This window comes from Kineosporiaceae bacterium SCSIO 59966 (assembly GCA_020881835.1).
Lineage (GTDB): Bacteria > Actinomycetota > Actinomycetes > Actinomycetales > SCSIO-59966 > SCSIO-59966.
The window spans coordinates 1724270-1839612 of record CP052876.1 but is presented as its reverse complement, the minus strand read 5'-3'; the positions used below and the strand labels follow the sequence as shown (position 1 = coordinate 1839612).

At 72.3% G+C, this 115343-nt stretch carries 87 protein-coding genes and 2 pseudogenes (2 of these 89 running past the window's edge); 59 read left to right on the top strand and 30 right to left on the bottom strand.

Annotated elements, in window-relative coordinates; genetic code table 11:
* On the bottom strand, positions 1-541 hold the 5' portion of the coding sequence (gene ehuB / locus HJG43_08530; GenBank protein ID UER55840.1) for an ectoine/hydroxyectoine ABC transporter substrate-binding protein EhuB. The gene continues 329 nt to the left of window position 1, outside the view; 541 of the gene's 870 nt are visible here — the first part of the coding sequence; the start codon lies at positions 539-541; its stop codon lies off the left edge, out of view.
* Between the two features lie 369 nt (positions 542-910).
* On the opposite strand from ehuB, the gene HJG43_08525 reads away from it, so the two are divergent.
* The 3 genes from HJG43_08525 (at position 911) to HJG43_08515 (ending at position 3547) form a co-directional block, all read left to right on the top strand.
* The gene (locus HJG43_08525; GenBank protein ID UER54573.1) at positions 911-1906 is read left to right on the top strand and encodes an ABC transporter ATP-binding protein; all 996 of its coding nucleotides are present in this window, start codon (positions 911-913) and stop codon (positions 1904-1906) included.
* A 62-nt stretch (positions 1907-1968) separates the two neighbouring features.
* Positions 1969-2730, top strand: coding sequence for an ABC transporter permease (locus HJG43_08520; GenBank protein UER55839.1), 762 nt, complete (start codon positions 1969-1971; stop codon positions 2728-2730).
* A gap of 61 nt (positions 2731-2791) precedes the next feature.
* Positions 2792-3547, top strand: coding sequence for an ABC transporter permease (locus tag HJG43_08515; protein UER55838.1), 756 nt, complete (start codon positions 2792-2794; stop codon positions 3545-3547).
* Here the strand turns inward: HJG43_08515 and HJG43_08510 are convergent.
* Complete coding sequence (locus HJG43_08510; protein UER54572.1) at positions 3505-3873, bottom strand: pyridoxamine 5'-phosphate oxidase family protein; 369 nt, start codon at positions 3871-3873, stop codon at positions 3505-3507. The genes HJG43_08515 and HJG43_08510 overlap by 43 nt on opposite strands.
* A gap of 262 nt (positions 3874-4135) precedes the next feature.
* Between HJG43_08510 and recA the strand changes: the two genes are divergently transcribed.
* The 3 genes from recA to rny all read left to right on the top strand — a co-directional run bounded on the left by recA (position 4136) and on the right by rny (position 7496).
* Positions 4136-5182 carry a recombinase RecA gene (recA, locus tag HJG43_08505; protein ID UER54571.1) on the top strand — a complete coding sequence of 349 codons (1047 nt, stop codon included), beginning with the start codon at positions 4136-4138 and terminating at the stop codon, positions 5180-5182.
* Positions 5183-5399: 217 nt separating this feature from the next.
* Positions 5400-5900, top strand: coding sequence for a RecX family transcriptional regulator (locus HJG43_08500; GenBank protein ID UER55837.1), 501 nt, complete (start codon positions 5400-5402; stop codon positions 5898-5900).
* Positions 5901-5948: 48 nt separating this feature from the next.
* Entirely contained in the window at positions 5949-7496 is a 1548-nt protein-coding gene (gene rny / locus HJG43_08495; protein ID UER54570.1) for a ribonuclease Y, read from the top strand.
* Here the strand turns inward: rny and HJG43_08490 are convergent.
* The 4 genes from HJG43_08490 to HJG43_08475 all read right to left on the bottom strand — a co-directional run bounded on the left by HJG43_08490 (position 7453) and on the right by HJG43_08475 (position 10773).
* Positions 7453-8376: an amino acid ABC transporter permease gene (locus HJG43_08490; GenBank protein ID UER54569.1), complete on the bottom strand. Its 924-nt coding sequence runs from the start codon at positions 8374-8376 to the stop codon at positions 7453-7455. The two genes, rny and HJG43_08490, sit on opposite strands and share 44 nt — an antisense overlap.
* Positions 8373-9020, bottom strand: coding sequence for an amino acid ABC transporter permease (locus HJG43_08485; protein ID UER54568.1), 648 nt, complete (start codon positions 9018-9020; stop codon positions 8373-8375). Before HJG43_08485 ends, HJG43_08490 begins: the two co-directional genes overlap by 4 nt.
* Before the next feature lie 69 nt (positions 9021-9089).
* Entirely contained in the window at positions 9090-9956 is an 867-nt protein-coding gene (locus tag HJG43_08480; protein ID UER54567.1) for a glutamate ABC transporter substrate-binding protein, read from the bottom strand.
* 76 nt (positions 9957-10032) lie between these two features.
* A complete protein-coding gene (locus HJG43_08475; protein ID UER54566.1) occupies positions 10033-10773 on the bottom strand; it encodes an amino acid ABC transporter ATP-binding protein in 741 nt (246 codons plus the stop codon).
* Between the two features lie 234 nt (positions 10774-11007).
* Here HJG43_08475 and miaB point away from each other — a divergent pair, with 234 nt between their 5' ends.
* The 3 genes from miaB to HJG43_08460 all read left to right on the top strand — a co-directional run bounded on the left by miaB (position 11008) and on the right by HJG43_08460 (position 14779).
* Positions 11008-12486: a tRNA (N6-isopentenyl adenosine(37)-C2)-methylthiotransferase MiaB gene (gene miaB / locus HJG43_08470; protein UER54565.1), complete on the top strand. Its 1479-nt coding sequence runs from the start codon at positions 11008-11010 to the stop codon at positions 12484-12486.
* A gap of 184 nt (positions 12487-12670) precedes the next feature.
* The gene (gene miaA, locus HJG43_08465; protein UER54564.1) at positions 12671-13840 is read left to right on the top strand and encodes a tRNA (adenosine(37)-N6)-dimethylallyltransferase MiaA; all 1170 of its coding nucleotides are present in this window, start codon (positions 12671-12673) and stop codon (positions 13838-13840) included.
* Between the two features lie 9 nt (positions 13841-13849).
* Positions 13850-14779 carry a diaminopimelate epimerase gene (locus HJG43_08460; GenBank protein ID UER54563.1) on the top strand — a complete coding sequence of 310 codons (930 nt, stop codon included), beginning with the start codon at positions 13850-13852 and terminating at the stop codon, positions 14777-14779.
* Between the two features lie 47 nt (positions 14780-14826).
* Here HJG43_08460 and HJG43_08455 read toward each other — a convergent pair whose 3' ends face one another.
* Positions 14827-15420 (bottom strand): HNH endonuclease, encoded by a 594-nt coding sequence (locus HJG43_08455; protein UER55836.1) that lies wholly within the window; start codon positions 15418-15420, stop codon positions 14827-14829.
* Between HJG43_08455 and HJG43_08450 the strand changes: the two genes are divergently transcribed.
* The gene (locus HJG43_08450; protein ID UER54562.1) at positions 15402-16691 is read left to right on the top strand and encodes an ISL3 family transposase; all 1290 of its coding nucleotides are present in this window, start codon (positions 15402-15404) and stop codon (positions 16689-16691) included. The two genes, HJG43_08455 and HJG43_08450, sit on opposite strands and share 19 nt — an antisense overlap.
* 224 nt (positions 16692-16915) lie before the next feature.
* On the opposite strand, the gene HJG43_08445 is transcribed toward HJG43_08450, so the two are convergent.
* Entirely contained in the window at positions 16916-18277 is a 1362-nt protein-coding gene (locus HJG43_08445) for an IS1380 family transposase (GenBank protein UER54561.1), read from the bottom strand.
* Positions 18278-18407: 130 nt separating this feature from the next.
* Here HJG43_08445 and HJG43_08440 point away from each other — a divergent pair, with 130 nt between their 5' ends.
* Complete coding sequence (locus HJG43_08440) at positions 18408-19727, top strand: IS1380 family transposase (GenBank protein ID UER55835.1); 1320 nt, start codon at positions 18408-18410, stop codon at positions 19725-19727.
* Between the two features lie 384 nt (positions 19728-20111).
* On the opposite strand, the gene HJG43_08435 is transcribed toward HJG43_08440, so the two are convergent.
* Positions 20112-21254, bottom strand: coding sequence for a hypothetical protein (locus HJG43_08435; protein ID UER54560.1), 1143 nt, complete (start codon positions 21252-21254; stop codon positions 20112-20114).
* A 219-nt stretch (positions 21255-21473) separates the two neighbouring features.
* Between HJG43_08435 and HJG43_08430 the strand changes: the two genes are divergently transcribed.
* Complete coding sequence (locus tag HJG43_08430) at positions 21474-21677, top strand: hypothetical protein (GenBank protein ID UER54559.1); 204 nt, start codon at positions 21474-21476, stop codon at positions 21675-21677.
* A gap of 19 nt (positions 21678-21696) precedes the next feature.
* Here HJG43_08430 and HJG43_08425 read toward each other — a convergent pair whose 3' ends face one another.
* On the bottom strand, positions 21697-22305 hold the full coding sequence (locus HJG43_08425) for a methyltransferase (protein ID UER55834.1): 609 nt from the start codon (positions 22303-22305) through the stop codon (positions 21697-21699).
* A 135-nt stretch (positions 22306-22440) separates the two neighbouring features.
* On the opposite strand from HJG43_08425, the gene hflX reads away from it, so the two are divergent.
* The 4 genes from hflX (at position 22441) to HJG43_08405 (ending at position 27583) form a co-directional block, all read left to right on the top strand.
* Positions 22441-23955, top strand: a complete 1515-nt coding sequence (gene hflX, locus HJG43_08420; protein ID UER54558.1) for a GTPase HflX — start codon at positions 22441-22443, stop codon at positions 23953-23955.
* Between the two features lie 158 nt (positions 23956-24113).
* Positions 24114-26087, top strand: coding sequence for an ATP-dependent DNA helicase (locus tag HJG43_08415; GenBank protein UER55833.1), 1974 nt, complete (start codon positions 24114-24116; stop codon positions 26085-26087).
* 78 nt (positions 26088-26165) lie between these two features.
* A complete protein-coding gene (locus tag HJG43_08410; GenBank protein UER55832.1) occupies positions 26166-27215 on the top strand; it encodes an aminotransferase class V-fold PLP-dependent enzyme in 1050 nt (349 codons plus the stop codon).
* 26 nt (positions 27216-27241) lie between these two features.
* Entirely contained in the window at positions 27242-27583 is a 342-nt protein-coding gene (locus HJG43_08405) for a TraR/DksA family transcriptional regulator (GenBank protein UER55831.1), read from the top strand.
* Between the two features lie 28 nt (positions 27584-27611).
* Here the strand turns inward: HJG43_08405 and lexA are convergent, their stop codons facing one another.
* The gene (gene lexA, locus HJG43_08400) at positions 27612-28352 is read right to left on the bottom strand and encodes a transcriptional repressor LexA (GenBank protein UER54557.1); all 741 of its coding nucleotides are present in this window, start codon (positions 28350-28352) and stop codon (positions 27612-27614) included.
* Between the two features lie 433 nt (positions 28353-28785).
* Here lexA and HJG43_08395 point away from each other — a divergent pair, with 433 nt between their 5' ends.
* The gene (locus HJG43_08395; protein ID UER54556.1) at positions 28786-29205 is read left to right on the top strand and encodes a LysM peptidoglycan-binding domain-containing protein; all 420 of its coding nucleotides are present in this window, start codon (positions 28786-28788) and stop codon (positions 29203-29205) included.
* Positions 29206-29881: 676 nt separating this feature from the next.
* Here the strand turns inward: HJG43_08395 and HJG43_08390 are convergent.
* The gene (locus HJG43_08390) at positions 29882-30886 is read right to left on the bottom strand and encodes a hypothetical protein (protein ID UER55830.1); all 1005 of its coding nucleotides are present in this window, start codon (positions 30884-30886) and stop codon (positions 29882-29884) included.
* Between the two features lie 415 nt (positions 30887-31301).
* On the opposite strand from HJG43_08390, the gene HJG43_08385 reads away from it, so the two are divergent.
* The 4 genes from HJG43_08385 to HJG43_08370 are packed head-to-tail and all read left to right on the top strand — an operon-like array spanning position 31302 to position 34364.
* A complete protein-coding gene (locus HJG43_08385) occupies positions 31302-31592 on the top strand; it encodes a hypothetical protein (GenBank protein ID UER54555.1) in 291 nt (96 codons plus the stop codon).
* Positions 31589-32896, top strand: a complete 1308-nt coding sequence (locus HJG43_08380; GenBank protein UER54554.1) for a hypothetical protein — start codon at positions 31589-31591, stop codon at positions 32894-32896. Before HJG43_08385 ends, HJG43_08380 begins: the two co-directional genes overlap by 4 nt.
* 5 nt (positions 32897-32901) lie before the next feature.
* On the top strand, positions 32902-33879 hold the full coding sequence (locus HJG43_08375) for a hypothetical protein (GenBank protein UER54553.1): 978 nt from the start codon (positions 32902-32904) through the stop codon (positions 33877-33879).
* 56 nt (positions 33880-33935) lie between these two features.
* On the top strand, positions 33936-34364 hold the full coding sequence (locus HJG43_08370; protein ID UER55829.1) for a nitroreductase family deazaflavin-dependent oxidoreductase: 429 nt from the start codon (positions 33936-33938) through the stop codon (positions 34362-34364).
* Here the strand turns inward: HJG43_08370 and HJG43_08365 are convergent.
* The gene (locus HJG43_08365) at positions 34307-34960 is read right to left on the bottom strand and encodes an RNA-binding protein (GenBank protein ID UER54552.1); all 654 of its coding nucleotides are present in this window, start codon (positions 34958-34960) and stop codon (positions 34307-34309) included. The genes HJG43_08370 and HJG43_08365 overlap by 58 nt on opposite strands.
* Positions 34961-35045: 85 nt before the next feature.
* Between HJG43_08365 and HJG43_08360 the strand changes: the two genes are divergently transcribed.
* Positions 35046-36092, top strand: coding sequence for an EamA family transporter (locus tag HJG43_08360; protein ID UER55828.1), 1047 nt, complete (start codon positions 35046-35048; stop codon positions 36090-36092).
* 157 nt (positions 36093-36249) lie between these two features.
* Here HJG43_08360 and HJG43_08355 read toward each other — a convergent pair whose 3' ends face one another.
* The 5 genes from HJG43_08355 to HJG43_08335 all read right to left on the bottom strand — a co-directional run bounded on the left by HJG43_08355 (position 36250) and on the right by HJG43_08335 (position 41459).
* Positions 36250-37431: an ABC transporter permease gene (locus tag HJG43_08355; protein ID UER54551.1), complete on the bottom strand. Its 1182-nt coding sequence runs from the start codon at positions 37429-37431 to the stop codon at positions 36250-36252.
* On the bottom strand, positions 37428-38351 hold the full coding sequence (locus HJG43_08350) for an ABC transporter ATP-binding protein (protein UER54550.1): 924 nt from the start codon (positions 38349-38351) through the stop codon (positions 37428-37430). Before HJG43_08350 ends, HJG43_08355 begins: the two co-directional genes overlap by 4 nt.
* 10 nt (positions 38352-38361) lie before the next feature.
* Positions 38362-40074, bottom strand: coding sequence for an ABC transporter permease (locus HJG43_08345; protein ID UER54549.1), 1713 nt, complete (start codon positions 40072-40074; stop codon positions 38362-38364).
* Between the two features lie 4 nt (positions 40075-40078).
* Positions 40079-41020, bottom strand: coding sequence for an ABC transporter ATP-binding protein (locus tag HJG43_08340; GenBank protein UER54548.1), 942 nt, complete (start codon positions 41018-41020; stop codon positions 40079-40081).
* Between the two features lie 217 nt (positions 41021-41237).
* Positions 41238-41459: a transcriptional regulator gene (locus HJG43_08335; GenBank protein UER54547.1), complete on the bottom strand. Its 222-nt coding sequence runs from the start codon at positions 41457-41459 to the stop codon at positions 41238-41240.
* 345 nt (positions 41460-41804) lie between these two features.
* On the opposite strand from HJG43_08335, the gene nrdR reads away from it, so the two are divergent.
* The 7 genes from nrdR (at position 41805) to HJG43_08300 (ending at position 54032) form a co-directional block, all read left to right on the top strand.
* On the top strand, positions 41805-42332 hold the full coding sequence (gene nrdR, locus HJG43_08330) for a transcriptional repressor NrdR (GenBank protein ID UER54546.1): 528 nt from the start codon (positions 41805-41807) through the stop codon (positions 42330-42332).
* A gap of 144 nt (positions 42333-42476) precedes the next feature.
* A complete protein-coding gene (locus HJG43_08325; GenBank protein ID UER54545.1) occupies positions 42477-46424 on the top strand; it encodes a vitamin B12-dependent ribonucleotide reductase in 3948 nt (1315 codons plus the stop codon).
* Between the two features lie 358 nt (positions 46425-46782).
* Positions 46783-46923 carry a hypothetical protein gene (locus HJG43_08320; protein UER54544.1) on the top strand — a complete coding sequence of 47 codons (141 nt, stop codon included), beginning with the start codon at positions 46783-46785 and terminating at the stop codon, positions 46921-46923.
* Positions 46924-47523: 600 nt separating this feature from the next.
* A complete protein-coding gene (locus tag HJG43_08315; protein UER54543.1) occupies positions 47524-48276 on the top strand; it encodes a hypothetical protein in 753 nt (250 codons plus the stop codon).
* Positions 48277-48702: 426 nt separating this feature from the next.
* Positions 48703-49803: a metallophosphoesterase gene (locus HJG43_08310; GenBank protein ID UER54542.1), complete on the top strand. Its 1101-nt coding sequence runs from the start codon at positions 48703-48705 to the stop codon at positions 49801-49803.
* Position 49804: 1 nt separating this feature from the next.
* Complete coding sequence (locus HJG43_08305) at positions 49805-52852, top strand: AAA family ATPase (protein UER54541.1); 3048 nt, start codon at positions 49805-49807, stop codon at positions 52850-52852.
* A 13-nt stretch (positions 52853-52865) separates the two neighbouring features.
* The gene (locus HJG43_08300; protein UER54540.1) at positions 52866-54032 is read left to right on the top strand and encodes a hypothetical protein; all 1167 of its coding nucleotides are present in this window, start codon (positions 52866-52868) and stop codon (positions 54030-54032) included.
* A 125-nt stretch (positions 54033-54157) separates the two neighbouring features.
* On the opposite strand, the gene HJG43_08295 is transcribed toward HJG43_08300, so the two are convergent.
* On the bottom strand, positions 54158-54511 hold the full coding sequence (locus HJG43_08295) for a type II toxin-antitoxin system HicB family antitoxin (protein ID UER54539.1): 354 nt from the start codon (positions 54509-54511) through the stop codon (positions 54158-54160).
* Entirely contained in the window at positions 54511-54729 is a 219-nt protein-coding gene (locus HJG43_08290; GenBank protein ID UER55827.1) for a toxin HicA, read from the bottom strand. The genes HJG43_08295 and HJG43_08290 overlap by 1 nt, the downstream gene beginning before the upstream one ends.
* 233 nt (positions 54730-54962) lie before the next feature.
* On the opposite strand from HJG43_08290, the gene HJG43_08285 reads away from it, so the two are divergent.
* The 10 genes and pseudogenes from HJG43_08285 (at position 54963) to HJG43_08240 (ending at position 72615) form a co-directional block, all read left to right on the top strand.
* Positions 54963-58580: an ABC transporter ATP-binding protein gene (locus HJG43_08285; GenBank protein UER54538.1), complete on the top strand. Its 3618-nt coding sequence runs from the start codon at positions 54963-54965 to the stop codon at positions 58578-58580.
* Positions 58581-58649: 69 nt separating this feature from the next.
* On the top strand, positions 58650-59102 hold the full coding sequence (locus HJG43_08280) for an acyl-CoA thioesterase (protein UER54537.1): 453 nt from the start codon (positions 58650-58652) through the stop codon (positions 59100-59102).
* A 44-nt stretch (positions 59103-59146) separates the two neighbouring features.
* Complete coding sequence (locus tag HJG43_08275) at positions 59147-59410, top strand: type II toxin-antitoxin system Phd/YefM family antitoxin (GenBank protein ID UER54536.1); 264 nt, start codon at positions 59147-59149, stop codon at positions 59408-59410.
* Between the two features lie 169 nt (positions 59411-59579).
* A complete protein-coding gene (locus HJG43_08270) occupies positions 59580-60284 on the top strand; it encodes a hypothetical protein (GenBank protein ID UER54535.1) in 705 nt (234 codons plus the stop codon).
* Positions 60285-60941, top strand: coding sequence for an RES family NAD+ phosphorylase (locus tag HJG43_08265; GenBank protein UER54534.1), 657 nt, complete (start codon positions 60285-60287; stop codon positions 60939-60941).
* Between the two features lie 111 nt (positions 60942-61052).
* The gene (pglW, locus tag HJG43_08260) at positions 61053-65255 is read left to right on the top strand and encodes a BREX system serine/threonine kinase PglW (protein UER54533.1); all 4203 of its coding nucleotides are present in this window, start codon (positions 61053-61055) and stop codon (positions 65253-65255) included.
* Positions 65252-68914 (top strand): BREX-2 system adenine-specific DNA-methyltransferase PglX, encoded by a 3663-nt coding sequence (pglX, locus tag HJG43_08255; protein UER54532.1) that lies wholly within the window; start codon positions 65252-65254, stop codon positions 68912-68914. The genes pglW and pglX overlap by 4 nt, the downstream gene beginning before the upstream one ends.
* A 359-nt stretch (positions 68915-69273) precedes the next feature.
* Positions 69274-70566 carry a dNTP triphosphohydrolase gene (gene dgt / locus HJG43_08250; GenBank protein UER54531.1) on the top strand — a complete coding sequence of 431 codons (1293 nt, stop codon included), beginning with the start codon at positions 69274-69276 and terminating at the stop codon, positions 70564-70566.
* Positions 70567-70570: 4 nt separating this feature from the next.
* Positions 70571-70933, top strand: a pseudogene (locus HJG43_08245) (IS1634 family transposase).
* 119 nt (positions 70934-71052) lie between these two features.
* Positions 71053-72615, top strand: a complete 1563-nt coding sequence (locus tag HJG43_08240) for an IS1634 family transposase (GenBank protein UER54530.1) — start codon at positions 71053-71055, stop codon at positions 72613-72615.
* Positions 72616-73146: 531 nt separating this feature from the next.
* Here HJG43_08240 and HJG43_08235 read toward each other — a convergent pair.
* Positions 73147-73791: a hypothetical protein gene (locus HJG43_08235; GenBank protein UER54529.1), complete on the bottom strand. Its 645-nt coding sequence runs from the start codon at positions 73789-73791 to the stop codon at positions 73147-73149.
* 655 nt (positions 73792-74446) lie between these two features.
* Between HJG43_08235 and HJG43_08230 the strand changes: the two genes are divergently transcribed.
* From HJG43_08230 to HJG43_08190, 9 genes are all read left to right on the top strand, one after another.
* The gene (locus HJG43_08230) at positions 74447-78097 is read left to right on the top strand and encodes a phage resistance protein (GenBank protein ID UER54528.1); all 3651 of its coding nucleotides are present in this window, start codon (positions 74447-74449) and stop codon (positions 78095-78097) included.
* Positions 78098-78108: 11 nt separating this feature from the next.
* Positions 78109-80805 (top strand): BREX-2 system phosphatase PglZ, encoded by a 2697-nt coding sequence (gene pglZ / locus HJG43_08225; protein UER54527.1) that lies wholly within the window; start codon positions 78109-78111, stop codon positions 80803-80805.
* Complete coding sequence (brxD, locus tag HJG43_08220; GenBank protein UER54526.1) at positions 80802-82127, top strand: BREX system ATP-binding protein BrxD; 1326 nt, start codon at positions 80802-80804, stop codon at positions 82125-82127. The genes pglZ and brxD overlap by 4 nt, the downstream gene beginning before the upstream one ends.
* Before the next feature lie 19 nt (positions 82128-82146).
* Entirely contained in the window at positions 82147-84231 is a 2085-nt protein-coding gene (locus HJG43_08215; GenBank protein UER54525.1) for a DEAD/DEAH box helicase, read from the top strand.
* A gap of 100 nt (positions 84232-84331) precedes the next feature.
* Positions 84332-85015, top strand: a complete 684-nt coding sequence (locus tag HJG43_08210) for a hypothetical protein (GenBank protein UER54524.1) — start codon at positions 84332-84334, stop codon at positions 85013-85015.
* On the top strand, positions 85012-85908 hold the full coding sequence (locus tag HJG43_08205) for a nucleotidyl transferase AbiEii/AbiGii toxin family protein (GenBank protein UER54523.1): 897 nt from the start codon (positions 85012-85014) through the stop codon (positions 85906-85908). The genes HJG43_08210 and HJG43_08205 overlap by 4 nt, the downstream gene beginning before the upstream one ends.
* Positions 85909-86125: 217 nt before the next feature.
* On the top strand, positions 86126-86740 hold the full coding sequence (locus tag HJG43_08200; protein ID UER54522.1) for a hypothetical protein: 615 nt from the start codon (positions 86126-86128) through the stop codon (positions 86738-86740).
* Between the two features lie 48 nt (positions 86741-86788).
* Positions 86789-87034 carry a plasmid stabilization protein gene (locus tag HJG43_08195; GenBank protein UER54521.1) on the top strand — a complete coding sequence of 82 codons (246 nt, stop codon included), beginning with the start codon at positions 86789-86791 and terminating at the stop codon, positions 87032-87034.
* Entirely contained in the window at positions 87031-87450 is a 420-nt protein-coding gene (locus tag HJG43_08190) for a type II toxin-antitoxin system VapC family toxin (GenBank protein ID UER54520.1), read from the top strand. Before HJG43_08195 ends, HJG43_08190 begins: the two co-directional genes overlap by 4 nt.
* Positions 87451-87462: 12 nt before the next feature.
* Here the strand turns inward: HJG43_08190 and HJG43_08185 are convergent, their stop codons facing one another.
* Together HJG43_08185 and HJG43_08180 are read right to left on the bottom strand one after the other, a co-directional pair.
* Positions 87463-88353 carry a restriction endonuclease gene (locus HJG43_08185; GenBank protein ID UER54519.1) on the bottom strand — a complete coding sequence of 297 codons (891 nt, stop codon included), beginning with the start codon at positions 88351-88353 and terminating at the stop codon, positions 87463-87465.
* A gap of 102 nt (positions 88354-88455) precedes the next feature.
* The gene (locus HJG43_08180; GenBank protein UER54518.1) at positions 88456-89766 is read right to left on the bottom strand and encodes an Nramp family divalent metal transporter; all 1311 of its coding nucleotides are present in this window, start codon (positions 89764-89766) and stop codon (positions 88456-88458) included.
* A 193-nt stretch (positions 89767-89959) separates the two neighbouring features.
* Here HJG43_08180 and HJG43_08175 point away from each other — a divergent pair, with 193 nt between their 5' ends.
* Together HJG43_08175 and HJG43_08170 are read left to right on the top strand one after the other, a co-directional pair.
* The gene (locus HJG43_08175) at positions 89960-91438 is read left to right on the top strand and encodes a DEAD/DEAH box helicase (protein ID UER54517.1); all 1479 of its coding nucleotides are present in this window, start codon (positions 89960-89962) and stop codon (positions 91436-91438) included.
* Between the two features lie 220 nt (positions 91439-91658).
* Entirely contained in the window at positions 91659-92690 is a 1032-nt protein-coding gene (locus HJG43_08170) for an HNH endonuclease (GenBank protein ID UER55826.1), read from the top strand.
* A gap of 130 nt (positions 92691-92820) precedes the next feature.
* Here HJG43_08170 and HJG43_08165 read toward each other — a convergent pair.
* The 6 genes and pseudogenes from HJG43_08165 to HJG43_08140 form a co-directional block, all read right to left on the bottom strand.
* Positions 92821-92901: pseudogene (locus HJG43_08165) on the bottom strand (addiction module antidote protein, HigA family).
* 313 nt (positions 92902-93214) lie between these two features.
* Positions 93215-93625 (bottom strand): DUF86 domain-containing protein, encoded by a 411-nt coding sequence (locus HJG43_08160; protein UER54516.1) that lies wholly within the window; start codon positions 93623-93625, stop codon positions 93215-93217.
* Complete coding sequence (locus HJG43_08155) at positions 93618-93998, bottom strand: nucleotidyltransferase domain-containing protein (GenBank protein ID UER54515.1); 381 nt, start codon at positions 93996-93998, stop codon at positions 93618-93620. The genes HJG43_08160 and HJG43_08155 overlap by 8 nt, the downstream gene beginning before the upstream one ends.
* Positions 93999-94048: 50 nt before the next feature.
* On the bottom strand, positions 94049-95467 hold the full coding sequence (locus tag HJG43_08150) for an MFS transporter (GenBank protein ID UER55825.1): 1419 nt from the start codon (positions 95465-95467) through the stop codon (positions 94049-94051).
* Positions 95468-95680: 213 nt separating this feature from the next.
* On the bottom strand, positions 95681-97090 hold the full coding sequence (locus HJG43_08145; protein UER54514.1) for an IS1380 family transposase: 1410 nt from the start codon (positions 97088-97090) through the stop codon (positions 95681-95683).
* A gap of 198 nt (positions 97091-97288) precedes the next feature.
* Positions 97289-99112 carry a DUF2075 domain-containing protein gene (locus HJG43_08140; protein ID UER55824.1) on the bottom strand — a complete coding sequence of 608 codons (1824 nt, stop codon included), beginning with the start codon at positions 99110-99112 and terminating at the stop codon, positions 97289-97291.
* 325 nt (positions 99113-99437) lie between these two features.
* On the opposite strand from HJG43_08140, the gene HJG43_08135 reads away from it, so the two are divergent.
* The gene (locus HJG43_08135; protein ID UER54513.1) at positions 99438-100346 is read left to right on the top strand and encodes an NERD domain-containing protein; all 909 of its coding nucleotides are present in this window, start codon (positions 99438-99440) and stop codon (positions 100344-100346) included.
* 10 nt (positions 100347-100356) lie between these two features.
* Here HJG43_08135 and HJG43_08130 read toward each other — a convergent pair whose 3' ends face one another.
* On the bottom strand, positions 100357-100773 hold the full coding sequence (locus HJG43_08130; protein ID UER54512.1) for a PPOX class F420-dependent oxidoreductase: 417 nt from the start codon (positions 100771-100773) through the stop codon (positions 100357-100359).
* A gap of 46 nt (positions 100774-100819) precedes the next feature.
* Here HJG43_08130 and HJG43_08125 point away from each other — a divergent pair, with 46 nt between their 5' ends.
* From HJG43_08125 to recC, 8 genes are all read left to right on the top strand, one after another.
* The gene (locus tag HJG43_08125; GenBank protein UER54511.1) at positions 100820-102397 is read left to right on the top strand and encodes a TIGR02677 family protein; all 1578 of its coding nucleotides are present in this window, start codon (positions 100820-100822) and stop codon (positions 102395-102397) included.
* Positions 102398-102422: 25 nt separating this feature from the next.
* Complete coding sequence (locus HJG43_08120) at positions 102423-103655, top strand: TIGR02678 family protein (GenBank protein ID UER54510.1); 1233 nt, start codon at positions 102423-102425, stop codon at positions 103653-103655.
* Positions 103652-107842, top strand: coding sequence for a TIGR02680 family protein (locus tag HJG43_08115; GenBank protein UER54509.1), 4191 nt, complete (start codon positions 103652-103654; stop codon positions 107840-107842). Before HJG43_08120 ends, HJG43_08115 begins: the two co-directional genes overlap by 4 nt.
* Positions 107842-109077: a TIGR02679 family protein gene (locus HJG43_08110; protein UER54508.1), complete on the top strand. Its 1236-nt coding sequence runs from the start codon at positions 107842-107844 to the stop codon at positions 109075-109077. The genes HJG43_08115 and HJG43_08110 overlap by 1 nt, the downstream gene beginning before the upstream one ends.
* Before the next feature lie 289 nt (positions 109078-109366).
* Positions 109367-110119, top strand: coding sequence for an SDR family oxidoreductase (locus tag HJG43_08105; GenBank protein UER54507.1), 753 nt, complete (start codon positions 109367-109369; stop codon positions 110117-110119).
* A gap of 131 nt (positions 110120-110250) precedes the next feature.
* Positions 110251-111006, top strand: coding sequence for a dienelactone hydrolase family protein (locus HJG43_08100; GenBank protein ID UER54506.1), 756 nt, complete (start codon positions 110251-110253; stop codon positions 111004-111006).
* Positions 111007-111068: 62 nt separating this feature from the next.
* On the top strand, positions 111069-111842 hold the full coding sequence (locus HJG43_08095; GenBank protein ID UER54505.1) for a hypothetical protein: 774 nt from the start codon (positions 111069-111071) through the stop codon (positions 111840-111842).
* A 135-nt stretch (positions 111843-111977) separates the two neighbouring features.
* Positions 111978-115343, top strand: the 5' portion of a protein-coding gene (gene recC, locus HJG43_08090; protein ID UER54504.1) for an exodeoxyribonuclease V subunit gamma. 102 nt of this gene lie beyond the right edge of the window; 3366 of the gene's 3468 nt are visible here — the first part of the coding sequence; the start codon lies at positions 111978-111980; its stop codon lies beyond the right edge, outside the window.

The following is a 115343-nucleotide window of genomic DNA, read 5'->3' as shown; positions in this document are numbered from 1 at the left end:
TGCCGTCCTGCGGGTTGCCGACCAGAACCGGCTCGATGCCGAGGTCGTTCGCGTAGTCGGCCTCGATCGCCCCGCGCATGGCGGCCATCGTGACGTCGGACTCGCCGATCGACTGCATGTCCGTGAGGTCGTGCGGGTTGCCGGCCTCGACGAGCAGGGCGGTCGTGTACTGGAACTCGGGGTCGGAGAACAGCGCCTGCTCGCACCGCTCCGGCAGGATCGACATGCCGGCGGCGACGATGTCGAAGCGGCCGGCGTTCAGGCCCTGGATGAGCTGGCCGAACTCGGCCTGCACACCCTCGACGTTGTCGATGCCCAGCTCGCCCCAGATGCGCTCCTGGAGGGCGACCGAGGCACCCACCAGCTCGCCCTCGTCGTTCGTGAAGCTGTACGGAGCCTCACCGGCGAAGCCCACGGTGATGGTGCCGGCCTCCTGCAGCTCGGCGAGGCGGCCCTCGCCGCCCTCGGCGGTGCCGTTGCCGTCGCCGCTGTCTCCGCAGGCGGCGAGCACCAGAGCCAGCGCTCCACCGGTCACTGCCATCACGCCGCGGCGGCGTGTTCGTGCGCTCATCATGGTCCCTTCGGTTTGAACGAGGCACGGCCTCCCGTCACGCGCGACGGTCGCGCGCACCGGACGGATGTCGCCCCGAATGGTCATGGGCGGGTTGACCGTAGGCGGTGCCCCCGCGCCCTCCCAAGTCGGCGAAGACCGGCGACGGGACGTCTCCAGGGGTGGCCGTCCGCCGCGTGACCTGCGGGTTTGGTACGTGAACGTGGGGGGCCGTCGCAGAGGATGATCGTTACCGAATAGTGACCGACGGACACGGTCTGGTGGGTCGAAGCCGCGTCCAGGGGCGGACCGGGAAACGCCTTCGCGGGATGTCGGGCCCCGGGGTTAGGGTGCGGAACCGTGCGACCACCCGTCGAGGCGAGCAGCGAGGCCAGACCTGCCGGGGCCGGTTCACCACCTCCGTCCGGGGACGCCGACGTGCTCATCGAGGCCCGGAACCTGACCAAGCGGTTCGGCGACTTCACCGCCGTCGACGGGATCGACGTCCGGGTTCATCGCGGCGAGGCGTTCGGCTTCCTCGGGCCGAACGGCGCCGGGAAGTCCTCGACGATGCGGATGATCGGCTGCGTGTCCCCGCCGTCCGGTGGTGACCTGCGGATCCTCGGGATGGACCCGCGCACCGACGGGCCCGCCATCCGCGCCAGGCTCGGCGTCGTCCCGCAGCGGGACACCCTCGACGAGGAGCTGACGGTCGAGGAGAACATCCTCGTCTACGGCCGCTACTTCGGGCTGCCCCGCGCCCTGGTGCGTGAGCGCGCCCGTGAGCTGCTCGAGTTCGCCCAGCTCACCGAGCGTGCCGGCGCCAAGGTGGAGCCGCTGTCCGGCGGGATGAAGCGGCGGCTGACGATCGCGCGGTCACTCGTCAACGCCCCGGAGATCCTCCTGCTCGACGAGCCGACCACCGGGCTCGACCCGCAGGCCCGGCACGCCCTGTGGGACCGGCTGTTCCGACTCAAGCGCTCCGGCGTCACCCTGGTGCTCACCACGCACTACATGGACGAGGCGGAGCAGCTGTGCGACCGGCTCGTCGTCATGGACCGCGGCCGGATCGTCGCCGAGGGCTCTCCGCGCTCGCTCATCGAGCAGTACTCGACCCGGGAGGTGCTCGAGCTGCGGTTCGCCGTCGACGACCACGCCCCGCTCGCCGCCGCCGTCGACGGTCTGGCCGAGCGGGTCGAGGTGCTGCCCGACCGGCTCCTGCTCTACACCGACGACGGCGACGCCGCCACCGCTGCCCTGCACCAGCGCGGCATCGAGCCGCTGTCGAGCCTGGTGCGCCGCAGCACGCTGGAGGACGTCTTCCTGCGGCTCACCGGTCGGACCCTGGTCGACTGATGAGCGCCCCGACCCTGCCCGCGCGCGGAACCGCCGCGGCCGTCGTCCACCGCCCCGGGAGGATGTGGCCGCGGGCGCTGTCCTACTGGCTGCTGAACTACCGGCGGACCTGGCGCGGGTCGGTGGTGTCGAGCTTCCTCACCCCGCTGCTGTTCCTCGCCGCGATGGGCTTCGGGCTGGCCACCCTCGTCGACCGCGGCCCGAACGACGCGCTGGGGGTCCCGTACGTCTCCTTCATCGCCCCCGGGGTCCTCGCCGCCACCGCGATGCAGACCGCCGTGGGGGAGTCCACGTTCAGCGTCATGGGCGCGATCAAGTGGCAGCGGCAGTACCACGCCATGCTCGCCGGCCCGATGGGTGTCACCGACGTGCTCGTCGGCCACCTCGTCTACGTCGCGCTGCGGGTGCTGGTGACCAGCGCGGTGTTCCTCCTCGTCGCCGGGGCCCTCGGGGTGCTCCTGTCATGGTGGGTGGTGCTCGCCCTGCCGGTCGCCGTCCTCACCGGGATGGCCTTCGCGACCCCGGTGTTCGCGTTCGCCGCCACCACCGAGTCCGACGCCGGGTTCAACGTGCTGTTCCGGTTCGTCGTCATGCCCCTGTTCCTGTTCTCCGGCACGTTCTTCCCGATCAGCCAGCTGCCCGGCGTTCTGCAGCCGGTCGCCTGGTTCACCCCGCTGTGGCACGGGGTGTCGGCGAGCCGGGCGCTGTCCCTGGGGACCGCGGAGGTGCTGCCGGTGCTCGGTCACGTGCTCGTCCTGGCGGTGTGGACGGCGGGCGGCTTCCTCCTCGCCCGGCGCGCCTTCCGCTCGCGGCTGGAGGTGTGAGGTGAGCGTCCCGGTCGCCACCCGGCTGGCCCGCGCCGTCCCACTGCCCGCCGGGGCCGGGATGGCCCGCACCCTCGTCGAGCGCAACCTGCGCGCCTTCCGGCACGGCTGGATCACCTTGGTGTCCGGGTTCTTCGAGCCGGTCTTCTACCTGTTCTCCCTCGGGGTGGGGCTCGGCTCCCTCGTCGGCGCCGTGACGACCGACTCCGGCGCCGAGGTGCCCTACGCCGCGTTCGTCGCCCCGGCGCTGCTTGCCGCCTCGGCGATGAACGGCGCGGTCTACGACTCCACTTTCAACGTCTTCTTCAAGCTGAAGTACGCCAAGCTCTACGACTCGGTGCTGGCCACCCCGCTCGGTCCGCGTGACGTCGCGGTCGGGGAGATCAGCTGGGCGCTGCTGCGCGGCCAGGTGTACGCGGTGGCGTTCCTCGTCGTCGTGGCGGTGGCGGGTCTGGTCGAGTCCTGGTGGGCGTTGCTCGCGCTGCCCGCCGCCACCCTCATCGGGTTCGCGTTCGCCGGCGTCGGCATGGCCGCGACGACGTTCATGCGCAGCTGGGTCGACTTCGACTACGTCCAGCTCGCCATCCTGCCGATGTTCCTGTTCTCCGCGACGTTCTTCCCGCTGTCGACGTACCCGGACTCGCTCCAGCTCGTCGTGCAGGCCACGCCGCTGTACCACGGGGTGGCGCTCGTGCGCGACGTCATGATCGGCCAGCTGCACGTCGGCCTGCTCGGCCACGTCGCGTACCTCGTCGTCATGGGGCTGGTCGGGTTCTACGTCACCGGCCGGCGGCTGGAGCGGCTGCTGCTGTCCTGAGAGGGGACCGGCGCCGGTCGGTGCAGGACGGCCGAGGAGGGCCGGACGACGAGGGGCCCGTCCTCGTCGGCAGTGGCGGTGCCGTCGACGACGAGGGTGAAGCCCTCGGGCTCGGCAGGGGGGTAGGCGAGGGTGACGTCGGGGCGGGCGCCGGCGTTGGCGCGGGTCCGGCGTCCGGGCTCGGCCACCCGCAACCCGGCTGCGGTGAGCTCGGGGACGACGGCGACCACGTGCACCCGGGCGTCGTCGGAGACCGTCATGAGATAGGCCCACGGGCGGTCGGCGAGCGCTTCGGCGAGGTCCTCGAGCGGGACGGGGATGGTCACCCGGCCACTGTAGGCACCGTCGGCCGCGTCGCGGCGTGTCGCCCGACGCTCGAACACCTGTACGTCCTAGGGTTGTGCACAACCCGGGCCGGGTGCTGTCGTCGTCCACAGCGGCGGTCCTCGTGCCGGGCGGTGTCGGTGGCGGCGGTTAGCGTCCCCGACGATGAAGACCCCAGCAGCCACGACAGCGAAGACCCCAGTAGCCACCGCAGCACGGACCATGCAGCCCCGGCGCTCCGCGCCGCCGACCAGAGGTGAGGCCATGCCCGCTCCCGCAGACCGTGAGAAGGCGCTCGACACCGCTCTCGCGCAGATCGACCGACAGTTCGGTAAGGGCTCCGTCATGCGCCTCGGCGACGACGTGCGTCCTCCGGTCGAGGTCATCCCCACCGGGTCGATCGCCCTCGACGTCGCTCTCGGCATCGGCGGCCTGCCCCGCGGCCGGGTCGTGGAGATCTACGGCCCGGAGTCCAGCGGCAAGACGACCGTCGCCCTCCACGCGGTCGCCAACGCGCAGAAGGCCGGCGGTATCGCGGCCTTCATCGACGCCGAGCACGCCCTGGACCCGGAGTACGCGAAGAAGCTCGGTGTCGACACCGACGCCCTCCTGGTCTCTCAGCCGGACACCGGCGAGCAGGCCCTGGAGATCGCGGACATGCTGATCCGCTCCGGGGCGCTCGACGTCATCGTCATCGACTCGGTGGCCGCGCTCGTGCCCCGCGCGGAGATCGAGGGCGAGATGGGGGACAGCCACGTCGGGCTGCAGGCCCGGCTCATGTCCCAGGCGCTGCGGAAGATCACCGGCGCGCTGAGCCACTCCAAGACCACCGCCATCTTCATCAACCAGCTGCGCGAGAAGATCGGTGTGATGTTCGGTTCCCCCGAGACCACGACCGGGGGCAAGGCGCTGAAGTTCTACGCATCGATCCGGCTGGACGTCCGCCGGATCGAGACGCTCAAGGACGGCAGCGAGCCGGTCGGCAACCGGACCCGCATCAAGGTCGTGAAGAACAAGATGTCGCCGCCGTTCAAGCAGGCGGAGTTCGACATCCTCTACGGCGTCGGCATCTCCCGGGAGGGTGGTCTGATCGACATGGGTGTCGAGCAGGGCTTCGTGCGCAAGTCCGGCGCCTGGTACACCTACGAGGGCGACCAGCTCGGGCAGGGCAAGGAGAACGCCCGCGCCTTCCTGCGGGACAACCCCGACCTCGCCGACGAGCTGGAGAAGAAGATCAAGGAGAAGCTCGGCGTCGGGCCGCGTCTCGACGCGCCGGCTGACGCGCCGGTCGACCCGCCGGTCGACTTCTGAGCCGTCCGGCGCCACGGTTGACACCGCAGATGAGCAGAAGAGCGCGCAGGTGAGCACGGGACCGCGCGGTTCCCGGGGCCGCCGGCCGGCCGAGGAACCACCGCAGTCGGGACCAGCGGCCGCCGACCCCGAACCGGACCCGGAGTCGGTCGCCCGCGCCATCGCCCTGCGCCAGCTCACCGCAGCACCCCGTACGCGGCACCAGCTGGCCGAGGCCATGGCCCGCCGCGACGTCCCGGAGGACGTCGCCGACAGGGTGCTCGACCGGTTCGAGGAGGTGCGCCTCGTCGACGACGCCGAGTACGCCCGGACGTGGGTGCGGTCCCGTTCGGCGGGCAAGGGCCTGGCCCGCCGGGCCCTGGCCCAGGAGCTCCGCCACCGCGGGGTCGACGACGACACGGTCCGGGAGGCGCTCGACGAGCTCGAGCCGGACGACGAGCTGCGCACTGCCCGGGCCCTCGTCGAGCGCCGGCTGCCGGCCACCCGGGGGCTCGACCGGGAGCGGCGTATCCGGCGCCTCGCCTCGATGCTCGCCCGCAAGGGCTACCCGCCGGGGACGGCGATCGCGGTCGTCCGGGACGCTCTCGCCGCGGAGGCGCAGACGTCGGCCGGCGAGGACCCCGGTGCCGGCCTGGCCCACGACGCGGGCAACGCCGGTGAGGCCGGCGAGGCCTTCGGTCCGGACCATCCGCCGGGTCTGGCCGCCGACGACGGGTGACGCCGAGGTAGCCTCCCAGAACGGTAGGCAGCTGGCAGGAGGTGCGCCGTGGCGGATCTCGCCGGGATCGTCGTCCTCGTCCTGGGACTGCTCGTCGCCGCTGCCCTCACCGTGCTGGCCCGGCGGGAGGCACGGGCCCTGCACGCTCGCGCCGAGCGCGAGGTCGCCGAGGCCCACGCCCGGGCGCAGGAGCTGCTCACCGAGACCCGCACCGAGCGTGAGCGTGCCGACCGCGAGCTCGCCGCCCGGGAGCGTCGGCTCGCCCAGCGGGAGGCCCGGCTCGTCGAGGCGGTCAACCGGCTCGACGCCGACCGCCTCGAGCTGGAGCAGGCCCGTCGCCGGCTCGAGGCCGACCAGGCCGCGGCCCGCCGGGACGCCGAGGAGCAGCGCGCGGCCCTGGACGCCGAGGAGGCCGAGCGGCGCGCCGCCTGGAAGGTCGCCGACGAGGCGCGGCGCACCGAGCTCGAGCGCGTCGCCGGACTGACCGCCGAGCAGGCCCGGGCCGAGGTCGTCTCCGAGGTGCGGGACTCCGCTCGCCTCGAGGCGCTCGGCACGGTCCGCCGGATCGAGGAGGAGGCCCGGCGCGACGGGGAGGCGATCGCCCGTCGGATCGTGGCGGACGCCGTCCAGCGGGTCGCCTCGGACCAGACCGCCGAGTCCGTCGTCAGCGTCGTCCACCTGCCGAACGACGAGATGAAGGGACGGATCATCGGCCGGGAGGGCCGCAACATCCGGCACTTCGAGGCCGTCACCGGTGTCAACCTCGTCGTCGACGACGCGCCCGGTGCGGTCCTGCTCTCCTGCTTCGACCCGGTGCGCCGCGAGCGGGCCCGGTTGGCGCTGGAGGCCCTCGTCGCCGACGGCCGGATCCACCCCGGCCGGATCGAGGCGGCCGTCGAGGCCGCGGACGCCGACCTCGCCCGGGCCATCGAGCGGGCCGGTGCCCGCGCCGTCGAGCAGGCCGGGGTCACCGGGCTGCACCCGGAGCTCGTCCGCACCCTCGGCGCCCTGCACCTGCGCACCTCCTACGGGCAGAACGTGCTCGCGCACCTCGTCGAGAGCGCCCACCTCGCCGGCGTGATGGCCGCCGAGCTCGGGGTCGACGTCGCCCTGGTCAAGCGCTGCGCGCTGCTGCACGACATCGGCAAGGCGCTCACCCACGAGGCCGAGGGCACGCACGCCGCCGTCGGCGCCGAGCTGGCGCGTCGCTACGGGGAGTCGGACGACGTCGTGCACGCCATCGCCGCCCACCACGACGAGGTGCCGCCGCAGACGGTCGAGGCGGTGCTGACCCAGGCCGCGGACGCCTGCTCCGGCGGGCGGCCGGGCGCCCGCCGCGAGGCCCTGGAGACCTACGTCGAGCGGCTGCACCGGCTCGAGGAGATCGCCGGGTCCCGGCCGGGGGTGGAGAAGGTCTACGCGATGTCCGCCGGCCGTGAGGTCCGGGTGATGGTCCGCCCCGAGGAGGTCGACGACCTCGCCGCGGACCTGCTGGCCCGCGACATCGCCCGCCAGGTCACCGAGGAGCTCACCTACCCGGGGCAGATCCGGATCACTGTCGTTCGCGAGTCCCGGGCGACCGCGACTGCGACGTAGCGGTGGGGGCGGACCCGCCCCTGGTGTCCACCCCGCCGTCCCGGGTGCCCTCGTCGAGGTTCACCGGGGCGACGTCCCCGCCGCCACCGCTGCGCGAGCGGGACAGCACCCGCTCGGTGAGCACCGCCAGCCGGGAGACGAGGAAGTTCACCGTGATGTAGATGGCGGCGGCGACGAAGAAGACCGAGAACAGGTACCGGTTGCCGAAGAAGTCGCGCAGGTTCTGCACCGACCGCAGCAGCTCCAGGTAGCCGACGATGTAGCCGAGTGAGGTGTCCTTGAGCAGCACGACGAGCTGGCTGACCAGGGACGGCAGCATCTGCCGGACCGCCTGCGGCAGCAGGATCATCCGCAGCGTCTGGAAGTGGGTGAGCCCGATCGCGTACGCCGCCTCCGTCTGGCCCTTCGGCAGCGACAGGATGCCGGCCCGCAGGATCTCGCCCATCACGGCGGCGTTGTAGATCGTCAGCCCGATGACGACGGCCCAGAACAGCGACACCGGCAGCAGCAGCGCGCCGGCGAGCATGAGCAGCACGACCGGCAGCCCGCGAAACAGCTCGATGACCACCGCGGTGGTACGCCGGACGAACCCGTTGCGCGACATCCGCAGCACGGCCAGCACGACGGCGAGGACGCCGGCGAGCACCGCGCCGGTGGCGGCCGCCTGCAGCGTGGCGAGCAGCCCCCGGCCGAGGAACTCCCACACGTCGGTCCGCTCGACGAAGATGTCCCAGCGGTCGGCGTCGAAGAGCCCGCGAGAGCTGAACTGGACGAGGACGAAGGCGGCGACACCGGCCAGCACCAGGGCACCGGCGACGGTGCCGACCTGGATCAGCCGGCGGGTGCGGGGGCCGGGCTCGTCGTACAGGACCGAGCTCATCGGGCGAACGCCGCCTTCCGCTCCGCCCAGCCGGCGAGGACGCCGGCCGGGATCGTGATGAGCAGGTAGAACAGGGCGACCCCGAGCAGCACCCAGGGGACCTGGTCGGACAGCGAGTTCGACAGCCGGCGCCCGACGTTGAACAGCTCCGCGACGAAGAACCCGCCAGCCACCGACGTGTTCTTGGTCAGCGCGATGAAGATGTTGATGAGCGGCGGGATGACCGTGCGGAACGCCTGCGGCAGGATGATGTGACGCAGCGACTGGCCGAACGTCAGGCCGATGGAGCGGGCCGCCTCCGCCTGCCCCACCCCGACCGAGTTCACCCCGGAGCGGACCGCCTCGCAGACGAACGCCGCGGTGTAGACGGTCAGGGCGACGACCGCCGAGGAGTAGAACGGCACCTGGATGCCGACCTGCGGCATGACGAAGACGGTGAAGAAGAACACCACCGTCAGCGGGGTGTTGCGGACCGTCTCGACGTACCAGGCGCCGGCGAGCCGCAACGGCGGGATGGGCGAGACGCGGAACGCCCCGAGCACGGTGCCCAGCACCAGGGCCAGGGCACCGGACACGACCGCCAGGCTCAGCGTCGTCGTGAAGCCTTCCCAGTACAGGTCGGCGTTGTCGATGATGGCGTCCACGTCACCTCCTCGGCGCGGTCCGGCGACGTCCCGGGCCCGACGGACGGGCCCGGGACGTCGTCCAGGTCGTCAGTACCGGTCGACCGCCGGCGGCTCCGGGGTCTCCAGGACGGTGCCCGCGGTCTTCTCCCAGGCCTCCGCCCAGGCGCCGTTCTCGTAGGACTCCTCGAGGACGTCGTTGATGAAGTCGCGGAAGGCGTCGTCGCCCTTCTGCAGGCCGATGCCGTACGGCTCCTCGGTGAAGGGCTCCCCGACGATCTTGAACTCACCGGGGTTCTGGTCCACGAAGCCGGACAGGATGACGTTGTCCGTCGTCACGGCGTCCACCTGGCCGTTGCGCAGCGGCTCGAGGCAGTTGCCGTAGGCGTCGGTGAGCGACAGCTCCGCCTCGGGGAAGTTCTCCCGGATGTTCTCCGCCGGGGTCGAGCCCTCCACGGTGCAGACGGTCTTGCCGGCCAGGTCCTCCGGGCCGTTGATGTCGGTGTTCTCCTCGAGCACGAGGAGGGTCTGGCCGGCGACGAAGTACGGGCCGGCGAAGTCGACCCGCTCCTTGCGGGCGTCGTTGATCGTGTAGGTGGCGACGACGATGTCGACGCGGCCCTCCTCGATGAACGACTCACGGTTGGCCGAGACGGTCTCGACCCACTCGATGTTCTCCGGCTCGATGCCCAGCTCGGCGGCGATGAGCTTGCCGATCTCGACGTCGAAGCCCTCCGGGTCACCGCTGGGGCCGCGCAGGCCGAACAGCGGCTGGTCGAACTTCGTGCCGATGGTGATGGAGTCGGCCTCGGCGAGCTCGGCCATGGTGGTGCCGGCCTCGAACTCGGGGCTCTCCTCCACCTCGGTGACGGGCTCGTCCTCCCCGCCTCCGCAGGCGGACAGGGTCAGGGCCGCGACGGCCAGGCCGGCGGCGAAAGTGCTGCGACGGAACCGCATGAGGTGGTCCTCCAGTGTCGGTGTGCGGGTGGTTCGGACGGCGCCAGTGCGGCTGCGCCCGCCGTGGGTGAGCATCTCAGTGGGTCAGGATCTTCGACAGGAAGTCCTGCGCCCGCGGGGACTGAGGATTGGTGAAGAACTCGTCGGGGGTGCTGGTCTCGACGATCTCGCCGCCGGCCATGAACACGACGCGGTTCGCCGCGCGGCGGGCGAACCCCATCTCGTGGGTGACGACGATCATGGTCATGCCCTCCTGGGCGAGGTTCGTCATGACGTCGAGCACCTCGTTGATCATCTCGGGGTCGAGTGCCGACGTGGGCTCGTCGAAGAGCATCACCTTGGGGTCCATGGCCAGGGCCCGGGCGATCGCGACGCGCTGCTGCTGGCCGCCGGAGAGCTGGGCCGGGTACTTGTCCGCCTGGTCGGCCACGCCGACGCGCTCGAGGAGCTGGCGGGCCCGCTGCTCGACGGCGTCCTTCTTCTGCCGTCGCACCTTCAGCGGACCGAGCGTCACGTTCTCCAGCACGGTCTTGTGGGCGAACAGGTTGAAGGACTGGAACACCATGCCGACGTCCGCGCGCAGCCGGGCGAGGTCCTTGCCCTCCTCCGGCAGCGGCACGCCGTCCAGGGTGATCCGGCCGGACTCGATGGGTTCGAGCCGGTTGATGGCTCGGCACAGCGTGGACTTGCCGGACCCCGACGGGCCGATGACGACGACCACCTCACCACGGTGCACGGTGAGGTCGATGTCCTTGAGGACGTGCAGGTCGCCGAAGTGCTTGTTGACCTTCTCCAGCACGACGAGGGGCTCGGACATGGTGCGGAACCTAGCGTTCCGGACAGCCTGAGCACACCATCGCGCCGAGATCAGGCCCCGACTGTGACCATCCCGCAACCTCCCCGGTGATCATGCAATCCCGCCACCCTGCCCCCTCCCCTCGGTGATCATGCAATCCCGCCACCCTCCCCCCTCCCGTCGGTGATCATGCAATCCCGCCACCCTCGTGCGCGGCCTCGGCCCCGGCCCGGACGACGTACCCTGGACGGCGCCATGACGACCCCCCGCAGCTACACCGTGCGCACCTTCGGGTGCCAGATGAACGTCCACGACTCCGAGCGCCTCGCCGGCCTGCTCGAGGACGCCGGGTACGTGCCGGCGACCGACCCGGACGCCGCGGACGTCGTCGTCCTCAACACCTGCGCCGTCCGGGAGAACGCGGACAACAAGCTCTACGGCAACCTCGGCCACCTCGCCCCGCGCAAGGCCGGCCGGCCGGGGATGCAGATCGCCGTCGGCGGCTGCCTGGCCCAGAAGGACCGCGACACGATCGTGCGGCGCGCCCCGTGGGTCGACGTCGTCTTCGGCACGCACAACATCGGCTCGCTGCCGGCGTTGCTCGAGCGGGCCCGGCACAACGCGGAGGCCCAGGTCGAGATCCTCGAGGCGCTCGAGGTGTTCCCCTCCACCCTGCCGACCAAGCGCGACAGCACGTCGTCCGGGTGGGTGTCGATCAGTGTCGGCTGCAACAACACCTGCACGTTCTGCATCGTGCCGTCGCTGCGCGGCAAGGAGAAGGACCGCCGGCCCGGGGACGTCCTCGCCGAGGTGCAGGCGCTCGTCGACGACGGCGCCGTCGAGGTCACCCTGCTCGGGCAGAACGTCAACACCTACGGCGTCGAGTTCGGCGACCGGGAGGCGTTCGGCAAGCTGCTGCGCGCCTGCGGCACCATCGACGGCCTCGAACGGGTCCGGTTCACCAGCCCCCACCCGGCGGCGTTCACCGACGACGTCATCGCCGCCATGGCCGAGACCCACAACGTCATGCCGCAGCTGCACATGCCGCTGCAGTCCGGCTCGGACCGGGTGCTGCGCGCGATGCGCCGCTCCTACCGGTCGGCGCGGTTCCTCGACATCCTCGACCGGGTGCGGGCGCGCATCCCGGACGCCGCGATCACCACCGACATCATCGTCGGGTTCCCGGGCGAGACAGAGGAGGACTTCCAGGCCACCCTGGACGTCGTGGAGCAGGCCAGGTTTGCCCAGGCCTTCACTTTTCAGTACTCCCGCCGACCGGGGACGCCGGCCGCCGACCTGCCGGACCAGCTCCCGAAGACGGTGGTCCAGGAGCGCTACGAGCGGCTCGTCGCCCTGCAGGAGCAGATCTCCTGGGAGGAGAACCGGGCTCAGGAGGGGCGGGAGCTCGAGGTGCTCGTCTCGGTGGGAGAGGGGCGCAAGGACGACGCCACCGCGCGGCTGACCGGCCGGGCCCGCGACGGTCGGCTCGTGCACTTCGCGCTCGGTGACGCCGCCGAGGTGCCGCGGCCCGGCGACGTCGTCACCGTTCGGGTCGACTACGGCGCTCCGCACCACCTTGTTGCCGACGGCGGGGTCATCGCGCTGCGCCGAACCCGGGCCGGGGACGCGTGGGACCGGCGGCAGGCCGACACCTGCGGCGTCCCGGCGACCGCGGCAGCGGGTGCCGCGGCGGGAGGTCCGGTCCCGCTGGGGCTGCCCACGCTGCGCCACTGACCCGTTGTGCCGCCGCCCCGCTGACCCGCTGACTCGCTGACCCGCTGCGTCCCCTTCATTCGTGATCATGCAATCCCGCCACCCTCCCGCTCGCAGAATGCTGGGTTGTGGGCGCGACACGCCGGCCAGGCTGTGCCCGACGCAGCATTCTGTGGTGGAGGCGTGCCTCCCGACGTGGGCTGACATGGCAACCACGACAAGCTTTCATCTCTCGGGGGGGGTGGCGGGATTGCATGATCACCGAGGGGGTGCGGCTCGCGGGGTGGCGGGATTGCATGATCACCGAGGGGGTGCGGCTCGGGTCGGGGTGGCGGGATTGCATGATCACCGAGGAGTGGGTGTGACGACGACGAGGACGAGGGCGGTCGTGGTGGCGGTGGTGGGGCCGACGGCCACTGGCAAGTCCGACCTCGCCCTCGACCTCGCCGAGGCTCTCGCGGACCGTGGCCGCCCCGGGGAAGTGGTCAACGCCGACGCCTCCCAGCTGTACCGGGGGATGGACGTCGGCACCGCCAAGGTCCCGCTGGCCCAGCGCCGCGGCGTCCCGCACCACCAGCTCGACGTCCTCGACGTCACCGAGGAGGCCAGCGTCGCGGCCTACCAGCGGCACGCCCGCGCCGACCTCGCCGCGGTAGCCGCCCGTGGGGGCACCCCGCTGCTCGTCGGTGGCTCCGGGCTGTACGTCCGCGCCGTCCTCGACGAGCTCGACCTGCCCGGCACCGACCCCGCCGTCCGGGCCCGGCTGGAGGCCGAGGCCGCCGACGTCGGACCGGCGGCTCTGCACGCCCGCCTGGCCGCCGTCGACCCCGCCGCGGCCTCGGCGATCCTGCCCGGCAACGTGCGCCGCGTCGTCCGGGCCCTGGAGGTCGTCGAGATCACCGGGCGCCCGTTCACCGCGACCCTGCCGACCGGACGACCGGCGATGCCCTCGGTGCGGCTGGGGCTCACCCTGCCGCGGCCGGTGCTCGACGAGCGGATCGCCGCCCGCGTCGACGCCATGTGGGCAAGCGGCCTGGTCGACGAGGTGCGCCGGCTGGAGGCCGCGGGGCTGCGTCGCGGCCGGACGGCGTCCCGCGCCGTCGGCTACGCCCAGGTGCTCGACCTGCTCGACGGCAGGCTCACCGACAGCCAGGCACGCGCTGACACGGTCCGCGCGACCCGCCGGCTCGCCCGCCGTCAGGAGCGGTGGTTCGCCCGTGACCAGCGCGTCGTCTGGCTGGACGCGGCCGCCCCCGACCTGCTCGACCGGGCCCTGGCCGTCGTGGACGCCGTGGACTCTCTGGACGACGTGGACGCCGTGGACGCGGCGGACGCCGGCCCCGCGGCGGACGGCGCCCAACGGCCCGGCCCGTAGGCTCGAGCCATGGGCGAGGGCATCCGGTTCACCAAGGGGCACGGCACCGAGAACGACTTCGTCCTCGTGCCCGACCCCGACGGCGACCTCGACCTCGACGCCCGTCTCGTCGCCCGCATCTGCGACCGGCGCGCCGGTGTCGGCGGCGACGGGCTCATCCGGGTGGTCCGCACCGCGGCGCTGGGCGAGGACGTGCCGGACTCCGCCGCCAGCGAGTGGTTTATGGACTACCGCAACGCCGACGGCACCGTCGCCGAGATGTGCGGCAACGGCGTCCGGGTGCTCACCGCCTACCTGCTGCGCGAGCGGCTCGTCGAGCCCGGGGCGCTCGCCGCCGGGCTGCCGATCGGCACCCGCGACGGGGTCAAGACCGTCCGGGACGGCGGCACGGCCGGGGCCGTGGACCCGGCCTGGATCGCCGTCGACATGGGGCCGTGGCGGGTGCCCGGCGGTCGGGACGCCGTCGCCGCCGGTCACGACGCGACGGTGCACGTGCCGGGCCTGGAGGTCGCCCGGCCCGCGCTGTCGGTCGACCTCGGCAACCCGCACACCGTCGTCGCCCTGGCCGAGCACGCCGAGCTCGCCGCCGTCGACCTCACCCGCCCCCCGCTCGTCGAGCCCGTGCCGCTGGACGGCACGAACGTCGAGCTCGTCGTCCCCCTCGACCCCGAGGACGTCGGCGGTGAGACGGTCGGGCGGCTGCGGATGCGGGTGCACGAGCGAGGGGTGGGCGAGACCCGCTCCTGCGGGACCGGGGCCTGCGCGGCCGCCCTGGCCGCGCGGGCCTGGGCCGGTGCGACCGGCCCGGACCGCTGGCTGGTCGACGTCCCGGGTGGGACGCTCGGCGTCCGGGTCAGCGGGTCACGGGTGGAGCTCGCCGGGCCCGCCGTGCTGGTCGCGGACGGCGTCCTGGACCCGGGGTGGGTCGCCGCCGGCTGACGCCGGCGCACACGGGCCCAGACGGGCCCAGACTGGCCCAGACGGCCTCAGGGCCGGGGCGGGACCGCGACCGGCACCGGCTCACAGGTGTCGAGCAGCGACGTGAGCGCGGACTGCTCGGTCGTGTCGACGCTGAGGTCCCACCGGTGCTTCACCGAGACCCACTGGACGGCGTAGGTGCACCGGGCCTCGGGGGACGGCGGGAGCCACTCGGCCGGGTCCCGGTCCCCCTTGCTCTGGTTGACGTTGTCGGTCACCGCCAGCAGCGACCAGTCGTACCCGAGGTCGTTGGCGTAGGCGACCCGCCGGGACGCCGGCCAGCCGTCGGTCCGGATCCCGGACGCCCACGCCTCGGCGAGCGGGACGACGTGGTCGATGTCGACGTCCGAGGCCAGGGTCCACACGGCGCCGTCGTAGGGGGAGGTCCAGCGGCCGGTCGCCACCGTGCACCCGGAGCCGAACGTGACGGCGACCTCCGAGTCGCGCTGCAGCACCTCTGACCCTGATTTTTGGCTCTCCTGCTGCTTCCGTGGGTGGGTGGGCGTGCCTGGATGGGCGCACGCCGTTCTCTGCGTAGGTTTCTGAGCTGTCAAGGGCCAGGAACCAGTGAGCGGAGAACGGCGTGCAGAACAGCACCTTATGGCGGGCCCTGCTGGGGGTCGAGAAGACGGTCGTCGAGGACGTTGAGTTCGAGGAGGACGACCAGCGGTTGGTCGCCCATGTGCGGCCGCGTGCCCGGGCCCGTGCGCGGTGTGGGCGGTGCCAGCGCAGAGCTCCTTCCTACGACCGCGGGCAGGGACGACGGCGGTGGCGTGCCCTGGACCTGGGCACGGTCCAGGTGTTCTTGGAGGCCGACGCCCCGCGGGTGAACTGCGCGGTGCATGGTCCGACGGTGGCGGCGGTGCCGTGGGCGCGGCACGACGCCGGACACACCCTCGCCTTCGACGAGCAGGTCGCCTGGCTGGCCACCCAGTGCTCCAAGACCGCGATCACCGAGTTGATGCGGATCGCGTGGCGCACTGTCGGGTCGATCGTGAGCCGGGTCTGGGCCGACGTCGAGGCGGTGAACGACCGGTTCGCCGGGTTGCGGCGCATCGGGATCGACGAGATCTCCTACAAGCGCGGTTACAAGTACCTCACCGTGGTCGTCGACCACGACACCGGCCGCCTGGTGTGGGCCGCGCCGGGACGGGACCGGCGCACCGTCGCGGCGTTCTTCGATGCCCTCGGCGAGGACCGCTGCGCGTTGATCACTCACGTCAGCGCCGATGGCGCTGACTGGATCGAGGACGTGGTCACCCAGCGCTGCCCGAACGCGGTGCGCTGCGCGGACTCCTTCCACGTCGTGCGCTGGGCCACCGACGCCCTGGACGCCGTGCGCCGGCAGGCCTGGAACACCGCCCGCCGAGCACCGGGCGGGACCACCGGCAACGGCCGCTCCCACGGACGACCCCAACGCATCGCCACCGGCCACGCCAAGACCCTCAAACGCGCCCGCTGGGCACTGTGGAAGAACCCCGAGAACCTGACCCCACGACAGGCAGCCAAACTGGACTGGATCGCCAAGAACGACCCGAAGCTGTACCGCGCGTACCTGCTCAAGGAGGGCCTGCGGCTGGTCTTCCAGCTCCCCTACCAGGAAGCCGTCGAGGCGCTCGAGGCCTGGATCGCCTGGGCGCGACGCTGCCGCATCGACGCCTTCGTCGCGCTCCAGCGCCGCATCGTCAAACACAAGGCCGCGATCCTCGCCGCGATCGCCCACGGACTGTCCAACGGCCGCATCGAATCGGTCAACACCAAGATCCGGCTCATCACGAGAATCGCGTTCGGCTTCGCCTCACCACAGGCCCTCATCGCCCTCGCCATGCTCAACCTCGGCGGCCACCGCCCCACCCTCCCCGGCCGCAGATGACCCACGGATCAGTCAGGAGAGCCTGATTTTTCAGCCGGGTTCGCCCTGCCCGGTTTGTCTTGATCGGATTCGACGATTCCGGGCCCGTTGGGGTCAGCGGTTGAGGCGTCGGCTCGGTCGCTGACTCCGTTGGGTTGCTGTCTGCTGCTGATGAGGGCGTCCGGGGGTGATCAGGGCGCGTGTCATCGCATTGGGTGCTCGGTGATCTTGTGGTTCGGTGGTGGTCAGCCGAAGGCGGGCAGGGCCCGTATCCGTTTGAGCGCGTCGGTGAACGCTTCGACGTGGGGGTAGGCGGCGGCGAACCGCAGGTGCAGGCGCCGCCCGGAGCGCACGAGGCGGGCGGCGACGTTCAGGAACGCCAGCCGCAGTCGTTTGCCGCGGGCGCGGCGGTACGCCCGGGGCAGGGCCAAGGTCCGCAGCCACAGGGCGACGTTGTGGGCCAGCGCGGCGGCCTGCCAGTACAGCCAGTTCCCGAAGAACGACTGGACGGGTGCGTGGATCATCCCGAAGTCGTTCTTGAGCGCCCGGATGGTGTCCTCGGGGATCCCGCCGCGCAGCCGGTGGTGGGCCTCCACCTCGGCTGCGGTCATCCGCTCGCCCGGCACGTTGGTGATGATGGCGTGCAGCCGCCAGCCGTCCAGGTCGTCGATCGCCAGCTGCTCGCCGTCGGCCTTGGGTTGGCGGCGCACGATCAACCGCACGGTGCGCCCGAGCAACGTCGTGCTGGTCTCGGCGACCTGGCTGCCCTTGCCGGTCTCGTTGCCGAGTGCCGGCGCCCAGACCGTGGCGTCGTCGCTGGCCAGCGCGTGCACCGCGGCGGCGACGTTCGGGTAGTCGCGGGCGGTGACCGAGTAGTCCGCGTCGTGGCGTTCGGCGGCCGCGATCACCTGGTCCTGGTAGCCGGCGGAGTCCACCCGGATCCACAGTCGATAGGAGCCCCGGCAGCCCGTTGGGATGGCGCCGACGCACTCGTCGATGAAGCTGCCCATCGCGCGGCCGTCGTTGGCGGCGCCGCCGCGGGCCCGCAGCGCCAGCACGTCCCCGGTCTCCCCGCACACCCCGACCAGCGGGGACAGCGCCGTCTGCCCGGTCCGGGAGAACGCGCTGCCTTCCTTGCCCGGCCCGTAGACCGCCACCCTCGTGGCGTCCGGGTCGATCGTCAGCCGGTTCCCGTCGGGGGCGGCGCCGCAGGCCCACGCCCGGCGCAGCATCGCCCGGTTGACCGCCGCGGCCTTGACGACCCGGCCCAGGTCCGCCCCGGCCAGGAACCGCCACGAGGTGGCGACGCTCGGCAGCGCGTTCGCGCCGCGCAGCGCGGCGGTCGCGGGGTCGGCCAGCAGGTACCGGTCGGACAGGAAGTCCCCGCCGGCCAGCAGCATCTCCACCAGCGCCCGGTAACATTCACCCCCGGTGTAGCCGCCGGGGCCGATCGGGCGCAGCTCGCGCCGGTCGGCCTCGGCCACGAGATTCAGCCGGTCCAGCACCGGACCCCACAACGCCACCCCCGCCACCGGCGTCAGACCCTGATTTTGCAGCCGGCGATGACTTGACGCCCGTGTCGTGACGCGAAAGTGCCCTTGCTGCAAGGGAAGATCGTGGTTGTCGAAGCCGCGATCACCGAGCAGGAAGGGCACCTTCGAGGTGAACGATACCGGGCTGTTGTTCGAGGTCGAGGATGTCGTGCTGGCGCGTCCGGCGCGGCCGGTGCCGGTGCCCGTGGTGAGCGCCTCGGAGGCGGATCTGACGCCGGTGGCGGGGGTGGCGTTGTGGGGTCCGGTGCTGGACCGGCTGAATCTCGTGGCCGAGGCCGACCGGCGCGAGCTGCGCCCGATCGGCCCCGGCGGCTACACCGGGGGTGAATGTTACCGGGCGCTGGTGGAGATGCTGCTGGCCGGCGGGGACTTCCTGTCCGACCGGTACCTGCTGGCCGACCCCGCGACCGCCGCGCTGCGCGGCGCGAACGCGCTGCCGAGCGTCGCCACCTCGTGGCGGTTCCTGGCCGGGGCGGACCTGGGCCGGGTCGTCAAGGCCGCGGCGGTCAACCGGGCGATGCTGCGCCGGGCGTGGGCCTGCGGCGCCGCCCCCGACGGGAACCGGCTGACGATCGACCCGGACGCCACGAGGGTGGCGGTCTACGGGCCGGGCAAGGAAGGCAGCGCGTTCTCCCGGACCGGGCAGACGGCGCTGTCCCCGCTGGTCGGGGTGTGCGGGGAGACCGGGGACGTGCTGGCGCTGCGGGCCCGCGGCGGCGCCGCCAACGACGGCCGCGCGATGGGCAGCTTCATCGACGAGTGCGTCGGCGCCATCCCAACGGGCTGCCGGGGCTCCTATCGACTGTGGATCCGGGTGGACTCCGCCGGCTACCAGGACCAGGTGATCGCGGCCGCCGAACGCCACGACGCGGACTACTCGGTCACCGCCCGCGACTACCCGAACGTCGCCGCCGCGGTGCACGCGCTGGCCAGCGACGACGCCACGGTCTGGGCGCCGGCACTCGGCAACGAGACCGGCAAGGGCAGCCAGGTCGCCGAGACCAGCACGACGTTGCTCGGGCGCACCGTGCGGTTGATCGTGCGCCGCCAACCCAAGGCCGACGGCGAGCAGCTGGCGATCGACGACCTGGACGGCTGGCGGCTGCACGCCATCATCACCAACGTGCCGGGCGAGCGGATGACCGCAGCCGAGGTGGAGGCCCACCACCGGCTGCGCGGCGGGATCCCCGAGGACACCATCCGGGCGCTCAAGAACGACTTCGGGATGATCCACGCACCCGTCCAGTCGTTCTTCGGGAACTGGCTGTACTGGCAGGCCGCCGCGCTGGCCCACAACGTCGCCCTGTGGCTGCGGACCTTGGCCCTGCCCCGGGCGTACCGCCGCGCCCGCGGCAAACGACTGCGGCTGGCGTTCCTGAACGTCGCCGCCCGCCTCGTGCGCTCCGGGCGGCGCCTGCACCTGCGGTTCGCCGCCGCCTACCCCCACGTCGAAGCGTTCACCGACGCGCTCAAACGGATACGGGCCCTGCCCGCCTTCGGCTGACCACCACCGAACCACAAGATCACCGAGCACCCAATGCGATGACACGCGCCCTGATCACCCCCGGACGCCCTCATCAGCAGCAGACAGCAACCCAACGGAGTCAGCGACCGAGCCGACGCCTCAACCGCTGACCCCAACGGGCCCGGAATCGTCGAATCCGATCAAGACAAACCGGGCAGGGCGAACCCGGCTGAAAAATCAGGGTCAGATCCGCCTCCGAGGCGCTCACCACGGGCACCGGCACCGGCCGCGCCGGACGCGCCAGCACGACATCCTCGACCTCGAACAACAGCCCGGTATCGTTCACCTCGAAGGTGCCCTTCCTGCTCGGTGATCGCGGCTTCGACAACCACGATCTTCCCTTGCAGCAAGGGCACTTTCGCGTCACGACACGGGCGTCAAGTCATCGCCGGCTGCAAAATCAGGGTCTGAGCGGGTGTCGCAACCGTCCCCGTCGTCGTCGGTCCACCCGCCGAAGAGGGCGTCCCGGTCATAGCCCGCTCCGGACTCCGGTGCCAGGGGCAGCTCGGCGAGCAGCTGGGCAGCGGTCGTGACCCCACCGTCGGTGGTGCCGTCGGTGCTTCCCGTGGGGGCGGGTGCCCCGCCGTCCGTGCCCGGGGCACTCGGAACGGTCGCCATCCCGGCTTCCACCGTCGCGGCCAGGACGCGGGACAGGAAGGCCGCCATGTGGTCGCGTCGCACCGGATCCCCGGGGCGGTAGGTGCCGTCCGTGCCGCCGGCGGCGAACCCCGCCGCCGCAGCGGTGTCGATGTCGTCGCGGTGGGTGCTGCCGTCGTCGTCCGGGAAGTAGTCGCCGCCCGGGGCCAGTGGGGGCAGGCCGGCCTGACCGGCCCGGTAGTCGTAGGCGCGGACGAGGAACGCCGCCATCTGGGCGCGCGTGACGAGCTGGCGAGGTGAGAAGGTCGTCGTGCTCGTGCCCCGGACGACCTCCGCTGCCGCCAGCTGGTCGATGTCCGCGGCAAAGTTCGAGCCGTCGTCGTCCGTGAACGCGTTCGGTGGCGCGACCGGCAGCGTCCCGCCTGTGTACTGGATGAGCCGCGCGATGAACGCCGCCATCTGCTCCCGGGTCACCGGGTCGGCCGGGGCGTACGTGGTGGTGGTCCGTCCGTTCGCCACCTGCCAGTGCCGGACGCAGTCGACGGCGGTCTCGAACGGGCTGGTCGCCGGGACGTCGGTGAACCCGTCCTCACCGATGACGCCGGGTGGGCACGCCGGGGCGATGTCGCGAGGTTCGGCCACGGGGCGGGGAACGCCCGGGGCGGGCGTCGGCGTGGGGGTGGGCGTCCCGGGCCGGGAGGGCAGCGACTCGCACGCGACGCCGTCGCCGTCCGCGTCGAGCTGGTCCGGGTCGCCGGGGTGGGCGTCGAGGTGGGCCTGCGCGTCCTGCTGGTAGGAGAAGTCCCCGCAGTCGACGTCGTACCCGTGGGACGCGGCCGCCGGGGACGTCAGCGCCCCCGCCGCGACCAGTGCTGCGGCGGCAGCCGTCGTCAGTCGTCGTGCCCGCATCCTGTGCCTCCTCGGTGCCCGCCGGGTGCCTCGGCCCGGTCAGGTTCTGTCCGGTGTGTCGGCCGGCGAGGGCGCGGGCTTGATGCGCGCAGGGACACGGATCTCACGCTGCGGGCAGGCGTCGGCCGCACAGAGTCCGGGCGCGCAGGCAACCTTTCCGGCGTCTCGTGCGTCACACCGGGTGAGAGGGACGACCGGTCGTCACGAGCAGGGGGAGACATGCGGGAGCTCTTCGAGCCGCACGGGGCTGCGCCGGACGCCGCTCTGGCGGCCCAGCGGGTCCGGTTGCGGTCCGCCGTGGGTCCGGTCCAGGACGGCGAGCTCGACCGCGCCGAGCGGCTGCGTCGCCGCGACCAGCTCGTTCACAGCATCGAGCTCTCCCGGCGGCTACGACGCCGCCGGCTCGCCGACCGGACGGCCTGACTGCGGACGAGCGGGCCGGTCAGCCGGCCCGGTGGACCCGCAGCACGCGGAAGCCCTTGGCGCTGCCCACCCGGGTGGTGTCCAGGTCCGGCATCGTGTGCCGCAACCAGGAGTGCAGCGAGTCCGCGCCGAGGTGGCGCTGGACGACGAGGTAGGCCGACGCGCCGTCGTCCAGCCGCGGCAGCCAGCGGGTCATCAGGGCGTGCAGCTCGGTCTTGCCGACCCGGATCGGCGGGTTCGACCACAGGGCGGCGAACCGGACGTCGTCCGGGACCTCCTCGGGGGTCGCCGGCCGGACGTTGCGCAGACCCAGCGACTCGGCGTTGCGCCGCACGAGGTCCAGCGCCCGCGCGTTGACGTCGACCGCCCACACCGTCGCACCCGGGGACAGCATCGCCATCGTCAGCGCGACCGGTCCCCAGCCGCAGCCGAGGTCGAGCAGGTCGCCCCGTTCGGGCGGGTCCGGGACCTCGCGCAGCAGCACCGAGGTGCCCAGGTCGACCCGGTCGGCGCTGAACACCCCGCGCGCGGTCTGCACCTCGACGTCGCGGCCGGCGAGCCGCACCCGCAGGGTCCGCCGCTGGTCCGGGGTCGCGGGGGCGGCGGAGAAGTAGTGGTCGCCGTCCATCGGCGTCGAGTGTGTCATCCGGCGTCCACGTCACTCGCGCCGGAGGTGGGGAGGTCGGGAGGGGAACGGACGGCCGGGACGACCGGGACGACCGCGGGGAAACACGGTCGCGCCGTCCGCTGTTGGAGTGGTCAGATGGTGCCGAACGCGGCACCACGAGTCAGGAGGCACATGACCCACCCCGAGCGGCCCAACGGGTCCACCGTCGACCGCATCCTTGACCGGCACGCCGGCGTCCCCGACCCCGTCGACCCGATCGACCCGATCGAGGGAGCGGACGGCGAACAGCTGGACCTCGCCGAGCGCCAGGCCCTGCGTCGCGTCGCGGGACTGTCCACCGAGCTCACCGACGTCACCGAGGTCGAGTACCGCCAGCTGCGGCTCGAACGCGTCGTCCTCGCCGGCCTGTGGACCAGCGGCACGAGCGTCCAGGACGCCGAGAACTCCCTGGCCGAGCTCGCCGCGCTCGCCGAGACCGCCGGCTCCGAGGTGCTCGAGGGGGTCATCCAGCGTCGGCCGTCCCCGGACCCGGCGACCTTCCTCGGCTCCGGCAAGGCCGAGGACCTCAGGGGCGTCGTCGCAGCGACGGGCGCCGACACCGTGATCTGCGACGGCGAGCTGTCGCCGTCCCAGCGCCGGGGCCTGGAGGACATCGTCAAGGTCAAGGTCATCGACCGGACGGCGCTGATCCTCGACATCTTCGCCCAGCACGCCAAGTCCCGGGAGGGCAAGGCCCAGGTCGAGCTGGCTCAGCTGGAGTACCTGCTGCCGCGCCTGCGTGGTTGGGGCGAGTCGATGTCCCGCCAGGCCGGTGGCCGGGTCGCCGCCGGTGCCGGCATCGGCTCCCGCGGTCCCGGCGAGACCAAGATCGAGCTGGACCGGCGCCGCATCCGCACCCGGATGGCCCGCCTCCGCCGCGAGATCAAGGACATGAAGCCTGCGCGGGAGACCAAGCGGTCCGGTCGGCGTCGCAACCACGTCCCCGGGGTCGCGATCGCCGGCTACACCAACGCCGGCAAGTCGAGCCTGCTCAACCGGCTCACCGGCGCCGGGGTGCTCGTCGAGGACGCCCTGTTCGCCACCCTCGACCCGACCGTCCGCAGGGCGCAGACGCCGGACGGCCGGCTCTACACCCTCGCCGACACCGTCGGCTTCGTCCGGCACCTGCCGCACCAGCTCGTCGAGGCGTTCCGCTCCACCCTTGAGGAGGTGGCGGACGCCGACCTGCTGCTGCACGTCGTCGACGTCTCCCACCCCGATCCCGAGGGCCAGATCGCGGCGGTCCGGGAGGTCCTCGGCGAGGTGGACGCGTCCGACGTCCGGGAGGTCGTCGTCCTCAACAAGGCCGACGCCGCCGACCCGGACGTCGTCGACCGGGTCCGCCGGCGCGAGCCGACGAGCGTCGTCGTGTCGGCCCGTACCGGTGAGGGGCTGGCGGTGCTGCGCGAGGTGATCGCCGAGGCCCTGCCCCGTCCCGACACCGAGGTCGAGCTGCTCGTCCCGTACGAGCGCGGCGACGTCGTCAGCCGGGTCCACTCCACCGGCGAGGTCATCGCCAGCGAGCACCGGGCCGAGGGCACCTGGCTGCGCGCCAGGGTCCGCCAGGACGTCGCGGCCGACCTGGGGGAGTTCCGCACCGCCGCCGTGTGAGGTCGCGCCAGGAAGCGGCTGGGCGGCTGTGCACGGCGCTCGGCGGTGTCACCGCGTCGGCCTACGCTGTCGCGGTGACCGACCTGCCCCCGCCCGGCGACCTGCTGCGGACCGCGGTCGCCGTCCTCGGTGGCGTCCCCCGCGAGGGCCAGCAGCGGATGGTCGACGCGGTGGCGCAGGCGATCGACTCCGGTCAGCACCTGCTCGTCCAGGCCGGGACCGGCACCGGCAAGTCGCTCGGCTACCTCGTGCCGCTCGTCCGGCACGCGGTGGCCACCGGCCGGCCGGTGGTCGTCTCGACGGCCACCCTGGCGCTGCAGGCCCAGATCGTCGACCGGGACCTGCCCCGCCTCGCCGACGCCCTGGCCGGTCCGCTCGGTCGCCGGCCCACCTACCAGCTCGTCAAGGGCCGCTCCCACTACGTCTGCCGGCACAAGCTCGTCGGCGGCTTCCCGGTGGACGACGACGCCGTCCTCTTCTCGGTCCCGGACGCCGGCGCCGGCACCGGTGCTGGCACCGGTGCTGGTGCGACGTCCCGGCTGGGGCGCGACGTCGTCCGGCTGCGGGAGTGGGCCGAGGGCACCGACAGCGGCGACCGTGACGAGCTCGTCCCCGGGGTGACCGAGCGCGCCTGGCGTCAGGTGTCCGTCACCGCCGCGGAGTGCCTCGGCGCGCAGCGGTGCCCGCAGGCCACCGAGTGCTTCGTCGAACGGGCGCGCGAGCGCGCCCGGCACGTCGACGTCGTCGTCACCAACCACGCCTTCCTCGCCATCGACGCGATGGAGGGCCGCCAGCTGCTGCCCGAGCACGACGTGGTCGTCGTCGACGAGGGGCACGAGCTGGCCGACCGGGTCACCTCCGTCGTCTCCGGCCAGCTGACCGCCGGCATGGTGTCGGCCGCTGCCACCCGTGCCCGGCGGCACGGCGACGCCGACACCCAGCGCCTCGAGGTCGCCGGTGAGGACCTGGACGCCGTGCTCGACGGCGTCCCGGAGGGACGGTTCGCCAGCGGGCTGCCGGAGGCGCTGCTCGCCACCGTCGTCTCACTGCGGGACGCCGCACGCGACGTGCTCTCCCAGCTCAAGGACGGCGACCGGCCCACCGGCGGGGACGACCAGACGGGGGACGGCGGCCGCCAGGTCGCCCGGTCCGCCGTCCTGGAGGTCTTCGACGTCGCCGAACGGCTCGCCGCCCTCACCGAGGACGACGTCGCCTGGCTGTCGGTGCGCGACGACGGCTTCTCCCTGGTGCGCCGGGCGCTGCACGTGGCGCCGCTGTCGGTCGCCGAGACGCTGCGGGAGCAGCTGTTCGACGAGCGCACCGTCGTCCTCACCTCGGCCACGCTGTCGCTCGGCGGCACCTTCGACGCCGCGGCCGGCTCGGTCGGCCTGCTCGGGGACGACGCCCCCGACTGGCGCGGCCTGGACGTCGGCAGCCCGTTCGACTACCCCCGCCAGGGCATCCTCTACGTCGCCCGGCACCTGCCGCCGCCGACCCGGAGCGGCACCCCGGACGCCGCCATGGACGAGCTCGCCCAGCTCGTCGAGGCCGCCGGCGGGCGCACCCTCGGGCTGTTCTCCTCCCGGCGCGCCGCCGAGGCCGCTGCCGAGGCGCTGCGTGCCCGGCTCGACGTCCCGGTGCTGTGCCAGGGGGACGACACGACGGCCACCCTCGTCCGCCAGTTCGCCGCAGACCCGGCGACCTGCCTGTTCGGCACGTTGTCGCTGTGGCAGGGCGTCGACGTGCCGGGGCCGGCCAGCCAGCTCGTCGTCATCGACCGGATCCCGTTCCCGCGACCGGACGACCCGCTGTCCTCCGCCCGGCAGGAGGCCGTGTCACGCGCGGGAGGGAACGGCTTCATGGCCGTCGCCGCCACCCACGCCGCGCTGCGGCTGGCCCAGGGAGCCGGCCGGCTGATCCGCTCCGCGGAGGACCGCGGCGTGGTCGCGGTGCTCGACTCCCGGCTGGCCACCGCCCGCTACGGCACGTTCCTGGCCCGGTCGCTGCCGCCGCTGTGGCGCACGACCGACCGCGCCACCGTGCTGGACGCGCTGCGCCGCATCGACGCCGCCGCGGGGCAGCCGTGGCCGGTCGCCGAACCGGTCGCCCGGGCCCTGGCTGCGGGCGGCTGAGGGACCCCCGCTCGCGGCGTCGACCGCGGGCACGGCACGCTGACCCGTGTGACGACTCCTGCTGAGCAGACGGTGCCGATGAGCGTCGCGGACGCCCGGGCGCAGTTCGAGCCCGTGCCCGGCTACCTCAACGCCGCCTCGATGGGCCTGCCGACGACAGGCGTGCTCGCCGCGCTCCAGGACGCGCTCGACGAGTGGCGCCGGGGCCGGGCCACCCCCGGCCGCTACGACGTCGCGGTCGCGGAGTCCCGCCGGCTGTACGCCGGGCTGGTCGGCGTCGACCCCGCCAGGGTCGCGGTCGGCTCACAGGTGTCCGTGCTCGCCGGCCTGGTTGCGAGCTCACTGCCCGACGGCGCCGAGGTGCTCTGCGTCGACGGCGACTTCACCTCGGTGGTCTTCCCGTTCCTCGTCCACGCCGACCGCGGAGTGACCGTCCGGCACGTCCCGCTGGAGCGACTGGCCGAGGAGGTGCGTCCCAGCACCGACCTCGTCGCCTTCTCGCTGGCGATGTCGGCGTGCGGAACCGTGGTCGACGGGGACGCCGTGGCCGAGGCGGCCGCCGACGCCGGCGCGGCCACCCTGTGCGACCTCACCCAGGCGGTGGGGTGGATGCCCGTGGACGCCTCACGCTTCGACGTCACCATCTGCTCGGCGTACAAGTGGCTGTGCAGCCCACGCGGGTCGGCGTTCGCGACGATCAGCGAGCGCGCGGCAGGGTGGCTGCGACCCACCTCGGCCGGGTGGTACGCCGGTGACGACGTGTGGGACTCCATCTACGGACCGCGGATGCGGCTGGCCCAGGACGCCCGGCGCTTCGACGTGTCCCCGGCGTGGTTGTCCTGGGTGGGCACGGTGCCGGCGCTGCGGCTGTTCGCGGCGCTGGACCCGGCCGAGGTGCGCGCTTACGACGCTGCGCTCGCCGACCGACTCCGCGAGGGGCTGGGTCTCGCCCCGGCCGGGCGCGCGGTCGTGTCCCTGCCGGACCCGGACGGCGACCGGCAGGCGAGGTTGGAGCGGGCCGGGGCGGTCGTCGCGGCCCGGGCGGGCAGTGTGCGGATCGCCTTCCACCTGTGGAACGACGAGGACGACGTACGGCTGGTGCTCGACGCCCTCGCCACCCCCGCGTGAGCGGGGAGGCCGACCCGCGCCGGCGGCTGGACGCGGACCCGCGCCGGCGGCTGGACGCTGAACGCGTCGCGACGCGCGACCGGGTCAACTCCCTGGACGCGGAGCTCCGCCGGCTCGAGGAGTCCGCTGCCGAGGTGGCGACCGACGACGAGCACGACCCGGACGGCTCCGGCGGGCTCGCGGTCGGTCGAGCCCAGCTGCAGGCGCTGCGCGAGCAGGCACGCCAGCAGCTCGCCGAGATCGAGGCGGCCGTGCAACGGCTGGACGCCGGCCGCTACGGGGTGTGTGAGCGGTGCGGACGACCGGTGGCCGCGGAGCGGTTGGCGGCCCGGCCCACCGCGCGGGTGTGCATCGACTGTGCCGGATAGCCGCTGTGCTGGTTAGCCGCTGTGCCGGTTAGACGCTGCGCAGCACCGCGACGACCCTGCCGAGCACGGTGGCCTCGTCGCCCGGGATCGGCTCGTAGGCCGGGTTGTGCGGCAGCAGCCAGACGTGACCGTCCCGTCGCTTGAACGTCTTCACCGTCGCCTCGCCGTCGATCATCGCGGCGACGATCTCACCGTTCTCGGCGACCGGCTGTTGCCGGACGACGACCCAGTCGCCGTCGCAGATGGCGGCGTCGATCATCGAGTCACCGGACACCTTGAGCAGGAAGAGCTGCCCGTCACCCACGAGCTGACGGGGCAAAGGGAAGACGTCCTCGACCGCCTGCTCGGCGAGGATCGGTCCGCCGGCGGCGATCCGGCCGACCACCGGGACGTACGACGCCGCCGGCCGCGCGTCCCCGACACCTGTCTCGTCGACGTCCGGGGGCAGCTCGGACTTGGCCGTGGCACGAGCACCCCGTCCCGGCGTGACCACCTCGATGGCCCGCGGCCGGTTCGGGTCCCGCCGCAGGTACCCCTTGCGCTCCAGGGCAGCGAGCTGGTGCGCGACGCTGCTCGGGCTCGTCAGCCCCACCGCCTGACCGATCTCCCGCATGCTCGGCGGGTAGCCGCGGGTCTCCACGGCATGGCGGATGCTCTCCAGGATCGTGCGCTGCCGGGCCGTGAGGCCGTCCCCGCCGGCGGGCTGGTCCGGCAGCTCGTGCACCGTCGCGCCGTCCGTCGTGCCGGGATGGTCCTTCGCTCTGGCCACGTCCGCTCCGTCCCTGTTGTGCTGCTGGTTCTGTTGTGCTGCTGGTTCTGTTGTGCTGCTGGTTCTGTTGTGCTGCTGGTTCTGTTGTGCTGCTGGCTCTGTTCGACCGGTTCTGCCGTTCTGCCGGCTCTGTTGCCCTGCCGGCCGGTGCCTGGTGATCGACACGCTAGACCGGGGCACCGACGGTTTCAAACACCTGTTCGAGCGTGTCGTCGCGATGTCAGCGCTGCTCGGCGGTGTGCTGGCGAGGCCGCTTGGTAGAGGCGTTGTCGGTGCCCGGTGCTGGAGTGACGTCCAGGTGGGATGCGAGCGGCCGGCCGATGGCTGTGCTGGGAGCGGTGGACACAGCCGCTTCCGAGTGCTAGACATCGGACAGGCGTTCGATCGAACACACGTTCGGACCCTACGTCACGGAACGCCCTGGAGGTACCTGATGAGCGCAGTCACGATCGACCACCGCCTGGTCCCCGTCCGTCGTGCGAGGTCGCACCGGCCCGCCGACGTCGTTCCCCTGCCGGTGCGGCAGGCGCCGGCTGCCGTAGCGGGTGGACCGGCCGTGCCGCTGCGGATCACCCGGCGCGGGCGACTCACCCTGACGCTGGTCCTGTCGGCGGTCCTCGCCGTCGCCGGGCTGGGTGCCGCAGGGCAGGCTCTCGCCGGTCCGGACGCCGCCCCGCCGCCGATGGACACTGTCGTGGTCCTGCCGGGCGACACGCTGTGGGGCATCGCCTCCGGCGTCGCCGCGCCAGGTGAGGACGTCCGCGACGTGATCGTCGAGATCAGGACTCTCAACGGCCTAAGCACCTCGGCCGTGAACGTCGGTCAGGAGCTCCTCGTCCCAGCCACCCCCTAACCCATCCGTGATCATGCAATCTCGCCACCCCTGGACGCCGCCCTCCTCGGTGATCATGCAATCCCGCCACCCCTGGACGCCGCCCTCCTCGGTGATCATGCAATCCCGCCACCCCTGGACGCCGCCCTCCTCGGTGATCATGCAATCCCGCCACCCCTGGACGCCGCCCCCCTCGGTGATCATGCAATCCCGCCACCTCTTCACGCATCGCCCGCGCGGAGTGGCGTGACACGGGGAAGTTCTGACTGATTCAGAGCCCTGTGGCAGCACTGCGCCATCTGGAAGAGGCGGGCACGGCAATCCCGGGCCCGTCCTGCGACGAGCCTCCAGGTGGAACCGGGCCGTCCTGGCGCTCTCCCCGGAGTTCGGCCTACGTGCAACGTCGCGAGGTGGGATACCAGGTCTAGCCGCTGCTGGCTGCCTTCTGCAAGGTGGCTGGATTGCATGATCACGAAACGGGAGATGTCGCGGCGTCGGGCGATTGAATGCATTGCTACGGTGCTGCGGGCGGTTACAAAATGCTGGATTCACCATGGTTTTTGCGGCGTGTTGCGCCAGCAACCCAGCACTTTGTGGGTGGACGTGGGCTGTCCGGGGGTGGCGGGATTGCATGATCACCGAGGAGGGCGGCGTCCAGGGGTGGCGGGATTGCATGATCACCGAGGGCGTGAAGGGGTCAGGCGCCGAGCTCCCAGTGCCAGGGCTCGGGCTTGCTGCCGTCCTGCTGAGCCCACCCGGGGTTGAACCAGCCGAAGCGCGGGGCGTTGAGCTGCATCCACCGGTGCTCGGGCGTGCCGAACCGCTCGATGCCGCCGCACAGGTCGACGGCAGTGCCCCAGCCGTGGTTGCTGGTGCCCGGCCGAGCCGCCAGGGCCGGCTTCTGCTCGCGCAGCCGGACCTGTGACTGCAGCGTGCGGTAGGAGTCCGTGACGCAGATCGGCTCGGCGAACGTCGAGGCGTACGCCTCCGCCAGCCGGTCGAAGGCGTAGGCGGCGTCCGCGCGCAGCAGGTGCCCCGGGGCGCCCCACAGCGGGCACAGCGCCGAGCGCGGGATCTGCCCGTTGGGGAACCGCTCGACGCCCTGGCTCGTGCACGCACCGGTCCGCCCGGTCACGGCGTTGCCACCGACGCCGAGGGTCCCGACGTCCAGGCCGTCGAGGTTGGCCGGCGGGGCCGACGTGGTCGTCCCATCGAGCACCTGACGACGGGCCTCGGCAAGCCGCTCGGCCTCGGCGTCCGCCGTCGCCACCGCCGTCTCGCTGGACAGCAGCAGCCCCCGCAGTCGGCTCAGCTCTGCTTCGTGGGCGGCGACCAGCCGGTCGGCGTCCTCCTTGGCGTCGGTGGCCGCCTGGGTCGTCTCCCGGACCCGCAGCGCCGTCCGCTCGGCGGCGGCCGCGGCGTCCTCCTGCTCGTCCACCGCGGCCCCGGCCACGACGACGGTGTCCTGCTGGGCCCGTCCGACCACCTGCAGCATGGCGACCCGCCGCGACAGGTCCTCGGGGTCCCGGGCCTCGAGCAGGGTCATCACGCCCTCGTAGGCGGCCAACCCGGAACCCTCGCGGTACGTGCGGGCGGCCCACCGACCCAGGTCGTCCCGGCTCGCGTTGTACCGGGTCCGCGCCGCGGTGAGCTCCTCGGAGCGCTCCCAGTGCTCGGCCTCCGCCTCCTGCTGCTCGCGCATCGCCACCGCGTACACCTCGAGCGCCGCGTTCGCCGCCCGGGCGGCCTCGTCGAGGCGGCGCTGCGCCTCGGTGACGTCTCGCGCGCGCTGGTCGGCGACGGACCGCAGCCGGTGTGCCACGTCGCGCTGCGCCTCGACCTGCTCCTGCGACGGCGCCGACGGCTGCGCGACCGCGACCGCGGCCCCCACAGCCGGGACGGCGAGCGGCGCGACCCCGAGCCCGGCAGCGGCCAGGGCCGCGGCGGCGGCACGGCGCAGGCGGCGGGACAGGGGCACGATCACCCATCGGCGTGACCCGGGGACGGGTTGAGCCCGCGGCCGCCACAGGTTCACCGCACCAGCACCCCGCAGCCGCACCCGGGAGCCTGTGGACGACGAACCCGCGGTGACCCCGGTCCTGCCTACCGTTCCCCCCGTGGGCACCACCTCCGTCCGGTTCGGCGTCGACCCCGGTGAGCTGCACCGGGCCGCCGCGGCCGCCCGCGAGATCGGGCAGCGGCTGCGCGCCGCCCACGACCTCGCGCTCGCCGCCGGCGAACCGCACCCGTGGGCGCAGGACCCGGCTCTGGCCGCGACCGCCCGCCGTGCCGTCGCCGGGATCGCCGCCGCGGCCCGGCTCGGCGGCGACGCGGCATCCGCGCTCGAGGACGCACTGCGCCGGGCCGCCGAGTCCTACGCGGCCAGCGACACCTGGTGGCCGCGGTGACCCCCGCCCCGGTCCGGGCCGCCCCGGGGGCGACCCCGCCGGTTCAGATCCCCGCGGTCGACCCCGCCGCCGCCGGGCGGGACGCCGAACGGCTGGCGCGCGCCGCCGCCGTGGCCGCCGGCGCGGCCCAGGACGTCGGCAGAACCGTCCCGGTCCAGTGGTACGGCCGGGCCGCGGACGCCGAGCGCGCCGTCCGGGCCGACCTCGCCCGCCAGGCCGAGCAGGTGGAGCGGCTGGCCGGCGCCGTCGCGGCCGTCCTGGCGGACTACGCCGCGCGGGTCGCGCCCGCACTGGCCGCGATGCGCCGGGCGGGGGAGGACCTCGAGGCCGGCCTGCGGCTGCAGGCCGCCGACCCGGCGTCCCCGGCGGCCGCGGCCCGGATCGAGCGGGCGTGGGCCGACCACGCGGCGGCCGAGCGCCGGTACACCGCCGCCGTCCTGGACGCCACCGCCGCCCTGGCCGAGGTCGAGGCCGAGACGGCCGCCCTGGCCACCGGCCCGGCCGCGCACCTGCGCGCCGGCGTCGAGCAGTTCTGGCAGGACGCCGTGGTGGACCCGGCCCGGCTCGCCTGGGCCCTCACCGCGGGGTTCGTCACCGACCGGGACGCGTGGCGCGACACGGTGGCCGGACTGCGCGACGGGCTGCTCGACACCGTGCGCCACCCGGTCCGCACGCTCGACGAGATGCTCGCCGGGCCGTACTGGCGGGCGGGGGAGTGGGGCGCCGGGGTCGGTGCCCTGCTGGCCGGTGCATTGCCGTGGCGGTTCGGCACCCGGCTCACCCCCGAGGAGCGGGCCCGCTGGGCGCCGTACCTGGCCGATCCCGACGCCCCGCGCCCTCGGCTGCAGAGCCTCGAGGAGCTCTTCGCCGGAGTGGACCTCACCGCCCACGAGCACCACGCGCTCGGTCACACCCTGCGTCGCCACCGGCTCGAGGCCGACCTGCTCGAGGACCGGCTGCGTTACGGCACCGTCTACGACGAGGGGTACCGCGGCCCGCCGCCGGCCTCCCGGCGGGCGTCGAGTTGGTCGGACGCCGCCACCGCGGAGCGCTGGGTCGGCGAGGCGCTGCGGCGGCACGAGGCCGAGGTCCGCGAGTGGGCCGCCGGCCGCGGCCGGCGCCCCCTCGTCGTCCAGGTGCCGGCCGACCCGGACGTCGGCACGGTGATGACACTCGTCGACGGCCGACCCCAGCTGCTCGCGCCGTCGACGGTCCGCGTCGTCCTGGCCCGGGACGGCGACGACGTGTTCATCCTGACCGCCTACCCCGACACCCCCCTTCTCACCGACCGGAGCCGACGATGACACCCATGCCGACCGTCCCCGACGTCCCGCTGACCGGTGCCCTCCTGCGTGGCGCCTTCCCGCCCGGCTACGAGCGTGACCGGCTCGACCCGGACCTCGCCCTGGGCTCCCGCGTGTGGCGGCTGACCCAGGACGGCGAGACCGAGCGGTGGGCCGCCGAGGTCGCCGAGCTGCGCGAGCTGACGGCTGCCGCCGCCGACCCCGAGGCCGCGCTCGCCGCCGTCCTCGGACCGTGGCTCGGCGACCCCGACGGGCCACCGGACGGCGTGCCGTGGACCGAGCTGCTCGACCAGCTGGAGGCGCTCGTCGAGCTGGCCCGCACCGCCCCGGGCACGCTCACCGTCCTGACGCCGGACGACGAGGTCGCCCGGCCGCTGCGGACCAGCCGCTTCCACCCCGAGCCCGGCGTCCAGGACGTCGCGGCCCGCGCGGTCGCCGCCGCCCACGGCGAGGAGATCCAGCGCTGGGCGGCCGACAGCCGCGGCGCCTGGCGCTGGCACGGCTACGCCGACACCGGCCGTCCGGTCGGGGTGGTCACCGACCTGCGTACCGGGCGGGAGACCGAGGTGAGCGGCGCCGCGCTCGTTCTCGAGCAGCGGTCCGGCGGCACGCCGAGGGCGGTGACCGTGTGGCCGGAGGTGCCACTGGACGCCGAGCTGCGGGCCCGGTACCCCGACCTCGCCAGTGCGCTGGGGTCGTGGCTGGCGGCGGCGGGGGAGTCGGCGTGGACCGGGCAGCAGCTGCTGGTCCGGTCCACCGTCGGTCCGGCCCGGGCCGCCGTCCGCGAGCAGCTCGACCGGTTGCTCGCCGACCACCCGGACGACGCGGGGCTGGCCGCCGCGGTCGAGGCGATGGGCAGCCACGTGCGGACCGGAGCCGTGCGGCCGTGGCTGGAGATGATCCGCAACCGGATCGGCAGCCCCCTGCGCGACGAGCACGGCACGCCCATCGACGACTACGCCCTGGGCGGGTGGTCGCGCTGAGCGCCGCGTACGGTGCGGCCGTGCAGACACAGGACCCCGAGCTGAGCCAGTCCGAGCTGAGCCACTACGAACCCAGCCCGAACGAGCACGTCCGCCGCCAGGTCGAGGAGTACGAGTCCTCCGGCGGCACCCGCGGGACGACGATGCGCGGGCTACCGGTCGTCGTCCTGACCATGCGGGGGGCCCGGAGCGGCCGGCTGCGCAAGGTGCCGCTGATGCGGGTCGAGCACGACGGGGTCTACTGCGCGGTTGCGTCCGAGGGCGGGGCGCCGCGGCACCCGCACTGGTACCACAACCTGCTCGCCCACCCCGACGTCCGGGTGCAGGACGGTCCGCGGGTGGTCGACTGCCGGGCCCGGCTCGTGCACGGCGAGGAGCGCGCGGTGTGGTGGCAGCGGGCGGTGGCGGCCTTCGGTGACTACGCCGACTACGCCGAGCGCACCGAGCGGGAGATCCCGCTGTTCGTGCTCGAGCCGGTGGGCTGAGGCCCGGCGGACTGAGGCCCGGTGGGCTGAGGCCCGGTGGGCTGAGGGCCGGCCGCCCGGCGCGCCCGGTAGGCCGCGACGGCCACCCGGTTGCCGCAGCCGCCCTCGCAGTACCGGCGGGACCGGTTGCGGGACAGGTCGACCAGCACGGCGCCGCAGTCCTCGGCCTCGCACACTCGCAGCCGGCTCAGCTCCCCGCTGCGGACGACGTCGACGAGCGCCATCGCGGCCTCCACCGCCATCCGGGTGGCCAGCGGCTGCTCCGGACTGGTCGCGTGCAGGTGCCAGTCCCAGCCGTCGTGCCGGACGAGCTGCGGCAGCGCCCGGGCACCGCTGAGCAGGGCGTTCACCTCCGCCACGACGACCTCGTCGTCCTCGGCGGTCCAGATCCGGCGCAGCACCGGGCGCAGGTCCCGGACGGCGGACAGCTCGGCCTCGTCGTGAGTCCGGCTGCCGGTGTACTCCCAGGCCTCGACGAACGCGTCGAGGTCCTCGACCGTGCGCAGGGTGTCGCCCTGCTCGGTGCCGTCGCCGAGGGTGTTGATCAAGGCCGCGGACGACGCCAGAGACGTCTCGGTGTCATGGGCGAAGACCATGTTGACTCCTGACGTTGCGGGCTCGTAGTGTCATCACCGTTCCCGCAGTTTACCCCTGTCAGATGAGGTTGCCGCCGTGACTGCCGTGCGCCCTGCCGTCCTGGACCGTCCCGCCACCCCCGCGCGGCGCCGTCCGGGCGTCGATGCAGCCGGCATCTGGCTGGCACTCGTCTCGGCCGCGGCGTTCGGCAGCTCGGGCACGCTGGCGAAGTCCCTGCTCGAGACCGGCTGGTCGCCCGGTGCGGCCGTCACCTTCCGGATCGGGGGAGCGGCGCTGCTGCTCGTCGTGCCGGCCGTCGTCGCGCTGCGGGGCCGCTGGGACGTGCTGCGCCGCAACGCCGGTCTCATCACCGTCTACGGCCTCGTCGCGATGGCCGCCGTCCAGCTGTTCTACTTCAACGCGGTGACGACCCTCAGCGTCGGCGTCGCCCTGCTGCTGGAGTACCTCGGCGTGGTCCTCGTCGTCCTGTGGCTGTGGCTGCGCCACGGCCAGCGGCCCCGGTCCTGGACGCTCGTCGGCGTCGTCCTGTCGGTGGCGGGTCTGCTGCTCGTGCTTGACCTCACCGGCGGCATGCGCGTCGACCTCGGCGGCGCGCTGTGGGGACTCGGTGCGGCGGTCGGCCTGGCGTTCTACTTCGTCCTGTCCGCGCGGGAGACCACCGGGCTGCCGCCGCTCGTCATGGCCGCGGGCGGCATGGTCGTCGCGACCGTCGCCCTGGCCGTGGCCGGGGCGGTCGGCGTGATGCCGATGACCTGGGCGGCGGACGACGTCCGGCTGGCGGGTGCGCTCGTCCCCTGGTGGGTGCCCGCGGGTCTGCTCGTCGTCGTCGCCGCGGCGCTCGCCTACGCCACCGGGATCGCCTCCACCCGGCGGCTGGGCTCCAAGATGGCCAGCTTCGTCGGGCTCACCGAGGTGCTGTTCAGCGTGGTCTTCGCCTGGCTCGTGCTCGGGGAGCTGCCGATGCCGGTGCAGCTTGCGGGCGGGGTGCTCATCGTCGCCGGCGTCCTGGCCGTCCGGTACGACGAGCTGCGGGAGCGCCCGGACGTCCTCGCGGGGCTGGACGTCGTCCCTGGCCCGGACGTCGTCCCCGACCCGGACGCCGTCCCCGACCCGGAGAGCTCCCCTTCGTGATCATGCAATCCCGCCACCCCCCCGGCCACCGTCCGGCTCGCAGAATGCTGGGTTGTTGGCGCGACACGCCGCAAGGGCGGCGCTGAATCCAGCATTTTGGCAGCGGGCGCTCAGTGGGCAGGGTGGCGGGATTGCATGATCACCGAGGGGGTGGGGGTCAGGCGGGGGTGGAGCCGCCGAGGACCTCACTCCACTTCGCCCGCCGGCCGGTGATGAGCAACGCCCGGCGGTACACCCGGGAGGCGAACGCCGCGAGCAGGACGGCGGTCGCCGCGGTGAGCACCATCGCGAGCACGAGCTGCCACACCGGGACGGTGCCGGCCGCCCAGCGGATCGGCATCACGAGCGGCGCGGTGACCGGCACGATCGAGGCGACGACGGCGACCGGTCCGTCACTGTCCTGCGCGGCGAACACGACGCCGAGCATGTAGCCGGCGATCAGGATGATGCTGATCGGGGCGATCGTCCCGCCGACGTCCTGGACCTTGTCGACCATCGCCCCGGACGCCGCGAACACGAACGCGAACAGCGCGAACCCGAGGACGAACCACACGACACCCAGGGCGAGGTCGGCCGCGGCGGCCTCGGGCAGCCCGATCTCGTCGGTGACCCGGACGCCGACCGCGACCGGGGTGAGCAGGACGAGCAGCTGGGCGAGGGTGGCGAGCCCCACGGCGAGCACCGTGCCGACGAGGATCTGGCTGGAGCGCAGTACCGGCAGCAGCACCTCGGAGATCCGGCTCGCCTTCTCCGTCGCTACGGACGTCGCGATCGCGCTGCCGGCGAACGTCACCGCCAGGTACAGGACGATCCCGACCAGGAAGCCGGCGCCCGCCCGGTCGGCGTCCTCGGCGCCCCCGACCCGCACCAGCTGCGGCGGCGACACCTGCTGCAGCTCGGCGACCTGCTCAGCAGACAGTCCGGCGTCGGCGAGCCGCTCGGAGGTCTCCAGCATGGTGACGGCCTGCGCGACCGTCCCGGGGAACGTGTCCGTGAGGTTGCTGCCGGCGTAGAGCGTGTCGCCGACCAGGGCCGCGTCGGCGTCGCCGCCCTCGACGGCCTGGCGCGCGGCGTCCGAGGAGTCGACCTCGACGTACTCGACCTCGAGGCCGCTGCCGGCCGTGGTCGCGTCGAGCGACTCGACGAGACCCTCCGGGGCTGGCCCGACCATCGCCAGGGCCCGGGTGCCGTCGTCCCCGCCGAGCACCTGCGGCAGCACGACCCCGGCGGTGCCGATGAGCAGCAGGATCAACGTGACCACCCTGAACGACCGCGACCGGACGGTCTCGGTCATCGCCCGTCCGGCGACAAGCCGGGTGCCGCGCCACCACTCGCTCACGCTGGCACCTCCTCGACGCTGGTCCTCCCGGCGGCGGTGAGGAACAGGTGGGACAGGGTGGGCAGGTCCAGCCCGAAGTCGACCACCTCGCCCTGCGCGCGGGCGGCGTCCAGGACGGCGAGCGCGTCGACGTCCGGGGACAGGGAGAGCCGCAGCTCGTCGACCTCGTCGCTGACCACCCGGACGCCGGGAAAGCGGGCGACCCAGTCGCGGCCGGCCCCGCGCACGTGCAGCCGCAGCTGGCGCTCCCCGGAGGAGGCGCGCAGCCGGGCCACCGGTCCGGCCAGCACCGTGCGTCCGGCGTCCACCATGACGATGTCCTCGCAGAGGTCCTGGACCAGGTCGAGCTGGTGGGAGGAGAACAGCACGGTGCGTCCGGCCTCGGCGCGCCGGCGCAGCGTCGAGGACAGGTTCTCCACCGCGACGGGGTCGAGCCCGTTGAACGGCTCGTCGAGCACGATGACGTCGGGGTCGTGGACGAGCGCGGTGGCCAGTTGCAGCCGCTGCTGCATCCCGCCGGACAGCTTGTCGGTGCGTGAGTCCCACCGGTCGCCCAGCCCGAGCTCGGCCAGCAGCGCCCGGGCCCGGGTGGTGGCGTCGTCCTTGGCCAGCCGGTGCAGCCGGCCGAAGTAGATGACCTGCTCACCGGCGGGCATCGCCGGGTACAGGCCACGCTCCTGCGGCATGTACCCCCAGCGCTGCCGGTCCTGCGGCAGGACCGGCCGGCCGTCGTAGGTGACCTCGCCACGGTCGGGGGTCAGGACGCCGAGCAGCACCCGCAGCAGCGTCGTCTTGCCGGCGCCGTTGGGGCCGAGCAGGCCGGTGATCACTCCCGGGACGACGTCGAAGGACACCCCGGCCAGCGCCTGCCGTCCGCCGAACGCGTGCGCCACGTCGCGGACGCCGAGCCCCCTGGTCACGGGTGGCACGCTACCGGCCGTGGGGGCGCCGTCCGCGGCCGTGGTCCTCGCGTGCCTCCCACCGGAAGGTTCGCAGCGCGATGAGGGAGGCGCCCACCAGCCAGACGACGACGACGGCGAACGAGCCCCATGCCACGGCCGTCCCAGCCGGGTCCAGGGCACGGTCGAGCAGCCGGACGACGTGCTGCAGCGGCAGCACCGACCCGACCGTCGACATCCACTGCGGCGGGTTCACGACGAAGACGTCGGAGAAGAACGACGCCGGCAGCAGCACGCCGAGCCCCACCGCGCCGACGGCCTTCGCGTCCGGGAGGCCGCCGGCGAGGGCGAAGCCGCACGCGCCGAGGGTCACCGCACCCAGGACGACGAACGCGCCGGCGAGCAGTAGGCCGGGCCAGGTGGGGGTCAGGCCGAAGAACAGCACGCCCACCCCGACAACGAGGACGGCGGTGAGCAGTGCGATCCAGAGCGCCGACAGGATCCGCCCGGCGAGGTAGGCCGCGGCCGGTGTCGGCGTCCCACGCAGCCTCTTGAGCACACCGCGGTCCCGGGCGGTGGCCACGGCTTCCGGCAGGTTGACGAACGCGGTGACGGCCGTCCCGAAGGCGATCATGCCGGCCGCCAGGACGGCGACCAGATCCGGGTCGCCCCCGGCGGAGCGACTCATCCCCGCGTTGAGCACGAAGAGGCCGAGCGGCATCGCGACGGCGAAGAACAGCCAGCCGGGGTCCCGCATCGCTGCCCGGGTCGCCGCCGCCGTCTGCGCGACGACCAGGGACACCGGGCCCGGACGACCGGCCTCGGCCACGGCCAGACTCGCCGGACGCCGAGGGGCCCCGCTGCTGTCGGGCGTCGGCCCGGGTGCCGGGTGGGTGGTGGCCCGCCGTCCCCGGGACGACGTCCGGTCGGCCGCCGGCTCCCAGCGGAAGGTGCGCAGGGTGACTGCCGCCGCCCCGGCGCCCCAGACGACGAGGACGGCCAGCGCCCCGCCGTCCCACCCTGAGCCGGTGGAGAACGGGTCGAGCTGCCCCTGCAGGGCCCGCAGCAGCACCCCGACCGGCAGGACGTCAGCGACGTGCTGCATCCACGCCGGCATCTCCCCGACGGTGAACAACCCGGACAGGAAAGACATCGTCACCGCCAGCCCGATCGCGACGGCCTGAGCGGTGTTGCCCGAGCGGGCCAGTGCCGCGACGGCGAGGCCGAGGGCTGCGAAGGCTGCGGTGGCGACCAGGACGGTGACTGCCATGGCCGGCACGGTCCGCCAGAACACCTGGACGTCGTAGACCAGGACGCCGACGAGGAGCATCAGCGTGTAGGCGGCGACCGCGACCAGCGCTGCGCTGACCACCTTGGCCCCGAGGTAGACGCCGGCGGGTAGCGGCGTCCCGCGCACCCGGCGGAGCACTCCGCGCTCGCGAGCGACGGCGACTGCCGTGGCCACGGTGGGGAAGGCCGCGAACAGCACGCCCATCGTTGCGGCGCTCGGGGTCACCACCTGCATGACGCGGATCCCGGAGGTGCCGTCGAGCACGTCGTTGCCGGCGAGGAACCCGAGGACGACGAGCCAGGTCAGCGGCAGCACGAGGGTGAAGATGACGACGAGCCGAGCCCGCCACAGGTCGGTGAGGGTGAACCGCAGTTGGTCCAGGCCGAGCCGGCCCAGAGACGGACGTCGTTCGGTGGACGGGCGTGCCGTTCGGCTGGACAGGCCTGTGCTCACGGACTCACCGGGGTCCCGAAGTCGAGGCGTCGGGACGGGCGTCGGTGCCCGCAGCCGCGACGAGCTCGAGGTAGACGTCCTCCAGGGACGGCAGGGTCACCTCGATCTGCGGCAGCTCCTCGCCGCGGCCGACCGCCCACCCGGTCAGCCTGTTCAGCGCCAGGGTCGGGGTCGTCGTCCTCAGCCGCCAGCCGGCACCTCGGGGCAGGAGGGCGCCGTCCAGCTCGGGCAGGTCGGCGGGCACCACGCCGGCCGGAAGCCGGAACGCCACGGTGGCAACGGCGTCGCCGGTAGCCCGGATCTCCTCCGGCGTGCCGCAGGCGACGAGCCGACCGGCGACGACGACGGCGACGCGGTCCGCGAGGTGCTCGGCCTCGTCCATGTAGTGCGTGGTGAGCAGGACCGTCTTGCCGAGGCCGCGCAGTGACCCGACGAGGTCCCAGGCGCGGCGCCGGGCCGAGGGGTCGAACCCGGTGGTCGGCTCGTCCAGGAACAGCACGTCCGGGTCGCCGACGAGTCCCAGGGCGAGGTCGAGGCGGCGCCGCTGCCCGCCCGAGAGCGTCTTGACCCGGGCGTCGCGCTTGTCGGCGAGCCCGACCAGTGCGACGACCTCGTCCACGTCGAGCCGGCGTGGGTACATGCCGCGGTAGAGCCGGACCAGCTCAGCGACGGTGAAGTCCTCCTCCAGGCCGGCGTCCTGGAGCACGATGCCGATCCGCTCCCGGTAGGAGCGCCCGCCGGTGGCCGGGTCGGTGCCCAGGACGTCGACGGTGCCGGAGGTGCGGTGGCGGTGCCCCTCGAGGATCTCCACCGTCGTCGTCTTGCCAGCCCCGTTGGGGCCGACCACGGCGAAGACCTCCCCGAAGCCAACGGTGAACGACAGGCCATCCACGGCCCTGACGTCGCCGTAGCGCTTGTGCAGGTCCGAGACCGTGATGGCGTGCATGGCTGCCTCCCGCGGTCAGCCTGCGCCGCGTGCTGAAGGCCGGCCAGGGGCGAAAGGCCAGGGACGGGCAGCTGGTGCGACACCCGGGCGTGATCGCCACCGGGGGAGGAGTCGCGGCCGTGCGCGGGGGCGGGTGGCGCTGGCGGCGCGACTTCTCCTCCTCGGACGGCGATCACGCGCCGTCGTCGGGAGCCTGGGCCAGTTAGGAGGCCTTGCGCTAGGAGGCCTTGCGCCGGGTGGCTCCACCGCGGCCGCGGAAGGTCACGCCGCTCTCGACGAGGAGGTTGCGGATGAACCCGAAGGAGCGCCCGGAGATCTCGTGGATGTCCCGGATGGACTTGCCGGACTCGTAGAGCCGCCGCGCCTCGGCGGCCATCGCCGCGCGCTCGTCGCCCCGGATGCGCTTGCCCTTGCGGTCCTCGGGCCAGGTGAATGCCATCAGCTGCCTCCTCGTGTGGTGGTGGCACCAGGACCGGTGCCCACCCTGCTGCTACTTGTGATCATGCTTGGGGCGCGGACCGGGCGCAACCGGGACCGATCGGGTTCGCCAGGACGGCGTCCGCCGCAGACAGCCGGTGGAGGCGACACGCCGGCGTGGGCACCGACCTGTGGATTTGCCGCGACACGCGAGAACTCGGCCTGCGGACCTTGCGCAACCACTGGGTCTCGGCCTAGCGTTCACCCCAACATCTAGTAGTTACACTGGTGGCATTCTTCCACAGGTTGTGGACAGGGACGACGAACTCGTCCACAGCCGGTGGACAGGCGGGAGAGGAGGACGACGGTGCACTGTCCGTTCTGCCGGCACACCGACTCGCGGGTCGTGGACTCGCGCACCTCCGACGACGGCACGACGATCCGCCGCCGGCGACAGTGCCCTGAGTGCGGTCGGCGGTTCACCACCGCCGAGACCGCGAGCCTCACCGTGATCAAGCGCTCGGGGGTCAGTGAGCCGTTCAGCCGCGACAAGGTCATCGCCGGGGTCCGCAAGGCCTGCCAGGGGCGGCCGGTGACCGACGACCAGCTGGCACTGCTCGCCCAGCAGGTCGAGGAGTCGATCCGGGCCTCGGGCAGTGCCGAGATCGACGCGCACGAGGTGGGGGTCGCCGTCCTGGGCCCCCTGCGCGACCTCGACGAGGTCGCCTACCTGCGGTTCGCCAGCGTCTACCAGGGCTTCGAGTCCCTCGAGGACTTCGAGGCCGCGATCACTCTGCTGCGCGCGGAGCGGGAGCCGACCGGCGCCGAGCCCGCGACCAGCTCCGAGCCCGCGACCAGCGCCGAGCCCGCGACCGCCGTCCGCCGCGGCACCTAGACCACCGCTGGCGGCGGCGGAGGGGAAGCCGACGCCGCCAGCGGTCACCACGCCACAGCAGCCGGCCCCGCCACAGGGCCGCCGAGCACCACGACAACGCCAGTACGTCGACACTGAGAGCACCAGGGGATTGGGGAGCACGCCATGACGGAGACCACGCCCGACACCACCGCGGGCCGCAAGCGGACGCCGAAGCCCGCCGGCGGCAAGGGCCTGACCATCGACCGGGTCTACACCACCCCCGGTGTGCACCCCTATGACGAGGTGACCTGGGAGCGGCGGGACGTCGTCCAGACGAACTGGAAGACGGGGGAGACGATCTTCGAGCAGCGAGGCGTGGAGTTCCCCGACTTCTGGAGCGTCAACGCCTCGACGATCGTCACGACGAAGTACTTCCGTGGTGCGGTGGGGACCGAGGAGCGCGAGCAGAGCCTCAAGCAGCTCATCGACCGGGTCGTGCTCACCTACGTCCGGGCCGGCAAGGAGCACGGCTACTTCGCCGGTGACACCGACGCCGAGATCTTCGAGCACGAACTGACCTGGATGCTGCTGCACCAGGTGTTCTCGTTCAACTCGCCGGTGTGGTTCAACGTCGGGACGTCGAGCCCGCAGCAGGTGAGCGCCTGCCAGCCGTACGACGCGCTCGTCAGCACGCCTGACGGCTTCGTGCCAATCGGTGAGCTGGTGGAGCGCAACGCTGTCGGGACGAAGGTCTACGACGCTCACGGGCTCACCAAGATCCTGGCGGTCAAGCACAATGGTGTGAAGGACGTGCTGCGCATTCACACCAAGGCCGGGTACCAGCTCGACGTCACTGCGGACCACTTGGTGTGGAAGAGTTCCGGTCAGGGCACTGGCGGGTTCGTCCCTGCCGGAACCCTGCAGGCCGGGGATCAGTTGGAGTGGCACCGCAGGGAGGCGTTCGGAGACGCCGAAATCACCCGCCGCGATGTGGCAGAGGCCGCCTTGGCTGGGTGGCTGCAGTCGGATGGTTTCGTTGGGCGTTACGAGGGAACCAACCGCTCGTTGACCATTGAGGCTATGACGGTCACCGACGCAGAGAAGGCGTGGGTGACGGATGCGCTCGATGTCGTTTTCCCCAACGTCCACCGCCATGAGCGGCGCGTGGAGACCAAGGACGCCACGCTCGACTGTCGTCGTACGCGGCTGTACGGCGAGCCGCTCACGGACTTCGTCGAGCGGTGGGGCCTCCGGACGCGTGGGGTCGAGATGACCGTCCCGGCCCAGCTCTACAGCGCCCCGTTGCCGGTTGTCGCTGCCTATCTGCGGAGCGTCTTCCAGGCCGAAGGTTTTGTCTCAGCACGGTCGTCTTCCACCGTGGTTGAGGTCGACATGATCTCCGAAGGGATCATTCGCGGAATGCAGTCTCTGCTGTTGCGGTTCGGAATTTTCTCCCGCGTCGGCTTCAAGAGGGACGCCCGCACGGATCGTGTCGGCTGCTGGACGCTGCGCATCCAGAACGAGGGCGACCGGAGGACGTTCACCGACGAGATCGGTTTCGTCGATCCCATCAAGAGTGAGAAGCTTGAGCGAAGCTTCGACAAGCCTGGCCTTTCTTCCCAGGCGACGAAGAGGCTTGAGATCGCCCGCATCGAGCCGATCGGTGCCATGGACGTCTATGACATCCAGACCGAGTCCGGCGAGTACCTGAGCGGAAACCTTCGAGTCCACAACTGCTTCATCCTCTCCGTCGACGACTCGATGGACTCGATCCTCAACTGGTACCGCGAGGAGGGGATGATCTTCAAGGGCGGCTCCGGCGCCGGCCTCAACCTGTCGCGGATCCGTTCGTCGAAGGAGCTGCTGCGCTCCAGCGGCGGGACGGCGTCCGGTCCGGTGTCGTTCATGCGGGGGGCTGATGCCTCCGCCGGGACGATCAAGTCCGGCGGGGCGACCCGCCGGGCGGCGAAGATGGTCGTCCTGGACGTCGACCACCCGGACATCGAGGAGTTCGTCGAGACCAAGGCGCGCGAGGAGGACAAGATCCGGGTCCTGCGCGACGCCGGCTTCGACATGGACCTCGGCGGCAAGGACATCACGAGCGTTCAGTACCAGAACGCCAACAACTCCGTGCGGGTCAGCGACGCGTTCATGCGGGCGGTGGAGGAGGGCGGCCGGTTCGGCCTGACCGCCCGCACCACCGGCGAGGTGATCGAGGAGATCGACGCCCGTGACCTGTGGAAGAAGATCGCCAAGGCGGCGTGGGAGTGCGCCGACCCGGGCGTCCAGTACGACGACACGATCAACGACTGGCACACCACGCCGGAGTCGGGCCGGATCAACGCCTCCAACCCGTGCTCCGAGTACATGCACCTGGACAACTCCAGCTGCAACCTCGCGAGCCTGAACCTGCTGAAGTTCCTCAAGGACGACGGCAGCTTCGACGCCGAGACGTTCGCCAAGGCCGTCGAGCTCGTCATCACGGCGATGGACATCTCGATCTGCTTCGCGGACTTCCCGACCGAGGCGATCGGCGACACCACGCGCAAGTTCCGACAGCTCGGCATCGGGTACGCCAACCTTGGCGCCCTGCTCATGGCCTCCGGCCTGGCGTACGACTCGGACGGCGGTCGCGCGCTGGCCGCGGCGATCACGTCCCTGATGACGGGGACGGCGTACAAGAGGTCGGCGGAGCTGGCCGGCGTGGTCGGACCGTACGAGGGTTTTGCCCGCAACGCCGAGGCCCACGCCCGGGTGATGCGCAAGCACGCCGCGGCGAACGACGCGATCCGCACGATGCACACAATCGACAAGGACGTGCAGCGGCTCGCGACGAAGATGTGGGAAGAGGGCAACTCCATTGGCGCCAAGAATGGTTGGAGAAATGCACAGGCCAGTGTTCTGGCTCCGACCGGCACCATTGGATTTATGATGGACTGTGATACCACGGGAATTGAGCCCGACTTTTCCCTGGTCAAGTTCAAGAAGCTTGTCGGCGGCGGGTCGATGCAGATCGTCAACCAGACGATTCCGCGGGCGCTGCGCAAGCTCGGCTACGCCGACGAGACGGTCGAGGCGATCGTCGAGTACATCGCCGAGCACGGGCATGTTGTGGACGCCCCTGGCCTCAAGCCGGAGCACTACGAGGTGTTCGACTGCGCGATCGGTGAGCGGGCCATCAAGCCGATGGGCCACGTCCGGATGATGGCTGCGGCGCAGCCGTTCATCTCAGGGGCCATCTCGAAGACCGTGAACCTGCCGGAGTCGGCGACCGTCGAAGAAATCGAGGACATCTACTTCCAGGGGTGGAAGCTCGGCCTGAAGGCCATCGCGGTGTATCGCGACAACTGCAAGGTCGGTCAGCCGCTCGGCGACGGCAAGAAGAAGGAGGCCGCGGCCGACGAGCCCAAGGTGGAGAAGGTCGTCGAGTACCGGCCGACCCGCCGGCGGCTGCCGAAGTCTCGTCCGAGCCGGACGACGTCCTTCAGCGTCGGTGGCGCCGAGGGGTACATGACGGCCGGGTCCTACCCGGACGACGGCCTCGGCGAGGTGTTCCTCAAGCTCGGCAAGCAGGGCTCGACCCTGGCCGGCGTGATGGACGCCTTCTCGATCGCGATCTCCATCGCGCTGCAGTACGGCGTGCCGCTGGAGACCTACGTCGAGAAGTTCACCAACATGCGGTTCGAGCCGGCCGGTCTGACCGACGACCCGGACGTGCGGATGAGCCAGTCCGTCATGGACTACGTCTTCCGCCGCCTGGCCCTGGACTACCTGCCGTTCGAGACGCGGGCCGGGATGGGCATCTACACGGCCGCCGAGCGGGCCCGCCAGCTCGAGACCGGCACCTACGAGCCGATCACGGAGGAGTCGGACGACGACTACGAGGGACTCTCGCAGTCGGCGCCGGTAACACAGGCCAAGCCGGTTCCCGCCGAGGCGACCGAGTCCGGCGCCGGGGCGGCGACCGCCAAGTCCGCGCCGGTCGAGGTCCACTCGTCGGCCGAGCTGATGGAGGCGCTGCAGGGCAAGGCGTCGGACGCACCGATGTGCTTCACCTGCGGCACCAAGATGCGGCCCGCGGGCAGCTGCTACGTGTGCGAGGGGTGTGGGAGCACGAGCGGCTGCAGCTGATGCCGAGTTGCACGGACGGGCATACGGCAGTTGCACAAAATGGCGCGACTGCACGGCACCAAATGCCATGATCTATCGCGTTTTGATGGGTGATACCTGATGGCGACAACGCCGGCCCGGTACCCGCAGTGGGACCGGGCCGGTGCCCGTTGACCACACTCCCTGGACAGGAACAGTCGGTGACGTGTGATCGAGTAGGAACCGCGGGTCAACCGGCCAGCGGCAAGCACGAAGGCCCGGCCTTGCCGGGCCGGGCCTTCATAGGCACAGACGGTGGTGTCCGTGCGGGTGTGGAAGTCCGTATGACATCACCTTCGGTGCCGGCGACGTAACCGGCACGGAAGGGGGTGAGTAAGAGATGAGCAAGAACAGCAAGCAGACCGGCGCCAAGGCGGCGAAGGCGGCCAGCAAGGTTTTGCGCGACGGGCGCACGAGCAAGGCCAGCAAGTCCGCCGCCGGCAGCGCGTTGGCGCAGACGCCAAAGCGCCGATCGAAGTGACGTCCCCGGCGGCCAGCCCGGGGCGCCGGGCCCCGCGGACCTGAACTGTCAAGGGACAGTAGGAATTGCTCAGGGGCGGGTTCGACGCCTGGGATCCTGAGTTTGAGAGCACCAGACGGTTCCCGCGTCCCTCCCGCGTGGCGGGGTTACGCGGTCACTCGCCATCCCTCTTGCCGGGCGCACCGGGGTTCATGGTTATAGTCCTCAACTGTGCCGCTGCTCTGGCTCGAATAGGAACCGGGCTCTGGCTAAACCGAATGCGGTCGCTTTGAAGTGAGTGGAGGATGAGGCGACGGTCGGCAGCAGCGCGGGCTAGACCCTGCCACATATCGGTGGGGTGTTTGACTCTCCCGCGCGGCTCTTGCGGCCGCGTCGGTGTCGGTGGTTGTCTCTAGTCTCCGGGACATGTTGAGTTCGTGGAAGTCAGCTCCGGTGCCGCACCGGGGCGGGACCTGGGTTCGTCGGGGCGCTCTTGTTCTTCTGCTCGGCTGGGGTGCAGGGGTCCTCCTGTGGCAGGGGGCGCCCGAAGTCTGCCGCGACGAAGTCGCGGGCACTGCGGTGGTGCAGGTCTGCGAGCCAATGGGGCTCTCCGACCCTCGCGTGGCGCTGTACCTGATCGTGGCAGCGCTCCTGTTGTTGCCCGAGGTCAGTGAACTTGAACTTTACGGAGTGGTCACCCTTCGCCGTAGACTTGAGGAGGCGCGCGAGGAAGCTCGAGAGCTGAAGGAGGAAATCACTCGCATTCGTACCCAAGCCTCCGCGCTGAGCCACGCGAATGCCGCTAGTCGGACCGACATCAACCTGAACGTCCGGCAGTTTCAGACCGCGTCCGCCCTCGACGACGTGACCACCGGCGATATGGGGCCCTTCGAGCCGGACGAGGAGGTTGGAGCGTACGCGCAGATGGCCTTCCAGGCGGGTCTAGCCGGGCTTCCTCAGCTGCTGCCTGCCTGGGGACAGGACGCGACGTTGATCGGTTACACCCTCGGCGAGGACGGCCGGCTAGAGCGCACCTATCAGATTGGCGACGACTACGACGACGCAACGCTCGGAGACCTAGACCGACGAGCCAACCAGCGGCCCTACGAGACTGGCATCACGGTCCGGCCGCAGTGTTGGACTGCCATGGCATACGCCATGGACGACGGCGCCCCTGTTGGCGCACTCGCTGTCCTGGTTCCCGGAGAGGACCTTGCGCTGGAGGAAGCGGCCGGCGCCGGCGACGAGTGGGAGACGCTGGCAGCAAGCGCGGAAGCAGTGGCCCGGGCGTACGCCCGGCTGCTGATAGATCTGTTGAACGAGCGGCCGGCACGCTCCGGTACTGGCAAGGCACCCGGGAAGGGGGGACACTGAGCGGCATGGCGGAGAAGATTGTTCGGGTGAACGTGACGCCGGAGGCGCGCGCGAAGGTAGTCCGGTCTGCGCTCCGCAATAGCAAGGTGCGGGTCAAGATGACTGCTGGCCAGCGCCGGGCGCTCAGTCTCGCAGGTGGCGCAAGGGCACGGCGGCACGCCTAGCGGGGCACGACCATCCGGCACCGTCCGACGTTGGGCGCACCCGCGAGTGTGCAGGCACCCGCGACGATGCGGTGGCGGCCCACGGTCCTCTTCCATGGGAATGGCAGCCGGGCTTGGTTGGTAGCCCGGCCCGGCAGGACCACGCAGCCCGAGGTCCACGTCGTTGTCGGTGCCCCCTGGCAGTATCGAAGGACCAGCGGAGACGGCCCTGTCCCGCCCGGTCCGCAGCGCCGGGGGACAGGGCCAGGAACGGGGAAGTGCCATGAAGTTCTTGCTGTTCTCGGACCTGCACCTCGACACGCCGTTCAGCTGGGCCGGCCCGGACCTGGCCCGTCGGCGCCGGCACGCCCTGCGCGACACGCTGTGCCGCATCGTCGAGCTCGCCGAGGAGCTGGACGCCGACGCCATCGCCTGTGCCGGCGACCTGTACGAGCACGAGCGCTTCACCCCTGACACCGCGAACTTCCTGCGCGAGCAGTTCGCCCGCACCGAGCGCCCGGTCTACCTGGCCCCCGGCAACCACGACTGGTACGGCCCCGCGAGCCTGTACCGGCAGGTCGAGTGGACGCCGAACGTCCACGTGTTCACCGAGGACCGACTGCTCCCGGTCCCCTTGGAAGACGGCCTCACCCTGTGGGGAGCGGCCCACCGCGCCCCGGCCAACACCGACGGCTTCCTGACCGGCGACTGGCGCGTCGACCGCGGCGGCGTCCACGTCGCGCTCTTCCACGGTTCGGAGGCCGCCGCCCTGGCGTTCCAGGAGGCCGGCAAGGCACCGCACGCCCCGTTCTCCGCAGAGCAGATCGAGCGGTCCGGCATCCACCACGCGATGCTCGGCCACTTCCACACCCCGCGGGACGCCGAGCGGCACACCTACCCGGGCAACCCGGACCCGTTGTCGTTCGGCGAGACCGGCGAGCGGGCGGCCGTCCTCGTCACCGTCCACGACGACGGCACCGTCGAGCGTCAGCGGCACCCGGTGGCGTCGACGGCGGTGCATGACGTGACCGTCGACGTGACCGGCGCGACGTCGTCCAGCGAGGTCCGCGAACGCACCGAGGCGGCCGTCCGCGGGTTGACCGGCATCGTCCGGGTCACCGTGTCCGGTGAGGTCGCCCCGGACGTCGAGGTGCACCTGGGTGACCTCGACGGGGTCGGCGCCCACCTGGACGCCCTCGTGCCCCGGCTCGGCCGGGTCACGGTCGGCTACGACGTCCAGGCGCTGGCCGCCGAGCACACGGTGCGCGGCCAGTTCGTCCGCGACGTGCTCGCCGCCGGCCTCGACGAGGACGAGCAGCGCCGGGTCATCGTCACCGGGCTGCGAGCCCTGGACGGGCGAGCCAGCGAGCTGGAGGTGCACTGACATGCGCATCGAGTCCGTCACCGCGCACGCGTTCGGCCCACTGGTCGACCAGAGCCTCGAGCTGGCCCCGGGGATGAACGTCATCGCCGGCGTCAACGAGTCCGCCAAGTCCTCCTGGCACGCCGCGATCTACGCCGCCCTCGTCGGCCGACGCCGCGGCCGGGGTGCGTCGACCAAGCAGGAGCGGGCGTTCGCCACGAAGCACCGCCCGTGGGACCACCCGGACTGGCGGGTGTCCGCCGTCGTCGTCCTGAACGACGGCCGGCGGGTCGAGCTGACCCACGACCTCGAGGGCAAGGTCGACTGCCGGGCCATGGACCTGGCGCTCGGCCGCGACGTCTCCGACGAGATCATGCACGACGGCGCGCCGGACGCCTCCCGCTGGCTCGGCCTGGACCGCACGTCCTTCGCGGCGACCGCGTGCGTCTCCCAGGCACAGCTACTGTCCGTGCTCGCCTCCGCGGACGGACTGCAGGAGCACCTCCAGCGCGCGGCGTCCACCGCCGGCACCGACGCGACGGCCGCCGCTGCCCTCACCGCCCTCGACACGTTCATGCGTGAGCGGGTCGGACGCGACCAGGCCAACTCGACCCGTCCACTGCGCAAGGCCAAGGACCGGCTCGCCGTCGCACAGGCGGCACTCGACCGTGCCCGGTCCGCCCACGAGGAGTACCTCGAGCTGGTCGAGGACGCCGACGTCCAGCGCGCCGCGGCCGCCGCCGCCGAGGACGCCGTCCGCGCAGCCGAGGACGCTCACCGGTCCGCGGAGACGCTGGTGTCCCTCGTCCGGGACGCCGCGACCGCCGCTGAGCGTGTCAGCCTGGCCGAGCGGCAGGCGCAGGACGCCGCCACCCGGCTGACCGCCGAGAGCGAGCGGCTGGACCGCATCGAGAAACTGCACGCCACCTTCCCCGACGGGCCGCCGGCCCGGCACGAGGACGCCGGGCACCAGTCGCGAGCCGTCACCGACGCCCTGGCCGCTTGGCGCGCCGCCCCGGCGCCACCCACCTTGCACGGGCCCACCGCCGCAGACCTCGAGGCCCAGGTGGAGGCCCTGCCGGCCGCACCCGAGGGCGACACGGCGGTCAGCGCGCAGGTCCGGACCGCGCTCGACCGCTACCAGAACGCCGTGGCCGTGGCCCAGGCGCACGACGACCGCCGACCGCAGGTCACCGAGGGCCTGCACGAGCGTCCCGACGTGGCCGCCGCCGTCGCCGCCGGGCCCGCCGTCGTCCGCGACCTCGCCTCCCAGCTGGACGGCGTCCGGACTGCCGAACCCGATACCGCGGACCTGGACCGCCAGCTGGAGCAGGCCCGGCGCGCGCTCGCTGCGGCACGCGCCGCCGGGGCACCCGCCGCCTCCGGGCCGCGGACGGCGCTCGTCGGCTGGGTGCTCGCCGGGCTCGCTGCCGCGCTGGCGGTGGTGCTGGGCGTCGCCGGTCAGGTGCCGGCCGCCGTGGGCGCCGGGCTGGTCGCGGCCGGCGCCGCCGTCGGTGCGGTCGTCCTCGGACGACGGCGGGCCGCCACGGCCGGCAGCAGTGCCCCGCCCGCCGACGTGCTGGCCGCCGAGCGGACCGTCGCCGAGCTCGAGGGCCGGCGCGCCGCCGCACTGTCGGCGGCTCAGCGCGCCGAGGCGGTGCGAGCGGAGATCGAGTCCCGGGCCGCGGCCCGCGGCCTGCCCACCGACCCGCAGCGCCTGCGTGAGCTCGCGGCCCAGGCCGAGCAGGTGCTCGAGGAACGCGCTCGGCTCGACCGGTGGGAGCGCGACGCCCACACCTGCGCGGAGGACGTCACGGCGGCCGGTGACCGGCTGCGCGCGGCGCTGGCCGACCGTGGCCACCCGGTCCAGGACGATGAGCCCGTCGAGAGCGCCGTGCGCGCCTACGAGGAGCAGTGCGCGGTGCGCGCGCAGACCGCCGCAGCGGCGGCGCGGCGCGACAGCCTGCTGGCCGCCCTGGATGCCCGACGGCGTGAGGAGGCCGCCGCCGCGCAGGCGCACCGGCGGCGTGAGGAGGCCGGCGAGGCGCTGCGGTCCGCCGCCGCCCTGGTCGGCGTGACCGACTCGGCCAGCCCCGGCGGCGCGGACGACGACCTGGACCTTCTCGCCGTCCGACTCGAGCAGTGGCAGCAAGGCCAGGACGCCGCGGCCGCCGGCCGCGAGCAGCGCCAGCGGGAGTGGTCGGAGCTGACGACCCTGCTGGCGGGAGACACTGTCGAGGACGTCCGCAAGAACGTCCAGGTGCTGGCGGAGGACCGGGACCGGGCCGACCTCGCGCTCCACCGTGACCGGCAGGTGGCCGCCGAGGCCGCCGAGCGCCGCGACCAGCACGCCCGCGCCATCGGTGTCACCGGGTCGCTCGACGCGCAGGCCGCCGCCCAGCACCTGCGGGCAACCGGAGAGGCCCTCGACGCCGCCCGGGCCGAGGCCAGGCAGGCCGCTGCGCGGGCCGAGCACGCGGACGGCGTGCTGCAGGAACGGGCCCGCGCCCTCCCGTCGGTCGCCGAGGCCGAGGAGGAGCTCGCCGCCGCCACCGCGGAGCTCGACCGGGTGACCGAGCTGTCCCGGACGCTGACCCTCACCCAGCAGTTCCTCACCCGCGCCCAGGACACGGTGCACCGCGACATCGCCCCGGTGATCGCGACCACGCTGCGCGGCTGGCTGCCGGTGGTCACCGAGGGCCGGTACGTCGACGCCACCGTCGACCCGGCCACGCTGCGGGTGCAGGTGTGCGGGCCGGAGCGGCGCTGGCGGTCCGCGGACCAGCTGTCCGTGGGCACCGCCGAACAGGTCTACCTCCTGCTGCGCGTGGCGCTGGCCGAGCACCTGACCACCGAGGGTGAGACGAGTCCGCTCCTGCTGGACGACGTCACGGTCCAGGCGGACGACGGGCGCACCCGCCAGCTGCTGGACCTGCTGCTGCGGCTGTCCGAGGAGCGGCAGATCGTGCTGTTCGCCCAGGAGCCGGTCGTGCTCGACTGGGCCAAGGAGCGGCTAAGAGACGATGGCGCGCACGCCGTGCGCGAGTTGCCGCGTCTGGCGGTGGCGTGACCAGGCTTGACAGGTGGTGATCATCCGGTTACAGGAGTTGCGTGTCGCGCTCATCACCCTGGAGTGCCTTCCCATACGGCGACCAACAGGCACGGAGGAGGGGACGACTGCGATGGATGAACCGTTCCTGTACGTCACCGTCCTGTGGCCTCTAGTCGCGCGTGGTCAGCAGGAGACGTCGGTTGACTGGCTGACGGGCGCCTGGCCAGAACCTGGCACCAACAACCGCCAGTACGACTCCGCCACGCGAACCGACCCCTACGTCAATCCCGAGCCGATCCGGCGGCTGGTCACTCCGCCGCGACGCCACTGGCGCAACGTCGATCGTTTGCTCGCTCCTGGGGTCCACTGCCGCGTCGCTGAGCTTGTACGGGCCGAGCCGCTGACGCCCCATGCCCCGGAAGCCTACGGTCTCGTTCATCTCGAAATCTCCAGGGGGCCGCGAGGCGGAACTAGCGAGCAACTGAAGGCGGTAAGTGAACTTTCCCGGCCCCGGCGTCAACGAGCCCGCGAAGCCGTGGAGTCTTTGCTTCATGGCTGGCAGCTGGATGAGCGGGTCGCCCGTGCCACTGTGGTTGCTCTGGTGACGGATACGTCCGACCCGCCGCCATTCCACCCGCCGGCCACGGCCTCCGTCGACGCGTGGTTCGACGTCCTCACCGAGTTGCCCACAGACACCATGCCCGATGGTGCCGTCGTCGCGGGTGAGCGGCTCCTGGCTTCTGGGCTAGTCGCTCGGATCGCCCGCCATGGTGTGGTGGTGGCTCCGCCACCCGGCTGGCGGAGTTACGTCGGGGAGATCAGGGGACAACTGGCCGATGCGATGCTCCTCGCGGTGCTGCAGCGAGATTGGCTCCTCGGCTTCGCCCGCGAACTCGCTGACGGTGAAGAGTGGAACCGCAAGCAAGCCCTTTCGACGGCCGGCCACTTTGACGAGTTCCGTCGTCAGTGGTGGTGGCAGTCCATATCCGACATGGACCGTGTGGGTGCGGTCTTCGAGACGTGGCAGAGGGTCGGCGGCTCGGCCACGCTCATGCAGCAACTAGTAGGCGAGATCGGGGACCTGCGCAGTGAGCATCGCGCCAGATCCACCGAGATGGCGGCCCGGGTGTCGGTGTGCATCGCGGCGGCCTCCTTCGTGGCCGCGATCTGCTCCCTCATCGTGGCTGTCTGGACTTGAGGAGGAATATGATTCTCCGATGAGGCCACGTCCGACGGCGAAGGCCGTCGAGGCGCTAGCGCAGCGCGCCCCTCGGTCGCGCCGGCTCCACAACTAAGGAGAGCGCCAGACGCCATGCATGGACGTCATCCGTCGGCCATAAGCTTTCGAACCACCCATTGGTTGATGCTCAGATTCTCCTCGGCCGCACGCAGTGCAATGTCTCGGTGCAGCGTCTCGCCCAGCCGGAGATTGAACTTACCGGAGTAACTGCGCTCAGAGATCGGCTCCGGCACGTCTTCGCCCTGTTGCAGCATGTCGGCAATAACGTCTGACAGCAGGGCCTCAAGGCCTTGGAGAGCCTCGATCTGGGAGGGTGCCAGCCACGAGAGGGAGGGAAACTCCACCACGGTGGCGACGAAGGCATCGTCTTCCGCCGACCAGGTGACGCGGTACGTATAATGTGACACGTCGATGTGCGGACGCTGTAGGGTCTCCATCACTTCTCCTCCTCTTTTTTGTCAATCGCTTTAAGCACCTGGCGGACTTGGTAGGCTTTGGCCTTGCCCTTGTCATTCTGGATGTTCACGCGCGGGTCACCTGACCAAGGAGTCTTGAACACGGCGTGCGAGGAATTCGCTTGGCGGGGTGTCCCGAAATAATGTTCACAGACTTTTCGGAGGTCGTCGTAGGAGATGTTGTGCTGGCTGCGGCGCATCGCTGCGACGATTGCCTCCACCGAAACCACTGCCCGATGGTACTACGGGCGGTACCATCGGACAACGGTGCCCCCGGTGTCAGCGATCGGGCACGAGGCAGCGGCGTTGGCGGCCTGAGAGCGCGGCCGCGGCCCTCGCCGCCCGCTCGCGGTCCGGACAGCCCTTGGCGGGCCTTCGCCGGCAGAAAAACCAGGCGAAGAACGTCCCCTCCTCCGCATAGCGTGGCCCCACCATGGCTGCGATCACGGCGGAGGCCGCCACCCCGGACCAGCGGCGGGCGGCCCCTCCGGACGTCGACCCGTCCCGCCGGATCGACTGGCGGCGGCTGAAGAGCCCCGTCGCGGCGGCCGCCCTGACCGCGTCCGCGGTGGGAGCGGTCGGGATGACGCTGGGCACCGTCGTGGCCGGGCAGCTCGCCGAGAACCCGACCCGGGCCCTGGTCTGGCTGCTCGCCGTCTGCCTCGTCGGCGCCGCCGTCATCGACACCGCCGGCAAGATCGCCTGGGTCGGCTGCTCGGACCGCGCCGAGGGCCGGCTGCGTGAGGACCTGCTCCAGGCGGCGCTGCGCCAACCGCTGCCCGCGCTCAGCGAGCAGGCGGTCGGCGAGATCCTCGACCGGATCGACGACGACAGCCACGAGGTCGGCAACCTCGTCCGGTGGCAGTTCTGGATGCTCGCCCGCACGGTCTTCGGCGCCCTGCCGATGTGGGTGGTCGCCGGCGTCACATGGTGGCCGTCCTTCGTCCTGTTCCCGGTGCTCGCGGCCGTCACCTGGTTCGCCGTCCGGTCGCTGCTCGGGGAGATCTCGCGCCGCAAGGTGGTCGAGGAGATGGCGTGGACCGACCACGCCGCCGTCCTCGAGGAGGGCATCGCCGGCCGCGACGACCTGCGCACCAGCCTGGGCCAGGCCTACGTCTTGCGCCGCCTGGCCCGGCTGTCCGCCGACGTCCACGCGAAGTTCCGCTCGGTCGTCGACGTCGAGAGCCGCCTGGCCCGGCGCGCCGGCGTCCTGCTCCACGCGCTGCTGGCGGGCGTCGCGGTCGCCGGCGTGGCGCTCACCTCCAGCGGCGCCCTCTCGGTCGCCGAGGTGGTGACCCTCTTCCTCGTCACCTCCTCGTTCGTCGGCCAGATCGCGATGGTCGCCAACCACCTGCCGGACCTGCAGGCCGGCCTTGGGGCCGTCATCCGACTGCGTCAGATGCTGGACGTCGTCCCCGAGCCGGAGGGCGGCCGTCCCGTTCCCGACGGGCCGGTCGACCTGGAACTACGGGGTCTCGACTTCTCCTACGCCGAGGGGACGTTCGCACTGCGGGGCATCGACCTGCACGTCCCCGCCGGCCAGACGGTCGCCCTGGTCGGCCGCACCGGCTCCGGCAAGTCGACCTTGGCCGCCCTGGTGTCCCGGGCGATGGAGCCACCGCCGGGCACCGTGTTCCTCGGCGGCGTCGACGTCCGGGACCTGGACCTGCAGCTCCTTCGGCGTTCCGTCGGCGTCGTCACGCAGCGCACGGAGATCCTTGCCGGCACCCTCGCCGAGAACATCACCCTGTTCGCCGACGTCCCGAGAGACCGGGTCGAGGCGGCCGTGGCGGAACTCGGCCTGGCCGGCTGGGTCGCCGGCCTGCCGGACGGCCTCGAGACGCTCCTCGGACCCGGCGGGACGTCGCTGTCGGCGGGGGAGGAGCAGCTGGTCGCCTTCGCGCGCCTGCTGGTCCGCGACGTCCGGGTGGTCGTGCTCGACGAAGCCACCGCCCGGATGGACCCACTCACCGAGCGCCGCGTCGTGGCCGCCGCCAGCCGACTGCTCACGGCCCGGACCGGGATCCTCGTCGCCCACCGGCTGTCCACGATCGAGCGGGCCCCGCTGGTCGCCGTCCTGGACCGCGGGCGCATCGTTCAGCAGGGTCCGCGCACCGAGCTCGCTGTAACCCCCGGGCCGTTCCGCGACCTGCTGACGGCCAGCCGCACCGACCACGGCCACGACCCGGCCGCCGCGGACGGCATCGACGCCAAGGGGCAGGTCGCGGCCGAGCTCACCGCGGCCGAGCCCTCCGCGGCCGAGCCCTCCGCCGCCGAGCTGTCCGCGGCCGAGTTCTCCGCGGCGGACCACGACGGCGTCGGGGGGCGCCGCCGGTCCGGTCCGCCGCCGGAGATCGAGGACGCCGGCACGGGTCCCTCGCTGGCGCGCGGCATCGCCCACGCGCTCGTGGTGCGTCCGGTGTGGGGGCTGCTCGGGGCGCTCCTGTTCCTGCTCGCCGCCCTCACCGGAGCCCAGGGCGCCGTCACCGGACTCCTGTGGGGCCGGACCGTGGAGACCCTCCAGGCGGGCGGGGACCCGTGGTGGCTGACCGGCGCGGTCGCGATGAGTCTGCTCGCCGCCCCGCTCATGCTGGCCAACGCCTTCTGGCGCTATCCGCGGTGGTGGGTGGAGGTCCTGCTCCGGGCCCGGATGGCGGTGCTCTACGGCCAGACGGGGCAGCGCCGGCTGGCGCGCACGCCGCCCGGCGAGGTCGTCGCCCGCTCGATGGACGCCGACCGCTACGCCCGGTACGCCGATCGGTGGATCGACTTCCTCAACGGCCTGGTCATCGCCAGCGTCACCGCGCTCCTCGCCGGCACCTGGGTGGCCGGCGCGGTGCTGCTCGCCGTGATGGTGGCCTCGGCGCTCGCCTCGACGCTCGGCCGGCCCATCGCCGGTCGGTCGGCGGCCGCGGCGTCCGGGGCCCGGGCCAGGTTCGGGCGCGCCCTCGTCTCCGGGCTCGACTCGGTGCGCACCGTCAAGCTAGCTGCCGCCGTCCCGGAGCTGCATGCCCACCTGCGCCGCGTGGACTCCGGCCGGGTCGACGCCGCGGTCAAGGAGCACCGGGTGCAGGCGTTCCTGGACGGCGTGCCCATGGTGATGGTGCAGAGCGGCGTCGTCGCGGCGTGGGGGATCTACTTCCTGGACGGCTGGAGCCTGGCGGTCGCCCTGCTCGTGGCCAACGCGGTCGGCGGGTTCGACTGGTTCGGTCGGGTCGCCGGGATGGTGGTCACCGAGGCGCCCGGGACCCGGGCATGGCAGAAGGAGACCAGCCGGTTCGCCGGCGGGGCCGACCTGATGGACCTCCCCCCGGACGTCGACCTCGTCACCGGGGTGGCCCCGGCGCCGGAGCCGGTCCGGCGGGTTCCGTTGGAGCGCCTCGAGTTGCGCGGGTTCTCGGCGATTCACGACGACGGCACGATCGGCGTCAGCAGCGTGGACCTCACCGTGGAGGCCGGTGAGCTCGTGCTGCTCGTCGGGCAGGTCGGCGCCGGCAAGTCCAGCCTGCTGTCGGCGCTGGCTGGGCTGATCGAGCACACCGGCGTCCTGCTCTGGAACGGCCAGCCGGTCACCGACCCCCAGGCGTTCCTGCGGCCCGCGCAGGTCGCCCACGTCGCCCAGGTGCCGCGGGTGCTGTCCGGCAGCTTCTCCGACAACGTGCTGCTGGGCCACCGGCGGACCTTCGAGGACCCGGTCTCCGCCGCCCGGCTCGGACGTGACATCGAGGACGCCGGTGGGAAGGACGCCGTCGTCGGGCACCGCGGCGTCCGGCTCTCCGGCGGTCAGGTCCAGCGGCTCGCCCTCGCGCGGGCGCTCGCCGCCGACACCGAGCTGCTCCTGGCCGACGACATCTCCAGCGCCCTGGACGCCAGCACCGAGATCGAGTTGTGGGCGGCGCTGCGGGAACGGGGGACGACGGTGATCGGCGCCACGGCCAAGCGGTCGGCCCTGGCCCAGGCCGATCGGGTCGTCGTCCTCGTCGACGGAGAGGTGGCAGCCACCGGTCCCTGGCAGGAGCTCGCGCCGGCGTGGAGTCATCTCGCGGGCTGAGTGCGGCGTGGGGCCCGGGGACGACACGGGAGTGGACGCCGACACGCTGGCATCTCGGATCGCTAGCCTGTGCCGGTGACTGACCACGACCGGATCAACGAGCTGCTCACCGGCTACCCCGTGAGGGTGGAGATCCCCGTGGCCTGGGGCGACATGGACGCCATGGGCCACGTGAACAACACCGTCTACTTCCGCTACTTCGAGACCGCGCGGATCGAGTGCTTCGCCGTGCTCGGCCTGGGCTCGATCGAGCAGTCGCGCGGCGTCGGACCGATCCTGCACTCGGCCAGCTGCCGGTTCCGGATCCCGCTGACCCACCCCGACACCGTGACCGTCGGCGCGCAGATCGGGGACGTCGGCGACGACCGGTTCGTCATGCGGCACCGGATCGTGAGTCACCAGCACGGGGCGGTCGCCGCAGATGGCGAGTCGGTGATCGTCACTTTTGACTACGACACCGGCAGGAAGGCTCCGGTGTCGGAGGATCTGGCGGCGCGGCTGATGGAGCTGCGCCAGGCGTAACCACGAGCGCGAGCGCGAAGTGATCACAGGACGAGGGCAATGGCATGGTGGAGATGACGGTCGGCGACGCGCAGGCGCGGCTGGACGACGTCGTCGACACCGCGCGGGCCCAGCACGACCCGGTCTACCTGACTCGCCGTGGCCAGCGGGTAGCCGCGGTGGTCGACGCCGAGGATCTCGATCGGCTCATCGCAGCCGCGGAGGACCTGGCCGACATCTCGGCCGCTGCGGCCGCTGCAACCGAGATGGATGAGGGTGGACCCGCTGTCCCTTGGGAGCAGGTCAAAGCCGACCTCGGCCTGGCATGACCTGTCGTAGCTGAGCCTGTCCACGCTGCGCCTCGACAGGAGCGGGCGCTCCGCGGCGGCGGGTGAAGGTGAGTGGACCCTGGATCTACACGCCCACCGTGAAGAGCCGTATCCTGAGGTTGACTGGCTTGACTGGCTACTCAACAGAGTCGTCCCGAAGGGTTCGAAGATGGCGGCGAAGAAGGCGACGAGCAGCAACCGTAGCGTCGCGGGCTGGAGCAAGGGCGGGACGAAGAAGACCACCAGTAAGACGACCAAGAAGGCAGCCACCATGACCAGCCGGAGCGCTTCCCAGAGTGCGTCCTCCGTGCGGTCGTCGGCCGAGTCGGGTCTGCCCCACGATCTGCAGGAGTACCTAGAGGCGTTTGTCGCTGAACTCGACACCACCGTGGTTCCCGCGCTGCTGCAGCGGCTCCGTACCGGCGCCGCGCGAGTGCCCCCGAGGGAGTTGGCGAAGCGGATGCTGGCGGTGACGCCTGCCGCCGCACCGGCGAACAAGATGGCTGAACAAGTCGGGCCGGACTTCTACGACACTGCCGGTGTCATGGTCGTGCTCGCCCCACCGGGCGGGGATCCGATCTCCAAGCAGGCGGTCGAGCACAGACGCCGGCGGCACACGATCTTGGCGCTGCAGACCTCCGACGGACGCTGGATCTATCCAGCCTGGCAGTTTCGCGACCACGATGTCATGCCCGGCCTGGCCCAGGTTCTGGCCGTCTTCGACGAGCACCCCAACTGGTCGGTCGGGACGTGGCTGACCACGCCAAACAAGGACCTCGACGAGCGCACCCCCGTGCAGTGGCTCAACGAGGGCCGGGATCGCGAGCACCTGCTGCGCCTCGCCCGGCACACCGCACACCGGTGGGCCGCTTGAGTGGGTCGTAACAGCCTTGGGCTGCGGGCCCCAGACGAAGCGGCCCTCGATTTCAAGCGGTTTCCTCGCAAGACGCTGCGGGCGGGCAGCGAGTGGTTTCGGCAGCACCAGGAGAGGCCAACGGCGGACCGCGGCGCCTGGTACTTCGCCTCCTACCCTCCCGGTGACGAGGGAGGTGGCCGGTTCGACCTGCCGCACCCGGACGGCACCTGCTACCTGGCCTCGACCGAGTTGGGTGCCGTCAACGAGTTGGTCGGGCCCGAGTGCGCCGACCGCGGCTGGGTGGACGGGGACCTCGTCGCCGGACGAGTCGTGTCACGGCTGCGGCTGCCCGACGACGTGAAGGCCGCCGACACCACCTCGGCCCGAGCGGCCCAGTTCCGCGCCACCAATGAACTGCCCGCCACTCAACGCTACGACATCACCCAGGCATGGGCCGACACGCTGCACCGCGCCGGGTTCGGCGGCGTGTATGCGCTGCTGCGGTTCACCCCGGGCCCGACCCGGGGGATGGCTCTGTTCGGCCCTGCCGGCAGCCCGAACCCGGCCATGCCGGGTGATCCGGCGCCGGTGCCGGTTCGTCAGGTCCTGGAGCGTCTCGGGATCGAGGTCGTCGAGCCGCCCAACTTCGGCTCGATCACGATCATCAGCCCTTGAAGAAGCAGTTGCCTGCCTGCGACGAAACCGCGCCGCCGGTCCCGGCTCCAACGCCCCCGCCGTGGCACGATGTCGCCGTCCGCGGCAACACCGGGGGAGGAAGCGGAAGACGTGCAACCGGACAGTCGGCGATGGGTCGAGGTCACCCCGTCGGAGTTCGCCCACGAGCGGGCGGGCCTGGCGGCGGTGCGTGACCTGCTGCCCGACGCCGACCCCTACCGGGCCTGGAGCAACTTCACCTTCACCGCCGCCGATGGCCGCCTGTACGAGGTGGACCTGCTCGTCGTCGGCAGGTCCGGCCTGCACCTGGTCGAGCTCAAGCACTGGCAGGGCGCCCTGCGCGGCGACGGCCAGACGTGGTGGCACAACGGTCACCCGGTCGACAACCCGCGCCTGCTCGCCGAGGCTAAGGCCAAGCGTCTGCGGTCCCTGCTCGAGGACGTCGCCCGGGACAAGGGGCTGCGTACCCGCGTCCCGTACGTGACCGCCTCGGTCCTCCTGCACGCGCCGGGCACCGTCGTCCAGCTGGACGACCAGGGCCGGCAGGGCGTCTACGGTCTCGACGGCCAGGGGCCGGCCGGTCTCCCCAGGCTCGTCGCGGACCTGCTGACCGCGCCGGCAGGTGACGTCCGCAACGTCGTCGACCGCACCCGCTCCCGGGAGATCGCCAAACTCGTCGACGCCGCCGGGATCCGGCGCAGCGTGCGGCTGCGTCAGGTCGGCACCCTGCTGCTGGACGAGGACCCGATCGCCGAGGGCCCCGGCTGGCAGGACTACCTCGGCCACCACACCCAGCTGGACGGCGTGGTCCGCCGGGTGCGGATCTACCTAGTGCACAAGGCGGCCACCGCCCAGGACAGGGCCACGATCCTGCGCGCCGCCCGCCGCGAGTTCGCCCTGCTGGAGGGCGTGCAGCACCCCGGCATCGCCCGGGCCGTCGACTTCGTCGACCACGAGCGGGGCCCTGCGGTGGTCTTTGAGCACGACACGCGGGAGGTCCGGCTCGACCACTACCTGGCCCAGCACCCCGACCTGGACGTCGGGCACCGGCTGGACATCGTCAGCACCCTCGCGTCGACCATCCGGTACGCCCACGGCCGCCGGCTCGTGCACCGCCGGCTCAGCCCCCGGTCGGTGTACGTCCGGCAGACCTCCGACGGGCACCCGGCGGTACGGATCCGGGACTGGCAGACCGCCGGGCGGCTGCCGAGCACCGCGACCGTCGGCACCGTCGTCTCCGGGACGCGGAACCTCGAGGCCCTGACCGACCCGGGGGCGGCACCGTTCCTGGCCCCGGACGGCCTGACCAACCCGAACGCCGACGGCATCATGCTCGACGTCTTCGGCCTCGGCGCCCTGGCCTACCTCGTCTTCACCGGTCGGCCCCCGGCCCGCAGCACCGACGAGCTGCTCGCCCGGCTGGCTGCGGACGGCGGGCTGTTCGTCAGCGCCGACCTGGACGGCGTCCCGGAGGCGATGGAGGAGCTCGTCTACGAGGCGACGCAGGGCGACGTCGACCTGCGCATGCGCTCGGCGGCCGAGTTCTCCCGCGGCGTGGAGAAGCTCCTGGACGAGCTGACCACCCCGGACGACGCCGACGAGCGAGTGGACCCGTTGGAGGCGGTCACGGGTTCACGGCTCGGGACGCCGGACCACCCGGACCGCTTCGTCGTCGTCGACCGGCTGGGCCGTGGCTCGACCGCCCAGGCCCTGCTGGTGGACGACCACGCCACCACCCCGCCGCGGCGCGCCGTCCTCAAGGTGGTGCTGGACGAGAGCCGCCGCGACCGGCTCGTCGACGAGGCCGAGGTGCTCCGCCGGGTCCGCAACCAGCGGATCGCCGCCCTGCTGGACGGGCCGCTCGAGATCGGCGGCCGCACCTGCCTGCTGCTGGAGGACGCCGGCCGCGAGCCGCTGGACGAGCTGCTGCGCCGTGAGGGCCGCCTGTCGATCGACCTGCTCGAACGGTGGGGCACCGACCTCATGAAGATCCTCGAGGCCCTGGACGACGCGGGCGTGAACCACCGGGACATCAAGCCGGCCAACCTGGCCCACCGTGAGCTGAACCAGAAGACCCGCGCTCAGCACCTGGCCCTGTTCGACTTCTCGCTGTCGCGGGCCCCGCTGGAGGAGACGAAGGTCGGCACCCCGCCGTACCTGGATCCGTTCTTCCACCCGGTGCACCGGCCACGCTGGGACGCCGCGGCCGAGCGCTACGCCGCCGCGGTGACCCTCTACGAGATGGCGACCGGCGCCCTGCCGACCTACGGCGGTGAGGCCAACCCGGCCGTCGTCGCCGATGACATCACCATCGACCCGGAGCTGTTCGACCCCGCCGTCGCCGACGGCCTGTCCGCGTTCTTCGCCACCGCGCTAGCCCGGGACCCGAAGGCCCGCTACGACGGCATCGACGCGATGGCGCGGGCCTGGGCGGAGGTGTTCGCGAGCGTCCCGACGGCCCACGAGGGCGAGTCGGACGTCGAGCCGCTGGCCGGCGCCGAGCGTGACCGGCTCGCCCAGCAGGTCGGCCTGCAGACACCCGTCGGCGACACCGGTCTGACCCCGCGGGCCGTCAGCGCCCTGACCCGGATCGGCATCGCCACCGTCGGTGACCTGCTCGAGCGGCCCCCGTTCGAGATCAGCCGGTTGGCGGGGGTGTCCGAGGCGACCCGCCGCGAGGTGCGCCGCCGGGCTAAGCAGTGGCGTCAGCAGCTGGCACCGGCGTCGACGAGCGAGTCCACGGTCACGACGGCCCCGGCGCCGGAGGTCGAGGGCAGCAGCGTGGACGCCGTCCTGGCCGCCCTGGTGCCCGCGGAGACCAGCCGCAACGCCAGCGAGGTCCACGCGACTCGGCTGCTGCTGGGGCTGGGCGGCCCGGACGGCGACCAGTCGGCGACGTGGCCGAGCCAGGCGGAGGTCGCCCGCCGGCTCGGTGTCAGCAGCCAGCGGGTCACCCAGATCGTCCGGAAGGCCCGCGACCGGTGGGCCAGGGTCCCGGCTCTGCGGGAGGTGCGCGACGAGGTCGTCCAGCTCGTCCAGGACGCCGGGGGCGTGGCAGGTGCCGACGAGGTGGCCTTCGGCCTGCTCCGGCTGCGCGGTTCGACCGCCCCGGACGTCCAGCGGCTGGCCCGGGGTCTGGGTCTGGTGCGCGCCGCCGTCGAGGTCGAGCTGGAGCGGGGCGGGGACTCGCGACTGGACTTGCGGCGCACTGCCGGCACGGTCCTGCTGGCGGTGGAGCCGGAGGCCGCGGACGCGCCCGCGGCAGCCACGCTGCTCGACTACGCGGTCGCGCTCGGCGCAGCCGCCGACGAACTCGCCGCCGAGGAGCCCCTGCCGTCCGCGGCTCGCAGCCTGGACCGGCTGCAGGCCGTCCGACCGCCCGAGGGCCTGCCGCCGCTCGCACCGGACCGGCTGCCCCGGGTCGCCGTGGCCGCCTCCCGCACGGCTGCCGTGACCTCCCGCGGGGAGATCTACCCGGCTGGGATGCCGCCCGAGCGGTCGCTGCGCCAACTCGCCGGCAGCTTCTCCGGGCTGCGCAACCCGCTGACGGCCCAGCAGCTCAGCGCCCGGGTCCGCACCCGCTACCCGCAGGCGGCCCCGCTGCCGGAGGGTGCCGCCCTGGAGCAGCTGGTCGTGGAGGCGGGTCTGCCGCTGCGGCCCGACGGCGGGCGGTTCGTCCCGCTCACCGCTGAGACCTTCGCGGGCTTGTCCGGCACGCGGACCGCGACGACGACCCGGGCCGGCGCGACGTCGCCCACGGCGGAGCACTCGGAGTTTGTGGCGCGGATGCGGGCGCTGCTCGGCACCCGCGGCTTCCTCACCCTGGCCGTCGACCGGTCCCGCCTGGACGTCGCACCGCGGGTGCTCGCGTCGACGTTCGGTCTCGAGGTGGTCGACGTGGCCCGGGAGCTGCTCGCGGAGATGCACCACGTCGCCGACGACCTCAACGTGGACTGGTCCCTCGTACTGCGGGCGGACCGCCCGGACGCCGCCCCGGGGGATGCCGCGAACCTGCGTCACCTCGTCGGTCGGGCCGCCGCCCGGGTCGAGGAGCGTCTGGCCGCCGATCCCCAGCCGCTCCTGCTGGTGGAGGCGGAGGTGCTGGCCCGCTACGGCCGGCTGCGCCAGCTGGAGGAGCTCGCCGACCCGGCCACGGCCCGACCGGCGACGCGGTGGCTGCTCGTGGCGGCGAACGGCGACGGCCGCGCGCCCCGCCTGGACGACAAGCCCGCACCGACCGTCGGTGGCTGGGTCACCGTGCCGCGCTCGTGGGTGGACGCGGCCCTCGTCACCACCACCGGGAGAGCCTCGTGACCGTGCAGTCCGCCGCCCTGCTCAACGACCTGCAGGCGCAGGTTCGCCGCCTGGAGGACGACCTGCGGCAGCAGGTGGACCGGCTGCCGGACCTGGCCGCCCGGCTGCGCAGCGACCACGCCCGGGCCAGCGGCGTGGGCCGCACCGCCGAGTCGTGGACGGCGTGGCTGGACGCGCAGGCCACCCAGGCCGCCGTGTCGTGGGTGCTCGGCTGTGTGTTCGTGCGGTTCTGCGAGGACAACGACCTCACCGACCGGCGGTGGATCGCCGGCGTCCCGGACCGGCGCGGTGACGGCCTGGCCCGCGCCGTGGACGGGCAGGCGGCGTGGATCCAGCAGCATCCCCGGGAGAACGACCGCACCTGGCTGCGGGAGTCCTTCCGCTGGCTGCGGGGGACCCGCGCCGGCGCGTCGATGTTCCCCGACACCGACTTCGTCTGGTGGTGGGACGTGTCCGCGGACGCGGCCGAGGCGCTCGTCGCCTTCTTTCGCCGCCGCGACGGCGACGGCCGGCTGGTGCACCGGTTCGACTCCCCGGACTGGGACACCCGCTTCCTCGGTGACCTGTACCAGGACCTGTCGCAGGACGCCCGGAAGCGGTACGCGCTGCTGCAGACACCGGAGTTCGTCGAGGAGTTCATCCTCGACCTCACCCTGGACCCGGCGCTGGACCGGTTCGGGCTCAACGACTTTCGGATGATCGACCCGACGTGCGGGTCCGGGCACTTCCTGCTCGGAGCCTTCCGGCGGCTGCTCGACGGGTGGACGCGGGCCGAACCCGGCCTGGAGGTCCGGCAGCGGGTCGAGCGGGCGCTGGACGCCGTGCACGGGGTGGACGTCAACCCGGCGGCGACGGCGATCGCGAAGTTCCGGCTGACCGTCGCCGCCCTGCGCGCCTGCGGTGCCACCGGTCTCGACACCGCGGACGCGCCGGACTTCAGTCGCGTGCTCCACGTCGCGACGGGGGACTCGCTCATCTGGGGGTCCGGCGGTCGGCAGCTGCAGGCCGAATTGGACGGCGGGGAGCTTCGCCTCGACGAGCACCGGTACGCCTGGGAGGACGTCGACCAGTACCCCGACATCCTGAGCCGCGGGCGCTACCACGCGGTGGTGGGGAACCCGCCGTACATCACGGTGAAGGACAAGGCGCTCAACACCGCTTACCGCGGTTTGTACGAGACATGCTCCGGCAAGTACCAGCTGTCCGTTCCGTTCGCCGAGCTGTTCTTCGCGCTTGCCGTCAGGAACGAAGAGACCCCGGGCGTTGTCGGGCAGATCACGTCAAACGCCTTCATGAAGCGCGAATTCGGGAAGAAGGTCATCGAGCAGTTCTTCACTGGCATCGACCTCACGCACGTCATCGACACCTCCGGTGCGTACATCCCGGGACACGGCACGCCGACGGTGATCCTTGTCGGCAACCGTCGGTACCCGAGAGCCCAGACGCTCCGGGCGGTCCTGGGTATCCGCGGTGAACCTTCAGCGCCAGCCGATCCTGCGAAGGGAGTCGTCTGGCGCAGCATCGTCGACAACATCAATGCACCAGAGACCCAGAACGATTACGTCACCGTGACGGACCTACTTCGTGACCGGCTCCTGGCGCATCCCTGGTCTCTCTCCGGCGGCGGCGCCGATGTACTACTGGCCGCATTGAATGAGGCGTCCACATCGCCACTCGCTTCGTTGATCTCGGGGCCCATCGGCTTTGCCAGCTTCCCCGGAGCCGATGACGTCTTTCTGGTCCCACGCCCGTGGACTGTCCGCATGGCTGTCCCCCCGCACGTGGTCCGACCCCTGATCATCGGCGAGCTGGTTCGAGACTGGGACGTTCAACGGGGCGACGACGCGCTGGCTCCGTATCGTGATGGTGGCGACGTCGTGCCGCTTGACCTTACGTCAGCGTGGGGACGCCACCTCTGGCGCTATCGGACAGTGACGGGGAATGTCACTGGGTTCGGCGGCGAGACTCGGTTGGCTGCAGGCGACGACTGGTGGACGTGGTATCGGTGGATTCCGGAGCGATACGCGACCCCGGTATCGATTGCGTTCGCGTTCGTGGCGACGCACAACCACTTCGTGCTCGACCGCGGCGGGAAGGTCTTCAACCGGTCCGCGCCGGTCATCAAGTTGCCGGAGGGGGCCAGCGAGGACGACCACCTGCGGCTCCTCGGCCTGCTCAACTCGTCCACCGCCTGCTTCTGGCTGAAGCAGGTCAGCCACAACAAGGGCAGCACAGTGGATCAGCGGGGAGCGCGTCAGACCACCGTAGAGTGGGAGAACTTTTACGAGTTCACCGGCACCAAACTCCAGGAGTTCCCGCTCCCGAACGGTGCCCCGCTGGAGCGTGCGAGACGGCTCGACACCCTCGCCCAGCACCTGGCCACCGTCACTCCCGCTGCCGTCGCTTCCACCGGCGTCCCCACCCGCGACGCCCTGGCCGAGGCACATCGCCAGTGGGCTGCCACGCGCGCCGAGATGATCGCGGTCCAGGAGGAACTCGACTGGGAGGTCTACCGGCTGTACGGCGTCCTCGACGAGGACCTCACGTATTCCGGTGACGACCTGCCTGGTCTGGCGCTGGGGGAGCGGGCGTTCGAGATCGTCCTTGCCCGCAAGATGGCCGCCGGCGAGCTCGAGACCAAGTGGTTCGCCCGGCACGGGTCCACCCCGGTCACCGAGATCCCCGACCACTGGCCGGCGGGCTACCGCCAACTGGTCCAGCGGCGTATCGACGTCATCGAGTCCCACCCTATGCTCCACCTGATCGAGCGGCCGGAGTGCAAACGGCGCTGGGCCACCCGCTCCTGGGACGCCCAGCAGGCCGACGCCCTCACTGACTGGGTGCTGGACCGCCTCGAGGCCGAGTCTCTGTGGCGCGACGAGCACGGGCCGCGGGTGCTGTCCGTCGCCCAGCTCAGCGACCTGCTCCGAGCTGACGGCGGCCTGCGCGACGTCCTGGTCCTGCTCACCGGGCGCGCCGACCAGGACCTCACCGCCGAACTCGGCCGCCTGATCAAGGAGGAGGCGGTGCCGTACCTGGCCGCCCACCGCTACAAGGACTCCGGCCTGCGCAAGCGCGCCGAGTGGGAGCGGGTGTGGGACCTGCAGCGCGCTGAGGACCGCGGCGAGCCGGTGGGGGAGATCCCCGTGCCGCCGAAGTACGGGCAAGGGGACTTCCGAAGCACCGCGATCTGGCGGCACCGCGGCAAGCTCGACGTGCCCAAGGAGCGCTTCATCTCCTACCCCGGTGCCGCCCGCGAGGGCGACCGCACCGACGTCCTCGGTTGGGCCGGCTGGGACCGCCTCGCCCAGGCGCAAGCCCTTTCCCGGCTCGTGCTCGAGCGCAGCCAGCACGACGGGTGGGACGCCGACCGACTCGCCCCGCTGCTCGCCGGGCTCACGGAGCTAGAGCCGTGGCTGCACCAGTGGCACGAGGAGCCCGACCCGCTCTACGGCGGCAGCCCGGCCGCGTTCTACACCGCCTTCCTCGACGACCAGCTGCAAGGTCACGGGTTGACCCGGGACGCCGTCCGCGCCTGGCGTCCGCAAGCCCACCGGGGACGTCCAGCAAGCGCCTCGGCTCGCGGTCGTCGACCTCGACGGCACGAGGCCCCGAGAGGTGGGGCTTACTGGCCCCCGGAGAGCAGAGGTGACCTGTGATCAGGTGTTCGCGCCGACGCGTAGGTCGTCTGAAACTGCAAGTACAGGCTGTCTGTCGGGCGCTTCGTACGCGGCAGCGCGCCGCTGTCGGTAGCCTCCTACAGACTCAGCCATGTTGAGAGATCGCCAAGGAGGAGGAGGATCCCCGTGGGTCGTGCGCGAGATCTACATGCTGCCGAGCAGGCGGTGCTCGATGCAGTCGCCCAAGCTGGAGAGGCTGCGAGCATTGCTGAAGTTGTGCGGGCAGCTTCGGCCAAGCAGCCAGGTGCTCAGGTACGGGAGGCTTACTGGAAGCTCCTCTCGGAGCACCGTCTGAGCCGTTCCTCGTCTGGGCAGTTGCGAACTAAGCAAGCAACGAGGTGACAAACCGCTTTGGTCGGCTGTGGCGGTCCACCGACGAAGAGAAGGATCCCCCGGATCCTCGCACTCCCGGTCAGCGTGACCGTGACCGCGTCCTGTACACGCCGCAGTTCCGACGTCTGGCAGAAGTAACGCAAGTCGTCGGCAGTCATGAGCTCGACTTGTTTCATACACGCCTCACGCATACCCTGGAAGTTGCACAGATTGCTCGCCGCATAGCGGAAAGGCATGTCAGAGATCAAGATTCTTCAATAGATCCAGACGTCGTCGAGGCAGCAGCCCTGGCCCATGACCTCGGGCATCCGCCTTTTGGTCATATTGCGGAAGAGAAATTGGATCAACTGCTCGTTGACGACAATCAGCCAGAGGGATTTGAAGGAAATGCTCAATCGTTCAGGATTCTAACCAAATTGGCTCGCCGGGCGGAAGTGCATCCTGGTCTGGACTTGACGCGAGCCTCACTGCAAGCGATGACCAAATACCCCTGGTCCCGCGGCATGGCAGGCAAACATAGGCACAAGTACGGATACTACTACCCTGAGCGGCAGGACTTCACATGGTCTCGGGAGGGACTTCCCTCCACGAGGGCCGACAGGAAGACGCCCGAGGCAGAGATCATGGACTGGGCTGACGATGTGGCCTATGCTCTTCATGACACGGAGGACTTCTTTCAGGCAGGTTTCATTCCCCTCGACCGGCTCGCGCGGGACGAGGAGGAGCAGAGCAGGTTCCTCGATCGAACCTTCGAGCGGTGGAGCAGGGAAGCCAAGGTACTGCTAGGGGGCCGCGAGGACTACGAGTCTGATGCGGCCAACCTGTTCTATGAATTCCCGACGGAGCCGTGGGTCAGTGCGACAGCTCGGGGCATCATGGCCCGCCTTGTGCCGATAAAGATCAATAGTTACGTCTCTGGGTTGCGATTTGACTCAGATTCGGTCACAGAGGATGAGCACATGCGCCGGGAGATTGATCTCTTGAAGAGTCTCACCTGGACTTACGTCATCGAGGCCCCTGCCCTGGCAGCGCAGCAAGCAGGCCAGCGAAAGATTATTGAGACCCTTTACCACTACTTCGTTGAATCGGCTGCCACGAATGTGCATGTCTTGCCGGCGTGGGCACGCTCCTATTTGGGGGATGAGACGCTTACCAATCAGCACGGTTCTCTGGATATGGCGCGACAACGTGTGGCGTGCGACGTGGTGGCCAGTCTCTCAGATAGGCAGGCATATGCGCTACATGCGCGTTTGACCGGCCAGGAAGCGGGCAGCGTGTCCGCGGCCATTATTCGATGACCCGCTCATCACCAGCCGGTCCAGTGCCCTGCTGTGGCAGGTCCTGGTCAGCACGTACGCGCGGTTGGGGTTCGACGCGCTCGGGGACGAGGCGTTCAAGCAGCTGGTGCTGGCCCGGCTGGTCGAGCCGACCAGCAAGGCCGACTCTGTGCGTGTCCTGGACGAGCTGGGGGTCGCTCACGCCTCGCTGCGCACGATGTTCCGGTCGCTGGCCCGCTGCCAGGAGCGTGGGTACCGGGACCAGATCGCTAGGGCGTGCTTCGAGCACGCCAGTGTCCACGGTGATCTGTCGCTGGTGCTGTACGACGTCACCACCTTGTACTTCGAGGCCGAGAAGGAGGACGACCTGCGGCAGGTCGGGTACACAACCGGCGCCTCCTGACTCGTGCCACTTCTCCGGGATCTGGTGGGTGCGGGGGGATCGCTGCTGGTCAGAGGGTTGAGTAGGGGGGCTGCGACACACTAATCGGTGGGTAGTGTCGCCGGGTGGTGTTCGTTCGGAAGGTGCGGACGGGGTCGGGGGCGACGGCGGTGCAGATCGCTGAGCGGGCGGGCGGGCGTGACCGGGTGCTGGAGCACGTGGGGTCGGCGCGCACGGCGCAGGAGCTGACGGCGCTGCTGGAGGTCGCCCGCCGCAAGATCCGCCCGGGTCAGGGCGAACTGGACCTCAGCGGTGGGTCGGTGCCCGCTGGTCAGGCGGTCATCACCAGCCGGTCCAGTGCCCTGCTGTGGCACGTCCTGGTCAGCACGTACGCGCGGTTGGGGTTCGACGCGCTCGGGGACGAGGCGTTCAAGCAGCTGGTGCTGGCCCGGCTGGTCGAGCCGACCAGCAAGGCCGACTCTGTGCGTGTCCTGGACGAGCTGGGGGTCGCTCACGCCTCGCTGCGCACGATGTTCCGGTCGCTGGCCCGCTGCCAGGAGCGTGGGTACCGGGACCAGATCGCCAGGGCGTGCTTCGAGCACGCCAGTGTCCACGGTGATCTGTCGCTGGTGCTGTACGACGTCACCACCTTGTACTTCGAGGCTGAGAAGGAGGACGACCTGCGGCGGGTCGGGTACTCCAAGGAACGCCGCGTGGACCCGCAGATCGTCGTTGGGCTGCTCGTGGACCGGGCCGGGTTCCCGCTCGAGGTCGGCTGCTTTCAGGGCAACAAGGCCGAGACGACCACGATCCTGCCGATCATCCAGCAGTTCCAGGCCCGCCACCAGGTCGCGGACATGGTCGTCGTCGCCGACGCGGGGATGCTGTCGGCGGCGAACCTGCGGGAACTGGACGAGGCGAACCTGCGGTTCATCGTCGGCTCGCGGGTCACCAAGGCGCCGGTCGACCTGGCCTCCCACTTCCGCTGGCACGGGGACGCGTTCACCGATGGGCAGGTCATCGACACGATCACCCCACGCTTGTCCACCGGCACCGCCCGCAGCAGCAACGACACCACCAAGCGCGCCGAACCCGTGTGGGACCCGGCCGTGCACGAGCGGTCGTGGCGGGCAGTGTGGTCGTACTCCAGCAAGCGAGCCGCCCGCGACGGCAGGACCCTCACCGCGCAGGAGAACAGGGCCAGGGCAGTGGTCTCCGGGGAGAAGGCCGCCCGCACACCCCGGTTCGTCACGACGGCGAACGGCGCAGTCAGTCTCGACCAGGCGGCCCTGGACCGCGCCCGCCGGCTCGTCGGGTTGAAGGGCTACATCACCAACGTGCCCGCCACGCTCATGGCGGCCAGTGAGGTCATCGACTCCTACCACTCGTTGTGGCAGGTCGAGGCCTCGTTCCGCATGAGCAAGAGCGACCTACGGGCCCGTCCGGTGTTCCACCACGACCGCGACGCGATCGAGGCCCACCTCACTGTCGTCATGGCCGCCCTCGCCGTCGCCCGTCACCTGCAGAACACGACCGGGATGAGCCTCAAGAAGATCATCCAGGCGTTACGCCCGCTGCAGCAGATCACCGTCAACATCGCCGGACACGAACATCCCGCCAGCGACCCCCTCACCGACACCGCCCGCACGATCATCGACGCTGTAGGTGTCAAGTGGCCGACACACTAAATCGGCACGAGTCAGGTAGGGCGTGCTTCGAGCACGCCAGTGTCCACGGTGATCTGTCGCTGGTGCTGTACGACGTCACCACCTTGTACTTCGAGGCCGAGAAGGAGGACGACCTGCGGCAGGTCGGGTACACAACCGGCGCCTGGTGCTTTCGTGGTAGATGCGGCCAGCGCCTTCCGTTGCCACCTTACTAGCCACATCACTAGTCCCTCTGCGAACAGCCGCAGATAGCGACGCGCAAACGTACGGGAAGTTCCCTCACGGTTCTCATCCAAGAAACGGAACTGACAATTCTCGTCCTGTTGGCTTCAATGCACTTGAGGCATTCTTCACCGCACTGTCGCCAAGAGGCAGCCGTTCAAAGTGTTCTGAGTTAGGCACCCACTCCCATAGAGATGCCCGCCCGGTTCAAACCGACCTGCGCTGCTCTAGGGCACGGCAAACGCGGCGGTCCTCGTCCTGCCCCGAACTCGGAGTTCTTGGCGTGCATCGCCAGGGTATGCGAAAGGTACTTCGCCTTGCCGAAGAAAATCACCGTGACTGTTGGGCCGGTTCAGCACCCTCTCCGGAGTCCAGATCGTTGATAAACAGTCGGAGCAGGTCGCCGTCGCGGAGAGACTTGTTGCTAAGACCTAAGTCCTTCCTAATGGTCAAGAACAACTCCTCCAACTTCCGCATGCCCTGTCTTCCTTGAGTCAGATCCTTTGGATTCATCTTCATCGTGGCGTACCTGTAATCAACCCATGCTCGGATCACGTCATCCGAGCCCCAGACAACCGCCTGCTTGGTAAAGTTCCCCAACACCCTAGCCACCTCAGCCTGGTCCATTCCCTCCTTGCGCTCCTCCGCCGTCTTAGTGAAGCCAAGGGACTCTAGCAAACCAGCGATGAACTCTTCGTAGACCGGCGTCCTTTTTTGTTGTTGCTCCCGCTCACGGGCGTTTCGCCGTTCGAAGAAGCGGGTCAGCAGGACGGAAAGCACAGCGACCAGAACCGTGGTAGCACCGGTGAGTAACGCTGCCGCAACCTCCGGCCCAGCGTCTGAGAACGCTTCTATAATTGCGCGTACAAGGGCGAAGAGCAGGTATCCAGCCAGCCCAAAAAGCACCAGCATGAGCGGCCACGCCCACCACGGGGGTCCCGATCCGCCAGTCCTGTTTTCCGTCGCTCCCGGCATGGCAGAAGGGTACGGAGCCAGGGTCTCCTGATCTGCCAGACACGCCGCATGGTGCCACTTGCCAGGAAGTTGAACTGTGCCACCGCAACAGGGACCAGGCGGCGGGGCTAGCGGCTATGGTGGTACTCGCGACCTGAGCGGGGGACCACAACCGCCGCCGGAACCTCAAGCGTTCGATGCAGACCCGGGTCACGCGAGCACGACTGCCACCCAGCTGGCATCTCTTGCGTTCAAAGGTTGACGTCTTGGCTGGTGCCACAGCGTGGGGTCGGCGCGGCACCGACATCACGGGCACAATCATCGACGCGGTAGGCGTCAAGTGGCCGACACACTAAAACGGCGCGAGTCAGGTGCGTCGCCTGGCCGTGGACTGGGCCGGCGGCAGAGTTCAGGTGGATGGACATTCAAGGTCGACAGCAACGAGGTAGCGGCTGGACCGTGGAGGAACTCGTCCCGAGCTCGGCTATGCCTCTGCCGCAGTGGTGGGCACTCTCGTCACTCGGCCAGGGCAGGATTCTGGACGCCGCACGCTTCGACATCTGATGGCCCGCGACGGGCCAAGGAGGTCCCGGACACCGAGGCAGTCACCTCGTAAGGTGCCTACCAGGGCCCACGGCAGACCCAGCGCGACGGATGACCCGGAGACCATGACGCAATGAGCACCACCACGACCGCCACCACTCCACTGCGGGACGCCATCGTCATCCCGCGGTCGGTCAGCGCCAACGACTACGTGCTCAAGCTGACCGAGGGCGTCGCCCACGCGCAGGAGACCCTCGGCCAGTACGTCGTCACGCCCGAGCTGGCCCGCAACTTCGACCAGGCCCTCGATCTGGTGCGCGGCGCGCTGGAGAAGGGCCGCAGCGACGGCGCCTTCCTGCACGGGTCGTTCGGGTCCGGCAAGAGCCACTTCATGGCCGTGCTCCACCAGGTCCTGCGCCACGACCCGGTGGCCCGCTCCCTGCCGGGCCTGGAGGCCGTCGTGGCCCGGCACGACACCTGGCTGGCCGGGCGCAAGGTGCTGACGTTGACCTACCACCTCATCGGGGCGGAGAGCCTCGAGCAGGCCGTCCTCGGCGGCTACGTCGAGCAGGTGCGGCGCCTGCACCCGGACGCCCCGCTGCCCGAGGTGCACGTCACCGACGCGTTGTTCGCGGACGCCGACCGGTTGCGCGCCACCATGGGCGACGACGCCTTCTTCGCCCGGCTCGCCGGTGCGGGGGCCGCGGCAAGCGGGTGGGGAGACCTGGCCGCCGGCTGGGACGCCGAGCGCTACGACGCCGCCCGCAACGCCGAGCTGGGCGACACCGAGCGCATGCGCCTCGTCAGTGATCTCGTGGCCACCTTCTTCGGCGCGTACGCGACCCACGCCGGCTACGTCGACATGGACCGCGGCCTGGCCGCCGTCAGCGCCCACGCCCACTCCCTCGGGTACGACGCCGTCGTCCTGTTTCTCGACGAGCTCGTGCTGTGGCTCGCCTCGCGCATCTCCGACCAGGCCTTCGTCGCCAGCGAGGGCGCCAAGGTAGCCAAGCTCGTCGAGGCCGCCGACGCGCGCCGCCCGGTGCCGCTCGTGTCGTTCATCGCCCGCCAGCGCGACCTCAAGGACTTCCTCGGCGACCATGTCCCCGGCGCTGAGAAACTGGCCTTCGGCGAGACGTTCCGGTGGTGGGAGGACCGGTTCAACCGGATCACCCTCGAGGACCGGAACCTGCCCGTCATCGTCGAGAAGCGGCTCCTGCGCCCCAACCCGGACGGCAACCCCGAAGCGCTGCGGGTCGCCTTCGACAGCCTCACCCGCGAGCCGAAGATCTGGAACGTCCTGCTCGAGGGCCTCGACACCGACGGGCGCGGCGGCGCCGACGCCGAGGCGTTTCGGCGGACCTACCCGTTCTCCCCGGCCCTGGTCTCCACGCTCGTCGCCCTCTCCGGCCTGCTGCAGCGCGAACGCACCGCCCTCAAGGTGATGCAGCAGCTCCTCGTCGACGGCCGCGACGAGCTCACGGTCAAGGACCTCATCCCGGTCGGGGACCTGTTCGACGCGCTCGTCGGCAGCGGCGACGTCCCGCTCACCGACGAGATCCGCCAGCACTTCACGAACGCCCGCACCCTGTACGCCGACAAGCTGCGACCGCGTCTGCTGGATCGGCACGGGCTCACCGAGGAGCAGGCGAAGGACCTGCCCCGGCTGCACCCGTTCCGCACCGACGACCGCCTCGTCAAGACGGTCCTGCTGTCGGCCCTGGCGCCCCAGGTGCCCGCGCTGCGCAACCTCACCGCGGCCAAGCTCGCCGCGCTCAACCACGGCACGATCGCCACCCCGCTGCCCGGCACCGAGGCGGTCCGCGTCGTCGACCTCATGCGCGCCCTGTCCGGCGACGTCGGCGAGCTGCGGCTCACCGACGACCCGAAGAACCCGCTCATCACCGTGGAACTCGCCCAGGTGGACTACGAGAGCGTCCTGGAGCGGGTCCGCAGCGTCGACAACACGGGGGAGCGGCGGCGTCTGCTGCGGGAGATGGTGTTCGACTCCCTCGGCATCCAGCAGCGGGAGACCCTCACCCACGAGATCCAGCACAGCGTCGTGTGGCGGGGCAGCCGGCGCACCGTCGACGTCCTGTTCGGCAACGTCCGCGACCGCACCGAGATGCCCGACGACGTCCTGATGTCCTCCGGCGGGCGGTGGAAGGTCGTCATCGACTTCCCCTTCGACGCCGAGCGCAGGTCCCCGAACGACGACCACGCACGCGTCGAGGAGCTCCTCGGCCAGGGCGTCACCAGCCAGACCGTCTGCTGGATCCCGGCGTTCTTCACCGAGGACCGGATGCGTGACCTCGGCGACCTCGTCTGCCTCAACTACCTCCTCGCGTCCACCGACCGGTTCGACTCCAACGCCTCCAACCTGTCGGTGCAGGACCGGGCCCAGGCCAAGGTCATCCTGCAGAACCGCCAGGCGTCCCTGCGGCAGCGGCTGCTGGACGTCGTCCAGCAGGCCTACGGGGTGACCAAGCCGCAGCGCGCCGACATCGACCACTCCTTCGGCGAACCGACGTTCCTCGCCTCGCTGGACCCCTCCTTCACCGTCGGGGCACCGGTCGGGGCCCGGCTCGCCGACGCCTTCGAGCACCTCGTCGACCAGATGCACACCCACTCCTACCCCGACCACCCGAAGTTCGAGGCCGAGGTCCGCCGCGCCGACCTGCTCAAGGTGCTCGACCACGTGCGGCGCGCCGTCGCCGAGGGCGGCCGGATCCCCGTTGAGCAGGCGCAGCGCGCGACACTCGCGCGGATCTGCAACCGGCTGCAGGTCGGGGAGATGCTCGAGTCGCACTTCCTCTTCGACGCCTCCACGTTCCCCTGGCGAGACCGTTTCGGCCAGCTCGCCGCCCAGCACGGCACCGGGTCGTCCCTCACGGTTGCCGACCTGTGGGCCTGGACCGACCAGCCGCGGCCGCGGGGCCTGGACCCGCTGGTCCGCAACCTCCTGGTCTGCGCCTACGCGCTGATCACCGACCGGGCGTGGTACCGCCACGGTGCACCCGTGCCGATGCCGTCGCTCGACGAGGTGAAGCCGGACCACGAGCTGCGGGAGCCTCGGCTGCCGGACGACGCCGACTGGTCGGCCGCCGTCCGCCGCGCCGCTCGCCTGTTCGGCGTGCACAGCCCCGAGCTGCGCTCGGCCGCGAACCTCTCGGCGCTGGCGAGCGGCGTCCGGGCCAAGGCCTCCGCCTGGGGGAGTGCGGCACGTGACCTCGTGGCCGCCCTGGAGACGCACGCCGGCACCCTCGGCCTGGACGACGAGGCGCGCACCGGGCGACTGGCGACGGCCCGCGCCGCCGCCACCCTGGTCGAACGCCTCGCCCGCGAGCAGGACGACGTCACGCTCGTCACCGTGCTCGGTAGGGAGGCCCTGCCAGCCCCCGACGAGGTGGCCGCCAAGTCGCTGTCCAGTGCGGCCGAGGTCACCAGCGCGCTGCGCGCCACCCAGTGGCCCATCGTCGAGGGGCTGCTGCCGCTCGTCGACCAGCGCCCCGAGGCCGCAGCCGTCGTCGACGAGCTGCGCGCGGCGGCACGCTTCGAGGAGCACGCCAAGCCGCTGGCGCCGGTGCTGCGGGCCACGGTCGAGGCCGCGGTGCAGATCCTCGCGCCGCCGCCGCCGGTGCCGCCTCGCCCCCGACCGGTCACCGTCCGCGGAGAGCGCACGGTCCGAGGCCGGGACGTCGAGGACGTCCTGGCCGAGGTGCGGCAGACCGCGCAGCAGCACCCGGACGACACCATCACCGTGACGTGGTTCGTGGAGTCGTGAGCGTCACCGCGGTGAGCCCAGTGCTGCCGGTCGTCACGCAGCCGGTGGTCCGTGCCTTCGCCCGCCAGGTGCACCGCGGGCGGCACCGCAGCCGGGTCATCGGCATCCACGCCCAGCCGGTCTGGAACGGCCCGCCGTCCTTCACCGTCGACGGCACGACCGTGCACGTCCGGGCGTGCGTCTCGGCCCTCGCCGTCCGGGAGGCGCTTGCCGAGCACGCGACCCGGCCCGACGACGTCCTCGTCGTCATCACCGACGTCCACGACCTCGGCCACGGCATCACGGCCCACCTCGCCGGCGGGCGGCTGCACGCCGTCCAGCTGTGGCAGGCGGTCAAGGACGCCTTCGCCGCCACCAAGCTGGACCCCCTGCTCGTCGCGGAGAAGGCGTGGGCGCCGCGGGCCCTGGTCGACCACGAGCCGCCCGGCGGATGGCCCGCCGCTCCCAGCGGGGTGCTTACCCGTGACCACGCCCTCGGCCACCTCGCCGCCGCGCTGCTGCGCCGAGGGCCTGACGAGTCGCCCTACGTCGAGGCCGAGCACCCGGACCCGGAGGGACTGCTTCGGTGGTCCGCCGACCCGGTGGCGCTGCGGCGCTGGCTCGACCTGCCCGAGCCGGTCAGAACCGGCCTCGGTGCCTGGCTGGCCGGCCGCACCGGGAAGGCCGGCGCGTGGACCCTGCGAGCCGTCGAGCACGGGCGCGGCGGCGACGCTGCCGCCCTCGGACTGGTCGCCTGGCTGCTGTGGCACGAGGACGCCGACCCCCTGGACGTCGGCCCCGCCCGCGGGCAGCTGCGCGCCCTGCTGGGCGGCGCCAACGTCACCGAGGACGACGCGCGCACCTGGGGTCGCACCGTCACCGCGACCGTCTCGGCCTGGCTGGCCGGCGGCGACCAGGCCGCGATCCTCGCCGTCCACCGCGCCGAGGCCCTGCTGCACGAGCTGCACGCCGAGCAGGTGGTGTCCCTGTCCGACCAGCTGGACGGCGCGTTCGTCGAACGGCTGCGCCGGCTCGCGGACGCCGCCCGAGCCGCCCTCGCCGACCCCAGCCCAGCCGCCCTGGCCCCGGTGGAACAGGCGCACTCGGCGCTGCTGGCCCACGACCTCGCCGGCCGTGACGACCGCGCCCACACGGCGACCATGGCCGTCCGGCTGCTGCGGTGGCTCGCCGCGGAGCCGCCGACCGGCCAGGACGACGTGGACACGCTGGCAGCGGCCCTCGACCGGCAGGTCCGCGTCGGGGCGTGGGTGGATCGGGCCGTGGCGGCCGTGTGGTCCGGCGACCCCGACCCGCACGTCGGCGCGGCCTACCGGGCTCTCGCCGAGCGGGTGCTGGAGCGCCGCGCCACGGACGACGAGCGGATCGGCGCCCTCGTCGCCCGAGCCACCGAGGACGACGCCGACCCGGGCCGGATCGTCCTCGTCGAGGACCTCCTGGCCCGCGTCGTCCGGCCGCTGGCGGCGGAGCGACCGGTTCTGCTGCTCGTCGTCGACGGGATGCCCGCGTCGGTGATGACCGAGGTCGCCGAGGGCCTGCGGGACCGGCGCTGGGTCGAGCTGGTCTCCGAGCCAATCGGGGCGCGCCAGGCGGTGCTGCCCGTCCTGCCCACCGTCACCTCGGCGTCCCGCACCAGCCTGCTGACCGGCCGCCTCCAGGTCGGCTCCCAGGTGACCGAGCGCTCGCAGTTCCCGGCGGCCGTCGGCGAGCCGGCGAGGATCTTTCACAAGGCCGACCTGCGGACCGCCGCCGGCGAGGCCCTGGCGGCCGACGTCCGCGGCGCCCTGCTGGACCCGCAGGTCCGGGTCGTGGCCGTCGTCCTCAACACCGTCGACGACTCCCTCGACAAGATGGACCCCGGGGGCACCCGGTGGGGCCTGGACGCCATCCAGCACCTGTCCCCGGTGCTGGACGCGGCCCGGCAGGCCGACCGGGTCGTGGTGCTCACCGCCGACCACGGGCACGTCGTCGAGCGCGGCAGCGAGCTGCGCTCGGCCCCCGGCTCCGGCGCCCGCTGGCGACCCGCGACGACCGGGCCGGCCGGCCCGGGGGAGGTCGCCGTCCGGGGACGCCGGGTGCTGCTCGGTGACCACAGCGTCGTCCTGCCGTGGCAGGAGCGCCTGCGGTACACCAGCATCGGTGCGGGCTACCACGGTGGTGTCAGTGCCGCGGAGGTCGCGGTGCCGCTGACCGTGCACGTCGCCGGTGTCGTGGAGCGGCTCGCCGGCTGGGTGCCCGGCCCGCCGCCGGAGCCGGTGTGGTGGCACAGTCCTGTCGCCGGGACGTCGGACGTCGTGACACCGCCAGTGCCCAGGCGGCCCGCGGTGGACACCAGCCCCACGCTGTTCGACGACCTCGAGCCGCCGGCGCCGGCGGGGGCCGCCGACTCGGCGGCGGACCTGGTCACCGCCCTGCTCGCCAGCGACGTCTACGCCGCGCAACGGGCACGCAGCGGCCGCGCCGCACCCGACGACGAACGGGTGCGGGCGGTGGTGTCCGCCGTGCTGCGCGCCGGCGGGCGGATGCACCAGAACAGCGTCGCCGCCGAGGCGCGGATCCCGTTGGCGCGCACCAGCTCGGTGCTCGCCGCCATTCGGCGCCTGCTCGCCGTCGACGGGTACGAGGCCCTGTCGGTGGACGCCGACGGGGTCACCCTCGTGCTCGACGTGCCGCTGCTGCGTGAGCAGTTCGGGCTCGGAGCGACCTCGTGACGACGATCAGCGAGCGGCGCCGACGGGAGATCGTCGACGCGCTGCGCCGAGGCACCGTCCCGCAGAACGGCCTGGACGTCCTCGCCGTCGGCCTCGACCGGTTCGAGGGCGCCGTCGCGGCCGAGCTGGACACCGTCTGCGGCGGCGGCTCGGTGTTCAAGGCGGTGCGCGGGGAGTACGGCTCCGGCAAGACGTTCTTCTCCCGCTGGCTGGGTGAACGGGCCAAGGCACGGGGGATGGCGGTCGCCGAGGTGCAGATCTCCGAGACCGAGACCCCCCTGCACCGCCTGGAGACCGTGTACCGCCGCGTGTGCGAGGCACTGACGACGGCCGAGTTCCCACCCTCGGCGTTCCGGCCCGTTCTCGACGCCTGGCTGTTCACCCTCGAGGAGGACGCGCTCGCCGGCGGTGTCGCCGAGACCGACACCACTGCCCTGGCGGCGGCGGTCGACACGCTGCTGGAGAGACGGCTGGCCGACGTCAGCCGGACGGCGCCGACGTTCGCGACCGCCCTGCGCGGCTACCGGGCGGCGGTCACCGCCGGCGACACGGCCACCGCCGACGGCCTCGCCGCCTGGGTCGCCGGTCAGCCGCACGTCGCGGCGTCCGTGCGGCGGGCCGCCGGCATCCGCGGCGAGCTCGACCACTTCGGCGCGTTCGGCTTTCTGCAGGGGCTGCTCGCCGTGCTGCGCGACGCCGGGCACCCCGGGCTCCTCGTCGTCCTCGACGAGGTGGAGACCCTGCAACGGGTGCGTTCCGACGTCCGCGAGAAGGCCCTCAACGCGCTGCGGCAGCTCATCGACGAGATCGACAGCGGCCGGTTCCCGGGTCTGTACCTGCTCGTCACCGGAACCCCGGCGTTCTTCGAGGGCACGCAGGGCGTGCAGCGGCTGCCTCCGCTGGCGCAACGGCTGGCGGTCGACTTCACCACCGACGCACGGTTCGACAACCCGCGCGCCGTCCAGGTGCGGCTGCCGGGCTTCACCCGCCAGTCGCTCGTCGAGGTGGGGCGCCGGGTCCGCGACCTGTACGCGCAGGGCTCCCTCGCCCCGGCCCGGATCAGCGCCCTCGTGGACGACGCGTACGTGGACGACCTGGCGACCGCCGTCGCCGGGGGGCTCGGGGGAAAGGTCGGCATCGCACCCCGGGTGTTCCTCAAGAAGCTCGTCAGCGACGTCCTGGACCGGGTGGACCAGTACGACGACTTCGACCCCCGCCGGCACTACCGGCTGACCATGGCGGCCTCCGAGCTGACCGAGGTCGAGCGGAACGCGGCCGTGAGCGCGGCCAGCAACCCGGACGAGGTGGACCTCGAGCTATGACGCGTCGTCCCCGGTGCCGATGAGTCCCGTCGAGCGGCTGCACCCCGTCGTCCTGCACCACGTGGCCAACACCTTGGGCTGGCCCGCGCTCCGGCCGTTGCAGGAGGCGGCGATCGACCCGCTGCTCGACGGGGACGACGCCCTGCTCATCGCCCCCACCGCCGGTGGCAAGACCGAGGCCGCGATCTTCCCGCTGCTGTCCGCTGCCGCCACGGCCGGGTGGACGGGGCTGTCGGTGCTGTACGTGTGCCCGCTGCGGGCGCTGCTGAACAACCTGCACCCCCGGCTGAGCACCTACGCGTCGTGGACCGGTCACCGGGCGGGCCTGTGGCACGGAGACACCGGCGACACCGCACGGCGCAGAGTGCTCGCCGAGCCCCCCGAGATCCTGCTGACCACACCGGAGTCGCTCGAGGCGATGCTCGTCTCCACCCGGGTCGACCCGCACGCGCTGTTCGCCGACCTGCGCGTCGTCGTCGTCGACGAGGTGCACGCCTTCGCCGGTGACGACCGCGGATGGCACCTGCTCGCCGTGCTGGCGCGGCTTCAACGACTGGCCGGGCGCCGGCTCCAGCGAGTCGGCCTGTCCGCCACCGTCGGCAACCCGGAGCAGCTGCTCGCCTGGCTGCAGGGCAGTGAGCCCGCCCACGAGCGGGCACGGGTGGTGATGCCACAGCAGGCGACGGCCGCGCGCAGCGCCGACGTCGGGCTGGACTACGTCGGTTCGGTATCGAACGCGGCCAAGGTCATCGCCTCGCTGCACCGGGGTGAGAAGCGGCTCGTGTTCTGCGAGAGCCGCCGACAGGTCGAGGAGCTGGCTGTCTCCCTGCGCACCCACGGCGTCACCACGTTCGTGTCGCACTCGTCGCTGTCGGTGGACGAGCGCCGGCGGGCGGAGACGGCCTTCGCCGAGGCCCGCGACTGCGTCATCGTCTCGACGTCCACACTGGAGCTCGGTATCGACGTCGGTGACCTGGACCGGGTCGTCCAGGTCGACGCGCCCACAACGGTGGCGTCGTTCCTCCAGCGCCTCGGGCGCACCGGGCGGCGCTCCGACACTTCTCGAAACGCGTTGTTCCTCGCCACATCCGGGGAGGCGCTGGTGCACAGCGCGGGCCTGCTGTCGCTGTGGGCCCAGGGCTGGGTGGAGCCGGTCGTGCCGCCACCCTCGCCACGGCACCTCGTGGCCCAGCAGCTGCTGGGCGTGTGCCTGCAGGAGCACCGGGTCGGGGACGCGACCTGGCGGGAGTGGGTCGACGTCGGCGGCGTGGAGCCGGCAGACGCCGACGCCGTCGTCGACTGGCTCGTCACCACAGGGCACCTCGACCACGACTCGGGGATGCTCTTCATCGGCCCGGAAGCCGAACGCCGTTACGGTCACCGGCACTTCATGGACCTCGTCAGCTCGTTCACGGCCGAGCCCCAGTTCACCGTGATCGCCGGTCGACAGGAGCTCGGGACGGTGGACCCGCTCGTGCTGACCCGCAAGGTCGACGGGCCGCGGCTGATCGTCCTCGCCGCGCGTGCCTGGCGGGTCACCCACATCGACTGGCGGCGACGCCGCTGCTGGGTCGAACCGGCCGAGGACAAGGCCAGGATGCGCTGGCAGGGCCAGCCCCAGCCGCTGTCCTTCGAGATGACCCGAGCCCGGCGCGACGTCCTGCTCGGCTCGACGCCGCCGGTCACTCTCAGCGCCCGCGCCCAGCAGGCAATCGAGCGCGAGCGCGAGCTCGCGGCGCCGACCGTGGCCGCCGGGTCGACGGTCGTGGATGTGGAGGGCAGCTGGTGGTGGACGTGGGCCGGTGCACGGGCCAACGCCACGCTGGCTGCGGCGATACCGGATCTGGTGGACGCGCGCAGCCGGTACGAGAACGACCGCATCCGGCTGCGGGGAGGGGTGGGGATCGCCGAGCTGCGGGCCGCGATCTCCCGCATCGATCCGGGGGACCGGTGGCTGCCCGACGTCGATGGGGCTGCGATCCGCGGGTTGAAGTTCGGCGGCAGCCTTCCGCCGGAGCTGGCGGTGCGCACGCTGGCGGAACGACTGGCCGACCGGGCGGGCGCCGACGTCGTGCTGCGAGAGGGGATGACTCGGCGGGGGTAGGGGGAACGCCGGGATTCGGGCTCGTTGGGCCGGCGCTTCTGTGATACTGCGAACTAGATCATATGTGAGCTACATTGAAGTAGTGCCTAGCGTCACCACGATGAGTCGGCTGGGAGCGTTCGCCGAGGAGCAGTGGGGTCTGGTGACCCGGCGTCAGGCTGAGGGCGCTGGTGTTCCCGCCGCCACGATGACCCGTCTGGTCAAGGAGGGCACCCTGGACCGGGTCGCTCACGGGGTCTACCGGCTCGCGGGCGCTCCGCAGACGGACCATCTCCAGCTCCGTGCGGCCTGGCTGCAGCTGGCCCCCGACGTCCCGGCGTGGGAACGCACACCCCAGCAGGGTGTCGTCTCGCACCGCTCCGCGGCAGCCCTGTACGGGCTCGGGCACCTGCCGGCGGACTCCCATGAGTTCACTGTTCCGGTGCGCAGGCAGTCGCGACGCCGGGACGTCAGACTGCACCTCGGGGAAGTCGGCAACCTCTGGACGAAGATCGGCGGACTGCCCGTGACTCGCCCGTGCCGCACCGCGGCCGACCTGCTGCGGGATCGGGAGGACCCGGAAGCCGTCGCTCACGTCGTGGTTGACGCGATCGAAGCGGGGTACGACCGCCCTGCCAGCTTCGCCGAGTCGCTCGCGCCGGCGGCGCCTCAGCTGGGCCTGCGTCGGGGCGACGGCCTGGCGGTGCTGCGTTGGCTTCTCGACCTCGTGGGTGCCCGCGACAGTGCGACGTGGCTTGCGGAGGCGGGTGCTCTTGATGAGCCCAAGGCGCTCCGGAAGCCATGAAGGACAGACCCTCCTACGCCACTCCCGCGGCGTTCCGGCGAGCGCTGACGGACCGGCTTACGTCGATTGCTGCGGGAAGCCGATGGTCGTTGTCACAGCTGCAGCGCCAGATTGCCTACGACCGCCTCTTGGAGCGGCTTTACCTCCTCGACGACGGTTGGGTGGTGAAGGGCGCGACGGCGTTGCTGGCGCGGGAACTCGGCATGCGGGCGACCATTGACGTCGACGTCTATCGGCTACAGGCGCGATCTGCTAGCGAGACCGACCTTCGCAGCGCGGTCGAGCGGGACATCGGGGACTGGTTCCGATTTGAGATCGGTCCGTCGCGCGCCGGTGGTGAGGGGCAACCTGGGACGCGACTGCCTGTCACTGCCTACATCGGCGCAACGCCGTGGGCAAGTTTTCACGTGGACCTTGTCGGTGCTGACCTGCGGATGACGGGGGACCCCGACCCAGTCCCGCCGTTGGCGCGCATCGACATGCCAGGGGTAGAGCAGCACGGTTACCGTGCCTACCCACTGGCGGACCATCTGGCCGACAAGGTCGTTGCGACGATGCAGCGCTACGGGGGGCAGGCGCTACCGTCGACTCGGTTCAAGGATCTTGTCGATCTTGTGGCCATCGTCTCGGGTGCGGAGTTGGACGCCGCAAAGGCGCGGCGTGCGCTCCTGTCGGAGGCCGACCGTCGAGGAGTCGTGCTCATGACTCGTTTCGACGTCCCAGACCGTGGCTTGTGGGAGGGTGGCTACGCCGCCGAGGCCGGTCGCGCAGTGGGCCGGATCCCTTCGACCCTGAACGAGGCTCTCGCGGTCGTCCGTCCATGCCTTGATGGTCTGCTTGATGGCAGCGCAGCGGGGACGTGGTCTCCTACGACCAGACGGTGGGAGGGCTGACGTCCGCACCATTGGCAGAGGTCTGGCGCGCACGCGTGTGCCGCACGATAGTGCTGTTGCCGGGATTTTAGCCAAGTCACGACGGTGACCGTCGACCGGCCTGAGGCGAACAGGAAACCAGCGCATGGTCAACGCGAAGGGCACCGGGGACACGTCCTCCACGTCACGGTCCGCCGCGTCAGCGGCGGACGTCCCGTCGCCGTCATCGTCGCTCGACATGGAGGGCGTCCTGACGCCTGGCGTGGTGCGGGCCTGGTGGTACGCCGATCTACGCCCCCGTCTCAGCGACGAGTTTTCGGGACTCGCTGACGAGCTCAGTACGGCGGTGCTGGTACGTCGAGGATCAGAACTCCGCCTGGTGCTGCGCACCGAGATGACACCGATGGTGCTCGACGAGCTCCGACCGCAGTTCGTCAAGCTCATTGCTGACCGGACCGGGCTGGACCCAGCGCTGGTGACCGTCTCGGCGCGGTCGCGAGTGACTGCCCGCGGTGTCGACGTCCGGGACCTCATCGCCGACCGCGATCGGTCCACCGCAGCAGACTGGAAGTACTGGGCGGGAGAGATTCGTCAACGGCTGGACGGGCGTCTCCCTGCGGTCGCTCATGCTGCCCTCGCGGCGGCGTCCTGGGTTGCTCTGGCCCGTCACGCGATCTGGGTCCAGGAATCTCCCACCGCCAGGCTGGCCACCACGCCGGGAGCGGCGGGACACTTGGTGCAAGCGGTGCGCGCCGTGGTGGGCGCCAAGACCCTCCTCGTGGCTGGGCAGCTGGCTCCAGGATGGGAACTGCCGGGGGCGTTCGACGACTGGCACGTTGTTCCTCCCGCGTGAGCATGCCGGGCGGAGGTGCTAGCGTTGCTAGCAGTCATGGGAGGTGACATGGCGGCTCTAAGCGTCAGGGGACTGGACGACGAGACGAAGGCCCGGCTGCGGATCCGAGCAGCGCAGCACGGACGGTCGATGGAGGCGGAAGTGCGGGAAATCCTCGTCGAGGCCGTCCGTGAGTCACCGGGTGATACGTCGCTGAGCGCCGCCATCCTTCAGCGGTTCGCCGAGCTCGGCGGGGTGGAGTTGGAACTGCCGTCGCGCGACACGGCCCCTCGGGCAGCGACGTTTGCCCCGTGATCGTCCTCGATACCAACGTCGTCTCCGAGTTGATGCGGCCCGTGCCTGCGCCTGCGGTCGTAGCATGGGCCATGTCGCTGGACGCGAGTGAGCAGCACATGACCGCCATTACCGCCGCAGAGATCTGTTACGGCATCGAGCGGTTACCGGACGGCAGGCGCAAGTCTCTCCTGCGGGACGCGGCCCGTGAGGTACTCGCCGGCTTCAGCGACAAGGTGTTGTCGTTCGACCTCGATGCTGCGCACGAGTACGCCGACGTGGTGTCCCGCCGGGAGCGTCAGGGCAACCCCATCAACGCACTCGATGCGCAGATCGCAGCGATCTGTCGCTCTCATGGCGCCGCGTTGGCAACTCGCAACGTGAAGGACTTCGCCGGCATCGCCATCGAGCTCGTCGATCCGTGGAGCTCCCACTGAGTGCCCATCCGCTCAGGCAGACCTGCCGAAGCTCTCGAACCGAGCCGCTAACCGGTCCCGGTCCGGCCAGTCGGCAGCTCGCCCGGGGAGCAGCAGACGTCGTCCATGCATCGCCTGGATGCCGTGCTCGAGCATGGGCCCGTCGACCTCGACCAGCAGGTCCCGGTCGATGTGCACGGTGTAGTCCGGTGAGATCCCGAGGAGCCGTGCGTCGTAGGCGCTGTGGTGGATCTTGCACAGGCTGAGGCCGTTGGTGACCACCGGCAGGCCGCCGTCCTCACTGTCAGCGGTGATGTGAGCGGCGTCCAGCAGCTCGCCATGGCGCAGCGAGCAGATCGCGCACCGGGTGGCGTAGGCGCGGATGACCCGGCCGCGGAACTCGGGCTGGTGCAGGCGCTGGCGGACCACTCGTTCGGCGTAGCTGCGCTGGTCCTCGGTCCACTCGGCAGGCTTGGGCAGGAAGCGCAGGCTCTCGTCCAGGGCCAGGGTGAACTGCCGGGCGGCGACGTCGTCATCGACGACGTAGACGGGAAAGACGGGGACGAAGACACCGGCCGCGATCTTGCGCAGCAGGATGATCGGCAGCGCGAACTCTGCGGCACGGCGAAGTTTGGTGTTGTCCCCGGCCGCGGACCCCGCGCGGTAGTGATACCGGAACAGCCCGCCCTCGACGTCCCGGTCGTCGTAGGGGCCGTCGGGGGAGCTCACCACCGACAGCGTCGCGACCAGGTCGCGGGGATTCCAGATGCCCCTGGTGGTGTCGATGAGCCGGCGCGTCTGATCGCCGACTGGGAAGGCGCTGAGCTCGGCGCGGGTGATGAATCCGCCGTTGTGCGCGGTGCGCGTAGCCAGCCGGTCCATGATCAGCTGCCGGAGGATCCGCTCCTCGGCCACCGAGTCCATCGCCACGGCCTCCCGTCATACCTGCCAGCGAGTGATCGTGACGAGCTTATGGCCGCGCTGCCCTGGCGGGTGGACTTCGTGGGTTCGTCCACGAAGTCGGGGTCAGGCGCCCGACAACACCCCGATCAGCTGGTCGACACCCAGGGCCACGAAGAGCAGCGTCACGATGGCGAGGAGGACGTTGCTGTACCACTTGTTCCGCCACTGATCCGGAACCCGATTCGAGTTGAGCAGCCCGAGGAGGGTCAGGGCGAGAAACGGCATGAACAGCGCACCGAGCGCGCCGTAGGCGATCGTCACACCGGTCGGCTGGTCGAGGAAGAACAGAAGCATCGGCGGGAAGGTCAGCCAGATGACGTACCACCGGAAGTACTTGCCGCCCGTGTGCATGTCCGGGTGGTCCGACGGCAGCCCTCTCAGGGTGCCGGCGAAGTCGGCGAACATCAGCGAGACGCCGTTCCACACGCCGACGAGCGAGGAGAACGCGGCGGCCCAGAAGCCGACGAGGAACGCGTTGCCGATGACGGCCCCGTACTCCTGACGCAGGATGTCGGCGAGGTTGAGCAAGGAGCTCTCGGAGGACTCGACCGCCAGTCCAGCCCGGTACAGCAGCTCGACGCCCATGACCAGGGTGGCGATCACGAAGATGCCAGTGACGATGTACGCCATGGCGTTGTCCAGCCGCATGACCTTCATCCAGCGGGCCGACATCCAGCCCTTCTCCCGCAGCCAGTAGCCGTACGCGGCGAGCGTGATGGTGCCGCCCACACCGCCGGCGACGCTGAGGACGTAGACCCCACCGCCGTCGGGGATCCGCGGGACCAGTCCGGCGACCGCCTCACCGAGGTTCGGCAGCGCGAACAGGGAGATACCCACGACCGTCACCATCATGAGCAGCACCAGCGTGCCGACGACCTTCTCGAAGGTGCGGTAGCGGCCGAACCAGGTCATGAGGAAGCCCAGCAGGCCAGTGACGGCGGCGATGATGCTGCGCAACGTGTTCTCGGCCATGCCGTCGAGGACGTTCGTGTACGCGCTGAAGAGCTCGACGATCGGCAGCGCCGAGGAGATCATCGCCGAGGCGCCGTAGACGAAGCCCCAGATGACGATGTACGGCGCGAAGTACCAGGTGGTCCACCGCCCCAACGACCGCCAGCCCTGGAAGATCGTCAGCCCGGACGCGAGCGAGAACCTCCCCGCCCCCTCGACCAGGATGATCTTCATGAGGACCCCCGCGACGACCGCCCACAGCAGGGCGTAGCCGTACCGGGAGCCGGCGGCGAGGGTCGCGACGAGGTCAGCTGCCCCGACGCCGGTGGCCGCGACGACGAGCCCCGGGCCAACGAGCCGCCACTGCCTGATGGAGACCTGCTTCTCGCCGGTGGTGGCCGCGTCAGGTCGGTCCGTCGACACGTTGCCCTCACCGTGGCCCACCGGGGTTCCGTTACTCAACCGATCCTCCGCTCGTCGTCGAGGGGAGCGGCCACCAGCCGGGCCCCGAGGGGAAGAAGTACGGGTGATAATAGCCGGATTTGCGAGGTACCAGCCTCTTGTCGGGTCCCGCGTCCGACATTCAAGGGTTGCTGCCAAGCCGATCGAGCAGTGGATGACCTTTCTGCATCCCGACCAGCACGCCGTCGTCCGCCGAACGGCCAACGGTCCCAGCCGGATCCGTGGCCCGGCCGGCACCGGAAAGACCGTCGTGGGCCTGCACCGGGCGGCGTACCTGGCCGGCGGCCGGCCGGGTCGGCTGCTCTACGCGTCGTACGTGCGGACGCTGCCCACCGTGCTCAGCTACCTGTACGCCCGCCTCGGCCCGCACACCGCAGACCGCGTTGAGTTCGCCAGCGTGCACGGGTGGGCGCTGCGGTTCCTGCGCAGCCGCGGGGTCCGCGTCAACCTGAACGGCGATGCCGCGCGGCAGCTGTTCTACCGGGCCTGGGCGAGCGTCGGGCGGTACACCGTGCTGCGGCGCACCCCGGTCCACCAGGACTACTGGTACGACGAGGTCATCGCCGTGATCAAGGGTCGGGGGTTACGCGACTTCGCCGCCTACGCCGACCTGCAGCGGGTGGGGCGGCGGACCCCGCTCCAGATGGAGCAACGAGCCGCGGTGTGGGATCTGTACCAGGCCTACGACGTCGCACTGCGCGAGGCCGTCGTCCACGACTTCGCCGACGTCCTGAGCCTCGCGCTGGCCGAGGTGCAGGCCAGGCCGCTCGACGAGCCGTACGCCGCGGTGCTGGTGGACGAGGTGCAGGACCTGACCGCGGTCGGCGTCCGGCTCGTCCACGCCCTCGTGGGAGACGCTCCCGACGGCCTGCACCTGATCGGGGACGGCCAGCAGGCCATCTACCCCGGCGGTTTCACCCTCAGCGAGGTCGGCATCGACGTGCGCGGACGGTCGACGGTGCTCCGCAGGAACTACCGTAACGCCGCCGAGGTGCTCCAGGCGGCGACTGCGCTCGTCGTCGCCGAGGACTTCGAGGACCTCGAAGGCACGCAGTCGGGCACGCGCGAGGTGGACGTCGTCCGCACCGGTGGCGCGACGGTCCGTATCGACGCTCCTGACATCCGGGCCCACGACGACGCCCTGCTCACCGAGCTGGCATCGGTCACCGCGACGGGGACGACGTCACCTGGCGACTGCGCCGTCCTGACCCTCACGACGGCGACGGCTCGGCGCTACCAGCGGTTGCTGGCTGCGGCCGGCTACGGCGACCTGGACCTGGAGCAGTACACCGGGGAGACCTGCAGCCGGGTCAAGGTGGGCACGGTGAAGCGCTCCAAGGGTCTGGAGTTCAAGCAGGTCTTCCTGCCGCAGCTGTCCGACCAGCCACCCGAACAGCGGCCCGGGGAGCCGGACGCCGCGTACGCCGAACGGTCGGCGCTGTGGCGCAGGGAGATGTTCGTCGGCATGACGCGGGCGCGGGACCGGCTGTGGCTCGGGTACGTGAGCCTGGGTGGTCGGTTGCCGCACGGCCATGCCGTTCATGCTGTTCATGCCGTCCGCGGCCACCAGGGCATACCCGTCCCGGGTAGCGTCTCAAGCCCTGCCGGGTACGTGTCGAGGCGTTCCGGGTGAGTGTCGAGAGTCTGGGGACGCCGTAGTGGCCCGCCGCATCCTGCTCGCCGTCCTCGGGTCGGTGTCGTTCCTGCTGGTCCTGGCCGGCGGCGCGACCGGTGGCCTCGGCGGCGGCCTCGTGATGCTCGGCCTGCCGCTGTTCGTGCTGGGCCTCGGCGCCACCGTCGTCGGGCGGGCGCGGTGGGCGTTCATCGCCTCGCGCCGGGTGGGCCTCGGGGTCATGGTGGCCGGGCTGACGGCGATCGGCGTCGGCAGCGCCGTGTCGCCGACACCGGACGCCGCACCCCTCGCCGACGTCGCCGTGGCCCCGGACGCCGCCGGGACGCGCAGTCCGCCGCCCACCACGACGGCCCCCTCGCCGACGACCACGCCGCCTCAGCCACCCCCCTCGAGCCCCGCGCCGTCCGCTGGATCGGTCGAGGAGCAGATCGCCGGCGCGGGAGACGCCACGGCCCTCGCGCTGCTCGGCACTCTCGAGGTCAAGGGACGCGCGCCGCGCACCGGCTACGACCGCGACCTGTTCGGTCCGCGGTGGGCCGACACCGACCGCAACGGGTGCGACACCCGCAACGACACCCTGCGACGGGACCTCACCGACGTCGTCCTGAAGCCCGGCACCAACGGCTGCGTCGTGCTCTCCGGGTCCTTCGTCGAGCCGTACTCCGGGGCGCACGTGGACTTTGTGCGCGGCCAGGGCACCAGCGAGCTGGTCCAGATCGATCACGTCGTCGCCCTGTCGGACGCATGGCAGAAGGGCGCCCAGCAGTGGACGCCGCAGCGCCGGCTGGCCTTCGCCAACGACCCGCTCAACCTGCTGGCGGTCGACGGCGCCCTGAACCAGCAGAAGGGCGACGGGGACGCTGCGACCTGGCTGCCGCCGAACAAGGCGTTCCGCTGCGCGTACGTGGCCCGTCAGGTGGCGGTGAAGGTCAAGTACGACGCCTGGGTGACGGCTGCCGAACGGGGCGCCGTCGCTCGGGTGCTGTCCGCGTGCCCCGACGAGCCGGTACCGAGCAGCGACGCGCCGGTGGAGGCCCCGATCGCGGCCCCACCGGCCCCGGCTCTCGCCCCGACGACGCCGGCCGCGACGTCCGACTGTGACCCCGCCTACCCCGACGTCTGCATCCCGCCCCCGTCACAGGTCGGCGACCTGGACTGTGGCGACATCCCGCGCCGGCGGTTCACCGTGCTGGCGCCAGACCCGCACCGCTTGGACGGCCGGGACAACGACGGCATCGGCTGCGAGAGCTAGTCGGCTGCGAGGCTAGTTGGACCGGCCGTCGGTGGCAGCCAGGATGATGCAAGACCCCCCGAGGAAGTTGTGGCTGTGACTCGTTTGTCTCACACCCATGCCACCCGCGCCGCCGGTCGGTGAGTGGGGGTCAGCTCGCGACGAGAGGGGTCACCTTGGCCAGGTCGTCGGCGTGCAGGTCTCGCTCCACCTGGAGGTCGTAGTCGGTCTGGGGCGCCGTCGGACCGTCGGACATCCTCACCAAGCCTCATCCGCATGGCTACGTCGTCCGTCACGCCGCTGACGTCCTGGTCGTAGCGGCGCACGCGACACGACACGGGGTTCGCTGACGTTTCGGCTGTGGGACGGTGCGCGACACGCCGTCGGTGACCGCCAGAACGTCAGCGAACCTCCTGAGAGGGCTGCTCCATCGCCTCGGCCGAGGGGCGTCCACCACTGGTGGGAACGACACCAGGTGCCGGGTCGGACAACGGGTTCGTGCCGGTGGCCTCGTGCCCATGGACTCTTTCGACCGGCGGTGCTGACTACGGCAGCCAGCGGGTGACGGCGCGGACGAACTCCTGCAGGTCGGCCAGGTCGCTGAGGCGCCGGAGCACGACGGCGTCGTCGACGTCGCCATACTCGTGCACGAGAACGTTGTGGAAGCCGACGGCCAGGCGCATGCGCCGGGACAGCTCGGCGGGGATCACCCGGTGCTCCCCGAGCAGCCGCATCGCGTCGCCGTTGTCGGCCGGAGGCCCCCATCCCTGCGACGAGCAGATGTGCTGGGCAACGTCGATGCACGCCTCGACGGCGGTGACGAAGGCGTACTTGACTCCGCGCAGCCACACGGGGTCCGAGCGCCGCTGGGCGTCGGCACGGGCCTCGGTCTCCAGGAAGGAGATGTCGTCCGTCACCGATCGCAGCAAGCGGAGGACGCGCGTCTCGTCAACCACGGCGCTGGTTCTCCGCGAACTCCCGGTGGGCACGCCAGATGCGGGGCAGCTCGTCGAAGTAGATCTTTCGTGTGGTGGCGACCCAGCGGACGCGAGCGGGAGGGTCATCGTCGAACAGCAGCACGCCCTCGACCGCGACCCGGCCGGCCAGCTCGAGGGGCGCCGTGTCCAGCACGAGCAGGTCAACACCGGGGGGCAGCAGGACCTCGAAGGATGCCGGGGCGCCGGATTCCCACCAGGTGGCAACGTCCAGGTCGGAGTCTGGCCGGTGGTCTCCGCGGGCCCGGCTGCCGTGGACGAACGCGAACCTGGCGCCGGCCGCCCTCAGGTCAGCTACAGCTGCTGCCCGCCGCTCGTCGTCGTCCAGGACCATGTTGATCAGTCTGGCACGCGCTGCGCCCAAGAGCTGGCCCTGTACGGGCGTCACACGGTGAACGTCCCCGGCCGTGAACGGCGGGCGGCGCCACTCGGCTCCCGGCGGCGCCCGGGCACGAAGAGCGCGGCGACCACTGCCCCGGCGAGCAGCAGGCCCGCACACCACCACATGGCCTGCGTGTACCCGGCACTGAACACCTCGGGGGCCTCGTAGTCGTCCCCGGCCAGTCCCACGGCCGCGGGCACGGCCGCGACGGCGAGCAGGCTCGCGGCTCGGGCGATGGCGTTGTTCACCCCACTGGCCAGGCCGACCTGCGTGGCCGGGACCGCGGCGAGAACCGTCGCGGTCAGTGGCGTGACCATGAGCGTCAGCCCCGCGCCGAACAGGAGCACCCCGGGCAGCACGTCCCTCAGGTACGAGGCGTCCGCCGGCACCCCGGCCAGGAGCAGGACGCCGAGCGCGGCGACCGCCGGACCGGCAGTCATGAGCAGGCGCGGCCCGGTCCGGTTCATCAGCGTGCCCACCCGCGGGGAGAACAGCAGCATGAGCACACTGAACGGGATGGTGGCTGCCCCTGCCTCCAACGGGCTGTACCCGGCGACCACCTGCAGCTGCAGGACCAGGAAGAACATCAGTGCGCCAAGGGCGCCGTAGACCACGAAGGTCATCGCGTTGACGGCCGAGAACGTCCGGTCGGCGAAGACCTGCAGCGGCAGCATCGGGTGGTCCACCCGAGTCTCGACGAGCAGGAATGCCGCCAGCCCCGCAGCGCCGATCGCGGCCGCCAGCCACTCGCCCTGGATGAGAGCGAAGGTAAGGCCGCCGAGCCCGACCACCCCGAACGCGGCGCCACCGACGTCGAATCCGCTCCGTTCGGACCGCGGCACCCCGCCGGACTCCGGTACGCGCAGGACGCCCACGGCGATCACGACGGCGGCCACCGGCAGGTTGATGAGGAAGATCCACCGCCACGAGAGAACCTCGATGAGTCCGCCACCGAGCAGCGGTCCGACGACGCCCGCGACGCCGGACCACGCCGACCACACCCCGATGGCTCGCGGCCGGTCCTTCTCGGCGATGGTGGACTGGATGAGCGCCAGGCTGCCCGGCGTGAGCAGGGCGCCACCGATGCCCTGGACACCGCGGGCCAGGATGAGTTGCTCGGTGCTCTGCGCCACGCCGCACGCCAGAGAGGCCAGCGCGAACCAGCCCACACCCACGAGAAACACGCGGCGCCGGCCGAGGCGGTCACCGAGGGACCCACCCACGAGGATGAGGGAGGCCAGGGCGAGCATGTAGGCGTTGACGACCCACTGCAGCTGCGGGAGGGTGGCGCCCAGGTCGAGCCCGATCGGCCGGAGGGCGACGTTGACGATCGTCCCGTCGAGCAGGGCGGTCGCTGAGCCGAGGGTGGCAGCGAACACCACCCACCGACCCGTCGCGGATCGCAGCGTCACCGGTGCCATGCCCACCATGCTCCCAGCCTGTCTGCTGCAGGCGACTGCGCTAGCCCGGATCTTTCATCCCACCGGTGTTGATCATGGCGCTGCGGGTCGTGACCGCGGCGTGGGGTGATTCTGGCAGGAGGGTGTGACAGCGCCCCGAGTGTCGTCTCGGGTGGTCGCCGGTTCCACTGGCCGGTGGGGTCCTTGGGTTTGTCGGGACGGGTGGGCCGGCGCTCACCCGGGGGCGGCGAGGGCACGGAGTTGGCGGACGCCGTCGTCGACGAGGTGTCCCCAGGGCGCGGTCGTCTTGACGTGCAGGACGACCCGGCGGCCGGTGCGTGCCAGGGTGGCCGGGACGGTGAACAACCGCAGTCGTAGCCGTTTGGGCTCCCAGCGCCGGGCGTCGTGCCCGGTGAGAGCCAGCATCTGCATCCACGCGGTGAGCTCCGCGGCGAGAGCGACGATGGCGCACCAGATCTGGTTCTGCGCGAAGTCGTGCAGCGGCAGGTTCGCCAGACCGGTGTCCTTGGCGCAGCGGATGCGGTCCTCGGCGCGAGCCCGGCGGCGGTGCCGCAGTTCCAGGTCGGCCAGCTGGGTGCCCAGGCCGCCGGGGCCGGTGTTGGTGGCGAACGCGGTGACCCGGTGCCCGTCGACGTCGGTGATGCGCAGCTGCGCGCCGGGGTGCGGGCGTTCTTTGCGGATGATGACCCGCATGCCTTTCGGCCACGTCGACAGATCCAGGAGGTGGGTGACCTCGGTGACCCAGGCTCCCTCGCGGACGTCACCGTCGCCGTCGTAGGCGGGGGTCCACGCCTGCTTCGGAATCAGCTTCAAAGTCGGCTCGAAGTCGGCCGGCAGGGTGAACCCGACCGAGTACGACAAGCGTTGGGACACGACCCAGTTCAGGAACTCGTGGGTGGCCCCGGCGGCGTCGGTGCGGATCAGCACCTTGCGCCCGGCCCGGGTGCCCTTGTGGTGGGACGGCAGCTGCCGCAACGCCTCGCGGGTGACGGTGATGTGGTCGGCGGCGGTGTTCGAACCGGCGTTCCCGGGCCGCAGCAGCACCGACAGCGGCTCCCCGGTCCCGTCGGCCCCATGGTCGACGAACGAGCACAACGGGTGGAAGCCGTATCCCCGTTTGAAGGTCGGCGCGGCGGACTCCTTCTCGCTGTGCGAGGTCACCAGCGTGGCGTCCAAGTCGATGACCAGCGGCCGGTCCCTGCTGGTGCCGGCGTCCGGAGCATGCCTGCCGGCCAGCCGCCACGCCGTCGTGCGCGCGACCTGCCGCGCCGCATTGATCGCCTTCAGTGCTGCGGGGGCGTCCTGGGCCAGCGCGCTGATCGTCCGTGACACCGTCGGGTCCGACGCGACCGGGCCGTACACCTCAGGTGCGGCGCGCAGCACCGCGACGTCGGCCAGGCAGTCCCCGCCGAGCACCAGGCTGACCGCCAGGTCCAGTACCACCTTGGCCGGATCGTGGATCGCCAGCGGCTTGCGCCACGGCGCCAGCGCCTGCGACAGCGCCGCATCCAGCCCGGTCGTGGCGACCGTCTCGGTGATCACCGTTCCGCCGCCGTGGCCGACCCCACCGGTACCGGTCGTGTCGACGTGGAGACGCGGATAGAACCGGCTACGCTGCTTCACCTGAAAGGTGCTCCTCGATCTGGAACGCGTGGACCTTCGACAAGCCACATCATCCCAGGTCAGGAGCACTTTTCATGTGATGAACGCGCCGTCAGGCCGGACCGCGACGAAAGCGCCGGGCTAGCGGTCCGGCAAGCGCGCGTGTGCGAGCGGTGAAGGCGCCGGGCGCACAGTCGGGTCGACGGCCCGGGCCTCAGTTCACCCGGAGGCTGAGGCACTACCCTGCGTCGAACCCTTGATGAGCCGCCTCAGCGCCTCCTGCGTCGGCGGATCGGTCGAGTACACAACGGTCCCGACCATGCCGCGGGTGAGCAGCACCTTGTAGACGTTGCGCACAAGGCGGTCGAACTCTGCGTCGCTCACCGTCTTGGTGTTGCGGAAGTCCGGGTCCTTGTTCGCTCCTCGCACGCTGACCAGGCGGCCGTCGCGCCAGACCAGGTCGGGTCCCAGGATGACGCCGTTCCAGTCGTACTCGAAGCCCTGGGCCGTGTACACGCACCCCACCTGGCCGAACCCGGCGTCGTCCGTCGCCCACAGGGCAGCCGGCGGGGCGCCACCCACCCGGCGGTCGCCCTTGACGTTCCAGGGCCGGCTCCAGGCGCCGATCCGCACGTCCGCCACCAGCGTGCCGTCCGGGCGAGGGTCGCTCCACGGCCAGCAGTAGCCTGCAGTGATCCGTGCGGAGTACCCCTGCTCCCGCTGCTGCTCGAGGAAGACCTCGAGCTCCTCGGGGCTCTCGGCGACCCGCAGCCGCATCGCCGGGTCGCCTGGCCACGGCGCCGGCCCGCCGTCCGCCAGACCGAGCAACCCGTGCACCCAGTGCACGTACTCCTCGCTGCCACCGCACCGGAACTGGCTGCCCAGCTCGACGACGCAGTGGTCGAGGCCGAGTCGGGCGCAGTGCGCCGCGATCTCCTCGACGGACCCCATCTCCCCGGGGCGGACGGTCTGCTCCTCGTCGAGCAGGAACACCGGCACCCGCGCCGCGGCGATCAGCTCGTCGAGCTGCGGACGGTCGCTGCGGAGCTCGGCCCGGGTGTACCGGTCCACGGACGTCCGGCGGATCCGGTGCGCCTCGTCGAGGATGAGGACGTCGAGGCCGTTGCGCTCCGCCGTCATGAACTGGTTGAAGTACTTGAACAGGCTGCGCACCCGCGGAGCCCGGTGCCCGGTGACCTGCCGCAGGGTCTGGGTGAAGGAGCGAGAGCCCGTCGCGTGGACGACGGAGCGCCCCTGCCGGGCGAGCTCGCCCAGCAGTGACAGGGCGATGACGCTCTTGCCGCTGCCCGGCCCGCCCGTGACGACGAGGACCCGCTTGCTGTCGGCCCGACGCGACCGCTCGACCTCGTGCAGGACCATGTCGACGGCGAGCTGCTGGTTGCCCACCAGGGGAAACTGTTCCCGGTCGCGCACCTCGTCTGCGGCGACCTTCAGCAGCTGCACGGACGGCGCCACCTTGGAGTGCAGCAGCGCGTCCGCGAACGGGGCACCGGCCACGTCCGGTGAGAGCCGTTGGCGCAGGAACTCCCGCAGCGCCCCGCGGTCTGCGGCCGTGAACAGCCGCCCGGTGAGATCCATCGGATAGGCGAGGAGGTCCCCGACCCGCTCGCGCTCGACCGCGTTGTGCAGGTAGGCGACGCCGGCCAGCGCGTCGGGCAGGTCCTGCACGGTCCGGGTGAAGTCCATGAGGTACTCGCAGTAGCCGCGCACCTGCTTGACCGGGTGCAGCTTCGGGCCGCCGGGCATGCCCGGCACATCCACCAGGTTCGGGTCGTCCTCCCAGCGGCGGGCCGCACTCCACTGCTTGAGCTCGACGACGACGTAGGAGGGGTCGCCCGTCCGGGGGTGCGCGCCGGCCAGGACGACGTCCGCCCGCTGGCTGGTCAGCGGCAGGTGGTGCTCGACGAGCACCTCGACGTTCCCGAGCCCGGCCTCCACCAGGTCGGTCATGAGGACCGGGAGGCTGCGCCGCCAGGAGGCCACCTCCGCCTCGGCCGGCCGGTGCCCCATGCGGCGGATCATCTGGCGCATCATGTGCTCGACCACGGAGTCGCCGGCAGACAGCTCGGCGTGCAAGGCGGCCGCGGAGCGGCGGAGCAGCGTCACGGATCGTCCCCCAGGCAGCACGAAGTGACTCGTGCGGGTGGGGGCATGTCCCGTGACACGGGAAGCCCGTCGGGCCGCTGACCGGCACCATAGCGAGTCCCGGGTCCGTCCGGAGGCTCACCCGGACGGCGTACGAGCGCTCAAGCCCGTCACAGGACCGGCCGAGAGAGGTAGGTCTGGCCGGAGACGTCCCAGGACCGGCCGTGACGCCGGTGCAGGCGGCAATGACGGGGGGTGCCACGTGTCCGTGACAGGAGCTGCGGGCGGTGGGGCCGAGGACATGGCCCGCCGCGCTGCGGCGCGCGAGGCCGAGCTGGTCGAGCAGCTGGCCAGGGCGCGGCGCAACCGTCAGGCCTGGGAGGCCGGCGCTGCGGGCGAGCGGGCGGTCGCCCGCGCGCTGGAAGCACTGGGCGAGAACGGCTGGCGTGTCCTGCACGACGTCCACTGGCCCGGGCGGCCCAAGGCCAACCTCGACCACGTCGCGATCGGACCCGGCGGCGTCATTGTCATCGACGCGAAGAACTGGTCCGGCACTGTCAGCGTCCACGACGGCGTCCTGCGACAGAACGGCTACCGCCGCGACCAGGTCCCGGTGGCCGTCTGCGCGGCCGCCGGGGCCGTCACCGCGCTGCTGACGCCGCAGCACCGGTCCGCCGTGCGCGCCGTGGTCTGCCTGATCCAGCAGCCGCTCAACCCGCAGACGCTGCCTCCCGGGGCCGTCCTCGTCGGACTGACCGGCCTCGCGCCGTGGCTGCGCTCCCTGCCGCCGGTGCTGCGCCCGGAGGAGGTTTCCGCCCTGCACGCATCCCTGCGCCGTCACCTCGCCGGTCCGCACAGCCCCGAGCTGGCCACCACGGCCGCGCTGGCCCAGCGGGCCCCGACCGTCCTGGCTCGGCCCACCGGTCTGCCACGTAACCCGCCACGGATGCCGCCAGGTCGTCGCGGGCCGTCCGTCGGCAGGGGAGTGCCGTCGTCCGAGGGGGGTCGCGGACTCAAGGCCGCCGTCGCCGTGGGTGTGATCGTCATGTCCCTGCTGTGGCTGAACAGCCTCACCGCGGGCCTGCTCCGCGCGACCGCGCCGACCGTGCCAGCCGTGCCGACCGTGTCAGCTGCGTCGCCCGCACCCCCCGGCGTCGTGGGCCAGCCGTGAGGACTCCGGCTCAGCCCTGCTGCGCCGGCCCCGACCTGGTCACCGTCATCCGCAGCAGCACGCGCTGCTCGCTGGTCATTGCGGCGCGGTAGTCGTCCCAGTCCGGGTGCTCCCCGACGGCCAGCCGGTAGTAGCCGACGAGCGGTTCCATGGCCTCGGGCAGCGAGAGCACCTCCACGTCGCCCTCGACCTGCACCCACGACCCGAAGAACCTGTCGGTGAACACGCACAGCGACGCGTACGGGTCCCGGCGGAGGTGGCGGACCTTCATCGCCGTCTCCCGTGAGCTGACGAGCACCCGCCCCTCGTCGTCCACGGTGGCGAGCACCGGGGACATCGCCGCCCTGCCGTCCGCGCGGGTGGTCGCCATGACGGCGTGGTGGTGCCGGGAGATGAAGGCGAGGGCGTGCTCGCTGCGACCGGTCATGCCGGAACGCTAGTCCTGTCGGTGGGCGCGGTTATCGTGGCCGACCGTGAGCCAGCAGCTGCCGCCGGAGCGACTCGGCCGGGACGACCGCGTCCGGCTGGAGGCGTTGCGCTACGCCGTCAACGAGGAGGCGGCGTCCTACCTGGCGATCATGCGGACGTTCACCGGCGCTATTGCCGGGCTGCTGTCGGACCAGTCCGCGGCGGAGGTCGCCCAGCGGCTCGCCGAGCAGGGTCTGGAGCTGGACGTCGACACCGTCGACGCGCGCCTGTCCTACCTCGTCGAGCACGGCAACCTGGCCCGCAGCCCCCGGGAGACCGAGGCCCGCAGCCTGCGGGACTACCTGGCGAACCGGGCCCGCTACCAGCTGACCCAGCGCGGCGAGCTCGTCCAGCGGCAGGTGGAGGAGCTGCTGCAGCACACCGACACCGCCCACGAGGTGTCCACCGAGATGCTCGGCGGGATCCTCGACGGCCTGCGTCGGCTGCACCGCGACGACGCACCCGCACTGGCCACCGCCGACCCGGACGACGTCGCCCGCCGGATCGGCACGGTGTTCGCCCAGTTCGAGCGGCTGGTGGAGTCGACCCGCGAGTTCTACACCTACCTGTCCCAGGTGCTCGTCCGCTACGACCTGGACCGGGATGAGTACCAGGCGTTCAAGACGGCGCTGCTGGACTACCTGCAGCGGTTCGTCGAGGAGGTCGCCCGCCGGATGCCGCAGATCGCCGAGGAGCTGACGGCGCTGCGGCCGCTCGTGCCGGCCCTGACCGCCCGCGCCAACGCCGGCAGCCGGCTGATGTCCCTGGACGGCCGGCAGGCCCGCCGCGCCCGCGGCCTGGACCCCCGTGACTGGGACGGTCTGCACAGCTGGTTCGTCGGCACCCCCGGCCGGGACGCCGACGCCGACGGGGTCCGCCGGCTCGCCACCGAGGCCATGCGGGCACTGCTGGTCAACCTGCGCCGGATCGCCGCGAGCAGCGACCGGGAGCGCAGCCGGTACGCCGACCTGCTGCGCCTCGCCGGTTGGTTCGATGAGGCGGACGACGCCACGGCGCACGCGCTGTGGGCGGCTGCGTTCGGCCTGTACTCCTGTCGCCACCTGGCCTTCCCGGCGGACGACGACGCCGACCCGGTCCCGGCCACCGCCTCCTGGTGGCGCACCCCGGTCGCGGAGGTGCCGGTGACCCTGCGGCAACGCGGTGAGCGCAAGGTCACCGGCCGCTCCGGACGCCGCGAGGACTTCACCGACGCCAAGCGCGCCCGGCTCGCCGAGCGGCAGGCGGCTGAGCGCCGGCGGGCCGCCGCCCTGGCCGAGGTGGCCCGGCACACCGGCGAGCCGGAGGTGCTGCGGATCTCCGACGACGCCCGCGCGGCCCTGCTGGAGGTGCTGGCCCGGGCGCTCACCGGGAGCGGCCCGGCACTCGGCGCCGGCGGGGAGGCCCGCGCCGACGCCACCGCGTCCACCGACAGCCAGGCCGCCTTCCGCCTGGCGGTCCGCCGCACCCCCGGGCGCAGCACGACCATCGCCAGCCCGGAAGGGCGGCTCGTGCTGTCGGACCTGACCCTTAGCCTCACCACCGCGACAGATGTCCGCACCGGGCAGCAGGAGGTCAGCGCGTGAGCGCCGTGACATGGATGGGGGACCAGTGACCCAGCCCCGGGTCGACCGTCCCGCGCCCGCCGGGGACCTGCAGGCCGCCCAGGAGCGTCGACGCGCCGCCCGTGGCCTGCTCCGCACGCCCCTGGTCACCGACGAGGACGACGACTCCGCCGCCCTGCTGCGCCTCGTCCGGCGGCACCGCGACGAGCTGACGAGGACCTTCGCCGACGGCCTCGGGTACCGCCTCGTCGTCGAACCGGGCGCGGCCCGGCTGTTCAAGGCCGGTCTCGGCGACGACGCCTCACGGCCCCTGCGGCGCCGGTCCGGCCGGCCGTTCGGGCCCCGCGGCTACGCCCTGCTCTGCCTCACCCTCGCCGCGCTCACCCGGTGCAAGACCCAGCTGCTCGTCGACGAGCTCGTCGCCGAGGTCCGCTCCGCGGCCGGGGACGCCGGCCTCGACGTGGACCTCGACGCGATCGCCGACCGGCGGGCCCTGCACGGGGCCCTGCTGGCCCTCGTCGACCTCGGCGTGCTCACCGAACGGGACGGTGACCTCGAGCACTGGGCCGAGCAGCGCACCCTGTCCCTGCTCGACGTCCGCCGCGACCGGCTCGGCCTGCTCGTCGCCGCCCCGCTGGCCTCGGCCACCGGCCCCCGCGAGCTGCTGGACGTCGCGGCCCTGCCCTCGGCGTCCGGGGGCGCCCGGGTCGCCGTCCGCCGCCGGCTCGTGGAGACCCCGGTGCTGTCCGTCACCGACCTCACCGAGGACCAGGCCGAGTGGTGGCGGCGCAACCGCAACCGGGAGCGGGACTGGTTCGCCGACCGGTTCGGGCTCGACCTCGAGCTGCGCGCCGAGGGTGCCCTGGCCGTCGACCCGCTCGACGAGCTGACCGACGCCCCGTTCCCCGGCACCGGGTCCGCGCGGCACCTCGCCCTCCTGTGGCTGGAACGGCTGGTGGAGGTGGCCCGGCCGGCGGCCCGGAGCGCGGACACCGCGGACCGGGTGTGGTGGTGGCTCGGCCCGGACGTCGTGGCCCGGGCGGCCGAGGACGTGCTGGCCGAGTGGGGCGCGGGGCTGCGCCGGGAGCACCGCGACAACCCGCAGGCGGCCCGGGCGGAGGCCACCGACGTCCTCACCGACGCCGGCCTGGTCCGCCCCGACCCCGGCGGCGGGTGGTGGCTGCACGCGGCCGCCGCCCGGTACGCAGCCCGCCCGACACTGGCCGCGGCGGCGCCCTCCGGCGAGGCGTCCCTGTTCGACGACGAGGAGGGCCAGTGAGTGCGCGCACCGTCACCGAGCAGCTGACCGCCGAGCAGGTGACCGCCGGGCCCGCGACGACCGATCAGACGACCGATCACGTGACGGCGTCGGCCGGCCGGTACCGGTTGTCCCGCGCCGGCGTGCTCAACGTGTGGCAGTACGACGAGCAGGTCTTCGAGCTGGCCGACGGCCGGATGCTGCTGCGCGGCGCGAACGGCGCCGGCAAGTCCAAGACCCTGGAGATGCTGCTGCCGTTCGCGATCGACGGCGACAAGATGCGGATCACCGCCTCGGGCCGGCACCACACCAGCCTGCTGTGGCTGATGACCGACGGTCACGACGGCAACCGCACCGGCTACCTGTGGGTGGAGTTCGCCCGGACCACGCCGGACGGCGAGCGCGAGGTGCTCACCTGCGGGGTCGGCGTCCGGGCCTCCTCCACCGCCAGGACCGCGACGTCCTGGTACTTCACCTGCCCGCGGTCGGTGGGCGTCGACCTGTTCCTCGAGGACGACGCCGGCCCGCTGACCCGGGACCGGCTGCGGGCCGAGGTGTCCGCCGACGGCTCCTTCTTCGACCAGGCCCGCGCCTACAAGGCACACGTCGGGCGGGTCCTGTTCGGCCTCGACGCCGCCCGCTACGACGAGCTGCTCCGGCTGCTGTACTGGCTGCGCCAGCCGCAGATCGGCGAGGACATCGAACCCGCGCGCCTGGCCGACCAGCTCGCCCAGGCCCTGCCCCAGCTCGACGACGACGCGGTGCGGTCCGCCGGGGACACCTTCGACGAGCTCGCCGCGTTCGGCGAGCAGATCGAGCGCCGCGGACGGGCCGCCGAGGCCGTGGCCGCGATGGCCGCCACCTACCGCGGCTACGCCACCGCCCGGGCCCGGGAGCGCGGCGCCGCCTTCGTCGAGGCATACCGCGAGCTGGGCCGGCGCCGGGACGCCGAGGCCAGGGCGGCCCAGGACGCGCAGGACCGCCAGCGCGAGAACGACGAGGTGGACGCCCGGCTCGCGGACACCGAGCAGCGGCTGCAGCGGGCGCAGGCGCGCACCGCCGAGCTGGAGTCCAGCCCGGAGGCCCGCAGCCACCAACGGGTGCTGGACCTCGCCGCCCGGGCCCGGGAGGCCGCCGACGTCGCCGACACGGCCCAGCGGACCGCCGAGCACGCCCGGCAGCGGGCCCAGCAGGTCGGTGAGCGGGTCGCCGCCGACGCCCGCGGCCTGCTCGAGGAGACGGCGTCGGCGGCCGCCGCCGGTCTCGAGGTGCTGGGGGCGGCGTCGGACGCCGGGCTGGCGCAGGTCCCCGCCCTGCCGGCCGGCCTGCGCGACGGCCCGTTGACCGACCGTGGCACCGCCGACGCCCTGGTCGACCGGCTCACCGAGCACGCCACCGCGGTGCGCTCGGTGCTCGGTCCGCTCGGGGAGCTGCTCGTCGCGGTCGCCGTCGTCGACGACGCGCGCAAGGCCGCCGAGCGGGCGGACGCCGAGCGGGAGGCGGCCGAGCGGCGGGCCGCGGAGACCGAGCGGCGCGCCGAGGCGGAACGCGGACGACGCCAGGACGCCGCCCGGCTGGCCGCCGACGCCGAGGAGCGGCTGCTCACCGGGCTGGCCACCTGGCGCGGCGACGCGCGCGGCGTCCCGGTCGAGCTGCCCGAGCTCACGGCGACCACCATCGCGGGGCTGCCCGCCGCCGTCCGGGCCGCCGCCGAGCCGCAGACCGGCCAGCTGCGGGAGACCGAGGCGGCTGCGGCCGCCGCCGAACGGGCGGAGGACCAGCTGCTCGCCGAGCTGGCCGCCGAACGCCAGGCGGTCGAGGCCGAGCGGGACCCGGCGCCGCCCGCCCCGCCGCTCGGCCGCACTCCCCGGGACGACGCTGACGGCGCCCCGCTGTGGCGGCTCGTCGACGTCGCCGCAGACCTGGACGACGATCGGCGCGCCGCCCTGGAGGCAGCCCTGGAGTCCTCCGGGCTGCTCGACGCCTGGGTGCGGGCCGACGGTGCGCTGCTCGACCCCGACCGCCGTGACGTCGTCCTGCCCAGCGGCGAGCCCGCCGCCGGCCGCACCCTGGCCGACGTCCTCGTCGTCGACGTACCCGCCGGGTCCCCGGTCACCGCGGACCTGGTCACCGGCGTCCTGCGCCGGGTCGCCGTGGGCGACACGGACGCCGCCGTGTCCCCGGGGACCGCGACCGTCGCCCTCGACGGGTCGTGGCGGCTGGGCCCGTTGACCGGCCGGGCCGCCAAGCCCGCGGCCCAGTACCTCGGGGCGACCGCCCGGGCCGCGGAGCGCGAGCGCCGCCTCGCCGACGTCACCGCCCGGATCCTCGCCGCCACCGGCCGCCGCGACGACGCCCGCCGCCAGCGGGAGACCGCCAGGACCCGTCGCCGCGAGATCGAGAGCTGGCTCGCCGACCTGCCCTCCGGTCAACCGCTGCTCACCGCCTGGACGCGGCTGGAGGAGCGCACCGAGGCCGCCCGCCGAGCCGAGGAGGAGGCCGACACCGCCGAGCGGGCGGCGGTCGCGGCACGGACGGTGGCCGCCGAGCGCCGGGCCGCCCTGGTCAGCCTCGCCGACCGGCACCGGCTGCCCACCTCCGGGCAGGCGCTCGCCGAGCGCCGCGACCTGCTCGTCACCCTGCGGACCCGGGTGAACCGGCTCGTCGACGCCGTCCCCGACCTGCAGCGGCGACTGAAGCGGTGGGGCGATGACTGGGCGCTGTGGAGCGGGGACGCCGAACACGCCGAGAATCTGGCCGAGCAGGCGGCGCAGGCCAGGGCGGCGGCCCAGTCGGCGGACGAGCAGCACCGCACGCTCGCCGACGCCGTGGGGGCCGGCATCGCCGAGCTGGAACGCCGGCTCGCCGCCGCCCGCGGCGAGACCGAGAGCGCACGCGCCGAGCTGCGGGTGCTGCGCCAGGACGCCGGCCGGCTGCGTGAGCAGCTCGGCGCCGCGCGGACCGCCCTGCAGGCCGCCGCCCAGCGGCGGGAGGAGGCCGAGCCGCTCGTCGTCGCCGCCGGCCGTCGCCTCGCCGAGCTCGGCGACGTCCCGGGACTCGTCGGTGCCGTCGACGTCGCCCGGGACGGTCACTCCCCAGACGGCGGCTCCCCGGACGGCGGCTCCCCGGACGGCGGCTCCCCGGACGGCGCCGCACTCAGCCTGGCCGCGGGACTGCAGGCCGGGGCGCCCGTGCCGCGGCCGGTCCTGGACCTGGCCCGCCGGTTCGCCGCCCTGCCGGAGCCGTCGCGTCCGGTCGACGCGGCCGCCCTGTACGCCGCGCTGCAGCAGGCGACGAGCAGTGACGCCGCCGACCACGAGCCGCGGGTGCTGCCCGTCGGTGACCTGCTCGCCGCGCTCGGCCGCGACGACGGCGGGGAGCACCCGGTGACCGAGCTGGCCACCCGGCTGGAGGCCGCCGTCCGCCGCGACCGGGAGCTGCTCACCGAACGGGAGCGCACCCTGTTCGAGGAGCACCTCATCGGCGAGCTCGGCGCGGTGCTGCGCCGGCGCCGGCTCGAGGCCGCCGATCTCGTCGAGGGGATGAACCGGCTGCTGGGCCAGGTGACGACGTCCCAGGGCATCGCGGTCCGGTTGCGCTGGCAGATGCGCGAGGACGTCCCCGAGGACGCCCGGCGCGCGGTCGACCTGCTCGGGCGCGACGTCGGCGCGCTGCTGCCCAGCGAGCGGACCGAGCTGCGGGACGCGCTGCACCGGCTCATCGAGGCCTCCCGGGTGGAGGCGCCCGAGGAGAGCTACACCGAGCACCTGAGCCGGGCGCTGGACTACCGGCAGTGGTTCGCCTTCCGGATCCGCTACACCCGCCCCGAGGCGCCGGGTACCTGGCTGGACCTGCACCGGCGCTCCCCGCTGTCCCAGGGGGAGCAGAAGGTGGTGTGCTACCTGCCCCTGTTCGCGGCCGCCGCCGCGCACTTCACCTCCCTGGCCGGCGCCGCACCGCACGCTCCGCGGTTCATCCTGCTCGACGACGCCTTCCCCAAGATCGACGTCCGGACCCACCCGCTGCTGTTCGGCCTGCTCGTCGACCTCGACCTCGACTTCATCGTCACCAGCGAACGGCTCTGGGGCGACCACGCGACCGTGCCGTCCCTGGCGATCTACGAGGCGCTGCGCGACCCGGGGCAGCGGGGGATCGCCCAGTACCGGTACACCTGGGACGGCGCCCGGCTCCAGGCGGTCGGCGCCTGATGCCCGCCCCGTGGGCGCTCGACCCGGCGCTGTCGCCGGTGTGGAGGGCCGCCCGCAGCCGGCTGGAGCGCAACGGGCTCGAACCGGTCGGCACGATCACGGTGGACTGCCCGGACCGGTCGGTCCGCCACGCCGTCTCCGGCCTGCTCGGCCGGCCGGTGCTGCGCGACCGGGTGCGCATCGACCTGGAGCTGCTGGACGCGGTGGCGCGCGAGCGGGCCGGCACCGCCGGCGTGGTGGCCCTGGTGGAGGCGGTCGGCGGCCCGCTGCGTGACCGCGTGGCGGAACGGTCTGCCGCCGCCGCGGCCCGGCAGGCCCCGTACGCGGCGCTGCGGTCCTGGCTCGCCGACCACCCCGCGGTCGCGGCCCAGCCCTGGGTGGAGCCGTGGCTGGCCGGCGTCCGTCGCTCCGGCCTGCTGGCCCGGGTCACCGACCCCCAGGACGCCGGCCGGGTGCTCGTCCAGGCGGCGGCCGTGGCCGCCGGTCTGCTGGGGGAGGGCGACCCCGTGCCCACCGGCCGCAACGTGCTGGCCGCCCGGGTCGCCGGGGACGCCCACGCCCTGGACGACGGCACCGTGCTGGGCGCCCTGGTGCTGCGGGCGCTCGCCGCCGCCGTGGGGGAGGAGGCGCCGCGCACCGCCGCCGCCCGGCGCGCCCTGTGGGAGCGGCACGGGGTGCGCCCCGACGCCGTGTCCGGGACCTGCCTGACCCTCGGCCTGCGGCCCGCAGCCCGATCCGCGCTCGCGCACCGGCTGGCTCTGGCCGCGGACGACGGCGACCCCGTGCACCTCACCGCGTGGGACCTGGCCCGGGCGGACGTCGCCGTGCCCGGGGGCACCCGGGTCCTGGTCTGCGAGAACCCCCGCGTGCTGGAGGCCGTCGCCGAGCGGCGCGGGGGAGCGGTGCCGGTGGTGTGCACGTCCGGGATGCCTGGGCTGGTCACCTCCGACGTGCTGCGGCAGCTGCGGACCGGCGGCGCCCACCTGGACTACCACGGCGACTTCGACTGGCCCGGGGTCGCGATCGCGAACCGGCTCGTCGTATCGGCCGGCTGCCGCCCCTGGCGGATGTCCGCCGAGGACTACCAGGCCGCCGTCCGTGCCGACGGGCCCGCGCTGCTCGGGGCACCCGTGGCCCCCGAGTGGGACCCCGCGCTCGGTGAGGCGATGCGTCGCACCGGGCGAGCCGTGCACGAGGAGGCCGTGCTCGACACCCTCCTCGACCACCTGTGGTGAACCCCTCCCGCCTCTCCCAGAATCCCCTCTCCCAGAATGCTGGGTTGTTGCCGCGACACGCCGCGTAGCGGCGGCCAGATCCAGCATTCTGTGTCTGTCCGCCGGCCAGTGAGCTGCCAATCACCTGCGATGTCCGACGACCGCCTGAGCCCAGACGTGTCAGGACCTTAGTCCCTGCCGCGGCTGGTGCCACTCAGAAAGACTACGGCCTCGCCGCTGGTGCCCAAGGTGGAATCAAGTATGGCCAGATGCGTCATCTCATGGCGGACCAGGACTCAAGGAGACACGGATGGACAGGCTGTCTGACAAAATTGTGATTATTACCGGTGCGGCGTCAGGCCAGGGGAGGGCGGCCGCATCACTTTTTGCACGTGAAGGTGCGCACGTGGTCGTCGCGGACTTTGACGAGGAAGGGGGGCGCGAAGCTGCCGAGGCCATCGTCAAGGACGGCGGAGACGCGTCCTTCTTCAAGGTCGACGTCACGTCTGAGGAGCAGGTGGCTACGCTCGTTCAACACACTGTCGACGTCCACGGCCGACTTGATGTCATGTACAACAACGCCGGACTTGTCAGGATGGCGCCCATCGCAGATCTGTCCACCGAAGACTGGGACTTCACGGTCCGGTTCGAGCTGACGCAGGTGTACTACGGTTGCAAGTATGCTCTGCGGGTCATGAAGGAGCGCGGCTCCGGAGTCATCATCAATACTGCCTCGACCTCAGGCATGGTCGGCATCCCCACGCACGGACCGCATGCCGCGACGAAGGCGGGTGTCATCGGACTCACTCGCTCCATCGCCGTTGACTATGGCACGCACGGCATCCGCTGCAATGCTCTGGCCCCGGGGTTCGTGCCATTCACCAAGCAGACAGCAGATCTGTCCAACGACCCGTTCATTCAGATGATGCTCTCGGTCCAACCGCTTAAGCGGCCTGGCACGCCCGAGGACATTGCGGCTGCGGCTCTGTTCCTCGCCTCGGACGAGTCCTCCTGGATAACGGGCCAGGTTCTCGCCGTCGACGGTGGCCACACGGCCATGTAACCGGAGAGCGCTGCCGCCGCAGCGGTGGTCGGGCCCGTCAGGCCCCAAATCGTCCGAGCCGGCGACCCGACGAGTTCCCTCGTCAGGCCGTCGGCTTGTACGATCCCGCTCTCTTTCGAGCGGAGGCCTTCATGCCCAGCAGCTCCACCCTTCTCGACGTCGACCTGCCGTCGGACGCGCCGGGGGTGAGCCCGCACCTGCGCGGGGTGCTCGGGGTGCCCGAGGGCCCGGGCCCGTGGCCGGGCGTCGTCATGGTGCACGAGGCGTTCGGACTCACCCCAACCATGCGGCGGCAGGTGCAGCGCATGGCCGACGCCGGGTTTCTCGTCCTGATGCCCGACCTGTTCGTCGAGGGAGGCCCGCGCAAGTGCCTGCGGTCCACCTTCGCTGACATCCTCCGAGGCGAGGGTCGCGCGTTCGTCGACGTCGAGGTGGCCCGTCAGGCGCTGCTCGCCCGCACCGACTGCACGGGTCGGATCGGTGTCCTCGGGTTCTGCATGGGCGGCGGGTTCGCGCTGATGGCCGCCGACGGCAAGGGCTTCGACGTGGCATCGGTCAACTACGGTCAGCTGCCTCGCCACCTGGACGAGGCTCTCGCCGGAGCCTGTCCGATCGTTGCCAGCTACGGCGGGCGGGACCTCACGCTGCGCAAGGCTCCGGCCAGACTCGAGGCGGCCCTGTCGGCAGCGGGCGTCCCGCACGACGTCAAGCAGTACCCGACAGCCGGTCACTCGTTCCTCAACGACAGCGATGAGGACGTCCCCTGGTTGCTGCGGCCGCTGCTGAAGCGGGTGCTCGGGGCGGGACCCGACCCGGCGGCGGCGGCCGACGCGTGGCGCCGCATCGACGCGTTCTTCGCCGAGCACCTGGCCGGCCCTGCACGCTGAACACCGCAGCAGCGCCGCGCGGGAGTGGCTGCACCCGAGCGGCACCACCGTTGCCGCCGTGGTTGCCTGAGCCGCATGACCGGGCAGAGCGCCTGGTAGGTCCGGAGCTGACGACGACGAGCGCCGGCCTGGCGTTCTACGCCCTCATCTCGTTGCCGCCGACCGTCCTCATCGCCTTCTGGGTGGCCGGGTCGTTCGTCTCGGACGACGAGCTCCAGCAGCTCGGGACGACCCTCGACCAGCGGGCACCCCAGGAGCTGCCGGTCGGGACCGTCCTGCAGGGGCTCATCGACGTCGCCACCACGGCCGGCTGGGTGTCGGTGCTCGCGGCCCTGTGGCCCGCTACGGCCTACGGCTCGGCGCTGGCCCGTGCCTTCACCGAGGTCGCGCCGGACTCCGAGCGCCGGCTGCGCGGCTGGCGCGGCCGGCTCGCCGCACTCGGCGTCGTCGCGGTGCTGCCCCTCGTCGTCCTGTCGACCATCGTCGTGCTGTACCTGGCGCCCCGTGTACTCGGCACCGGGTGGCTGCTGACGGCGCTGCTCGCCGTCGGCGCGTTCGCCGTCCTGGCCCTCGTCGTCGCCGCACTCTTCGGCGTCTTCCGTCTGGAAGGCACCCGTTGGCGGGACGTCGCAGTGGCGGCGCTGGCGACGACCGGCCTCATCGCCGTCGTCACCGGTGGCTACCTGGTGTACCTGCGGGTGTTCGCCGACGTCACCGAGCGCTACGGGGCGAGCTCGCTGGCGACCCTCGTGCTGCTGGCGCTGTGGCTGCTGCTCAGCAACGGGGTCCTGCTCGTCGGCTACCGGGTGCTGCACCGCCGATCACTGCGGGCCTGACCGGCCTCGCGTGGCGGCGTCCGGGCGTTGTCGGTGGGGTCCTCTAGGGTCGCTGGCGACGCACCAGCCGTGGCCGTCACGGCCCGGTGCACCGGCCGGGGGCCAGCCGGCCACAGGTCACGGGGAGGGGACGACGTGCTGAGGACGCACCGCTCGGAACGCGCGGACGCGCTGGTCGCACCGCTCGCCGCGGTGCTCGCCGTGCCCCCGCAGGACCCGTTCACCCCGGACGTCGTGGCCGTCCCCACCCGGGGCGTCGAGCGGTGGCTGGCCCAGCGGCTGTCCCACCACCTCGGCGCCGGCCCGGACGGCGAGACCGGGGTGTGCGCCAACATCGACTTCGCCTCCCCGTCCCGGCTCGTCGGCTCCGTGCTGGCCGGGGTGCTCGCGGGGGTGCTCGACGTCGACCCGGACGACGACCCGTGGCACCCCGACCGGCTCCTCTGGCCGCTGCTGCGGGTGATCGACCACTCCGCGGGCGAGCCGTGGTGCGAGGTGCTCACCCGGCACCTCGGCCTGGACGTCGCGGTCGACCCCGACCCCGCTGATGCCGCCGACCCCGCCGACCCTGCCGACGCTGTCGACGCGGCTGACTCTGCTGGCCCCGACGACCCGACCGGCCCGCGCCGCGGCCGCCGTCTCGCCGTCGCCCGGCACCTGGCCGGCCTGTTCGCCTCCTACCACCGGCAGCGACCCGGGCTCGTGCTCGAGTGGCTCGACGGCGGGGACGGGGACGGCGCCGGCGGCACCGTCCCGGCGGACCTGCGGTGGCAGCCCGAGCTCTGGCGGCGGGTGCGCCGCGAGGTCGGCGTCCCCAGTCCCGCCGAGCGGATCGAGGACGCCGTCGCTCTGCTGCGCGACCAGCCCGACCGGGTGGACCTGCCGGCCCGGCTCAGCGTGTTCGGGCCGACCCGGCTGCCCGCCGAGCACCTCGCCGTCCTCGCCGCCCTGGCCGAGCACCGCGACGTCCATCTGTGGCTGCCGCACCCGTCCCCCCGGCTGTGGGAGAAGGTGGCCGCCGCGTCGGCGCCGGGCCCGCGCCGCCGGGCGCTTCCGCCGCTGGCCGCCCACCCGCTGCTCGCGTCGATGGCCCGCGACACCGCCGAGCTCCAGGTTCGACTCGGCGCGCTGGCCGTCCCGCACACAGACGAGCACCACCCGGCCCCGGCGCCCCCGGCCACCCTGCTCGGCGCCCTGCAGCAGCGGCTGCGGGACGACGACGCCACCTTCCCGCCGGTGCCGTTCGACCCGCAGGACCGCAGCGTCGAGGTCCACGCCTGCCACGGCCGGGCCCGCCAGGTCGAGGTGCTCCGCGAGGCACTGGTCGGCCTGCTCGCCGACGACCCCACCCTGGAGCCGCGCGACGTCCTCGTCATGTGCCCGGACGTCGAGGCCTACGCCCCGCTCGTCACCGCGACCTTCGGCCTGGCCGGGGACGACGACGGCCCGGACGTCGTCCACCCCGGCCAGACGCTGCGGGTCCGCCTGGCCGACCGGTCACCGCGGCGCACCAACCCCGTGCTCGGAGTGCTCGAGGACCTGCTGCGTCTCGCCGACGGGCGCGTCACCGCCTCGGAGGTCCTCGACCTCGCCGCCCGCGAACCGGTCCGGCGCCGGTTCGCCCTCGGCGACGACGACCTCGACCGCGTCCGCAGCTGGGTGGTCGCCACCGGGACCCGGTGGGGCGAGGACACCCGGCGCCGCGCCCGGTACGGGCTCGGCGTCCTGCGCCAGGGCACCTGGGACGCCGGCCTGGACCGGCTGCTGCTCGGTGTCGCCATGGCCGAGGAGGACCACCGCTACGTCGGGTCAGCGCTGCCGTTGGACGACGTCGACAGCACGGACGTCGACCTCGCCGGACGCCTGGCCGAGCTCGTCGACCGGTTGGGCACCGTGCTGGCCGCCCTCGACGGCACCCGGCCGCTGGCCCACTGGCTCGACGACCTCGACCAGGCCCTGGACCTGCTCACCGACGTCCCGCCGGACCAGTCCTGGCAGGCCGTGCAGGCCCGCCGCGTGCTCGCCGACGTGCGACGCGCCGGGCAGGCCCACGACGGGGTGCCGCTGCGGCTGCCCGACGTGCGGGCCCTGCTCGCTGGCCGGCTCGAGGGCCGGCCCACCCGCGCCGGGTTCCGCACCGGCGCCCTGACGGTGTGCTCGCTGGAACCCATGCGCGCCGTCCCGCACCGGGTCGTGTGCCTGCTCGGCATGGACGACGGGGCGTTCCCCCGCGGCACCGGTACCGACGGGGACGACGTCCTGCTGCGCGACCCGTGCCTGGGGGAGCGGGACCAGCGCAGCGAGGACCGCCAGCTGTTCCTCGACGCGGTGGCCGCGGCCGGGGAGCGCCTCGTCGTCCTGTACGCCGGCGCGGACGAGCGCACCGGAGCCGTCCGGGCGCCCGCCGTCCCGGTCGGGGAGCTGCTCGACGCCCTCGACGTGACCGCCGCCGCCGGTGACGGCCGGCCCGTCCGCGACCACGTCGTCGTCCGGCACCCCTTGCAGCCGGTCGACGACCGGGCCTTCACCCCCGGCGCCCTGCGCCGGCCGGGCCCGTTCAGCTTCGACGTCCACGCCCACCGCGCCGCGCTCGCCGCCCGCGCCGGACGCACCCCGACACCGCCGTTCCTGCCCGGGCCGCTGCCCGCCGAGCCCTCGCCCGCCGAGGTCGACCTCGACGACCTCGTCGCCCTCCTCGAGCACCCGGCCAAGTGGTTCCTGCGTCACCGGCTGGGCATCTCTTTGGCCGGGGACGAGGCGGACGTCGAGGACCGGCTGCCGCTCACCGTCGACCCCCTGCAGAAGTGGGCGGTCGGCAACCGGCTGCTCCAGGCCGCGCTCGCCGGCGTGCCCCGCGACCGGGCCGCGGCCGCGGAGTGGCGCCGCGGAGAGGTACCGCCCCGGGCGCTGGGCCGGGCGGTGCTCAACACGGTCCTCGACGAGCTCGCCCCGGTCCTGGCCCTCACCCGCCGGCACACCGGCGACGACCCGGGTGACGGCGAGGTCCTCGACGTCGCCGTCGACCTGCCCGACGGCACCCGGCTCACCGGCAGCGTCACCGGCGTGCACGAACGCACCGTCGTACGCGCCGTGTACTCCAGGCTCGGCGCCAAGCACCGGCTGCGGGCCTGGGTCCAGCTGCTCGCGCTCAGCGCCGCCCGCCCGGACGGCGGGTGGCGGGCTGTCACCGTGGGACGCGGCCCGACCGGGCGGCCCACGGCCACCGCGGCGCTGCTGCCACCACTGGACCAGGCCACCGCGACCCGGCGGCTCGACGAGCTCGTCCGGCTGCGCCCCCGGGCCGCCCGCCAGCCGCTGCCGCTGCCCGTCGACACCGCCGCCTCCTACGCCCGGGCCCGGCTCGGCGGCGACACCGAGCCGGTCGCCCTGGAGGCCGCCGCCCGCACCTGGCACGACGGGTTCGAGCGGGCCGACGAGCACCACCGGTTGTGCTGGGGCGACGACGTGCCCCTGAGCGCCCTGGCCGGCGTCCCCGACCCC

Bases quoted from the DNA above. Each gene is read 5' to 3' on its own strand.
- HJG43_08185 (UER54519.1), bottom strand. From the start codon at position 88,353: ATGGACTCGGTGGCCGAGGAGCGGATCCTCCGGCAGCTGATCATGGAC.
- recA (UER54571.1), top strand. From the start codon at position 4,136: ATGCCCGCTCCCGCAGACCGTGAGAAGGCGCTCGACACCGCTCTCGCG.
- HJG43_08395 (UER54556.1), top strand. From the start codon at position 28,786: ATGAGCGCAGTCACGATCGACCACCGCCTGGTCCCCGTCCGTCGTGCG.
- HJG43_08490 (UER54569.1), bottom strand. From the start codon at position 8,376: ATGAGCTCGGTCCTGTACGACGAGCCCGGCCCCCGCACCCGCCGGCTG.
- HJG43_08285 (UER54538.1), top strand. From the start codon at position 54,963: ATGGCTGCGATCACGGCGGAGGCCGCCACCCCGGACCAGCGGCGGGCG.
- HJG43_08230 (UER54528.1), top strand. From the start codon at position 74,447: ATGAGCACCACCACGACCGCCACCACTCCACTGCGGGACGCCATCGTC.
- HJG43_08410 (UER55832.1), top strand. From the start codon at position 26,166: ATGAGCGTCGCGGACGCCCGGGCGCAGTTCGAGCCCGTGCCCGGCTAC.
- HJG43_08415 (UER55833.1), top strand. From the start codon at position 24,114: ATGGTCGACGCGGTGGCGCAGGCGATCGACTCCGGTCAGCACCTGCTC.
- HJG43_08275 (UER54536.1), top strand. From the start codon at position 59,147: ATGGTGGAGATGACGGTCGGCGACGCGCAGGCGCGGCTGGACGACGTC.
- HJG43_08295 (UER54539.1), bottom strand. From the start codon at position 54,511: ATGGAGACCCTACAGCGTCCGCACATCGACGTGTCACATTATACGTAC.
- HJG43_08270 (UER54535.1), top strand. From the start codon at position 59,580: ATGGCGGCGAAGAAGGCGACGAGCAGCAACCGTAGCGTCGCGGGCTGG.
- HJG43_08305 (UER54541.1), top strand. From the start codon at position 49,805: ATGCGCATCGAGTCCGTCACCGCGCACGCGTTCGGCCCACTGGTCGAC.
- miaB (UER54565.1), top strand. From the start codon at position 11,008: ATGACGACCCCCCGCAGCTACACCGTGCGCACCTTCGGGTGCCAGATG.
- HJG43_08340 (UER54548.1), bottom strand. From the start codon at position 41,020: ATGCACGCCATCACGGTCTCGGACCTGCACAAGCGCTACGGCGACGTC.
- HJG43_08365 (UER54552.1), bottom strand. From the start codon at position 34,960: ATGGTCTTCGCCCATGACACCGAGACGTCTCTGGCGTCGTCCGCGGCC.
- HJG43_08435 (UER54560.1), bottom strand. From the start codon at position 21,254: ATGCGGGCACGACGACTGACGACGGCTGCCGCCGCAGCACTGGTCGCG.
- HJG43_08320 (UER54544.1), top strand. From the start codon at position 46,783: ATGAGCAAGAACAGCAAGCAGACCGGCGCCAAGGCGGCGAAGGCGGCC.
- HJG43_08155 (UER54515.1), bottom strand. From the start codon at position 93,998: ATGGTCCTGGACGACGACGAGCGGCGGGCAGCAGCTGTAGCTGACCTG.
- HJG43_08520 (UER55839.1), top strand. From the start codon at position 1,969: ATGTGGCCGCGGGCGCTGTCCTACTGGCTGCTGAACTACCGGCGGACC.
- HJG43_08130 (UER54512.1), bottom strand. From the start codon at position 100,773: ATGACCGGTCGCAGCGAGCACGCCCTCGCCTTCATCTCCCGGCACCAC.
- HJG43_08500 (UER55837.1), top strand. From the start codon at position 5,400: ATGGCCCGCCGCGACGTCCCGGAGGACGTCGCCGACAGGGTGCTCGAC.
- HJG43_08150 (UER55825.1), bottom strand. From the start codon at position 95,467: ATGGCACCGGTGACGCTGCGATCCGCGACGGGTCGGTGGGTGGTGTTC.
- HJG43_08390 (UER55830.1), bottom strand. From the start codon at position 30,886: ATGCGCGAGCAGCAGGAGGCGGAGGCCGAGCACTGGGAGCGCTCCGAG.
- HJG43_08430 (UER54559.1), top strand. From the start codon at position 21,474: ATGCGGGAGCTCTTCGAGCCGCACGGGGCTGCGCCGGACGCCGCTCTG.
- HJG43_08215 (UER54525.1), top strand. From the start codon at position 82,147: ATGAGTCCCGTCGAGCGGCTGCACCCCGTCGTCCTGCACCACGTGGCC.
- HJG43_08100 (UER54506.1), top strand. From the start codon at position 110,251: ATGCCCAGCAGCTCCACCCTTCTCGACGTCGACCTGCCGTCGGACGCG.
- HJG43_08515 (UER55838.1), top strand. From the start codon at position 2,792: ATGGCCCGCACCCTCGTCGAGCGCAACCTGCGCGCCTTCCGGCACGGC.
- HJG43_08140 (UER55824.1), bottom strand. From the start codon at position 99,112: ATGATCCGCCGCATGGGGCACCGGCCGGCCGAGGCGGAGGTGGCCTCC.
- HJG43_08480 (UER54567.1), bottom strand. From the start codon at position 9,956: ATGCGGTTCCGTCGCAGCACTTTCGCCGCCGGCCTGGCCGTCGCGGCC.
- HJG43_08175 (UER54517.1), top strand. From the start codon at position 89,960: ATGACCTTTCTGCATCCCGACCAGCACGCCGTCGTCCGCCGAACGGCC.
- HJG43_08205 (UER54523.1), top strand. From the start codon at position 85,012: ATGAAGGACAGACCCTCCTACGCCACTCCCGCGGCGTTCCGGCGAGCG.
- HJG43_08375 (UER54553.1), top strand. From the start codon at position 32,902: ATGCCGACCGTCCCCGACGTCCCGCTGACCGGTGCCCTCCTGCGTGGC.
- HJG43_08195 (UER54521.1), top strand. From the start codon at position 86,789: ATGGCGGCTCTAAGCGTCAGGGGACTGGACGACGAGACGAAGGCCCGG.
- HJG43_08325 (UER54545.1), top strand. From the start codon at position 42,477: ATGACGGAGACCACGCCCGACACCACCGCGGGCCGCAAGCGGACGCCG.
- miaA (UER54564.1), top strand. From the start codon at position 12,671: ATGGCAACCACGACAAGCTTTCATCTCTCGGGGGGGGTGGCGGGATTG.
- HJG43_08290 (UER55827.1), bottom strand. From the start codon at position 54,729: ATGCGCCGCAGCCAGCACAACATCTCCTACGACGACCTCCGAAAAGTC.
- HJG43_08460 (UER54563.1), top strand. From the start codon at position 13,850: ATGGGCGAGGGCATCCGGTTCACCAAGGGGCACGGCACCGAGAACGAC.
- HJG43_08335 (UER54547.1), bottom strand. From the start codon at position 41,459: ATGGCATTCACCTGGCCCGAGGACCGCAAGGGCAAGCGCATCCGGGGC.
- hflX (UER54558.1), top strand. From the start codon at position 22,441: ATGGTGCCGAACGCGGCACCACGAGTCAGGAGGCACATGACCCACCCC.
- HJG43_08105 (UER54507.1), top strand. From the start codon at position 109,367: ATGGACAGGCTGTCTGACAAAATTGTGATTATTACCGGTGCGGCGTCA.
- HJG43_08210 (UER54524.1), top strand. From the start codon at position 84,332: ATGAGTCGGCTGGGAGCGTTCGCCGAGGAGCAGTGGGGTCTGGTGACC.
- HJG43_08235 (UER54529.1), bottom strand. From the start codon at position 73,791: ATGCCGGGAGCGACGGAAAACAGGACTGGCGGATCGGGACCCCCGTGG.
- HJG43_08310 (UER54542.1), top strand. From the start codon at position 48,703: ATGAAGTTCTTGCTGTTCTCGGACCTGCACCTCGACACGCCGTTCAGC.
- HJG43_08110 (UER54508.1), top strand. From the start codon at position 107,842: ATGCCCGCCCCGTGGGCGCTCGACCCGGCGCTGTCGCCGGTGTGGAGG.
- HJG43_08170 (UER55826.1), top strand. From the start codon at position 91,659: ATGGTGGCCGGGCTGACGGCGATCGGCGTCGGCAGCGCCGTGTCGCCG.
- HJG43_08200 (UER54522.1), top strand. From the start codon at position 86,126: ATGGAGGGCGTCCTGACGCCTGGCGTGGTGCGGGCCTGGTGGTACGCC.
- HJG43_08475 (UER54566.1), bottom strand. From the start codon at position 10,773: ATGTCCGAGCCCCTCGTCGTGCTGGAGAAGGTCAACAAGCACTTCGGC.
- HJG43_08425 (UER55834.1), bottom strand. From the start codon at position 22,305: ATGGACGGCGACCACTACTTCTCCGCCGCCCCCGCGACCCCGGACCAG.